General features: G+C 69.4%; 111 protein-coding genes and 1 tRNA gene (1 of these 112 only partly in view). 69 read left to right on the forward strand and 43 right to left on the reverse strand.

The annotated features are described in order from the left end of the window. Positions 1–272: 272 nt before the first annotated feature. From ACWDR3_RS04860 to ACWDR3_RS04890, 7 genes are all read left to right on the forward strand, one after another. Positions 273–809, forward strand: coding sequence for a DUF2617 family protein (locus tag ACWDR3_RS04860; RefSeq protein ID WP_450350832.1), 537 nt, complete (start codon positions 273–275; stop codon positions 807–809). A gap of 91 nt (positions 810–900) precedes the next feature. Then, positions 901–2,544 (forward strand): polyamine aminopropyltransferase, encoded by a 1,644-nt coding sequence (locus tag ACWDR3_RS04865; RefSeq protein WP_450350834.1) that lies wholly within the window; start codon positions 901–903, stop codon positions 2,542–2,544. Between the two features lie 215 nt (positions 2,545–2,759). Then, a complete protein-coding gene (locus ACWDR3_RS04870; RefSeq protein ID WP_450350836.1) occupies positions 2,760–3,572 on the forward strand; it encodes an SRPBCC family protein in 813 nt (270 codons plus the stop codon). Positions 3,573–3,669: 97 nt separating this feature from the next. After that, a complete protein-coding gene (locus ACWDR3_RS04875; RefSeq protein WP_450350837.1) occupies positions 3,670–4,458 on the forward strand; it encodes an aldose epimerase family protein in 789 nt (262 codons plus the stop codon). 10 nt (positions 4,459–4,468) lie between these two features. Continuing rightward, positions 4,469–5,017: an orotate phosphoribosyltransferase gene (gene pyrE, locus ACWDR3_RS04880; protein WP_402357258.1), complete on the forward strand. Its 549-nt coding sequence runs from the start codon at positions 4,469–4,471 to the stop codon at positions 5,015–5,017. Between the two features lie 119 nt (positions 5,018–5,136). Further along, on the forward strand, positions 5,137–6,168 hold the full coding sequence (fbaA, locus tag ACWDR3_RS04885) for a class II fructose-bisphosphate aldolase (RefSeq protein ID WP_123998749.1): 1,032 nt from the start codon (positions 5,137–5,139) through the stop codon (positions 6,166–6,168). 124 nt (positions 6,169–6,292) lie between these two features. Beyond that, complete coding sequence (locus ACWDR3_RS04890; protein WP_450350839.1) at positions 6,293–7,759, forward strand: MFS transporter; 1,467 nt, start codon at positions 6,293–6,295, stop codon at positions 7,757–7,759. Positions 7,760–7,778: 19 nt separating this feature from the next. Here the strand turns inward: ACWDR3_RS04890 and ACWDR3_RS04895 are convergent, their stop codons facing one another. After that, positions 7,779–8,198 (reverse strand): DUF3151 domain-containing protein, encoded by a 420-nt coding sequence (locus tag ACWDR3_RS04895; RefSeq protein WP_450350840.1) that lies wholly within the window; start codon positions 8,196–8,198, stop codon positions 7,779–7,781. A gap of 136 nt (positions 8,199–8,334) precedes the next feature. Between ACWDR3_RS04895 and ACWDR3_RS04900 the strand changes: the two genes are divergently transcribed. The 6 genes from ACWDR3_RS04900 to ACWDR3_RS04925 all read left to right on the forward strand — a co-directional run bounded on the left by ACWDR3_RS04900 (position 8,335) and on the right by ACWDR3_RS04925 (position 14,471). Continuing rightward, positions 8,335–9,174 carry a tryptophan 2,3-dioxygenase family protein gene (locus ACWDR3_RS04900; RefSeq protein WP_450350842.1) on the forward strand — a complete coding sequence of 280 codons (840 nt, stop codon included), beginning with the start codon at positions 8,335–8,337 and terminating at the stop codon, positions 9,172–9,174. Next, positions 9,167–10,369 carry a kynureninase gene (gene kynU / locus ACWDR3_RS04905; RefSeq protein ID WP_450350843.1) on the forward strand — a complete coding sequence of 401 codons (1,203 nt, stop codon included), beginning with the start codon at positions 9,167–9,169 and terminating at the stop codon, positions 10,367–10,369. The genes ACWDR3_RS04900 and kynU overlap by 8 nt, the downstream gene beginning before the upstream one ends. 201 nt (positions 10,370–10,570) lie before the next feature. Continuing rightward, positions 10,571–11,455, forward strand: a complete 885-nt coding sequence (locus tag ACWDR3_RS04910) for an alpha/beta hydrolase family protein (RefSeq protein WP_450350845.1) — start codon at positions 10,571–10,573, stop codon at positions 11,453–11,455. A gap of 145 nt (positions 11,456–11,600) precedes the next feature. Then, complete coding sequence (locus ACWDR3_RS04915) at positions 11,601–12,953, forward strand: sensor histidine kinase (protein WP_450350847.1); 1,353 nt, start codon at positions 11,601–11,603, stop codon at positions 12,951–12,953. After that, positions 12,950–13,615: a response regulator gene (locus ACWDR3_RS04920; protein WP_450350848.1), complete on the forward strand. Its 666-nt coding sequence runs from the start codon at positions 12,950–12,952 to the stop codon at positions 13,613–13,615. The genes ACWDR3_RS04915 and ACWDR3_RS04920 overlap by 4 nt, the downstream gene beginning before the upstream one ends. Positions 13,616–13,796: 181 nt before the next feature. Then, entirely contained in the window at positions 13,797–14,471 is a 675-nt protein-coding gene (locus tag ACWDR3_RS04925; RefSeq protein ID WP_450350849.1) for a PH domain-containing protein, read from the forward strand. 15 nt (positions 14,472–14,486) lie between these two features. Here ACWDR3_RS04925 and ACWDR3_RS04930 read toward each other — a convergent pair whose 3' ends face one another. Further along, positions 14,487–15,329, reverse strand: a complete 843-nt coding sequence (locus tag ACWDR3_RS04930; protein WP_450350851.1) for a GntR family transcriptional regulator — start codon at positions 15,327–15,329, stop codon at positions 14,487–14,489. 427 nt (positions 15,330–15,756) lie between these two features. After that, positions 15,757–16,179, reverse strand: a complete 423-nt coding sequence (locus tag ACWDR3_RS04935; protein ID WP_450350852.1) for an ATP-binding protein — start codon at positions 16,177–16,179, stop codon at positions 15,757–15,759. A gap of 217 nt (positions 16,180–16,396) precedes the next feature. Here ACWDR3_RS04935 and ACWDR3_RS04940 point away from each other — a divergent pair, with 217 nt between their 5' ends. Further along, complete coding sequence (locus ACWDR3_RS04940; protein ID WP_450350854.1) at positions 16,397–17,248, forward strand: helix-turn-helix domain-containing protein; 852 nt, start codon at positions 16,397–16,399, stop codon at positions 17,246–17,248. Further along, positions 17,248–17,433 (forward strand): DUF397 domain-containing protein, encoded by a 186-nt coding sequence (locus ACWDR3_RS04945; RefSeq protein WP_450350856.1) that lies wholly within the window; start codon positions 17,248–17,250, stop codon positions 17,431–17,433. The genes ACWDR3_RS04940 and ACWDR3_RS04945 overlap by 1 nt, the downstream gene beginning before the upstream one ends. Here the strand turns inward: ACWDR3_RS04945 and ACWDR3_RS04950 are convergent. The 4 genes from ACWDR3_RS04950 to ACWDR3_RS04965 form a co-directional block, all read right to left on the reverse strand. Beyond that, positions 17,418–17,822 (reverse strand): nuclear transport factor 2 family protein, encoded by a 405-nt coding sequence (locus tag ACWDR3_RS04950; protein ID WP_450350858.1) that lies wholly within the window; start codon positions 17,820–17,822, stop codon positions 17,418–17,420. The genes ACWDR3_RS04945 and ACWDR3_RS04950 overlap by 16 nt on opposite strands. Positions 17,823–17,855: 33 nt before the next feature. After that, the gene (locus ACWDR3_RS04955) at positions 17,856–19,142 is read right to left on the reverse strand and encodes a hypothetical protein (RefSeq protein ID WP_450350860.1); all 1,287 of its coding nucleotides are present in this window, start codon (positions 19,140–19,142) and stop codon (positions 17,856–17,858) included. Positions 19,143–19,329: 187 nt separating this feature from the next. Beyond that, on the reverse strand, positions 19,330–19,986 hold the full coding sequence (locus ACWDR3_RS04960; protein ID WP_450350861.1) for a hypothetical protein: 657 nt from the start codon (positions 19,984–19,986) through the stop codon (positions 19,330–19,332). Positions 19,987–20,051: 65 nt separating this feature from the next. After that, complete coding sequence (locus ACWDR3_RS04965) at positions 20,052–20,459, reverse strand: hypothetical protein (RefSeq protein WP_450350863.1); 408 nt, start codon at positions 20,457–20,459, stop codon at positions 20,052–20,054. 395 nt (positions 20,460–20,854) lie between these two features. Between ACWDR3_RS04965 and ACWDR3_RS04970 the strand changes: the two genes are divergently transcribed. Together ACWDR3_RS04970 and ACWDR3_RS04975 are read left to right on the forward strand one after the other, a co-directional pair. Then, positions 20,855–22,060 (forward strand): cytochrome P450, encoded by a 1,206-nt coding sequence (locus ACWDR3_RS04970; protein WP_450350864.1) that lies wholly within the window; start codon positions 20,855–20,857, stop codon positions 22,058–22,060. Positions 22,061–22,147: 87 nt separating this feature from the next. Further along, positions 22,148–22,729 carry a Uma2 family endonuclease gene (locus tag ACWDR3_RS04975; protein WP_450350865.1) on the forward strand — a complete coding sequence of 194 codons (582 nt, stop codon included), beginning with the start codon at positions 22,148–22,150 and terminating at the stop codon, positions 22,727–22,729. Between the two features lie 12 nt (positions 22,730–22,741). Here the strand turns inward: ACWDR3_RS04975 and ACWDR3_RS04980 are convergent, their stop codons facing one another. Both ACWDR3_RS04980 and ACWDR3_RS04985 read right to left on the reverse strand, forming a co-directional pair. After that, positions 22,742–24,310, reverse strand: a complete 1,569-nt coding sequence (locus tag ACWDR3_RS04980) for an ABC transporter permease (protein ID WP_450350866.1) — start codon at positions 24,308–24,310, stop codon at positions 22,742–22,744. Beyond that, positions 24,307–25,251: an ABC transporter ATP-binding protein gene (locus ACWDR3_RS04985; RefSeq protein WP_450350868.1), complete on the reverse strand. Its 945-nt coding sequence runs from the start codon at positions 25,249–25,251 to the stop codon at positions 24,307–24,309. Before ACWDR3_RS04985 ends, ACWDR3_RS04980 begins: the two co-directional genes overlap by 4 nt. Before the next feature lie 74 nt (positions 25,252–25,325). Between ACWDR3_RS04985 and ACWDR3_RS04990 the strand changes: the two genes are divergently transcribed. Next, positions 25,326–25,868 (forward strand): GbsR/MarR family transcriptional regulator, encoded by a 543-nt coding sequence (locus ACWDR3_RS04990; protein ID WP_450350869.1) that lies wholly within the window; start codon positions 25,326–25,328, stop codon positions 25,866–25,868. A 47-nt stretch (positions 25,869–25,915) separates the two neighbouring features. Here the strand turns inward: ACWDR3_RS04990 and ACWDR3_RS04995 are convergent, their stop codons facing one another. Together ACWDR3_RS04995 and ACWDR3_RS05000 are read right to left on the reverse strand one after the other, a co-directional pair. Next, on the reverse strand, positions 25,916–27,481 hold the full coding sequence (locus ACWDR3_RS04995; protein ID WP_450350870.1) for an LPXTG cell wall anchor domain-containing protein: 1,566 nt from the start codon (positions 27,479–27,481) through the stop codon (positions 25,916–25,918). 132 nt (positions 27,482–27,613) lie between these two features. Beyond that, a complete protein-coding gene (locus ACWDR3_RS05000; RefSeq protein WP_450350871.1) occupies positions 27,614–29,122 on the reverse strand; it encodes an APC family permease in 1,509 nt (502 codons plus the stop codon). 150 nt (positions 29,123–29,272) lie between these two features. Between ACWDR3_RS05000 and ACWDR3_RS05005 the strand changes: the two genes are divergently transcribed. Both ACWDR3_RS05005 and eutC read left to right on the forward strand, forming a co-directional pair. Further along, positions 29,273–30,664 (forward strand): ethanolamine ammonia-lyase subunit EutB, encoded by a 1,392-nt coding sequence (locus ACWDR3_RS05005; protein WP_450350872.1) that lies wholly within the window; start codon positions 29,273–29,275, stop codon positions 30,662–30,664. A gap of 8 nt (positions 30,665–30,672) precedes the next feature. Continuing rightward, positions 30,673–31,530 (forward strand): ethanolamine ammonia-lyase subunit EutC, encoded by an 858-nt coding sequence (gene eutC / locus ACWDR3_RS05010; RefSeq protein ID WP_450351028.1) that lies wholly within the window; start codon positions 30,673–30,675, stop codon positions 31,528–31,530. Between the two features lie 33 nt (positions 31,531–31,563). Here eutC and ACWDR3_RS05015 read toward each other — a convergent pair whose 3' ends face one another. Further along, positions 31,564–32,445: a diacylglycerol kinase family protein gene (locus tag ACWDR3_RS05015; RefSeq protein WP_450350874.1), complete on the reverse strand. Its 882-nt coding sequence runs from the start codon at positions 32,443–32,445 to the stop codon at positions 31,564–31,566. Between the two features lie 196 nt (positions 32,446–32,641). Between ACWDR3_RS05015 and ACWDR3_RS05020 the strand changes: the two genes are divergently transcribed. Further along, the gene (locus ACWDR3_RS05020) at positions 32,642–33,925 is read left to right on the forward strand and encodes an adenylosuccinate synthase (protein ID WP_450350875.1); all 1,284 of its coding nucleotides are present in this window, start codon (positions 32,642–32,644) and stop codon (positions 33,923–33,925) included. 64 nt (positions 33,926–33,989) lie between these two features. On the opposite strand, the gene ACWDR3_RS05025 is transcribed toward ACWDR3_RS05020, so the two are convergent. Next, a complete protein-coding gene (locus ACWDR3_RS05025; protein ID WP_450350876.1) occupies positions 33,990–34,448 on the reverse strand; it encodes a MarR family winged helix-turn-helix transcriptional regulator in 459 nt (152 codons plus the stop codon). Beyond that, on the reverse strand, positions 34,445–35,056 hold the full coding sequence (locus ACWDR3_RS05030) for a type 1 glutamine amidotransferase family protein (protein WP_450350877.1): 612 nt from the start codon (positions 35,054–35,056) through the stop codon (positions 34,445–34,447). The genes ACWDR3_RS05025 and ACWDR3_RS05030 overlap by 4 nt, the downstream gene beginning before the upstream one ends. Before the next feature lie 179 nt (positions 35,057–35,235). On the opposite strand from ACWDR3_RS05030, the gene ACWDR3_RS05035 reads away from it, so the two are divergent. The 3 genes from ACWDR3_RS05035 to ACWDR3_RS05045 all read left to right on the forward strand — a co-directional run bounded on the left by ACWDR3_RS05035 (position 35,236) and on the right by ACWDR3_RS05045 (position 38,197). Continuing rightward, entirely contained in the window at positions 35,236–36,591 is a 1,356-nt protein-coding gene (locus tag ACWDR3_RS05035) for an aminotransferase class III-fold pyridoxal phosphate-dependent enzyme (RefSeq protein WP_450350878.1), read from the forward strand. A gap of 139 nt (positions 36,592–36,730) precedes the next feature. Continuing rightward, positions 36,731–37,426 carry a GntR family transcriptional regulator gene (locus ACWDR3_RS05040; protein WP_450350879.1) on the forward strand — a complete coding sequence of 232 codons (696 nt, stop codon included), beginning with the start codon at positions 36,731–36,733 and terminating at the stop codon, positions 37,424–37,426. A 120-nt stretch (positions 37,427–37,546) separates the two neighbouring features. Then, a complete protein-coding gene (locus tag ACWDR3_RS05045; RefSeq protein WP_450350880.1) occupies positions 37,547–38,197 on the forward strand; it encodes a hypothetical protein in 651 nt (216 codons plus the stop codon). 3 nt (positions 38,198–38,200) lie between these two features. Here ACWDR3_RS05045 and ACWDR3_RS05050 read toward each other — a convergent pair whose 3' ends face one another. Next, positions 38,201–38,491, reverse strand: a complete 291-nt coding sequence (locus tag ACWDR3_RS05050; RefSeq protein WP_401719233.1) for a hypothetical protein — start codon at positions 38,489–38,491, stop codon at positions 38,201–38,203. A 188-nt stretch (positions 38,492–38,679) separates the two neighbouring features. On the opposite strand from ACWDR3_RS05050, the gene ACWDR3_RS05055 reads away from it, so the two are divergent. Next, complete coding sequence (locus ACWDR3_RS05055) at positions 38,680–39,543, forward strand: NmrA family NAD(P)-binding protein (protein WP_450350882.1); 864 nt, start codon at positions 38,680–38,682, stop codon at positions 39,541–39,543. Positions 39,544–39,565: 22 nt separating this feature from the next. Here ACWDR3_RS05055 and ACWDR3_RS05060 read toward each other — a convergent pair whose 3' ends face one another. From ACWDR3_RS05060 to ACWDR3_RS05080, 5 genes are all read right to left on the reverse strand, one after another. Next, positions 39,566–40,018, reverse strand: a complete 453-nt coding sequence (locus ACWDR3_RS05060; RefSeq protein WP_450350884.1) for a pyridoxamine 5'-phosphate oxidase family protein — start codon at positions 40,016–40,018, stop codon at positions 39,566–39,568. Between the two features lie 112 nt (positions 40,019–40,130). Next, positions 40,131–41,129 (reverse strand): peptidoglycan-binding protein, encoded by a 999-nt coding sequence (locus ACWDR3_RS05065; protein WP_450350886.1) that lies wholly within the window; start codon positions 41,127–41,129, stop codon positions 40,131–40,133. A gap of 1 nt (position 41,130) precedes the next feature. Further along, the gene (locus ACWDR3_RS05070) at positions 41,131–41,304 is read right to left on the reverse strand and encodes a hypothetical protein (protein WP_450350887.1); all 174 of its coding nucleotides are present in this window, start codon (positions 41,302–41,304) and stop codon (positions 41,131–41,133) included. A 29-nt stretch (positions 41,305–41,333) separates the two neighbouring features. After that, positions 41,334–42,230: a helix-turn-helix domain-containing protein gene (locus ACWDR3_RS05075; protein WP_450350889.1), complete on the reverse strand. Its 897-nt coding sequence runs from the start codon at positions 42,228–42,230 to the stop codon at positions 41,334–41,336. Between the two features lie 114 nt (positions 42,231–42,344). Further along, complete coding sequence (locus ACWDR3_RS05080) at positions 42,345–44,171, reverse strand: bifunctional metallophosphatase/5'-nucleotidase (protein WP_450350891.1); 1,827 nt, start codon at positions 44,169–44,171, stop codon at positions 42,345–42,347. 340 nt (positions 44,172–44,511) lie between these two features. Between ACWDR3_RS05080 and ACWDR3_RS05085 the strand changes: the two genes are divergently transcribed. The 4 genes from ACWDR3_RS05085 (at position 44,512) to ACWDR3_RS05100 (ending at position 50,730) form a co-directional block, all read left to right on the forward strand. Continuing rightward, positions 44,512–45,141, forward strand: coding sequence for an LUD domain-containing protein (locus ACWDR3_RS05085; protein WP_450350892.1), 630 nt, complete (start codon positions 44,512–44,514; stop codon positions 45,139–45,141). A 220-nt stretch (positions 45,142–45,361) separates the two neighbouring features. After that, the gene (locus ACWDR3_RS05090) at positions 45,362–47,518 is read left to right on the forward strand and encodes a protein kinase domain-containing protein (protein ID WP_450350893.1); all 2,157 of its coding nucleotides are present in this window, start codon (positions 45,362–45,364) and stop codon (positions 47,516–47,518) included. A gap of 171 nt (positions 47,519–47,689) precedes the next feature. Next, a complete protein-coding gene (locus ACWDR3_RS05095; RefSeq protein ID WP_450350895.1) occupies positions 47,690–49,234 on the forward strand; it encodes a PstS family phosphate ABC transporter substrate-binding protein in 1,545 nt (514 codons plus the stop codon). A gap of 80 nt (positions 49,235–49,314) precedes the next feature. Continuing rightward, on the forward strand, positions 49,315–50,730 hold the full coding sequence (locus tag ACWDR3_RS05100; RefSeq protein ID WP_450350896.1) for a M20/M25/M40 family metallo-hydrolase: 1,416 nt from the start codon (positions 49,315–49,317) through the stop codon (positions 50,728–50,730). Between the two features lie 24 nt (positions 50,731–50,754). Here the strand turns inward: ACWDR3_RS05100 and ACWDR3_RS05105 are convergent, their stop codons facing one another. Both ACWDR3_RS05105 and ACWDR3_RS05110 read right to left on the reverse strand, forming a co-directional pair. After that, positions 50,755–51,360 carry a response regulator transcription factor gene (locus ACWDR3_RS05105; RefSeq protein ID WP_450350897.1) on the reverse strand — a complete coding sequence of 202 codons (606 nt, stop codon included), beginning with the start codon at positions 51,358–51,360 and terminating at the stop codon, positions 50,755–50,757. Further along, positions 51,357–52,586, reverse strand: coding sequence for a sensor histidine kinase (locus tag ACWDR3_RS05110; RefSeq protein ID WP_450350898.1), 1,230 nt, complete (start codon positions 52,584–52,586; stop codon positions 51,357–51,359). Before ACWDR3_RS05110 ends, ACWDR3_RS05105 begins: the two co-directional genes overlap by 4 nt. Before the next feature lie 200 nt (positions 52,587–52,786). Here ACWDR3_RS05110 and ACWDR3_RS05115 point away from each other — a divergent pair, with 200 nt between their 5' ends. After that, positions 52,787–53,344 carry a hypothetical protein gene (locus ACWDR3_RS05115; protein WP_450350899.1) on the forward strand — a complete coding sequence of 186 codons (558 nt, stop codon included), beginning with the start codon at positions 52,787–52,789 and terminating at the stop codon, positions 53,342–53,344. Between the two features lie 59 nt (positions 53,345–53,403). Here the strand turns inward: ACWDR3_RS05115 and ACWDR3_RS05120 are convergent, their stop codons facing one another. Then, positions 53,404–54,153 (reverse strand): SLATT domain-containing protein, encoded by a 750-nt coding sequence (locus ACWDR3_RS05120; RefSeq protein WP_450350900.1) that lies wholly within the window; start codon positions 54,151–54,153, stop codon positions 53,404–53,406. A gap of 251 nt (positions 54,154–54,404) precedes the next feature. On the opposite strand from ACWDR3_RS05120, the gene ACWDR3_RS05125 reads away from it, so the two are divergent. From ACWDR3_RS05125 to ACWDR3_RS05140, 4 genes are all read left to right on the forward strand, one after another. Next, the gene (locus ACWDR3_RS05125) at positions 54,405–54,752 is read left to right on the forward strand and encodes a YbaB/EbfC family nucleoid-associated protein (RefSeq protein ID WP_402357362.1); all 348 of its coding nucleotides are present in this window, start codon (positions 54,405–54,407) and stop codon (positions 54,750–54,752) included. 125 nt (positions 54,753–54,877) lie between these two features. After that, complete coding sequence (gene recR / locus ACWDR3_RS05130) at positions 54,878–55,477, forward strand: recombination mediator RecR (RefSeq protein ID WP_401719193.1); 600 nt, start codon at positions 54,878–54,880, stop codon at positions 55,475–55,477. Beyond that, a complete protein-coding gene (locus ACWDR3_RS05135) occupies positions 55,470–56,129 on the forward strand; it encodes a DUF5063 domain-containing protein (protein WP_401719191.1) in 660 nt (219 codons plus the stop codon). The genes recR and ACWDR3_RS05135 overlap by 8 nt, the downstream gene beginning before the upstream one ends. A gap of 176 nt (positions 56,130–56,305) precedes the next feature. After that, positions 56,306–56,803, forward strand: coding sequence for an SgcJ/EcaC family oxidoreductase (locus tag ACWDR3_RS05140; RefSeq protein ID WP_450350902.1), 498 nt, complete (start codon positions 56,306–56,308; stop codon positions 56,801–56,803). On the opposite strand, the gene ACWDR3_RS05145 is transcribed toward ACWDR3_RS05140, so the two are convergent. Together ACWDR3_RS05145 and ACWDR3_RS05150 are read right to left on the reverse strand one after the other, a co-directional pair. Next, complete coding sequence (locus ACWDR3_RS05145) at positions 56,769–58,055, reverse strand: ATP-binding protein (RefSeq protein ID WP_450350904.1); 1,287 nt, start codon at positions 58,053–58,055, stop codon at positions 56,769–56,771. The two genes, ACWDR3_RS05140 and ACWDR3_RS05145, sit on opposite strands and share 35 nt — an antisense overlap. Beyond that, a complete protein-coding gene (locus ACWDR3_RS05150; protein WP_450350906.1) occupies positions 58,052–58,735 on the reverse strand; it encodes a response regulator transcription factor in 684 nt (227 codons plus the stop codon). Before ACWDR3_RS05150 ends, ACWDR3_RS05145 begins: the two co-directional genes overlap by 4 nt. A 189-nt stretch (positions 58,736–58,924) precedes the next feature. Between ACWDR3_RS05150 and ACWDR3_RS05155 the strand changes: the two genes are divergently transcribed. From ACWDR3_RS05155 to ACWDR3_RS05170, 4 genes are all read left to right on the forward strand, one after another. Further along, a complete protein-coding gene (locus ACWDR3_RS05155) occupies positions 58,925–60,208 on the forward strand; it encodes an aspartate kinase (protein WP_401719181.1) in 1,284 nt (427 codons plus the stop codon). Then, positions 60,208–61,266 (forward strand): aspartate-semialdehyde dehydrogenase, encoded by a 1,059-nt coding sequence (locus ACWDR3_RS05160; protein WP_450350907.1) that lies wholly within the window; start codon positions 60,208–60,210, stop codon positions 61,264–61,266. Before ACWDR3_RS05155 ends, ACWDR3_RS05160 begins: the two co-directional genes overlap by 1 nt. Positions 61,267–61,667: 401 nt before the next feature. Continuing rightward, entirely contained in the window at positions 61,668–62,345 is a 678-nt protein-coding gene (locus ACWDR3_RS05165) for a SigE family RNA polymerase sigma factor (protein ID WP_450350909.1), read from the forward strand. Next, entirely contained in the window at positions 62,342–63,523 is a 1,182-nt protein-coding gene (locus tag ACWDR3_RS05170; RefSeq protein ID WP_450350910.1) for a hypothetical protein, read from the forward strand. The genes ACWDR3_RS05165 and ACWDR3_RS05170 overlap by 4 nt, the downstream gene beginning before the upstream one ends. Positions 63,524–63,563: 40 nt before the next feature. Here ACWDR3_RS05170 and ACWDR3_RS05175 read toward each other — a convergent pair whose 3' ends face one another. Next, positions 63,564–64,343 (reverse strand): SURF1 family protein, encoded by a 780-nt coding sequence (locus ACWDR3_RS05175; RefSeq protein ID WP_450350911.1) that lies wholly within the window; start codon positions 64,341–64,343, stop codon positions 63,564–63,566. A gap of 44 nt (positions 64,344–64,387) precedes the next feature. Then, positions 64,388–64,774 carry a nuclear transport factor 2 family protein gene (locus ACWDR3_RS05180; RefSeq protein ID WP_450350912.1) on the reverse strand — a complete coding sequence of 129 codons (387 nt, stop codon included), beginning with the start codon at positions 64,772–64,774 and terminating at the stop codon, positions 64,388–64,390. A gap of 162 nt (positions 64,775–64,936) precedes the next feature. Between ACWDR3_RS05180 and ACWDR3_RS05185 the strand changes: the two genes are divergently transcribed. Then, positions 64,937–66,763: a prolyl oligopeptidase family serine peptidase gene (locus ACWDR3_RS05185; RefSeq protein ID WP_450350914.1), complete on the forward strand. Its 1,827-nt coding sequence runs from the start codon at positions 64,937–64,939 to the stop codon at positions 66,761–66,763. Between the two features lie 104 nt (positions 66,764–66,867). Here the strand turns inward: ACWDR3_RS05185 and ACWDR3_RS05190 are convergent, their stop codons facing one another. Further along, the gene (locus ACWDR3_RS05190) at positions 66,868–68,784 is read right to left on the reverse strand and encodes an NAD-binding protein (protein ID WP_450351030.1); all 1,917 of its coding nucleotides are present in this window, start codon (positions 68,782–68,784) and stop codon (positions 66,868–66,870) included. Between the two features lie 170 nt (positions 68,785–68,954). Between ACWDR3_RS05190 and ACWDR3_RS05195 the strand changes: the two genes are divergently transcribed. The 3 genes from ACWDR3_RS05195 to ACWDR3_RS05205 all read left to right on the forward strand — a co-directional run bounded on the left by ACWDR3_RS05195 (position 68,955) and on the right by ACWDR3_RS05205 (position 71,617). Further along, the gene (locus ACWDR3_RS05195; RefSeq protein WP_450350915.1) at positions 68,955–70,040 is read left to right on the forward strand and encodes a permease; all 1,086 of its coding nucleotides are present in this window, start codon (positions 68,955–68,957) and stop codon (positions 70,038–70,040) included. After that, positions 70,037–70,861, forward strand: a complete 825-nt coding sequence (locus ACWDR3_RS05200) for a TIGR03943 family putative permease subunit (RefSeq protein ID WP_450350916.1) — start codon at positions 70,037–70,039, stop codon at positions 70,859–70,861. Before ACWDR3_RS05195 ends, ACWDR3_RS05200 begins: the two co-directional genes overlap by 4 nt. Positions 70,862–71,152: 291 nt before the next feature. After that, positions 71,153–71,617, forward strand: coding sequence for a hypothetical protein (locus ACWDR3_RS05205; RefSeq protein ID WP_450350917.1), 465 nt, complete (start codon positions 71,153–71,155; stop codon positions 71,615–71,617). Positions 71,618–71,635: 18 nt separating this feature from the next. On the opposite strand, the gene ACWDR3_RS05210 is transcribed toward ACWDR3_RS05205, so the two are convergent. From ACWDR3_RS05210 to ACWDR3_RS05240, 7 genes are all read right to left on the reverse strand, one after another. Then, complete coding sequence (locus tag ACWDR3_RS05210; RefSeq protein ID WP_450350918.1) at positions 71,636–72,385, reverse strand: ANTAR domain-containing protein; 750 nt, start codon at positions 72,383–72,385, stop codon at positions 71,636–71,638. Further along, a complete protein-coding gene (locus tag ACWDR3_RS05215) occupies positions 72,382–73,128 on the reverse strand; it encodes an ANTAR domain-containing protein (RefSeq protein WP_450350919.1) in 747 nt (248 codons plus the stop codon). Before ACWDR3_RS05215 ends, ACWDR3_RS05210 begins: the two co-directional genes overlap by 4 nt. 39 nt (positions 73,129–73,167) lie before the next feature. After that, entirely contained in the window at positions 73,168–73,455 is a 288-nt protein-coding gene (locus tag ACWDR3_RS05220; RefSeq protein WP_450350921.1) for an SCO5918 family protein, read from the reverse strand. Positions 73,456–73,605: 150 nt separating this feature from the next. Further along, positions 73,606–75,126 carry a DEAD/DEAH box helicase gene (locus ACWDR3_RS05225; protein ID WP_450350923.1) on the reverse strand — a complete coding sequence of 507 codons (1,521 nt, stop codon included), beginning with the start codon at positions 75,124–75,126 and terminating at the stop codon, positions 73,606–73,608. A gap of 331 nt (positions 75,127–75,457) precedes the next feature. Then, positions 75,458–75,661 (reverse strand): cold-shock protein, encoded by a 204-nt coding sequence (locus ACWDR3_RS05230; protein WP_055489522.1) that lies wholly within the window; start codon positions 75,659–75,661, stop codon positions 75,458–75,460. Positions 75,662–75,905: 244 nt separating this feature from the next. Then, complete coding sequence (locus ACWDR3_RS05235) at positions 75,906–76,244, reverse strand: helix-turn-helix domain-containing protein (protein WP_450350924.1); 339 nt, start codon at positions 76,242–76,244, stop codon at positions 75,906–75,908. A gap of 441 nt (positions 76,245–76,685) precedes the next feature. Then, positions 76,686–77,276: a CGNR zinc finger domain-containing protein gene (locus ACWDR3_RS05240; RefSeq protein ID WP_450350926.1), complete on the reverse strand. Its 591-nt coding sequence runs from the start codon at positions 77,274–77,276 to the stop codon at positions 76,686–76,688. A gap of 216 nt (positions 77,277–77,492) precedes the next feature. Here ACWDR3_RS05240 and ACWDR3_RS05245 point away from each other — a divergent pair, with 216 nt between their 5' ends. The 3 genes from ACWDR3_RS05245 (at position 77,493) to ACWDR3_RS05255 (ending at position 80,360) form a co-directional block, all read left to right on the forward strand. Next, positions 77,493–78,749 (forward strand): MFS transporter, encoded by a 1,257-nt coding sequence (locus tag ACWDR3_RS05245; protein ID WP_450350927.1) that lies wholly within the window; start codon positions 77,493–77,495, stop codon positions 78,747–78,749. A gap of 558 nt (positions 78,750–79,307) precedes the next feature. After that, the gene (locus ACWDR3_RS05250) at positions 79,308–79,574 is read left to right on the forward strand and encodes a DUF6959 family protein (protein ID WP_450350928.1); all 267 of its coding nucleotides are present in this window, start codon (positions 79,308–79,310) and stop codon (positions 79,572–79,574) included. Positions 79,575–79,646: 72 nt separating this feature from the next. After that, the gene (locus ACWDR3_RS05255) at positions 79,647–80,360 is read left to right on the forward strand and encodes a hypothetical protein (RefSeq protein ID WP_450350929.1); all 714 of its coding nucleotides are present in this window, start codon (positions 79,647–79,649) and stop codon (positions 80,358–80,360) included. Between the two features lie 364 nt (positions 80,361–80,724). Here the strand turns inward: ACWDR3_RS05255 and ACWDR3_RS05260 are convergent, their stop codons facing one another. Next, positions 80,725–80,898, reverse strand: a complete 174-nt coding sequence (locus ACWDR3_RS05260) for a hypothetical protein (protein WP_450350930.1) — start codon at positions 80,896–80,898, stop codon at positions 80,725–80,727. A 644-nt stretch (positions 80,899–81,542) separates the two neighbouring features. Between ACWDR3_RS05260 and ACWDR3_RS05265 the strand changes: the two genes are divergently transcribed. The 3 genes from ACWDR3_RS05265 to ACWDR3_RS05275 all read left to right on the forward strand — a co-directional run bounded on the left by ACWDR3_RS05265 (position 81,543) and on the right by ACWDR3_RS05275 (position 83,979). Beyond that, a complete protein-coding gene (locus tag ACWDR3_RS05265; protein WP_450350931.1) occupies positions 81,543–82,499 on the forward strand; it encodes a DNA-processing protein DprA in 957 nt (318 codons plus the stop codon). Positions 82,500–82,606: 107 nt separating this feature from the next. Next, complete coding sequence (locus ACWDR3_RS05270; RefSeq protein WP_450350933.1) at positions 82,607–83,245, forward strand: ComF family protein; 639 nt, start codon at positions 82,607–82,609, stop codon at positions 83,243–83,245. Between the two features lie 338 nt (positions 83,246–83,583). Beyond that, positions 83,584–83,979: a hypothetical protein gene (locus ACWDR3_RS05275; RefSeq protein WP_450350935.1), complete on the forward strand. Its 396-nt coding sequence runs from the start codon at positions 83,584–83,586 to the stop codon at positions 83,977–83,979. Positions 83,980–84,129: 150 nt separating this feature from the next. On the opposite strand, the gene ACWDR3_RS05280 is transcribed toward ACWDR3_RS05275, so the two are convergent. Continuing rightward, positions 84,130–84,654 carry a DUF6233 domain-containing protein gene (locus ACWDR3_RS05280; RefSeq protein WP_450350936.1) on the reverse strand — a complete coding sequence of 175 codons (525 nt, stop codon included), beginning with the start codon at positions 84,652–84,654 and terminating at the stop codon, positions 84,130–84,132. An 85-nt stretch (positions 84,655–84,739) separates the two neighbouring features. Here ACWDR3_RS05280 and ACWDR3_RS05285 point away from each other — a divergent pair, with 85 nt between their 5' ends. Beyond that, positions 84,740–85,747: a DNA polymerase Y family protein gene (locus tag ACWDR3_RS05285; protein WP_450350938.1), complete on the forward strand. Its 1,008-nt coding sequence runs from the start codon at positions 84,740–84,742 to the stop codon at positions 85,745–85,747. An 838-nt stretch (positions 85,748–86,585) separates the two neighbouring features. Here the strand turns inward: ACWDR3_RS05285 and ACWDR3_RS05290 are convergent. After that, complete coding sequence (locus ACWDR3_RS05290; protein WP_450350939.1) at positions 86,586–89,459, reverse strand: NACHT domain-containing protein; 2,874 nt, start codon at positions 89,457–89,459, stop codon at positions 86,586–86,588. Positions 89,460–89,991: 532 nt separating this feature from the next. Between ACWDR3_RS05290 and ACWDR3_RS05295 the strand changes: the two genes are divergently transcribed. Together ACWDR3_RS05295 and ACWDR3_RS05300 are read left to right on the forward strand one after the other, a co-directional pair. Beyond that, positions 89,992–91,227 carry a helix-turn-helix domain-containing protein gene (locus ACWDR3_RS05295; protein WP_450350941.1) on the forward strand — a complete coding sequence of 412 codons (1,236 nt, stop codon included), beginning with the start codon at positions 89,992–89,994 and terminating at the stop codon, positions 91,225–91,227. A 50-nt stretch (positions 91,228–91,277) separates the two neighbouring features. Next, entirely contained in the window at positions 91,278–91,787 is a 510-nt protein-coding gene (locus ACWDR3_RS05300; protein WP_450351031.1) for a flavoprotein, read from the forward strand. A gap of 216 nt (positions 91,788–92,003) precedes the next feature. Here the strand turns inward: ACWDR3_RS05300 and ACWDR3_RS05305 are convergent, their stop codons facing one another. Continuing rightward, positions 92,004–92,396 (reverse strand): GntR family transcriptional regulator, encoded by a 393-nt coding sequence (locus ACWDR3_RS05305; RefSeq protein WP_450350942.1) that lies wholly within the window; start codon positions 92,394–92,396, stop codon positions 92,004–92,006. Between the two features lie 481 nt (positions 92,397–92,877). Here ACWDR3_RS05305 and ACWDR3_RS05310 point away from each other — a divergent pair, with 481 nt between their 5' ends. The 11 genes from ACWDR3_RS05310 to ssb all read left to right on the forward strand — a co-directional run bounded on the left by ACWDR3_RS05310 (position 92,878) and on the right by ssb (position 100,770). Next, on the forward strand, positions 92,878–93,168 hold the full coding sequence (locus tag ACWDR3_RS05310; protein ID WP_450350944.1) for a hypothetical protein: 291 nt from the start codon (positions 92,878–92,880) through the stop codon (positions 93,166–93,168). Next, entirely contained in the window at positions 93,165–93,494 is a 330-nt protein-coding gene (locus ACWDR3_RS05315) for a hypothetical protein (RefSeq protein ID WP_450350945.1), read from the forward strand. The genes ACWDR3_RS05310 and ACWDR3_RS05315 overlap by 4 nt, the downstream gene beginning before the upstream one ends. Further along, positions 93,494–93,871 carry an RRQRL motif-containing zinc-binding protein gene (locus tag ACWDR3_RS05320; protein ID WP_450350947.1) on the forward strand — a complete coding sequence of 126 codons (378 nt, stop codon included), beginning with the start codon at positions 93,494–93,496 and terminating at the stop codon, positions 93,869–93,871. The genes ACWDR3_RS05315 and ACWDR3_RS05320 overlap by 1 nt, the downstream gene beginning before the upstream one ends. A 4-nt stretch (positions 93,872–93,875) precedes the next feature. Beyond that, positions 93,876–94,895 carry a hypothetical protein gene (locus ACWDR3_RS05325; RefSeq protein WP_450350948.1) on the forward strand — a complete coding sequence of 340 codons (1,020 nt, stop codon included), beginning with the start codon at positions 93,876–93,878 and terminating at the stop codon, positions 94,893–94,895. A 205-nt stretch (positions 94,896–95,100) separates the two neighbouring features. Beyond that, positions 95,101–95,433 (forward strand): hypothetical protein, encoded by a 333-nt coding sequence (locus ACWDR3_RS05330; protein ID WP_450350949.1) that lies wholly within the window; start codon positions 95,101–95,103, stop codon positions 95,431–95,433. After that, on the forward strand, positions 95,430–95,669 hold the full coding sequence (locus ACWDR3_RS05335; RefSeq protein ID WP_450350951.1) for a hypothetical protein: 240 nt from the start codon (positions 95,430–95,432) through the stop codon (positions 95,667–95,669). Before ACWDR3_RS05330 ends, ACWDR3_RS05335 begins: the two co-directional genes overlap by 4 nt. Before the next feature lie 91 nt (positions 95,670–95,760). Beyond that, entirely contained in the window at positions 95,761–97,320 is a 1,560-nt protein-coding gene (locus ACWDR3_RS05340) for a hypothetical protein (protein ID WP_450350953.1), read from the forward strand. 2 nt (positions 97,321–97,322) lie between these two features. Further along, positions 97,323–99,467 carry a hypothetical protein gene (locus ACWDR3_RS05345; protein ID WP_450350954.1) on the forward strand — a complete coding sequence of 715 codons (2,145 nt, stop codon included), beginning with the start codon at positions 97,323–97,325 and terminating at the stop codon, positions 99,465–99,467. Between the two features lie 220 nt (positions 99,468–99,687). Then, complete coding sequence (locus tag ACWDR3_RS05350) at positions 99,688–99,993, forward strand: hypothetical protein (protein WP_450350956.1); 306 nt, start codon at positions 99,688–99,690, stop codon at positions 99,991–99,993. Positions 99,994–100,012: 19 nt separating this feature from the next. Then, positions 100,013–100,297, forward strand: coding sequence for a hypothetical protein (locus ACWDR3_RS05355; RefSeq protein ID WP_450350958.1), 285 nt, complete (start codon positions 100,013–100,015; stop codon positions 100,295–100,297). Between the two features lie 23 nt (positions 100,298–100,320). Beyond that, positions 100,321–100,770, forward strand: coding sequence for a single-stranded DNA-binding protein (gene ssb, locus ACWDR3_RS05360; protein WP_450350960.1), 450 nt, complete (start codon positions 100,321–100,323; stop codon positions 100,768–100,770). Positions 100,771–100,913: 143 nt separating this feature from the next. On the opposite strand, the gene ACWDR3_RS05365 is transcribed toward ssb, so the two are convergent. Beyond that, complete coding sequence (locus ACWDR3_RS05365) at positions 100,914–101,861, reverse strand: HNH endonuclease (protein WP_450350962.1); 948 nt, start codon at positions 101,859–101,861, stop codon at positions 100,914–100,916. A gap of 271 nt (positions 101,862–102,132) precedes the next feature. On the opposite strand from ACWDR3_RS05365, the gene ACWDR3_RS05370 reads away from it, so the two are divergent. The 6 genes from ACWDR3_RS05370 (at position 102,133) to ACWDR3_RS05395 (ending at position 109,136) form a co-directional block, all read left to right on the forward strand. Beyond that, on the forward strand, positions 102,133–102,834 hold the full coding sequence (locus ACWDR3_RS05370; RefSeq protein ID WP_450350964.1) for an SAM-dependent methyltransferase: 702 nt from the start codon (positions 102,133–102,135) through the stop codon (positions 102,832–102,834). Beyond that, a complete protein-coding gene (locus ACWDR3_RS05375; protein WP_450350966.1) occupies positions 102,831–103,757 on the forward strand; it encodes a bifunctional DNA primase/polymerase in 927 nt (308 codons plus the stop codon). The genes ACWDR3_RS05370 and ACWDR3_RS05375 overlap by 4 nt, the downstream gene beginning before the upstream one ends. A gap of 196 nt (positions 103,758–103,953) precedes the next feature. Continuing rightward, positions 103,954–105,201: a DUF3631 domain-containing protein gene (locus ACWDR3_RS05380; protein WP_450350968.1), complete on the forward strand. Its 1,248-nt coding sequence runs from the start codon at positions 103,954–103,956 to the stop codon at positions 105,199–105,201. 95 nt (positions 105,202–105,296) lie between these two features. Further along, entirely contained in the window at positions 105,297–105,662 is a 366-nt protein-coding gene (locus ACWDR3_RS05385; protein WP_450350970.1) for a helix-turn-helix domain-containing protein, read from the forward strand. A gap of 71 nt (positions 105,663–105,733) precedes the next feature. Continuing rightward, entirely contained in the window at positions 105,734–107,248 is a 1,515-nt protein-coding gene (locus ACWDR3_RS05390; protein ID WP_450350972.1) for a LacI family DNA-binding transcriptional regulator, read from the forward strand. A gap of 400 nt (positions 107,249–107,648) precedes the next feature. Next, positions 107,649–109,136: a hypothetical protein gene (locus ACWDR3_RS05395; RefSeq protein WP_450350974.1), complete on the forward strand. Its 1,488-nt coding sequence runs from the start codon at positions 107,649–107,651 to the stop codon at positions 109,134–109,136. 591 nt (positions 109,137–109,727) lie between these two features. Here ACWDR3_RS05395 and ACWDR3_RS05400 read toward each other — a convergent pair. The 3 genes from ACWDR3_RS05400 to ACWDR3_RS05410 form a co-directional block, all read right to left on the reverse strand. Further along, positions 109,728–109,801 (reverse strand) — tRNA-Pro (locus ACWDR3_RS05400). A 41-nt stretch (positions 109,802–109,842) separates the two neighbouring features. Next, positions 109,843–110,622: a Pr6Pr family membrane protein gene (locus ACWDR3_RS05405; protein ID WP_450350976.1), complete on the reverse strand. Its 780-nt coding sequence runs from the start codon at positions 110,620–110,622 to the stop codon at positions 109,843–109,845. 268 nt (positions 110,623–110,890) lie between these two features. After that, positions 110,891–111,844, reverse strand: a complete 954-nt coding sequence (locus ACWDR3_RS05410) for a metallophosphoesterase (RefSeq protein WP_450350978.1) — start codon at positions 111,842–111,844, stop codon at positions 110,891–110,893. A gap of 203 nt (positions 111,845–112,047) precedes the next feature. Here ACWDR3_RS05410 and ACWDR3_RS05415 point away from each other — a divergent pair, with 203 nt between their 5' ends. Further along, on the forward strand, positions 112,048–112,092 hold the start of the coding sequence (locus ACWDR3_RS05415) for a GatB/YqeY domain-containing protein (RefSeq protein ID WP_450350980.1). 423 nt of this gene lie beyond the right edge of the window; the window shows 45 of its 468 coding nt (coding positions 1–45); the start codon lies at positions 112,048–112,050; its stop codon lies off the right edge, out of view.

A 112,092-nucleotide genomic window follows, 5' to 3' on the forward strand; every position in this document is an offset into this window, starting at 1 on the left:
GCCACGGCCGCCGTGGCGCACGCCGTGGTTGAACAGTTGAGCTGTGGAGCCCTCTGAGGGATGGAAACCCCACGAAGTTGGGTAAAAACGCTGTGGCGGCGCCACCGTTCATGATTCCCTCTAAAACACCAACGCAGCCCCTCGGACGTCCTGCACACACACCTTCCGATGATCCGACTGGGTTGACCGGGCCGATCTCCCGGTACCGACCGGGGTGCGCCGGACCACACCTCCTCACCTCCCTTTTCTTTGCGTGCTAGCGGAGCCGATCCATGCTCACGACCCTGAACACCTCGTACACAGACACGCGCGCGGCCGACCTCGCCTGGGCCCTGGGGCGGGAGCCGCTCCCCGCCCTCGCCACGCTCGACCTCGAACTGGCCGGGGCGAAGCTGCAGTTGAGACTCCTCGGAGCGTCCCACCAGGTGCTCCTGGAAGAGGAGCGGGGCAGTTGTTCGGAGACGGTGGCGTGCATCCCCGGCAGCAGCACCCCGCTGCCGCTGGGCGTCGCCAAGCGGGTGGGCGACTGGGAGTACGAGTTCGCGGCCCGTGTCGAGCTGCTCTCGCCGGGCTCCTTCGCGGGCCGCGCACAGGAGTTGCTCGCCCTGGTCGCCGACCATCCCAACGGCCTTGCGGGCGTCTTCCCCGGCAGCCCGCACGCGTTCACCGCCCTGCTGGCCCAGCGCCAGGGCGGCCAGGTGCACTGGCGGACCTGGCACGCGTACCCGCAGGACGGGCAGTTGGTGGCGACCCGGACCAGGGTCGGCGTACGGATCCAGGTGCCGCAGCTCAGTCCGTCCGGCGTTTGACGCATTTCCGCCTCGTGTCGGGCGTTTGGGGCGCCAGATCCACACGTGTGGGTGACGAAGCGTGACTCCGCTGTGACGTAACGTCGCAGTCGTGATCGAACCGCACGCACCGGCCCCGCCCGGCTCCCCGCCTCCCTGGCCCGGCCCCGCGCCGCTGCCGGTGCGGCCGGGCACCGGACGGTTCCTGGTCCTCGCGTGCGTCTTCGTCTGCGCGGCCTGCGGACTGGTCTACGAACTCGAACTGGTCGCGCTCGCCTCGTACTTGATCGGCGACTCGGTCACCCAGGCCTCCGTCGTGCTGTCCGTCATGGTGTTCGCCATGGGCATCGGCTCGCTCGCCGCGAAGAAGCTGCGCTGGCACGCCGCGGCCGGCTTCGGCGCGATCGAGGCGACACTCGCGCTGGTCGGCGGCTGCAGCGCGATGGCCCTGTACGCCGTGTTCGCGTGGACCGGCGGCTGGGGCGGGCTGTGGGCGAGCGGGCCGCGCTGGCTGCTGGTCGCCTTCTCGCTCGCCATAGGCCTGTTGATCGGCGCCGAGGTCCCGCTGCTGATGGAGCTGATCCAGCGCGTCCGGCGGCAGGACGCGGGCGGCGCGGTGGCCGACCTGTTCGCCGCGGACTACGTCGGCGCGCTCGTCGGCGGCCTGGCCTTTCCCTTCCTTCTCCTGCCCCTGCTCGGCCAGTTGACCGGCGTCCTGATCACCGGCACGGTCAACGCGATCGCCGGCTGCGCCCTCGTCCTCGGCCTGTTCCGGCGCGATCTCACGCGCCGCGCCCGGTGGTTGCTGGTGATCGCCAACGTCGCCGTGCTCGGCCTCCTCGCCTCCGCCGCCGTCCTGGTCGACGACTTCGAACGGGCCGCGCGCGAAGCGGTGTACGGCGACAACGTCCGCGTGGCGGTGCAGACCGGCACCCAGGAGGTCGTCCTCACCGGCGGCACCCACGGCCGCCCCCTCGACCTCTTCCTCGACGGCCGTCTCCGGGTCAGCGGACGCGACGAACGCCGGTACCACGAGGCTCTCGTCCACCCCGCGATGAACGGCCCCCACGCGCGCGTGCTCATCCTCGGCGGCGGCGACGGGCTCGCCGCCCGCGAGGTGCTCGACCATCCCGGCGTCCGACGCGTGGACATCGTCGAACTCGACGCCGGAGTCGTCCGGTTGGCCCGCACCGACCCGGCGCTCGCCCGTCTCAACGACCACGTCTACGACGACCCACGCGTCCACGAGACGACCCAGGACGCCTTCCGCTGGCTGCGGGTGGCTCCGCCGGGGACGTACGACGTGGTGATCTGTGATCTGCCCGATCCGGGGATCACCGCGAGCACGAAGCTGTATTCGCAGGAGTTCTACGGTCTGGCGCGGCGGGCGATGGCTCCCGGCGCACGGCTCGTCGTGCATGCCGGGCCGGTGGCCAGCCGCCCGCGCGTCTTCTGGACGGTCGACGCGACGGTGCGTTCCGCGGGGCTGCGGACGGTTCCTTATCGCGTCGGGGGCCGGGATTCGGGGTTCGCGGCGGGGCCCGACCGGGCGGCGAGCGGTGCGGTTCGGGCGCCGCGGGACTGGGGGTTCGTTCTGGCGGGGGTGGGGGTGCAGCGGCTCGGGCTGGATCCGGGGGCGCCGCGGCCGAGGACGTTGACGGTGGGTCGGTTGGCGGCGGACGCGGTGGCCGCGGGGCGGACGCGGGTCGGGGGGTTGCGGGCGTCGACGTTGGTGGATCCGAGGTACGCGGAGTGAGTTTTCCTCGCCCCCGCCGCCCCTACCCGTCCCATCCTTCTGGGGCTCCGCCCCAGGCCCCGCTCCTCAAACGCCGGAGGGGCTGGATCGGGCGGGGGCAGCCGGATTGTGGACGGACGCGGGCGGTGGCCGCCACAGCGACGGCGACACGAGCGCCGGGTACTTTTCAGGCAACGTGGGTCCAGTCTCCGTGCACCCCGGTACTCTCGGCCCACATGGAGCATGAGGTGTTCGTTCCGGTTCCCCCCGCCCACCTGCGGGACGCCCTCGCCGACCCCGCACGCGTGGCCCGCGCGGTTCCCGGACTTCAGCAGGACGCCGGTGCGGCCCCCGTGAGCGGCCGGCTCAAAGTGCGCGTCGGCAGCCACTCCGTCACCTACCGCGGCACCGTACGCGTAACCGCTCAGGACGACGGTACGTACACCGCCGAGGGCGACGCCTCCGAGGCGCGTGGCACGGGCTCGGTCAAACTCGCCCTCACCTTCCGGGTGTTGGAGGCCGACGGCGGCTCCACCCTCGCGGTCGAGGGCACCGCCACGGCCGACGGCCGCCTGATGGAACTGCCCGCGGACTCGGTCACCGCGGCGGCGACCCGGCTGCTGGACCGCTTCGCGGAGAACCTGGGTACGACGGTGACGGCACCGGAGGAGACCCCCGAACCGTCCGTCCTCGACACCGAGGTCCCGCCACCGGCGCTCGATCCCGTCGCCGAGATCGACGACCTCCTCCCGGCACCGGACCTGACCCCGGAACCGGACGAGACCCCTGATCTGACTCCGGCCCCGGACCCCGCGGAGATCTACGCCGAACCCACCGAACCCCCCGCCGAAGCCGCGCACGCGCGCCGCACGATGATCGGGCGCAGTGCGGAAGAGGTCGACCACGCCCCACCCCGTGGTCGCTACGCCCCCGTACCGGCCCCGCAGACCATCTCCCCCGGCTCCCCGCTCCGTTGGGCGGCCCCGGCGGCGGCGCTCGCGCTGGCGTCGGCGATCGTCGTGACGCGAGCTCTCCGCAAGCGTCGCTGAGCCACGAACCGCCCTGATCGCGCCGAACCTCCCCACAGTCCAAGTGGTCTGCACCACCGCCGCCGGTCGCCCCGGATCTCCCCAGTACTGTCATCCCGTGAGCAACGAAGACATCACGCTGACCGCGGGCGACGCGGAGGTGACCGTGCAGCCGGGCAACGGCGGCCGGGTGGGCGGGCTTCGCGTCGGGGGCGTCGAACTGCTGCGCCAGGGCGAGAGGTTCGGCTGTTTCCCGATGGTGCCCTGGTGCGGTCGGATCAGGGACGGCCGGTTCCGCAACGGCGGCACCGTCCACCAGATGCCCCTCAACTCCCCGCCGCACGCCATCCACGGCACCGTCCGCGACGGCGCCTGGCGCGTGGCCCGCAAGGAAGCCGACGCGGCCGTCATCACGTACGACCTGGTGGAGCCCTGGCCCTGGCCCGGGCGGGTCACCCATCAGCTGGACCTCACGCCGGACTCCCTCACGCTGACCATGGCGGTGGAGGCGCACGACTCCTCCTTCCCGGCGCAGATCGGCTGGCACCCGTGGTTCAACCGGAACCTGGGTGGTGAGGACGTGCGGGTCGACTTCGCGCCCGCCTGGCAGGAGGAGCGCGGGGACGACCATCTGCCCACCGGCAACCGCATCGAGCCGAAGCCCGGGCCCTGGGACGACTGTTTCGGGATGCCCGGTGGCGTCGACGTCACGCTGACCTGGCCGGGGGAGCTGGAGCTGAAGGTGGCCAGCCCGGAGGAATGGGTCGTCGTGTACGACGAGCAGGAGGCCGCCGTGTGCGTGGAGCCGCAGACCGGGCCGCCCGACGGGCTGAACAGCCTGCCCCGGCTGGTCACCCCGCTGGAGCCGCTCGAAGCCACGATGACCTGGGCCTGGCGCCGCCTCTAAGCTGGCCGGTATGACGGACGTACGTGGCGCGCTGCTGCAGCAGATCAAGGACAAGGCCGTGGTGCACGGCAAGGTGACCCTGTCGTCGGGGCTGGAGGCGGACTACTACGTCGACCTCCGCCGCGTCACCCTCGACGGCGAGGCCGCCCCGCTGGTCGGTCAGGTGCTGCTGGACCTGACCGCCGAGCTGGACTTCGACGCGGTGGGCGGGCTGACCATGGGCGCCGACCCGGTCGCGGGCGCGATCCTGCACGCGGCCGCCGCGCGGGGGAAGCGGGTCGACGCCTTCGTCGTACGCAAGGCGGCCAAGGCGCACGGGATGCAGCGGCGGGTCGAAGGCCCCGACATCGCGGGCCGGCGGGTGGTGGTCGTCGAGGACACCTCCACCACCGGCGAGTCCCCGCTGACCGCCGTCGAGGCGGTGCGTGAGGCGGGTGCGGAGGTCGTGGCGGTGGTGACGATCGTGGACCGCGCGACCGGCGCCGCGGAGAAGATCGAGAAGGGCGCGGGGGTGCCGTACTTGTACGCGTACTCCAAGGACGACCTGGGCCTGGACTGACCGGGCCGCCCGTCTGGAAAGATGGGCACGACGATGACGTCACTCCCGAGGTCTAGGTCAGGGCCGTAGGACGCAGCAGCACTTAGTACGCCAACCCGCACATACCAAGGAGCGGACAGATGCCCATCGCAACCCCCGAGGTCTACAACGAGATGCTCGACCGGGCGAAGGCAGGCAAGTTCGCCTACCCGGCCATCAATGTCACCTCGACCCAGACCCTGCACGCGGCGCTGCGCGGCTTCGCGGAGGCGGAGAGCGACGGCATCGTCCAGATCTCCACGGGTGGCGCCGAGTTCCTGGGCGGCCAGTACAGCAAGGAGATGGTGACGGGCTCGGTCGCGCTGGCCGAGTTCGCGCACATCGTCGCCGAGAAGTACCCGGTGACCGTCGCGCTGCACACCGACCACTGCCCCAAGGACAAGCTCGACGGGTACGTACGCCCGCTGCTCGCCGTCTCCGAGGAGCGCGTGAAGGCCGGCGGCAACCCGCTGTTCCAGTCGCACATGTGGGACGGCTCGGCCGAGACCCTCTCCGACAACCTCGCCATCGCGCAGGAGCTGCTGGCCCGCGCCGCCGCCGCGAAGATCATCCTCGAGGTCGAGATCACCCCGACCGGCGGCGAGGAGGACGGCGTCTCGCACGAGATCAACGACAACCTCTACACCACCGTCGAGGACGCGATCCGTACGGTCGAGGCGCTGGGCCTGGGCGAGAAGGGCCGCTACCTGCTGGCCGCCTCCTTCGGCAACGTGCACGGCGTGTACAAGCCGGGCAACGTCGTCCTGCGTCCCGAGCTGCTCAAGGAGCTGAACGAGGGCGTCGCCGCCAAGTACGGTCAGCCGGCCGGCAGCAAGCCGTTCAACTTCGTCTTCCACGGCGGCTCCGGCTCCACGGAGGAGGAGATCGCCACCGCGCTGGAGAACGGCGTGGTGAAGATGAACCTCGACACCGACACCCAGTACGCGTTCACGCGCCCGGTCGCGGACCACATGTTCCGCAACTACGACGGTGTCCTGAAGGTCGACGGCGAGGTCGGCTCCAAGAAGACCTACGACCCGCGCACCTGGGGCAAGCTCGCCGAGGCGAGCATGGCCAAGCGCGTGACCGAGGCCTGCGGCAACCTGCGGTCGACGGGTACGAAGATCAAGTAACCGGCGCTTTTCCGGATACGAGGATCAAGTAGCCCGCGCTTTCCGGATACGGAGATCGAGTAACCGGCACTTCACCACGAGCCCGGCGCTGTCTACGGCGCCGGGCTCGCTGTATACCTAGGGCATGTCCGATGTGCGGCTGGCCTCGCCCCAAGGCAAGTGGATCCTGCTCACCACCGTGCTCGGCTCCAGCATGGCCATGGTGGACTCGACCGTCGTCAATGTCGCCCTGCCCCGCATCGGCCGCGATCTGGACGCCGATCTGGCCGCGCTGCAGTGGACGGTCAACGCGTACATGCTCACGCTGGCCGGTCTGATCCTGCTCGGCGGTTCCCTCGGCGACCACTACGGGCGGCGCAAGATCTTCGTGATCGGTGTCGTCTGGTTCGCGACCGCCTCCCTGCTGTGCGGTCTGGCGCCGAACGTCGCCACCCTGGTCGCCGCACGCGCCCTCCAGGGCATCGGCGGCGCCCTCCTCACACCGGGCTCCCTCGCCCTCATCCAGGCGTCCTTCCACCCCGACGACCGGGCCAGGGCGGTCGGTCTGTGGTCCGGCTTCGGTGGCGTCGGCGCGGCCGTGGGTCCGTTCCTGGGCGGCTGGCTGGTGGACGGGCCCGGCTGGCGCTGGGTCTTCCTGATCAACGTGCCGCTGGCCCTGCTCTGCGCGCCGATCGCGGTCCGCCATGTGCCGGAGTCGATGGACGGCCGCAGCCACGGGCGCTTCGACGTGCTCGGCGCGGCCTTGGGCGCGCTGGCGCTGGCGCTGGTGACGTACGCGCTGATCGAGGCCCGCGAGGGGTCGGTCGTCGTGGTCCTCACGGCGGTCGCCGGTCTCGCGGCGGGCGTCGCCTTCGTGCTCGTGGAGCGGCGCAGCCCGGATCCGATGATGCCGCTGGACATCTTCGGCTCCCGCCAGTTCACGGCCGTCAACGTGGTGACCCTCTGCGTCTACGCGGGCTTCAGCGGCTTCTTCTTCCTGGCCGCCCTCGAACTCCAGGTCGCGGTCGGCTGGTCGGCCCTGGCCGCCGGTACGGCGCTGCTGCCCACGACCATCCTGATGCTGCTGCTCTCCGCCCGCTCGGGCGCCCTCGCCGACCGCATCGGGCCGCGCATCCCGCTCACGGTGGGCCCGCTGCTGTGCGGGGCGGGCATGCTGCTGATGCTGCGGGTGGGGCCGGGCGCCTCGTACTTCGCGGACGTCCTGCCGGCCCTGCTGGTCCTGGGCCTGGGCATGGTCACCCTGGTCGCCCCGCTGACCGCCACGGTGCTGGCGTCGGTCGACGTGGCGCGGGCGGGCCTGGCCAGCGGCATCAACAACGCGGCGGCCCGCGCGGCCGGCCTGATCGCGGTCGCCGCGCTGCCGCTGCTGGCCGGCATGGGCCCGGAGGCCTACCGCTCGGCGAACGCCTTCGACGACGCCTTCCACACCGCGATGCTGCTGTGCGCGGGAGTCCTGGCGGTCGGCGCGGTGATCGCCTTCGCGACCGTCCGCCGCCCACCGCCGGACTGCCGCCGCCCGGAATGCCGTACGCACGGCAATGTGATGGCACCGCCGCTGGAGGCGGACCGGAACGCGGGGAAGATTTCCTGACGGGGCTTTCGGGCTCCGGTCAGCCCAGCAGCTCCGCGAAGGCCTGCGGGTCGCTGTCGCGCAGGAACTGGCGGCAGCGGTCCGACTCCTCCTTCTCGTCGATCGCCTCGGCGGCGCGGGCGAGGGCGGCGAGGCAGCGCAGGAAGCCCTGGTTGGGGGCGTGGGTCCAGGGAATCGGGCCATGCCCCTTCCAGCCGTTGCGGCGCAGGGCGTCAAGACCGCGGTGGTAGCCGGTACGGGCGTACGCGTAGGACTCGATCACCCGGCCGCCCGCGAACGCGTCCTCGGCGAGCAGCGCCCAGGCGAGCGAGAAGGTCGGGTGCTGCGCGGCGACCTCGGCGGGCGCGAGGGACTCCTCGTCCAGCAGCCGGTAGGCCGCCTCGTCCGCGGGCAGGAGCGTGGGGTCGGGGCCGCCGAGCAGGTTCGTGTGGGTGGTCATGGGGGAAGTCTGCCACCGCCGCGGGGTGGGGTTGCCGGGGTGGGGGGCGATTGTGGAGGATGCGGGTGGGGACCGGGGCCCCCGTGTCGGCATCGGCAGGGGCGGACCGCTACCCGGAGCACAACAGGAGACAGCGATGTCCCACGAGGCTCAGGAAGCTCAGGAGCCCGAGGCCCCGCATCTCGACTTCCAGGGGACGACCCCGTACGAGGACTACGTCCAGGCGGATGTCCTCACCCACCTCCAGCAGACCCGGTCCGACGATCCCGGCGAGATGGTCTTCCTGGTCACCACCCAGGTGATGGAGCTGTGGTTCACCGTCATCGTGCACGAGTGGGAGACCGCCGCGCGGGCCCTGCGCGAGGACCGGGTGCCGGTCGCGGTCGACGCGCTGAAACGTTCCGTACGGGAACTGGAGGCGCTGAACGCCTCCTGGCGGCCGCTCGGCCAGCTCACGCCTGCCCAGTTCAACTCCTACCGGGCCGCCCTCGGCGAGGGCTCCGGCTTCCAGTCGGCGATGTACCGGCGCATGGAGTTCCTGCTCGGCGAGAAGTCCGGGTCCATGCTCGTCCCGCACCGGGGCGCACCCCGCGTCCACGCCGAACTGGAGAAGGCCCTGCACGAGCCGAGCCTGTACGACGAGGTGCTGCGGCTGCTCGACCGGCGCGGGCACGCGGTCCCGGAGGCGGTGCTGGAGCGGGACGTGTCGCTGCGCTACGAGCCCTCGCCCGAGGTCGAGGCCGTGTGGACCGATCTGTACGCGGGCGACCCCGGTGACGAACTCGCCCGGCTGGGCGAGGCGTTGACCGATGTCGCCGAACTGGTGTGGCGCTGGCGCAACGACCATCTCGTCGCCACCCGGCGCGCGATGGGCGCGAAGACCGGGACCGGCGGCTCCGCCGGAGTGGCCTGGCTGGAGAAGCGGGCGCAGAAGAACGTGTTCCCCGAGCTGTGGACGGCGAGGTCCCATGTCTGAGGTCACGGAGAACGACGAGAAGAGCGAGAAGGCCGCGAAGCTGGATTCCGGTGACGAACTCGCCGGTGTGCGGGCGCGGTTCGTCCTCGATGATGTGGTCTATCTCGACGGGAACTCCCTCGGTGCTCTGCCCGTCGCCGTCCCCGGGCGCGTCGAGGACGTCGTCCGGCGGCAGTGGGGTGAGCTGCGGATCCGGTCGTGGGACGAGAGCGGGTGGTGGACCGCGCCCGAGCGGATCGGTGACCGGATCGCCCCGCTGGTCGGGGCGGCGGCCGGGCAGATCGTGGTCGGCGACTCGACAAGTGTCAACGTTTTCAAGGCGGTTGTCGCGGCCGTGCGGATGGCGGGGGAGGGGCGGGACGAGATCGTCGTCGACGCGACGACCTTCCCCACGGACGGGTACATCGCCGAGTCGGCGGCCCGGATGACGGGTTGTACGGTGCGGCCGGTGACCCCGGCCGAGGTGCCGGCGGTGCTGGGCGACCGTACCGCCGCCGTGCTGCTCAACCACGTCGACTACCGCACCGGGCGGCTGCACGACCTGCCCGCGCTGACGGCCGCGGTGCACGCGGCGGGCGCGGTGTCGGTCTGGGACCTGTGCCACAGCGCGGGCGCGCTGCCGGTGGGGCTCGACGAGCACGGGGTCGATCTCGCGATCGGCTGCACCTACAAGTACCTGAACGGCGGCCCGGGTTCACCCGCGTACCTGTATGTGCGCGCCGACCTCCAGGACCGTTTCGACTCACCGCTTCCCGGCTGGAACTCGCACGTCGAGCCGTTCGGCATGCGTGGTGACTACGTGCCGGCCGAGGGCGCCCTGCGCGGTCGGGTCGGTACCCCGGACATCCTCTCCATGCTCGCCCTGGAGGCGGCGCTTGAGGTCTGGGACGGCGTCCCGATCGAGGCCGTGCGGGCCAAGTCCCTTGCCCTGACGGACTTCTTCCTGGAGTGCGTGGCCGCGTACGCGCCCCACGGGCGGGTGGAGTCGCTGACGCCGGTCGCGCACGCGGAGCGCGGGAGCCAGGTGGCGCTGCGCTGCCCGGACGCCGGTGACGTGATGAAGCGGCTGATCGAGCGGGGTGTGGTGGGCGACTTCCGGCATCCCGACGTACTCCGTTTCGGTTTCACGCCGTTGTACGTCGGTTTCGCCGATGTCGAGCGGGCGGCAAGGGTGTTGGGGGAGGTGCTCGGGTAACGCGCGCTCCACCTCTCGGCGACGCGGTGAGGGTCCGGTACAGAACCGTTTATCCCTCACCGTGCGTGACATCCGCGTGTCCACGCACGTCACGGGCCTGGTAGCGTCCCCGCCAACGGCCTGTTTCGTACGTGGTCCGCGAAATCCTCCCCCAGTGCCGAAAGCCTGGGAGGTATCCCATCGTCGCTGAGAGGTTGGAGCATGCCGGACGACGCCGCAGCATCCCGGGCCGCCGCGGAAGAGGAGTCGGCCTTCTCGCACCCGGCCGTCGACCCCGACTCCACCGGCACGTACGGCGACCACCCCGATCAGGTGATCGACTTCTACGCCCCGCGTGCCGAGCAGATCCCCGGCGTACCCGCCCCGTTGGTCGTCGCGCTGCACGGCGGCGCCTGGCGGGCCCCCTACGACCGCCGTCATCTCTCGCCCTTCGCGGACTTCCTGGCCCGCCGGGGCTTCGCGGTGGCCAGCGTCGAGTACCGGCGCGGGGGCGTGCTCCCGGCGCAGGGCGGCGCGGGGCCGGTCGCCGGGCGGTGGCCGGACACCTTCGACGACATCGCCGCCGCGCTGGACGCGCTGCCCGGGCTGGTCCGTACGGCGCTGCCGCAGGCCGACCCGCGCCGTACCGTCCTTGTCGGTCACTCGGCGGGCGGTCACCTCGCGCTGTGGGCCGCGTCCCGGCACGTGCTGCCGGCCGACGCCCCCTGGCGGACCGGCGGCCCCGCCGCGCTGCGCGGAGTCGTCGCCCTCGCGCCGATCGCCGACTTCGAGGTCGCCGAGAAGCTGGATGTCTGCGGCAACGCCTCGCTCCAACTCCTGGGCGGCGAGGAGCACTTCGCGGAACGGCGACCGTATGCCGACCCCGCCCTCCTGCTCCCCACCGGCATCGCGACCACGCTGGTCCAGGGCCGCAGCGACCTCGTCGTCCCGCAGGCGGTCTCCGAGGCGTACGCCGACGCGGCGGCGAAGGCCGGTGAGGTGGTGGGCCTCACGCTTCTTGAGGACGTGGGCCACTTCCCGCTGATCGACCCGGCGGCGGACGCGTGCGCGGTGGTGGCGGAGGAGATCGCGCAGCTGGCGTTCTGAGCCGGGCCGCACGTCGGGCCGGCACACGTCAGGGGCGGCGCCCGGTACCCACGTACAGGATGAGCCCGTAGTACCTGAGACGGAGGGCGCAGGACCCTCCTCACTGGTGACGACCGGGGCGCGGGGCCCGCCTACGTTTGTTCTCGTGACCGAGACGACCCAGACGCAGACGAAGATGCCGGGCGGGGCGGCGGCGCGCAGCCCCGAGTTCCGGCTGGCCGCGGACGCCTTGCGGGGGCTGCGGCAGGACCTGTTCCACGACGCCTTCGCCTTCCGCCCGCTGGCCCGCTCCGCCGCCGACGGCCCGCTGACCCGCCGCCTCAGGGGCCGGGCGCGGGAGTACGCGGCCTGGAGCCCGCACGCCCTGATCCTCGCGATCGGCCTGGTCGCGATGTTGATCGCGACGGGCGAAGGCATCCGCGGGCCGGTCACCAACCTGTTCCTCGGCCTGCTCACCCTGGTGCCGGTGCTGCTGACCATGGTGCGGCCGGTCGGCGCGTTCTGGCTGTCCATGGCCGCGACCCCGGTCGCCACCATGCTGGGCAACGAGTGGGACGACGACTGGCCGTGGCTGGCGGGCAGCTTCGTCTGCCACCTGGCCGTGCTCACGATCGTCGCGATACGTACCCGGCCGCGCACGGCCGCCTGGATGTGGGCGCTGACCGCGGTGTACGGCATCGGCGTCGGCACCTTCGTCGGCGGCCACGCCTTCGGCTCGGACACCCCGCCGATGCTGTTCCTGTCCGCCGTGATCCTGCTCGGCGTCGCCGTCTGGCAGATCCGCCGCGAGGCCCGGCAGGAGGTGACCGCGCAGCGGACGGTGACCGCGCACGAGCGCTCCCGGCGCACGCTGCTCGAAGAGCGCACGACGATCGCCCGCGAGCTGCACGACGTGGTCGCCCACCACATGTCAGTGGTCGCCATCCAGGCCGAGGCCGCGCCCTACCGGGTGGAGAACCCGCCGCCGGAACTGGAGCGCGCGTTCGTCACGATCAGGGAGAACGCGGTGGCGGCCCTGACCGAACTCCGCCGCGTCCTGGGCGTCGTACGGGCCGAGGACTACGAGGCGCCGGACGCCCCGCAGCCCACCCTCGCCGAACTCGACGGCCTGCTCGCCAACGTGCGCGACGCGGGACTGTCGGTCGAGAAGGTCGTCACCGGCGCGGTGCGCGAACTCCCGCAGGGCGTCGAGCTGTCGGCGTACCGGATCGTCCAGGAGGCGTTGAGCAACAGCCTGCGGCACGCGCCGGGCGCGAGCGCGCGGGTGGAGATCGGATACGTCCTCGGCGGGCTCGGCGTGCGGATCGTCAACGCTCCGCCGCCCGCGCCCTCCCTGGTCAAACCGTCGCCCGGGGCCGGTCACGGCATCACGGGTATGCGCGAGCGCGTCTCCATGCTGAACGGCGAGATGACGGCGGGCGCGACGGCCGACGGGGGCTACGAGGTGGCGGTGTACCTGCCGGTGCCGGCCGCCGATCCGGGTGAGGGGGCGGCATGACCATCCGCGTCGTGATCGCGGACGACCAGATGATGGTCCGCGAGGGCTTCTCGGTGCTGTTGAACGCCATGCCGGACATCGAGGTCGTCGGCGAGGCGGTGAACGGCCGCGAGGCGGTGCGGCGGGTGCGTGAACTCGCCCCGGACATCGTCCTGATGGACATCCGCATGCCCGAACTGAACGGCATCGAGGCGACGAAGGAGATCGTGGCGGCGGACGCGACGGCGAAGGTCCTGGTCCTGACGACCTTCGACCTCGACGAGTACGTCTACCAGGCGCTGCGCGCGGGTGCCTCCGGCTTCCTCCTCAAGGACGCCTCGGCCCACCAACTCGCCGAGGGCGTAAGGGTGGTGGCCTCCGGCGAGGCGCTCCTGGCCCCCTCGGTCACCCGCCGCCTGATCACCGAGTTCTCCAGACTCTCCGACACCCCTCGCCTGATGCCGTCCGCGCACGCGGCCTACGGCGACCTCACGGACCGCGAGACGGAGGTCCTGGTCCTGATCGCCCAGGGCCTGTCCAACTCCGAGATCGCCGGGCGGCTGGTGGTGGCCGAGTCGACGATCAAGACCCATGTCAGCCGGATCCTGGTGAAGTTGGGACTGCGGGACCGGACTCAGGCGGCGGTGTTCGCGTATGAGGCGCGGTTGGTCATGCCGGGGTAGGGGCGGCCTGGCGGGCAGCCGGCCGGGCCGATCCCTGACCGGTCCTCCCGGCACGTCCCAACGCACCCTCGACACAAGGGAGTTGGGACGCCACCATGGTGCCCCGGCGATCGCCGGTACGGGAGTGCCGCCGAGCAGGGGGTGGGTTGTGGGGTACGACTTACTGCCGCGCGAGTATCGGATGAGACGCGGCCGGATGCTCGCGTTCCTCGGCGTGATCCTCGTCGGCATGCTGACGGTCCCGCTGCCGATGCTGGCCGACGACGGCCTGTCCGCCTCGGTCGCCGTCCCCGTGGCCATCGCCTGGGTGGCGTTGATGGGGTGGCTGTTCTACGCGGCCCTGCGCTGTTCGACCACCGCGGACATCAAGGCGATCCATGCGCGCGGCATGCTCCGGCGCCGACGGCTGGCTTGGGAGGACGTCCAGGACATCAGGGCGGAGCCGACGTACGGGGACAGCGGTTCGGCGAGCGTGGTCGTGTACGTCTACGGGCGGGACGGCCGCAGGGTGCTGCTGCCGTTCGTCGACGATCAACACGTCCACGTCGAACGGGAACTGACGGTCCTGACGGAGGCCTGGCACGAACTGCGCGGCGCGGACTGGTCACCGGACTTGGAGGCGGCGGTCCTCATCGGCCGGCGCGATGTACGCCGGCAAGCCCTGTGGCTCGGCTTCGGCTGCGCGATGCTGGCGGTCATCCCGCTGACGGTGCTGATGCTGCTGCCGCTCTTCGTGGACGTGCCGGGGTGGCTGGAGTCGACTCTGGACCCGCTCGTGGTCATGGGGTTAGGGGTACCGCTCGTCTTCGCACTGACCGCGATCGCGGCGTATCGCAGCCGGTTGAGCGACAGTTGACGGGTGCGGTGGTGGTCAGGGGCTGTAGCGGACGTTCACAGACACGGTTTCCCATATGGAGTTGAACCACAGGTGGGACTGTTCGACGAATATCGTGTCGGCTGATCCGTCTCCATCCGAAGCGAAGCGTCTCTGTAGGGAAAGTTCCGTCATCAGGTCGAAGACCTGGAGCGACTGGTCGTCGATCACGTTCTCGCGGCGCGACGCCATGCAGTAGGAGAAGAGCGCTTCGGATCCATTGATCAAATAGAGCTCCATCATCGGCGTGAAGGGGACGGCACGAAATGTCACGTCCACGGCTATGCCGTGCGATGAGCGGAGCGAGAGCAGTGCCGTTCTGAGCGACTGCGCATGGGCGTTGCGCTGCATCAGCCAATGCTGATACACCAGGTCGCCGCCGGTGTCGTCCCCTTCCGCCGAGACCGGGAAGGCGAGATCTATGTCCTGGCTCGGCAGCAGAACACGAACGGAAACCCGCGCCGGATGAATTCTTCCCGCGTGTATGTCCTGAAGCGGTCTGCCTGCGGCCAGGGCCAGCGACTGGCCTGTCAGGCACAGGGCGTCGACCTCGACGTGTGGTGCGGAGAAGCCGATCGAGAGCCGGTCGGCGAGACCGACCATGGAAGTGGTCCACAGAGAACTGTCCGTGGAGTCGGTGGTATTCGTGGAATTGCTCGAAGTGGCGCTGCTTCTCAGCTCGACGAGCTTGATCCACTCACGGATGTTCGGGGCAGGCAGTTCGGCCCATTGGCACAGGAGGCGCACGACTTCGAGGAAGCGGTCGGCGTCACGCGGCGCGTGATGGCCGGTGCGCCAGTCGCTCAAGGTGGCCACCGGTACGCCGGTCTCCTTCTGCACGCGGAGCAGGGTCACGTTGTTTCCCGTGACGGCCCGACGAGCACGCGCGGCATCCCATAAGTCGGAGAACGCTCTCATCGTCGGTGACGCCATACGTTGCCCCCGCCTCAACCCCACTGCCTTCGAGTCGGAGTTACGACTCGGAACCGAGTGTAGAAGTCCGGAATCCGGACCGTCACGACATCTGTGGTGCCAACTCGCCGGCACCCCTCCAATGGGCAACAAGCAGCGTGACGTCGCTGCTCCGCGCTCCGCTCGGCATCCCAGGGGGTTTACGTGAGCGACAGGACTCGAAATGGGCGTACTGCCCGGCGACTTGGGCGGACCGCTCTGTTCGGGGTCGTACGGGGTGTCAGTACGGCGTTGGGCAGTGCGGCGGTCGCCGGCTTCGTCTGGTGGGCGCAGAGCCGGTGAGGCAACGGGAGTCTCAGGCCGTCGCCAGTTCGCACCACACGTACTTGCCGCGGTTGCCGAACCTGGACAGGGGCTGCCAGCCCCAGAGGTCGGCGCAGGTGCGGACGAGGAGGAGACCCCGGCCGTCCTCCGCCTCGGCGAGGCCCGAGTGCTCCGCCAACTGGCGTGGGGGTGGGGGTGGTTCGGGATCCGCGTCCCATGCGCCGACCTGTAGAGCGCCGGGCGCCCACCGCACCCGTAGCGCCGCGGGGCCCTTCGTATGACGTACGGCATTGGAGACCAACTCCGCGGCGAGCAGCTCCGCGGTGTCGGCCAGGGCGATCAGGCCGTGCAGGGTGAGGACGAGGCGGACGGTACGGCGACAGACGGTGACGGCGCGGGGGTCGTTGGGGATGTGGAGGGAGTACTCCCAGGGGGCGGTTTCGGTTTCGGGCATGGCTGACTCCTGTGGGGGAGGAGGGAATTGAGGGGGAGTGACCAGTGGCAGTGCCGCGCTCGTCATGGCATGACGGGGCGGTGCGCTTCCGGTACCCGGGTGGCGCAGGGTGCTCGACGCATCACTGACGGTAGAGGAGTAATTACTCCCGTCGCAACCTGTTGGCGTAGTCTGACGCCCGAAAGAGGCATCAGAGCAGGGTTGTTGAGGAGCGTGCATGGCGCCGAGGAGTCACGCGACCGCGAGGCAGGTGCGGCTGGGCACGGAACTGCGCCGGCTGCGGGAGGCCGCAGGACTGAAGGCGCGCGAAGTGGCCGAGCTGTTGAATTCGACCTCGGCCCAGATAAGCCAGGTGGAGCTGGGACTCTCCGGGGCGAGCGAGGAGCGGGTGCGGCGGCTCGCGGCTCATTACGCCTGTACGGACGAGGCGTTGGTCGACGCCCTCGTGGCGATGGCGACCGACCGGACGCGCGGTTGGTGGGAGGAGTACCGGGGGGTGCTGCCGCCGGTTTTCCAGGACACGGCGGAGATCGAGCACCATGCCAGGTTCCTGCGCGAGGTTGTCATCACGCACGTTCCAGGCCTGTTGCAGACCGCCGATTACGCCCGCGCGGTGTACCGGTACATGATGCCCGAGCTGCCGGAGAGCGAGCTGAACCCACGGGTGGAACATCGGATGAGGCGGCATGGCGTCGTTGAGGGTGACGCTCCCGTTCCGTACGAGACGATCATCCATGAGTTCGCGCTGCGCGTTCGCGTAGCCGACCGTCAGACTTCGCTCGACCAACTCCGGGCGATCTTGGAACAGATCGAGCAGGGGCACGTCACCGTACGTGTTGTCCCCACTGATCAGGACGGTTTCGCTGGTGCTGAAGCCTCGATGATGTACGTGGGTGGCCCGATCGGGCGGTTGGACACCGCGCTCCGCGACTCCCCTACCGGGACTGCTTTCATCGATGCGGAGCCTCAGTTGAAGCAACTTCGAACGCTTCTTCATAAGGTGGAGGAGGCGTCACTCGACCCAGCGGCGTCGCGGGACCTTATCCACCGGCTGACGAAGGAACTCTGATGAACTGGCGGAAGTCCACCTACTCCGGCGGTGGCGACGGCAATACCTGCGTCGAGATAGCCACCCTCCCCACCCGCACAGCCGTCCGCGACAGTAAGTTCCCCTCTCGCGCCACCCTCTCCTTCCCCACCGCCTCCTTCTCCGCACTCGTCGATCACCTCAAGGGCGATCACTCGTCGAAGTAGGCCCTGGCGACCGCGTACGTGTCCTCGTACAGGTGGTAGCGGGTGATCCGGCCGTCCTGGACCGTGACGTGCAGGGCGAACGCCGTGTCGATGTCGCGGCCCGTTTTTCTGACCTCGGAGACCATGCGGCCCAGGAGGACCACGTCGTCGCCGTCGGAGATGACCTGGCGGAGGTCGAACTCCTTGCCCTGGACATGCGTGCCCAGCAGTTCGAAGAACGTCCGCATGCCGTCCGCCGAGTCGACGTCCGGTACCCACGGGATGCCCGGCGGGTGCGGGATCGAGAAGGACACGGAGTCGGCGAACAGGGCCGCCGCCTCCGTGCTCTTTCCCTCGGCGAGCAGGGGGAACAGTCGTTGTACGGTCTGGGCCGGTGATTCCGTCGTCATGGTGCCGACGCTACCGCCGGCCCGGCCGTTCGGTCAGAAACCGTTCAACGGGACCGAGAACAGCACCCGTTCCGGAATCGGGTCCCCGATCCAGTGCGAGTTGGCGTCCGCCGCCCACTCGGTCTGGGACCACATCTGCTGGGTGCTCCACCACAGGGACGCGCCCTCGGCATGCTGAGCCCAGCAGGCCTTTTCCGAGTCGGTGCCGCTGCAACCCCGCCACGTCGTCGTGCTGTTCCTCAGTTGCCACAGGATGCCGTGCTGGCCCCGGCCGCCGCGCGCGTCGTTGGCGTAGAAGACGTTGTCGTGCGCGAGCACCGACTGCAACCCGACCGCCTTGGTCTTGAAGGCCGCCGATGTGGTCGCCTTGCCTCCGGAGGTGACGAGCGGCATCTCACCGCCGGGCGCGGCGAGCTTGTAGCGGAAGATCCGGGCGGGCGTGCTGCCGCCGGACGAGAACCACTCGTTGGCCACGATGGTGAACGGGCTGGTGGTGCGATCCAGTGTGATCGAGGCGAAGCACGGCAGGTTGTCGGAGGTGTCCGGGTCGCAGTAGTCCGTGCCCAGGCTGTAGGAGCCGATCGCGGGCATTATGTACTGGTAGCCGTGCGCCGAGTAGCCGCCGCTGACCTTGCCGATCTCGTGGGCGTTCACCGAGGCCTGGAAGATGTGCGCCATCGAGAAGACGTACAGCGCGTTGTGGCTGTGGTCCTTGTCCCACGCCGTGACGAGGAGCTTGTCGCCGAACCAGACGATGCCGCCCACGTGGGAGCCGAACTTGGCGAAGTTGTCCCCGCCCTCGGTCGGGATCACCGGCAGCACCCAGCGGTACTTGAACGCGCTGGAGTTGTTCGCGTCGATGAACGCGAACCGCGCCAGGTGCTCGTCCTCTTCCGGCCAGACGTAGTCGTGGCTGTCGTTGTGTGCCCACGCCGAGACGATCACCTTGTTGGTGCCCCACATGCCGTCGTCGTCGGCATCGCCGGACGAGGTCAGGCCCTGCGGCAGGAACACCCTGGTGGTGTCGTCGCCGGTGTCCCAGCAGTAGGCGTTCGACGCGGCAGGCTGGACGGGCAGCGCGCCGGTCTCCGTGGCGCGGCACGACGACCTGTTCCGCATCGGGTGGTTGGCACTCTTGAGGACCTCGTCCACACCAACGCTGTCAAGGTGAGTGCCGAGCTTGCTGATCGTCGTGTCCAGCACCTGGTGCTGGGTCAACGTCAGCTTCGCCAGGTCGCTCGCCGAGGTGATGGTGGTGATCGGCCCGGGATCGTCCCCCGGCGCGGCCTGAGCCGGAGTCCCCGCCGCCATCAGCGCCATGAGGGCAACTGCCGCCGTACCGACACCTGTTCGCCACTTTCTCAATGCTTCCCCCACAGATTCCTCTGATCGAGCAAAGGCGTCATGCTGCCATGTCCATGGCGTAATCCGGGTAGTCCGCGCATAAAGGTTGAGGCAAGGGCGGGTCAGGGTGGCGTCACCATCCCGCACACCTCGACCTCCCTGTTCAGGACAGGGTGGGGAAGGAGAAGCCGACCCCGTGGCGCTTCTCCAGTTGCTCCACGGTCGGGCCCAACTTCGCTCGGAGGGCGGCGATTTCGTGGCCGTTCTCCGCGACGAACCACTCGCGCAGGGGTTCGCGGACCGCCTCCACCGGGCGCATGCAGTCGGCGTAGGCACTGGCCGGCTCGCGGTCCTCAGCCGCGAAGGCGTCGGCGTCGTCGGCCTGGCGCGCGAGTCGGCTGTCGACCAGGGCGAAGAAGTCGTCCTCGCTGCTCACCCGCAGGTCGTGCCGTCGCTCCAGGCATTCCGGCAGCTCGGCCAGCACGTGCCGCACCTGTGGCCGGGCCGCCAGTGCGTCGAGTCGGTTCCACCACTTGCTCTGCAGGGGCGAGACGAGTGCGTCGAGGCCGCGTACGGCGTCGGCCCCGGCCGCGGTGCAGCGGCGGACGACTCCGTCGTCGGAGGCGGCGCCGGGCACCGCGGAAGCGGAGTCCACGGTGGTCCGCAGGACGCTCGGCAGATCGGGGGCGGGGCCGCCGTTGAAGCCGTCGCGTTCCAGGAGGTCCAGGTCCGGCAGCGTACCGAGCCGGGGCCGGGCAGGAGGAAGTTCCGGCCGGTGTACGGATGTGCGGGATGCCGTCGACGCGCGGCGGGCCCGCATCCGGCGGCCCGGAGGCCGTCCGGTCGCTCGGACGCGGGCCGTCGGTGACGTCCGCCGTCAGGCGATCAGTCGTACGGGTTGATCGACGCGCTGGACGAGCTGCAGTTGTCGAGGGTGGTGTCGCGGCAGACCGTCACCCACAGGCTGTGGATGCCGCCCTCCAGGCTGCCCGGCAGGGCGCTCCAGGTGGCGGTGGAGCCGCAGCCGCTGGTGTTCCAGTGGTTGGGGTACTGGAAGCCCGGCACGGTGACGTAGAAGAACACCGGGTGCGCGTCGCAGGAGGTGTCGCTGAGCTTCACGTTGCGCAGGGTGAAGGACTCCGAACCGGTCCAGTCGACGGTGAGCGAGACGGACGCGCCCGTGGTGCTGGCGCTGCGCACGTCGTTGTCGGCGGCGCTGGCCGTGCCCGGCATGAATCCCAGGACCGTGGCCGCGAGGCCGGCGACGACGGCGGTGATACAGCGTTTCCTCATGGTTCCTCCGGTGGGTTCGGGCGAGTGGCGACAGGCTGTCGGCACGGCCGGGCACGGGACCAGGGGCTCCGGACGGGTTGGGACGGTGGGACGGCACCGGCGCCGTGGCCTGCGGCGTCGCGAAGCCGCTGGGAGGCCACTGGGACGATCACCGGCGGGCCGGTCACCGGGCCCGGGTGCTAGGCCGGGCCTCAGCCGGGCACCAGGCCAGGCACCGGCCAGCCACCGCGCCAAGCACCACCAGGCCGGCTACCAGGCCAAGCGCGAGGCCAGGCACCCGGCCAGGAATCCGGCAGACACCCGGCCAGGAATCCGGCAGACACTCGCCCCCCCCAGGACACCCGCCCATAAGACAGTCCTGGTCAGGACAGGGATCGGCGGTCTACCGTCCGTGCATGGCAGCCTTCGATCCCTGGGACCCGGCGTTCCTCGCCGACCCCTACCCCGCCTACGCCGAACTGCGTTCCCGGGGCCGCGTGCACTACTACGAGCCCACCGACCAGTGGCTGGTGCCCCGGCACGCGGACGTCTCGGCACTGCTGCGTGACCGGCGCCTGGGGCGGACGTATCAACACCGCTTCACCCACGAGGACTTCGGCCGTACGGCCCCGCCGCCGGAGCAGGAGCCCTTCCACACCCTCAACGACCACGGGATGCTCGACCTGGAGCCCCCGGACCACACCCGCATCCGGCGCCTGGTGTCGAAGGCGTTCACCCCGCGCACGGTCGAACAACTCAAGCCGTACGTCAGTCAGTTGGCGGGCGACTTGGTGGACCGGCTGGTCGCGTCCGGTGGCGGTGACCTGCTCACCGACGTCGCCGAGCCCCTCCCCGTCGCCGTGATCGCCGAGATGCTCGGCATCCCGGAGTCGGACCGCGCCCCGCTGCGCCCCTGGTCGGCCGACATCTGCGGGATGTACGAGCTGAGCCCGTCCGAGGAGACCGCGGCGAAGGCGGTGCGCGCGTCGGTCGAGTTCTCGGAGTACCTGCTGGAACTGATCGCCGCTCGTCGCAAGGAACCGGGCGACGACCTCATCTCCGGCCTCATCGCGGCCCACGACGAGGGCGACCGGCTCACCGAGCAGGAGATGATCTCCACCTGCGTGCTGCTGCTCAACGCGGGGCACGAGGCAACGGTGAACGCCACGGTGAACGGCTGGTCGGCGCTGTTCCGCAACCCGGAGCAGCTGACCGCCCTGCGCGCCGACCACTCCCTGATCCCGTCCGCCGTCGAGGAGTTGATGCGCTACGACACCCCGCTCCAGCTCTTCGAACGCTGGGTCCTGGACGAGATCGAGATCGACGGCACGACCATCCCCCGCGGCGCGGAGATCGCCATGCTCTTCGGCTCGGCCAACCACGACCCGGAGGTTTTCCAGGCCCCGGAGGAACTCGACCTGACCCGCAAGGACAACCCCCATATCTCCTTCTCCGCCGGCATCCACTACTGCATCGGCGCACCCCTGGCCCGCATCGAACTGGCGGCTTCCATGGGGGCGTTGCTGGAGAGAGCCCCGACGCTGACCCTGGCGGCGGAGCCGGTGCGCAAGCCGAACTTCGTGATCCGGGGGTTGGAGGGGCTGAGTGTGGAGGTGGGGTGATCACCCGTCCGGATGATCACGTACGGAACCCGGTCGGTGGTCGCGGATGGCTCGGCAGGGTGGTGTCCGTCTGCGAAGGGGGACAACATGCCGGGCACGCCGGATCAGTTGCTGGTGGAGGAGTTCGAGCAGATCGCCGCGTTCGCCGAACGGGAGATCGAGACCGTCCGGTTCGAGTTCGTCGGCGGGCGGATGGGGCTCAGGAAAGCGACTGATGGCAATCACGGCTCGATCGTCATGTGGTTGATCCACACTTGGTTGCCGTCCCGGCCCGAACTCGGCCTCTATCCCTCCCGGGGTCTGAGGGTGGAGGCCCATCGTCGGGGGCGTGTCCTGCCCGACGGTGTGCTCGCACCGGTGGGGCACTTCGCGGGGCACGGAGACTGGTCCGACCCTGACGGTGTACTGATGACGGTGGAGATCACGTCCTACGACTCGGACACGCACCACCGTGACCGTGAGGAGAAGCCCCGGGCGTACGCCGAGGCCGGGATCCCGGTTCATCTGCTGATCGACCGGGACAAGCGCTCGGTCGTCGTGCACAGCGACCCGGACCCCGACGAGGGCTACCGAGACATCCACACGGTCAGGTTCGGTGGCGAAGTCACGCTCCCGAACCCCGTCGGGATCGTGATCGACACCGAGGTACTCAAGCAGTACATCGGCTGAGGGACGTCACCGTCACGTCGTCATGTCCCGTCGGCGCAATCCCGCGAGCCCGACGGTGACCAGGGCGGCGGCGATCGCGGTGAGGGTCAGCACCGGGCCCCACTCCATCCCCCCGCCGGGCAGCTTCGGGAGGTGGCCGAAGGGGGAGATGTCCAGGATCGCCTGCGGCACGTCCAGTGCCGGGCCGACCCAGCCGATCAGGAGGACCGCTCCGGCGACTCCCCAGGCTGCCGGGGCGAGGCGGGGGGCGAGGCCGTAGAGGAGGACCGTCAGGCCGCCGATCACCCACACGCCCGCCACCTGGACGACGCACGCGCCCAGGATCGGGCCGACCTCCTTGCCGTAGCCCGCCGCGAAGCCGAGGCCGGCCAGGAGCATGATCAGGACCGAGCCGCCGAAGGCCACGGCCAGGTGGCCGGAGGCCCAGCGCAGGCGGCTGACCGCGTTCGCCAGGAGGGGTTCGGCGCGGCCCGAGGTCTCCTCGCCGTGCAGGCGGAGGACGGAGGCGACGATGTAGAGGGCGGCGACCAGGCCCAGCATGCCCGTCATCGACGCGAGGAACGCGTCCGTGATGCCGCTCTGGCCGCCCATCCGCTCGAAGATCTCGCGGGCCTGCTTGTTGTCGCCGACCAGGTCGGCCACGCCGTCGGTGAGACCGCCGTAGACCACCCCGGCCAGGAAGAAACCGATCGACCAGCCGAGAACCGCGCCGCGTTGGAGGCGCCAGGCGAGGGCGGCCGCGGAGGACAGGCGGCCGGTCGGCGGGCCCGGGCGGGTCGGCAGGAAGCTCATGCCCACGTCCCTGCGGCCCGCCAACACATAGGCCACCGTGCCCTGCAGCGCGATCGCCGCCGCGAACAGGCCCAGCACCCACCAGCGTTCGGCCGCGAAGGGGCGCAGGTTCTCCAGCCAGCCGAGAGGGGAGATCCAGGTCAGGACCGACGAGCCGTCCGTCGAGGCCGCGTCGCCCGCCGCTCGCAGGACGAAGGCCGTGCCCAGCAGGCCCGCCGTCAGGCCCCGGGCCAGGCGCGCGCTCTCCGTCAGCTGGGCCACGATCGCCGCCATCGTGGCGAAGACCATGCCCACCCCCGCAAGCCCGAGGCCGAACGCCACCGCCCCGGCCGCACCCTGACCGGCCAGACCCGCCGCAACCAGCAGTCCCAGCACGGCACTTGCGACCGCCGCGGCAAGCAGTGCCGCTGTCAGCGAGGCCCTGCGCCCCACCGCGCCGGACGCGATCAGCTCCTGCCGCCCGCTCTCCTCCTCGTCACGCGTGTGGCGTACGACGACCAGGAGCGCCGTGACGGCCGCGAGCGCGCCCGCGTACACGCCGACACGCCAGGCCGTGAGGGCGCCGAGGGAGTCGTCGAAGACCGGGCCGATCAGCGCGCGGAAGGAGGAGTTGGTGGCGACCTGGTGGAGCAGGTCGGTGCGGTCGGCGGCGGTGGCGTACGTGCTCTTCAGGGTGCCGGGGATGGACAGCACCATCAGCGTGTTCACCGCCACCCACACCGGGATCATCACCCGGTCCCGGCGCAGGGAGAAGCGCAGCAGCACCCCCGTGCCCGTGAACGTCGTCATCGGGCCGCCACCTCATCGGCATCGGCACCAGGACCGGCACCGGCATCGCTGTCGGTGTCGGCGTCCTGGTAGTGGCGTAGGAACAGCTCCTCCAGCGTCGGCGGTGTCGAGGTCAGCGAGCGGATCCCGGACGTGGTCAACGACCGCAGTACGGCGTCGAGTTCGTCGTTGTCGACCTGGAGCCGGACCCGCTTGCCCTGCACGTCGAGGTCGTGCACGCCGGGCAGACCGGCCAACCCGCCCGGCTCGCCCGCCAGTTCGGCGCTCACGCTGGTGCGCGTGAGATGGCGCAGGTCGGCGAGCGAACCGCTCTCCACCGTGCGGCCGCTGCGGATGATGCTCACGCGGTCGCACAACTCCTCGACCTCGCTGAGGATGTGGGACGAGAGGAGGATCGTGCGGCCCCGGTCCCGCTCCTCCTCCACGCAGCGCTGGAAGACCTCCTCCATCAACGGGTCCAGGCCCGAGGTCGGTTCGTCCAGGATCAACAGGTCGACGTCCGAGGCGAACGCGGCCACGAGGGCCACCTTCTGCCGGTTGCCCTTGGAGTAGGTGCGGCCCTTTTTGGTGGGGTCCAGCTCGAAGCGGTCGATCAGCTCGGCGCGCCGCCCGGTGTCGAGGCCGCCGCGCAACCGGCCGTAGAGGTCGATGACTTCACCCCCGGAGAGGTTGCGCCACAGGGTCACGTCACCGGGGACGTACGCGATCCGGCGGTGGATCTCCACGGCGTCCGCCCAGGGGTCGCGGCCCAGGACCTGCGCGGCGCCGGAGTCGGCGCGCAGCAGGCCGAGCAGGACGCGGATGGTGGTGGACTTGCCGGCGCCGTTGGGACCGAGGAAGCCGTGCACCTCGCCGGTTTCGACGTCCAGGTCGAGGCCGTCCAAGGCGTGGGTGCGGCCGAAGGACTTGTGGAGCCCGACGGCCGTGATTGCCTTCGTCATGGTTCAGAACGTACGCTTCTTTCAGAAATTTGTGAAGTTAAGGAAGCGTATGAAGCCCGGTTAGGGTGGTGGGTATGACGGATCAGGCGGGCAGGAACGGGGAGGCCAGGGGCCAGGAGGGCCGGGACCGGGAGGCGCTCTCGAAGTTCGTGGAGGGGTTCGCGGCGCAGCTCGTCGAGGCGGGGATGCAGCGGATGCCGGCCCGGGTCTTCGCCGCGCTCCTGGCCTCCGACGACGGCGTGCTGACCTCGGCCGAACTGGGCGAGCAGCTGCGGATCAGTCCGGCGGCGGTCTCCGGGGCGGTGCGCTATCTGTCCCAGACGCACATGGTCTCGCGCGAGCGTGAACCCGGTTCACGGCGCGAGCGCTACCGCGTGCACAGCGACCAGTGGTACGAGGCACTGACCAACCGGGAGGCGATCCTCAAGCGCTGGGCGTTCGCGCTGCGCGAGGGCGTCGAGAACCTCGGCGCGGATACCCCTGCGGGGCGCCGACTGGCCGAGACCCAGGCCTTCTTCGAGTTCATCGACGGGGAGATCTCGCTGATGATGGACCGCTGGCGCGTCCATCGTGACCAGGTCTTCGGCGAGAGAGGACGTCCCGCCGAAGGCCCCTGATCTTCTTACGACTTGTTGCTCAGGACTACCTGCTCACGACTTTCCGCTTACGACTTCCTGCGCCTCGCGAGGACGACGAGCCCGCCGCCCAGCAGCAGCGCGCCCGCGCCCCAGGCGGCGGCCACGCGCACAGTGTTGCTGCTGCCGGTGGACGCGAGGGAGCCGGTGCCGTCGGAGGAGGAGACCGTCTGCGTGCCGGGGTCGTTGCCGCCGGTCCCGGACGTGGCGGACGCGGAGGGGCTGGGCGTCGCGGAGCTGTCGGTGCCCTCGACCTCGACCGTGACGGCCGAGGTGTCGTTGGCGGGCGTGTGGTCGAACGTCATGGTGCTGCCGTAGACCGTGGTCGCCTTGGCCTCACCGCTGGTGGTCACCGCGTCCTCGTGGATCCGCAGACCGAACTCGAAGGTGCGGGAGTCCCCGACGGTGAACTGGTTCGGACTCGACTGGCAGATGTACTTCGGTGCGCCGGGCGTCTGTTCGCCGGAGGGGCCGTCGATGTTCCACACGCTGCAGTGCTCGGGGATCTCCACCGCCCTGGTGCCGGTGGGGACGGTGAACATGAGCGCCGGCTGGTCGTCGCTGGCGTTGTAACCGACCCAGCCCGGGCCCTCGTTGGTGAGGGACACGGTCACGTGGACCAGGTCGCCGCGCTCGCCCTCGACGCTGTCGCCGTCCGCGACCATGTCGGCGGTGTTGTCGGCGTCGATGTGCTGCCGGTCGATGTCGACGCCGTCGGTCGCGGCGGCTCCGGCGGGGACGAGGGAGAGCACGGGACCGCTGCCCGACCGTGCGGCGCCGGTGCCGGGGCCCGACAGGGGCAGGGCCTCATGGCTGAAGTAGTCGAACAGCGCCTGCTCGGTCACGTCCAGGCCGACCGGTTGGTCGAGCCGGTAGCTCTTGCCGGGCTCGACGACCGTGTCGAACGTGCACAGCGCCTGCTCGGTCAGGCCGTAGGGGTCCGGACTCTCCTTGGAGTACACGCAGTTGGAGAAGTGCTCCGCGTATCCGAGCCCGATGGTCGTGCGCATCCGCAGCTGGACGCCGTCCGAGGGCAGGGTGCCGACGTTGCTGATCGTGATCGGCTCGTCGATCGTGGACCCGGGCTTGTCGCCCTTGCGGGTCTTGAGCCGGTTGACCGTCAGGTCGTTGGTGCCCACGGTCACCTTCACGGTGACCGGGACCACGGTGCCGTTGGCGGACGTACCGCTCAGGGTCACCGTGCCGGTGGTGCCGAGCGGGGTGCCGGGCTTGGCGCTCAGGCCGATGAGCGAGCCGGCCGCCTGGCCCTCGGGGACGTCACGGGTGGGCCAGGTGTAGATGTGGTCGGCGGGCACGGTCGCGTCCGGGGTGACCCAGTCGATGACGTCACTCAGGTCAGCCTTGATCGTGACGTCCTTCGCCGTGCCCGGACCGTCGTTGTCCAGGCCCCAGTTCACCTGCGGCGGGTCGTCCGTAGGTGGCAGCGGCAGTCCCAGATTGTCGTCCTGGACATGAATGCGTACGACTGGGCTGTCGGCGTCGGCCGCCTGCGCGGACGAGACGGGCAGCCAGGCGGCGACCGAGGCCGCGAGGACTGCCAGCACGGCCCCCGGTCGGTACCGGCGGTTGGACATGGTGGCTCCCCTCGGCGAAGCGACCGTCGCTTCTGCCACGCCACATGAGACACCCGAGGAACACCAATGGTTGTCCGGGAGTTCACCGATCCGCCGGTCCGCACCGGTCACCGACCTACGGGGCGGCGCCCCTTACCGCTCCTTCGTCTCCTCCAGCACCGTCCGCCCCAGCAGCGCGTACCGCTCGGGTGCCCGGCGCTTCAGGTACTGCGCGTAGCCGATGCCCGTCGCCGCGACCAGGGCGACCAGCCACGGTGTCGCCTTCAGGACCAGCGAGCCGGACTCCGCGCCCGCCGCGACGCCCATGTTGGAGACCAGCAGGACGACCACCGCGAGCATCGCGATGCCGCCGACGAGCGGGGCGGTGAAGGTCTTGAACCAGTGCCGGCTCTCGGGGTGGTTCTTGCGGAAGTAGGCCAGGACGGCGAACGAGCAGACCGCCTGGACGATCAGGATCGCCATCGTGCCGAGGATGGCCAGCAGCACGTAGAGCGCGTTGTACGGGTCCTTGCCCGCCACCCAGAACGCCCCGATCAGTACGGCGGAGACCACCGTCTGGACCAGGCCCGCGATGTGCGGGGAGCCGTGCCGGGCGTGGGTGCGGCCGATGGTGTTCTTCAGGGAGGGCAGGACGCCCTCGCGGCCCAGCGCGTACATGTAGCGGCTGGCGCAGTTGTGGAAGGCCATGCCGCAGGCGAGCGAGCCGGTGATCATCAGCCACTGCATGACGTCGACGGCCCAGTGACCGACGTAGCGCTCGGTGGGGTTGAAGAAGAGGGCGAGGGGGTTGTCGGTGGCGACCTTCACAGCGTTGGCCTCGCCGGTGCCGGAGATGGCCATCCAGGAGACGAAGACGTAGAAGACGCCGACGCCCAGGACGGAGATCATCGTCGCCCGGGGGATGATCTTCTTCGGGTTGCGGGACTCCTCGCCGTACATCGCCGTCGACTCGAAGCCGACCCACGACCAGAAGGCGAAGAAGAGACCGAGGCCCGCGCTGGTGCCCTTGAAGGCGTTGACCGGATTGACCGGGTCGAGGCTGAAGCCGTTCGGGCCGCCGCCGTGCAGGGCGACCGAGATCGCCATCGCCGCGAGGACGGTCACCTCGGTCGCGAGGAGGACGACGAGCAGCTTCTCGGCGACCGAGACGCCGAACCACGTGCCCGTCGCGTTGATGGCCAGCATCAGGATCGCGAACGCCCACCACGGGATGTCAAGTCCCGTCTGGTCCTTGAGGGTTCCGGTGGCGAAGGTCGAGAAGATGCCGATCAGCGCCGGCTCGAACACGACGTACGCGAAGGTGGCGAGGAGGCCCGACGCGAGGCCCACCGTGCGGCCGAGACCGTACGAGATGAAGCCGTAGAAGGCGCCCGTCGACGTGATGTGCTTCGCCATCGACGTGAAGCCGACCGAAAAGATTGCCAGGACGACCATTGCGACGAGGTAGCTCGCCGGGGCGCCGATGCCGTTGCCCGACGACACCATGAAGGGCACGTTGCCGGTCATCGCGGTGATCGGCGCGGCGGTCGCGACGGCCATGAAGACCACGCCCAGCAGGCCGATCGCGTTCGGCTTGAGCCGGTGAACGGCCCCGTCCTCGCCCGTCTTCGCCGCCGGGGCGACTCCCTCGTCCACTGCCATCGGGGTGGCCCCTCTCCTGGTCGTCCGCTGGTGTACTGGACCGGAACTCTGTCGCCCGAATGAGTCGACCAAGGGTGTCGGGACGTTAAATACTTGTCAACCAGACCTTTAGAAATCTGGCCGCAACACGCGGCTCGTACGGTCACCGGCATGAGCGCCTACACCTCCACCCTCGGCGGCGAGCGCCACCGTTTCGACTCGCTCGCCCGTCTCCTCGCCGCCGCGAGCCCCGAGCGCTCCGGCGACCATCTCGCCGGGCTCGCCGCCGGCAGCGCCCGCGAACGGGTCGCGGCCCGCTGGGCGTTGGCCGAGGTGCCGCTCGCGACCTTCCTGACCGAGCCGCTGATCCCGTACGAGACCGACGACGTCACCCGGCTCATCCTCGACACGCATGACACGGCCGCCTTCGCGCCGGTGGCCGGGCTGACGGTCGGGGAGCTGCGGGAGTGGCTGCTGTCGGAGGCGGCGGACGCGGAAGCGCTGGCCGCCGTATCACCCGGTCTGACACCGGAGATGGTCGCGGCGGTGTCGAAGCTGATGGGCAACGCGGACCTGGTCGCGGTCGCCCGCAAGGTGCGCGTGGTGACGGCCTTCCGCTCCACGATCGGCCTCCCGGGCCGCCTGGCCACCCGCCTCCAGCCCAACCACCCCACCGACGACCCGGCGGGCGTGGCCGCGGCCCTGCTCGACGGCCTGCTCCTCGGCTCGGGCGACGCGGTGATCGGCATCAACCCGGCGACGGACAGCCCGAAGGCGGTACGGGACCTGTTGGAGCTGCTGGACGGAGTCATCCGGCGCTACTCGATCCCCACCCAGTCCTGCGTGCTGTGCCACGTCACGACGAGCGTGGACCTGATGGAACGCGGCGCCCCCGTCGACCTCGTCTTCCAGTCCATCGCCGGTACGCAGGCGGCGAACGCGTCCTTCGGCGTCACCCTCGGCCTGCTCGACGAGGCGTACGAGGCGGCGCGGGCGCTTGGCCGGGGCACGGTCGGCGACAACGTCATGTACTTCGAGACCGGCCAGGGCAGTGCGTTGTCGGCGGACGCGCACCACGGGGTGGACCAACAGACGGTCGAGGCAAGGGCGTACGCGGTGGCCCGCCGCTACGACCCGCTGCTGGTGAACACGGTGGTGGGCTTCATCGGCCCGGAGTACCTGTACGACGGCCGCCAGATCCTCCGCGCCGCCCTGGAGGACCACTTCTGCGGCAAGCTGCTGGGCCTCCCCATGGGCCTGGACATCTGCTACACGAACCACGCGGACGCCGATGACGACGACATCGCCACGATGCTCACCATGCTGGGCGTGGCCGGCGCCTCCTTCGTGATCTGCACGCCGGGCGGCGACGACATCATGCTCAACTACCAATCGGCCTCGTACCACGACGCGTTGTACCTGCGTGAGGTGCTGGGACTGCGCCCGGCACCGGAGTTCGAGGCGTGGCTGGGGTCGATCGGCCTGCTGGACGAGCGGGGCGCGATCGCCGCGGCGCCGGGGGCGCATCCGTTGACGGCGATCGGACGGGAGCTGGCCGCATGACCGACCAGATGACGGACCAAGTGACCGACAGAACGACCGACCAACTGCCCCTGCAAACAGGCGACTTGTGGGCATCCCTGCGCCTGCGCACCCAGGCCCGCATCGGCCTGGGCAGGGCCGGCACCGCCCTCCCCACCCGACACCGCCTGGAGCTGCAGACCGCGCACGCCGCCGCCCGGGACGCGGTGCACTCGCCGTTCGACCCGGACCAGGTCGCCGCGGGACTGGCGGGGATGCCGACGGTACGGGTGCGCAGCGCGGCCGCCGACCGGCTGACCTACCTCCAACGCCCCGACCTGGGCCGCCGGTTGCACCCCACCGACCGCGCCCACCTCCCCGCCGGCGACTGGGACGCGGTCTTCGTGATCGCGGACGGCCTCTCCAGCCGAGCGGTCCACGACCACGCGGCGGCGATGGTCAGGGAGACGGTGGCGCGGCTGGGGTCATGGCGAATCGCCCCGGTGGTACTGGCCGAACAGTCCCGAGTGGCCCTGGGCGACGACATCGCCTCGGCAATGGGCGCGAAAACGGTGATCGTCCTGATCGGCGAACGCCCCGGCATGTCAGCGGCGGATTCACTAGGCGCGTACCTGACGTACCACCCGACCCCGGGAGTGACAACGGACGCGGACAGAAACTGCCTGTCCAACATCAGACCTCCGCTGGGCCTGACGTACGAGGTAGCGGCCGGGAAGCTGGCGGGATTGATGGACAGGGCAAGGGAGTTGGGATCGACGGGGGTGGCACTGAAGGACGACTCGGAAAATCCAGCCCCGCACAATCCAGCCCCTCCGGCGTTTGAGGAGCGGGGGCCCGGGGGCTGGCCCCCGGAAACGGGGGTCGAAGGGGGCAGCGCCCCTTGGTGACGGGACGGGTAGGGGCGGCGGGGGCGAAAAACCTCAAGCCGGCAACGTAAGCCCCCAAGCCCCCTCCCGAACCACCCACGTCCGAGTCCGCACCGGCCCCGCCACCACCGCATCCGCCCGATACCGAAAATCCGCCCCCGACACCGTCACCCGCCGCCCCCGAGCCACCACCGCGGACGCCTCCGCCCCCACCGACACCGGCCGCACCTCCACCTCGGCCAGACCGGACGCACACGGAGTCACCGAGATCCCCTCCACCGGCTGATCGAGATCCACCAGCATCACCCCGTCGACCTCGATCCGCAGCCGCGCAGGCCGAGGCCGGGGCAGCACGTCGAGCGGATCGCGGGAGTCACGGGCCGGCCGGGCCGGCACCAGCGTCCGTACAAGGGACTGGCACGTCCGCAACCACGACGCATGCCCGGCCCCACCTCCCGGCGCCGACGGCACCGGCTCCTCCAGCGAAGCCTCCCGCAGAGACACCGGCGGGATCCGCAGCGCACCGAGCACCACCCCGTCACTGTCGTCCACCAGCAGATCCATCCGCCGCGCGACCCCGTCGAGCACGGCCCGCGCCGCAGCCACCGCCCCCGTGGGCACCCCCAGCGCCCCCGCCAGGGACAGCGTGCTGCCCACCGGCACCACCGACAGCACACATCCGGCCAGCTCCCGCTGCCGGTGCAGCAGGGCCACCGCGCGGATCAGGGCCCGGTCGTCGCCGATCACCACCGGCCGCCGCGCGCCCCGCCGGGCCAGTGCCCGGGCGAATTCCTCCGGTCCCTCGGGCAGGCACACCTTCGTGGTGGCACCCGCGCTGAGCACGTCCTTCGCGATGCGTACCGACTCCCCGTCCGTCCGCCGGGCGACCGGATCGATCACCACAAGCAGCTGTTCGGAAGTCGCGGAAGTCGCCACCTCGGTCCTGCCTCGCTTCCTCGGGTAGCATCTTTGTGCAAGAGCCCCTTGCGCTATTGCGCCAGGGGCTTGGTCTATTCCGGGGCACCCGGGTCCGGCAACGCGCGGCCGAAGACGGTCGCGGCGCACACGGCGGTGAACCGTACGCGTGCGCCCCTGACCTTGGACATGCCCCGCCCGGAAGGGGTGTACGCGCGTGCCCGCACTTGTGCTGCTCGGTGCTCAGTGGGGTGACGAAGGCAAGGGGAAGGCGACGGACCTGCTCGGCGGATCCGTCGACTACGTGGTGCGCTACCAAGGCGGCAACAACGCCGGCCACACGGTAGTCGTGGGCGATCAGAAGTACGCCCTGCACCTGCTCCCTTCCGGAATTCTGTCGCCCGGATGTACTCCTGTCATCGGCAACGGAGTCGTCGTCGACCCGTCGGTCCTGTTCTCCGAGCTGAACGGACTGAACGACCGCGGCGTCGACACCTCCAAGCTCCTCATCAGCGGAAACGCGCACATCATCACGCCGTACAACGTGACGGTGGACAAGGTGACGGAACGCTTCCTCGGGAAGCGGAAGATCGGCACCACCGGCCGCGGCATCGGCCCGACCTACGCGGACAAGATCAACCGCGTCGGCATCCGGGTCCAGGACCTCTACGACGAGTCGATCCTCACCCAGAAGGTCGAGGCGGCCCTCGACGGCAAGAACCAGCTCCTCACCAAGGTCTTCAACCGCCGCGCCATCGAGGTCGGCCAGGTCGTCGAGGAGCTGCTGGGCTACGCGGACCGCCTGAAGCCGTACGTCGCCGACACGGTCCTGGTGCTCAACCAGGCCCTGGAGCAGGACAAGGTCGTCCTCTTCGAGGGCGGTCAGGGCACGCTCCTGGACATCGACCACGGCACGTACCCCTTCGTCACCTCCTCGAACCCGACCGCGGGCGGCGCCTGCACGGGCGCCGGCGTGGGCCCGACGAAGATCAGCCGGGTCATCGGCATCCTCAAGGCGTACACCACCCGCGTCGGCTCGGGCCCGTTCCCGACCGAGCTGTTCGACGAGGACGGCGAGGCGCTGCGCCGCATCGGCGGCGAGCGGGGCGTGACGACGGGCCGTGACCGGCGCTGCGGCTGGTTCGACGCGGTCATCGCCCGCTACGCGACTCGCGTGAACGGCCTGACCGACTTCTTCCTCACCAAGCTCGACGTCCTCACCGGCTGGGAGGAGATCCCGGTCTGCGTGGCGTACGAGATCGACGGCAAGCGCGTCGAGGAACTCCCGTACTCCCAGACCGACTTCCACCACGCGAAGCCGATCTACGAGAACCTGCCGGGCTGGAGCGAGGACATCACGAAGGCCAAGACCTTCGCCGACCTCCCCAAGAACGCGCAGGCGTACGTGAAGGCGCTGGAGGAGATGTCCGGCGCGCCGATCTCGGCGATCGGTGTGGGCCCGGGCCGCACCGAGACGATCGAGGTCAACTCGTTCCTGTAGAGCGGCACGGCAGGCGAGCGGGCGTTCCGGTGGTGACTTCGCCGCCGGGGCGCCCTTCGCTCCGCTACGGCACCCGCGTCGGCGGTCCGACCTCGTCCAGCACCTTCGTCAGCCGTTCCAGCACCTCGACGGCGACGGCGAGTTCGGCCTCTCCGAAGGCCCGCGCGAGCCGGTCGGCGAAGGCGGCGTGGCCCGGGTCGATCCGCGTGATCGCGGCGCGCCCCTCGTCCGTCGGCGCGAGGAGCTTGGCGCGGCGGTGGGCGGGGTTGGGCCGGTACTCGGCGAGGCCGCGCTCGACCAGCAGGTCGGCGATGCGCTGGACGCTCTGCCGGGTGATGCCCATCGCGCGGGCGATCCCGGCGACCGGCAACGGCTCGCCCAGCACCGCGCCGAGCACCTGCCACCAGGCCGCGGTGAGCCCGGCGGGCTTGGCCAACTCCTCGGCCACGGCGAGGAACTGGCCGTTCAGCCGGAAGACCCCGAGGGCGCTGCGGCTGAGCAGCTCCTGACGCTCCCGGCTCACCGTGCCGCGGCCTTCTCCAGTACGGCGTACGCCTCGGCGTCGGAGTCGTGGAACAGCCGGTACCAGGCGTCGAGCACCTCACCCTCGTACACCCCGAGCAGCCGCAGGATCTCGCGCGCGAAGGCGACGGGCTCGGTGGGGCCGGCGGTGATCAGCGGTCCGTCGGTGACGGCGTCGGTGTCGACGTACCGTCCGCCGCCCGCGTATCCGGTGGCGGCGAGGTAGAAGGAGACCGCGCCGGTGTGGTCGCGGTCGTCGAGCAGCCCCTCGCGGGCGAGCCCGGCGGTGGCGCCGCAGATCGCGGCGACGGGCACGCCGGCCGCCAGGAACTCGCGGGCCGTGCGGGCGAAGGGGGCGAGGTCGTCCGTCGTGTCCCACCGGTCGGCGCCCGGCAGGATCAGCAGCGAGCTGTCCTCGGGCCGTACGTCGGCCAGGGCCAGGTCGGGCTGGATCCGCAGGCCGCCGATGCTCACCACCGGCGCGCGGGACGGCCCGACCGTCCTGATCGCGTATCCGGCGCGGGCGAGATGGGCGGTCGCGTGGCCCGTCTCCCAGTCGGCGAGGGTGTCGTACACGGCGAGGTGCACGGGCTTGCGGGTGCTGCTCATGGCTCCTCCAGCGGCTATGACAGGATGCTGCTTTTTTGACAGCATACTGTCGTTCAGGTTTCCGGACAACCGCTGGACGACCGGCGGGCGGCCCGGTGGACAACCTGTCGTGGAAACCCCGCGACCGCAGACAGGACGCCGATGTCGCTTCCGTATCGCGGACATTTACGCTCACCCGCATGACCCCTCAGACAGATCCCGAGGTCGGCGCCGCCGTGAAGGCCGCGGACCGTGCGCATGTGTTCCACTCCTGGTCCGCGCAGGAGCTCATCGACCCGCTCGCCGTGGCCGGCGCGGAGGGGTCGTACTTCTGGGACTACGACGGCCACCGGTATCTGGACTTCACCAGCGGGCTCGTCTACACGAACATCGGCTACCAGCACCCGAAGGTCGTTGCCGCGATCCAGGAACAGGCCGCGACCCTGTCCACCTTCGCGCCCGCCTTCGCGATCGAGGCCCGCTCCGAGGCGGCCCGGCTGATCGCCGAGCGGACGCCGGGGGACCTGGACAAGATCTTCTTCACCAACGGTGGCGCCGACGCCATCGAGCACGCGACGCGCATGGCCCGGCTGCACACCGGGCGGCCGAAGGTGCTCTCCGCGTACCGCTCGTACCACGGTGGTACGCAGCAGGCGATCAACCTCACCGGTGATCCCCGGCGCTGGGCCTCCGACGGGGCCGCCGCCGGTGTCGTGCACTTCTGGGCGCCCTTCCTCTACCGCTCCCGCTTCTACGCGGAGAGCGAGGAGCAGGAGTGCGCGCGGGCGCTTGAGCACCTGGAGACGACGATCGCCTTCGAGGGGCCCGCCACCGTCGCCGCGATCGTCCTGGAGACCATTCCGGGCACGGCCGGGATCATGGTGCCCCCGCCGGGCTATCTCGCGGGCGTTCGCGAGATCTGCGACCGCCACGGGATCGTCTTTGTACTCGACGAGGTGATGGCCGGGTTCGGGCGTACCGGCGAGTGGTTCGCGGCCGACCTGTTCGACGTCACGCCCGACCTGCTGACCTTCGCCAAGGGCGTGAACAGCGGTTATGTGCCGCTGGGCGGGGTCGCCATCTCCGGCGCGATCGCCGAGACCTTCGCCAAGCGGCCCTACCCGGGCGGTCTGACGTACTCCGGGCATCCGCTGGCCTGCGCCGCCGCCGTCGCGACGATCAATGTCATGGCGGAGGAGGGCGTCGTCGAGAACGCCAAGACCCTGGGTACGACGGTCGTCGAGCCGGCCCTGCGCGGGCTGGCCGAGCGGCACCCCAGCGTCGGCGAGGTGCGCGGCACCGGCATGTTCTGGGCGCTGGAGCTGGTCAAGGACCGCGAGACGCGCGAGCCGCTGGTGCCGTACAACGCGGCCGGTGAGGCGAACGCGCCGATGGCCGCCTTCGGGGCCGCCGCCAAGAAGCACGGCATCTGGCCGTTCATCAACATGAACCGCACCCATGTCGTGCCGCCGTGCAACGTGACCGAGGCCGAGCTGAAGGAGGGCTTCGCGGCGCTGGACGCGGCGCTCGGCGTGGCGGACGAGTACACAAAGTAGTCACGGCGCACGCATCGGCCGCGACTCCGATCGTGCGCTGTTACGCGGGTCAACACGGAGAATCCGAACGCGTAGGGTGGCTTGCTCGTAGAGATGTGTACGAGCACGCCATCCGACGCGACGAGGAGACGTCCGACACATGCCCGGCAGCAGCGGCGCCGTCACCCGCAGCACACTGCGACAGCAGATCGCCGACGCGCTTCGCGACGAGGTGCTGGCGGGACGGCTGCAGCCGGGTCAGGAGTTCACGGTCAAGGAGATCGCCGAGCAGTACGGCGTCTCCGCGACGCCGGTGCGCGAGGCGCTGGTCGACCTGTCCGCGCAGGGGCTCCTGGACGCGGACCAGCACCGCGGCTTCCACGTCCACGAGTACTCCTTCGCCGACTACCGGGGCATCGTCGAGGCCCGCAGCCTGGTCACCGACGGTATGTTCCACGCCCTGCACGCCGGCCACGAGCTCATGCGCCCGGGTGACAATCCGCACCGGGCGCTCGCCCTCGCCGGGGTGCGCCGCCGCGGCGAGGAGGCGCAGCGGTCCGCGCTCGCCGGTGACGTCACCGTGCTGATCGGCTACGACCTGCGGTTCTGGCGCGAGCTGGGCATCCTCTTCGGCAATCCGTATCTGACCGACTTCCTGCACCGGCTGCGGGTCCAGTCCTGGGTGTGCGTGGTGCAGCACCTGCGCCGGCTGACCGAGCTGCGCGGCCGGCTGTGGTCCGAGCACACCGATCTGGTCGACGCCCTGGCGCTGCTGGACATCAGCACGGCCCACAAGATCGTCGCCGCGTACAACACCCACTCGCTCGCCCTCATCGAGCGCCTGGCCGACGACTGACTCGACACCTCCTGGGAGGGGATCCGGCCAGTGGAGAGGGAAGAACAGTCAGGAGGGGGCTGGCTGAGCCCCGCACCGATTACCCTTCCCTGACTGACCGATCCGCACTAGGAGCGACCTTTGGCCTGTGACCTGTGGCTGGTCCCACTCGTCGACGTGTTGTGCCACACCCCCGACAATCCGTTCGCCGAGGAACTCGCGCAGTTCAACAAGGCGCTGGCCGACGCCGGGCTCCCGCCGGTCCCGGTGTACCAGTACATGCCGGGCCTGTCCGGTGACGTCGCCCCGGTGGCCGGCTTCGACTACGACGCGCTGCACTTCCTGCGCCGCGTGTACCTGTTGCAGCTGTGCCAGCTGCCGGTGACGCCGGTCGACGAACTCGGCGGCGACTACGAGCAGTTGCTGGAGATGTTCGAGACGACGGCCCAGCAGTCGCACCTGGTCTGGCACTACGACCACGCGGGCGCGTACGTCCCCGTGGACTTCCCCCATCCCCTCTCCAACGACGAACTCCTCGCCGGCGGCGGCCCGCTGGGCTCCTCGCAGGCGCTGCTGCGCGAACTGGAATTCGTCGCCCCGTCGATCGGCATCGACCCCGCCAACCCGCCGACGCCCCCCGAACCGCCGCGTGCGCCCACCGGGTTGGAGGAGCCGGCCGTACCGCCTCCGTACGACCCGAGCCCCTTCGCCCGGGAACGCCATGTCTGGCTCGGCCTGCACGCGGCGGCGACCCGGAGTCTGGCGCAGGGGTCGATGATCGTCTTCAGCTGACGGCTAACGGAGTTGGGACAGGCCCTTCTGCAGGTCCTCGCCGTTCATCACGGGCGTCAACTCGATCTTGGCGTCCATGTCCAGGAAGAAGGGCTCACCGAGCGCGGGCATCTGCGAACTGTCCTGCATGTCGAAGAACAGGAAGGCCGTACGGACACCGCCGTCGACGGTGAAGTAGGCCGCCTCGGGCTTGATGTTGTCCAGGGCTTCCTGCATCAACTGGGGCATCTTGCCGCTTCGGATGATCTCGTTGGCTTTCTCGGTGTTGAGCGAGGCTTTCAACAACACGCGCATAGCACTCACCTTCTTCTGCCGGCGCTCGCACGCGTACGGTTCCAGCCTATGCCTGAAATGTAAGTATTGGCCGATCTTGTCCGTTCCCGTACTGCGCCGGGAGACCCCGGGATGCCTCCCGCTGGCCGATGACCTCACCTGCCGGCCCGAGCACGCTGAAGAAAAGCGCGAGCGAAGAGGAGACGGCGATGATCCTGGTGACCGGAGCGACGGGCCATGTGGGCAGCGAGCTGGTACGGCGGCTGACGGCCGCGGGCGAGCCGGTACGGGCGATGACGCGCCGCCCGGCCGAGGCGCGGCTGCCGGCGGGCGCGACGGCGGTGTACGGCGACGCGGACGACCCGGCGAGCCTGGAGCCGGCGTTCGCCGGCGTGACCGGGGCCTTCCTGATGTCGGCGCAGGGCGTCGGCGCGGCCGACGGTCCCACCCACGACCGCGCGCTCGCCGAGGCGGCGGCCCGGGCGGGCGTACGCCGGGTGGTGAAGCTGTCGGTGCTGGACGGCGGCGCCGGGTCCGACGTGATCGCCCGCTGGCACGCGGCGGCGGAGGCGGCGGTCACCGACCCGTCGTACGGCTTCGCGTGGACCCTTCTGCGTCCCGGCCGCTTCATGTCCAACGCCCTCCAGTGGGCGGCCCAACTCCGCGCCGGCGACGAGGTGTCCACTCCCCTCGCCGACCGCCCCGCGGCGAGCGTCGATCCGGCCGACCTGGCGGAGATCGCGGCCCTCGCCCTGACGACCGACGAACACGCGGGCGCGACCCACGAGTTGAGCGGCCCGCAGACCCTGACCCCCGCCGAGGAACTCCACATCCTCGGCGAGACCCTGGGCCGCACCCTGCGCCTGCACCCCCTCCCGGACGACGTGGCCCGCACCGGCATGTCTCGCTACGGCTTCCCGCCCGAGGTGGTCGACGCGATCATGCACCGCACCCTGAACAGCGACCGGGGAGCGGAGGTCCTCCCGACGGTGGAGAAGCTCCTGGGCCGCCCGGCACGGACGTTCGCGCAGTGGGCATCGGCTCACACGGACGCCTTCACTCCCCGGAGTTGAGGACAACGGGCGGCACCTCACCTCACCGCGGCGGCCAGAACTCCCGCGTCACCGCGTAGGGGTCCTCGACCCCCGGCCTCGTGCACATCACCGTCTCGACCTCCAACTCGAAGAGCACGAAACGGTCGAGCACCGGATAGTCGGCGGCTAACCCCACCGCCGCACGGGTCTCGCTGTCCTCGACTGCCTTGCCCCGCCCGGCGAAATAGACCTGCGCGACGGTGGGTATCGGCGCGTCGACCGGCGCGTGCAGCGCGAACCGGCCGTCTCTGCGCAGGTCGTGGCCCTTGGGGGAGTCGGGCTCCATGAACAGGTAGAGACCGTCGTCCGTGAGGATCGGCGTCACCGGGTGCACCCTCGGCGCACCGGCGCGCGAGGTGGTCGCCAGATAGGCGATGAGCAGGGCCTGCAGCCGCTCACGCGCGACTGCTTCGAGTGCGGGGGCTTCTTTCGCGAAGGTGGACCAGGACGGCACGACGCCTCCAACGGTTCGGGGCAGCCTCTTGGACTGCCGGGTCCAAGAGGCTGCCCCGATGTGCCGCAGCCGGAACTGATCCGTTCGGAAACCGCCGTTCAGGGACCGTCGTTCAGAACGTGCCCGCGTTCAGCACCGTCTGAAGATGCCGGGTCGTGTCCGCGCCCCACTGGCCGTCCACGCCCGAACCGACCTTCTTCTGGAGGGCCTTGACCGTGTTGGGGCCGATCGAGCCGTCCGCGGTCACCTTCAGATAGGTCTGGAGGGCCTTCTTCGTGAGCGGTCCGAAGGAGCCGTCGACGGAGAGTTTGGTGCCGTGCCTGTTCAGGGCGCGCTGCATCGACGCGCAGGTGGCGGGGCCGAACTCGCCGTCGACGGTGAGCTTTCCGGCGGTCGGCGGGCGTGGGGCGGGCTGCGTCGGCCTGGTGCCGCCCTTGAGGGCGGACTTCATCACCGCGGCCGACGCCGGTCCGTACTGGCCGTCGACCGACAGGCCGTACTTCTTCTGGAAGGCGCGCACGGCCGTGTCGGTGGCCGGTCCGAAGTCGCCGTCGACGACCAGCCCGGACTTCATGACCGTGTTGAGGTTCTTCTGGAGCGTCTTGACCGCGGCTCCCTTGGAGCCCTTGCGCAGGATGCCGTCGGTGGAGGGCAGCGGGCTCGCGTCGCCGTAGCCGGGGCGGCCGTAGCCCACCACGCAGGCGGAGTTGCGGCTGCGGCGCTGGCAGCGGTCGCTGGTGTTGCCCTCGATCGTGGTGATGGTGCCGTTGGAGTGCACGGCCTCGACGACGCCGACATGGTCGATGCGGCCGATGGTGCGGCTGCCGTCCCAGTCGAAGAAGACGATGTCTCCGGGGCGGATCCCGCCGAGCCCGTAATGCCAACGGCCCCTCGCCTTGAAGGCGTTGGCGTGCGCGACCGTGTACGCGAACTTGCCGCAGACCGCGCTGAGGTTGTCCGAGTGGGCGGCGGCGTAGCTGACGGTCATGTCGCACCACGCGTCGTCGAAGCCGTACCAGTCGGTGATCTTGTTGTTGTTCGAGCCCGGCGGGTACTCACCGGTGCCCAGCAGGGCGCGCATCTGCGCCAGCATCCCCGAGACGGATCCCATGTCAGACCTCCGCGTTCTCGGGGAAGACGGAGATGTCCCCCTTGACGACCTTCTTCGGGTCCTGGCTCACGCCGGCCTGGTCCGGGTCGACGTCGAACAGCCCGGCGCCGCCGCGCGGTTCCACCGGCTTCTGCTCACTCGCCGCGACCGCGGCGGCCGCTTCCTTCTCAGCCATGACGGCTCCCCCAAGGATGTAGTGGATGACTACCCCTGAGGATGCTGAGCCGTGAGCCGACTGTCGTTGGCGCTCCGCGCACTGTCTGTTGGCAGCGAGCGCACCCGGAACGCCGTCGGCGCGATGCCGTAGGCGGTGCGGAACGCCCGGCTGAAATCGGCGGCCTGGGGAAATCCCCAGCGGGCCGCGATGACGTGGACGGGCAGTCGGCCGAGCGACGGGTCGGCCAGGTCGCGCCAGCACCTCTCCAGGCGTTGCGCCTTGATCCAGGCGGCCACGGTGAGGCCCTGGCGCTGGAAGAGGCGGTGCAGATAGCGGGTGGAGATGTGGTGCGCGGCGGCCACGTCGTCGGGCGTGAGGCGGCTGTCGCCGAGGTGCCGCATGACGTACGCCTGGATGTCCGGGAAGAGCGACAGGGCCGCCCGCTCGGCGCACTCCGGGCCCGTCCACCGCTCCAGCAGGACGCCGGCGAGCTCCGTCACCGCCGTGCCCAGCCGCGCTTCCTCGGCCGGCCGGTACGGCGTGGTGTCCCGGGCGAGACCGGTGAGGAACCCGGCGACCAGCGCGCCCGGCCCCTCCCGTCCGGTCAGCGCCCGTGCCACACAGCGCGCCGGGTCGCCCGGTACGGCGGACAGATGGGCGGTGACGACGGAGTTCCGGGATGCGGTGAGCGTCAGCCGGAAGGGGCGGCCGCCGTCGAGCAGCACCAGGTCCCCGCGGTCGACCCGGGCGTGCCGGCCTTCCTGGTCGAGCACGAGCCCGCCGGCGAGCAGCAGGGCGAGGTGGTACCGGGCGCCGCGTCCGTCGCCGGGCCCGGCGCCCCGTAACTCCACCGCCGGGCAGCGCACGGCGGACAGCCGCACTCCGCCCAGCTCCCGCAGGCTCCCCGGTCTGCCCAACTCCCGTGTCCAGCCGTCCGCGTTCATCGGTCCCCCCGAGGTGGATGCGTACTCCTGGGACCAGGGATACCGAGAACCCGTAAACGTCCGATAGACAGCGGACGGGACCGGCCGGATGGGCGGGGCGAGGTCGGGAACGGTCTAGAAGACGGAGGTTCCCGCCTGCGTCAGCCTCCAGTTGGTCGCCGCGAAGTCCGCCGGGTTCAGCTCGCCCTTGCCGACGACGTAGTCGATCATCAGCTGGCGGATCTCGTTGGTGGAGCTGTACGCGATGTCGGCGGCGGCGATGTGCGGGTAGCCCGAACCGCCGTTGGCGCGGTAGTTGTTGACGGCGACGACGAAGACCTGGTCGTCGGTGACGGCCGTGCCGTTGTAGGCCAGGTTCTTGATGCGGGAGCCCTCCGCCTGGGCGATGTCGATGTCGTAGGAGACACCGGCCGCCGTGTCGTACATGTAGTCCCAGAAGCTGTTGGCGTTCGTGAGGGTCGCCGTGTCCACCTTCGTGCCGGCCGGCACCTGGTGGTAGTACTTGGCCGCGTACTCCAGGTAGTCCTTGAGCTGGGCGCCCGTGAGCTTCTTGCCGTACAGGGTGTTGTCGTAGATGTAGAGCCCGGCGATGTCCTTGATGGTGACGTTGCCGGCCGGGATGTCGGCCGTGCGGGAGAAGGGCGCGGCGACCGAGATCAGCGGGAGGGCCGCGTCCGCCGTGGACAGGCCCGCCTTCACCGTCTGCGTCTGGACCTCGTGGATGAAGTCCATGATCGGGACGTCCTTCCAGCAGGACTCCGCCGCCGAGAGGTCCTCGGTACAGGTGCCGACGGCCGTGTTGACGTACTTCACGACCAACTCGTGGTCGGCTTCGAGGAGTTCGCGGATCTCCGGGTCCTCGTCCACGGTGTTGGGGTTGAGGGTCTGCGCGGTCTTGCTCGTGACCTTCCAACGACCGTGCTGCAGCTCGACCTCGAAGTCGAAGACGCTCAGCCGGTAGCCCCAGCAGTACGGCTCGGAGAGGAGCACGTCCTCGCCGGTCTTCTCGTTCTTGACGGTGTACGACGACACCTCGACGTGGGTGTGGCCGACGAGGATCGCGTCGATGCCGGGAACCTGCTCGGCGACGAGGTTCGACGCGTTCTCGATGTACGGGAGTTGGTCGCCGTAGGACGAGGAACCGTCGAGGCCGGAGTGGTCGGTGAGGAAGACGACGTCACAGCCGAGGGCGCGCAGCCGGGGCACGTACTTCTTCGCCTGCTCCACGAGCCCCGGGAAGACCATCTTCCCGCTGACGTTGTCCTTGTCCCAGATCGCGATGCCCGGGTTGGTGAGGCCGAGGATGCCGACCTTGATGTCCGGGGCGCCGGGCACACGGATCTTCTTCACCGTGTACGGCGCGAACGCGGGCCGCAGGGTCTTGGCGTCCAGCGCGTTGGCGCCGAGCAGCGGGAAACGGCACTGGCTCTCGAACTTGCGGAGCACGTCGATGCCGTAGTTGAACTCGTGGTTGCCGAGGGCGGCGGCGTCGTAGCGCATGTGGTTCATGGCCGTGGCCATCGGGTGCTTCGGGCCCCGCTTGCCGTCCGTCCCGGTGATCGGGTCGACGCGGGCGAAGTAGTAGGCCAGCGAGGTGCCTTGGATGATGTCACCGGCGTCGACGAGCAGCACATGGCCCTCGCCCTTCGCCTCGCGCTGCTGCTTGACGAGGGTCGCGACCCGGGCGACGCCGACGGAGTTGCCCTTGGTGTCCGAGTAGGCCTTGTCCAGGTAGTAGTCCCAGTCGAAGACATGGCTGTGCAGGTCGGTGGTGCCCAGGATCGAGAACGACCAGGTCTTCGGCGCCTTGTGGGGCTTGTGCGGCGTGCGGTCTGCCGCCTCGGCGGGCGCCGCGGCCACGGCCCCGGTGGCGGCGACGGCCGCCCCGGTGACGGCCGACTTCTTCACGAACTCCCGGCGGTTCATGGGACTGACGGGCATGGAAGGGCTCCTGGTGATGAGGGACGGAGTCAACGGGGGCGAAGCGTCTGCGGGATGTGCGTCTGCGGGAACTGCCGTGCGGCGGCACTACACGCGTAGATGCTTCTGGCTGGGCCCCGCACCAGGAACCAGGAACAGGCCATGTCCGGGTCAATTTCCGGACGGGGGGAGGGAAAGGAGTGGTCAATGGGGCGGGCGTCCTCGTGGAGCCGCTGGGCTGTCACCTCACATTCCGGGGCGCTGCGGAGTCGGACCTGTGAGACGGACACGCGTCGTCCAGATCTCCGGATCCTCAGATCCCGAGATCTGCAGATCCAGCGAACAGGGAGCCCCGTACGCCATGACCACCCAGACATCCGCGACATCGTTCACCGACCCCGCGCCCGACCGGCGACTGGAGCGGGCGGCCGCCGCGCTCATCGCGCACGGATTCGCCGTGGAGGTTCTCGACGACGTCGCCGCCGCGCGGAGCCGGGTCAAGGAGCTGATACCGGAGGGCGCCCGCGTGTTCACCGGTGCCAGCGAGAGCCTTCGGCTGTCCGGGATCGACGAGGACATCAACGCCGGTGGGCGGTACGAGGCCATCAGGCCACGCGTGTTGGCCATGGACCGGGCCACCGAGGCCGACGACATCCGGCGGCTGATCGCCAGTCCGGATGTGATCGTCGGCAGTGTCGCCGCGGTCACCGAGACCGGCTCCCTCGTGGTCGCCTCGGGCAGCGGGAGCCAACTGCCCGGTTACGCCGGCGGGGCCGCCCGGGCGATCTGGATCGTCGGGGCGCAGAAGGTCGTACCCGATCTGGAGACCGCGCTGCGGCGCGTCGAGGAGCACTGCCTTCCGCTGGAGAGCGCGCGTACGGAGGCGGCGTACGGGTGGCCCAGTGCCGTCAACCGGCTGCTCGTCCTCAACGCGGAGCACCAACCCGGACGCGGGACCGTCTTGTTGCTCCGCGAGGCCATCGGATTCTGAACCGCCCCGCTGAGCCGCTCCGCCGAACCGCTCCGCTGAGCCGCTCCGCTCCACCGCCCCGCCGAACCGCTCCACTGAACCGCCCCGCTCCACCGCCCCCTGTACCGCCCGCTGTTACGGAACCGTAGACACCGCTCCCGCCATCTCCCCCCGCGCCCGCACTATTCTCGATCTGTCGCACAGGGGCGTAATGGGGTATTTCGGGGGAGGCGGCGCGCGGATGGACGAACTGGGTGCCGGGGATCCACAGCGGATCGGGGCGTATCGACTGCTCGCCCGGCTGGGGGCCGGCGGGATGGGGCACGTGTATCTCGCGCGCTCGGAGCGCGGCCGTACCGTCGCGGTGAAGCTGGTGCGGGGCGAGTTGGCCGAACAGGAGGAGTTCCGGGCGCGGTTCCGGCAGGAGGTGCAGGCCGCGCGGCAGGTCGGCGGGTACTGGACGGCGCCCGTGCTGGACGCCGACACCGAGGCCGCCGTGCCGTGGGTGGCCACCGGATATGTCGCCGGGCCCAGCCTTGAGCAGGTCGTCGGGCACGATCACGGGGCGCTGCCCGAGCGGTCGGTGCGGATCCTGGCCGCCGGGCTCGCGCACGCGCTCCAGGACATCCACGCCGCCGGGATCGTGCACCGGGACCTGAAGCCTTCCAACGTGCTGGTGACCATCGACGGGCCGCGCGTCATCGACTTCGGGATCGCCCGGGCGCTGGAGACCGTGGCCGAGGCCGGGCTCACCCGCACCGGCGCGCTCGTCGGGTCGCCCGGCTTCATGGCGCCCGAGCAGGTGCGCGGCGACCGGATCACGCCCGCGTGCGACGTCTTCTGCCTCGGCTCGGTGCTGGCGTACGCGGCCACCGGGCACCTGCCGTTCGGCAGCACGAGCAGCGGTGTGCACGCGCTGATGTTCCGGATCGCCCAGGAGGAACCCGACCTCACGGGTGTGCCCGAGGGCATCGCCGACCTCGTACGGGACTGTCTGAAGAAGGACCCCGCCGCCCGGCCTTCGCTGGAGCGGATCCTGGAGCGCACCGGCGCCGAGGACACCGTCTCCGACGGCCGCTCCCGCGACCCGTGGCTGCCGAGCGCACTGGTGGCCCAACTCGGGCGGCACGCCGTCCGGTTGCTGGACGCGGAGAACCCGACGGGGCCCGCGGGGGCCGATCTGGAGAAGGCGGCGCCGGAGAGTCCGCCGAAGCCGCCCGCGTATCCGCCGGGGGCGCCGGAGCGTCCGTCCGGGCCGCCCGGGTACCCGCCCGCGGGGCCGGAGCACGCCCCCGGCGCATCCGAGGCCTCGCCCGAACACGCCTCCGCCGCCGACTCGGTGGGCGACTCCGCCGCCAACTCCGGTTCGCAGTCGGGTAGTTCGCCCGACGGTCCGCCACCGCCGGGACAGCCGGGGAACGGGCCGTCGCTCAACCACCTGCCCACCATGGCCGTGGGGCAGGGCGACGGCAGGCCCCCGACCCCCGCGCCGGGCGCGGGCCCGTCCGCCGGTGCCTTCGGCGCTGCCCAGTCCGCCCCCGCCGGCTCCGGATACGGGCACCCCCAGCCGCACCCGCACACCCCGGCCCAGGGCCACCCCCAACAGCCCGCCGCCTACGGCGATCCCCAGCACCCCGGGGCCTACGGCTACCCGCAACAGCCGGGGGCGTACGGCTATCCCCAGCAGCCTCCGGGCTACGGCTACCCCCAGCAGGGCGCTCTCGGCGGCACCCCGCCCTACGGCCCCACCCCGCCGTACGGACCCGGCGGGCCCACCCCGCCCTTCGGGCCGACGCCGTTCCTGCCGGCCGAGCCGGCGCCGCGCCGCAACGGGCGGTCCACGGCGGCGCTCGTCGCGGTCGCGCTGGTCGTCGCGCTGGGCGCCGGCGCCTCGGTCTACGCCCTCATGAACGGCGGCGGAGACAAGGCCGACGGCAAGCCGTCCGCCGCCCCGAGCACCAGCGCGTCCGAGGCACCCGGGCCGACTAGTCCGGACCCGTCCCGGGCGAGCACGTCCCCGACCGCCTCCGCCTCCACGCCCGCCGACGGCGCTGTCCCCACCGGGTACTTGGGTACCTGGACGACGACGATCACCAACGCCGACGGCGAGAACACCCGCACGCTCACCATCCGGCAGGGCGAGGTCGGCGACCCCGTCCTGTCCCTGATCGCCGACGGCCCCACCAGCAACGGCAGCTACCACTGCGTCTTCTCGGCGACCCTGACCCAACAACCCTCCGCCGACGGCCCGTTGGACATCGGCCCGTCCACGGTGACCTCCGGCGATTCCGGCAACTGCGCGCCGGGCGACCCCACCGAGATCACCCTGCTCGCGGACGGCAGCCTGGAACGCGTCAACACCAGCAACGGGGAGAAGCTCACGTACAGCAGGCAGTGAGGGGTGCGGCCGGGCGTGAGGTGTGCGGCCGGGAGTGCGGTCTGCGGCCGGGCGTGAGGTGTGCGGCTGGGCGTGCTGTGAAGTGGCGTTTCCTGTGAGGTAGTTGAACGTACGGCGAACTTCGGTTCCCGCACACGCACCGTGCGCCTTCACAGCCGTACGGTGACGCCGGTGGACTGGCTGAGCGCAGAGAACGTCGTGGCCGTCGGCACCGCGGTGCTCGGCATATTCGCGTCCGGGATCATGGTCTGGTACGAACGCCGGGTCCCGCGCCGCAAACGCATCGGCTACCGCGTCCAGATGGACAACCCGATAGGCGACGACGTCCGCCTGGGCCGGGCCAACGTCCGGCTCGGCCTCTTCGACGAGGCGCCCGGCATGACCGACGCCACCCTCGTGCTGATCCGCGTCGAGAACGACGGCTCGCAGGGCATCGACCGCGACGACTACACCAGTCCCGAAGTCCACGGCCTGACCGCGGTGTTCACCGACCGCACCATCCGCGGGGTCTCGGTCACCCAGCCCTCCGACACCGACCACCTGATGGACCACTTCACCCCGGCCCGCGGCTTCGGCTACGACGGCAACACCCTGCGCATCCCGCGCGTCCCGCTCAACCACGGCGACCACTTCAAACTGCTCGTGCTGCTCTCCGGCGGCGATGTGGGCAGCGAGATCCGGCTCTTCGGCGGCATCCGCGAGGGCGAGGTGCACCCCAACCGCAGTGCCACGCCGGACGAGGTGCCCCCGCTGTTCAGCCGGGCCGCACGGCTGATCTCCATCATGCTCACCGTCAGTGTGCTCACCCTGGCCACGATCGTCGTCGTCCGCGACGACAACCCGCCCCCGATCGGCTGTGAGACCGGCACCCTGCGGATCACCGGCTCGACGGCCTTCGAGCCGGTGGTGCGGGAACTGGCCAATTCCTACGAGAAGAAGTGCCCGGACTCCGACATCTCCCTGGACTCGCGCGGCAGTTCGGCCGGTGTCAACGGGCTCGCCGAACTGAGCGCCACGTCGAAGAAGGCCGCGCGCTCGGTGATCGCCTTCTCCGACGGTCCCGCGGCCGGTGTGTCCGACCGGCTGGTCAGCCGCGAAGTCGCCCTGTCCGCCTTCACGTTGGTCGTCAACGACGGCATCGGGCTGACCAAGGGCCTCACCCTGGAGGACGTGCGGCGCATCTACCGCGGCGAGGTGACACGCTGGCGGCAGCTCGACCCCGCCCTGCCGGACCGCCCCATCGTCCTGGTCAGCCGCAACGCCGACTCCGGGACCCGGCAGATCTTCCAGAGCCGGGTGCTCGATTCCTGGGAGCGGGTGCCGAGCACCTCCCTGGACTGCCTCCACAAGGACGACGCGTCCGCGCCCATCATGCGCTGCGAACTCGACTCCACGGAGGACGTGCTGGCCAAGGTCGCCGCCATCCCTGGCGCGATCGGCTACAGCGAGGTCACCCTCGCGACCGGCCGCAAGGGCGTACGGACGGTCTCCCTCGACGGCGCCGCGCCCTCCATCACGGACATCGAGTTCGGCCGCAGCGACTACCCCTACCGGGGCGTGGAGTACGCCTACACCTACGACCGCCCGAGCGACGGCTCCCTGGCCGCCGCCTTCCTCTCCTACATCACCGGAGCCACCGGCGAGAACGCCATCCGCGGCCACGGCCACCTGCCGTGCTCGGCGGCGGCGGTGGTGCGACTGTGCGCGGAGGGCTAGGACAGGTCCGTAGGCGCCCTTGTCCCATGCTGGCGTGTCCATGACGATGGCCGGAGGCATTCGCGGCCACAGGAGGACACATGCGTCCCAGCCCCACCAGGAGAACGGTTCTGACGGCCACGGCGGCGAGCGCCGCGGCGACCGCGGCGGCGACGCTGGGCACGGCCTCCGCGGCCGAGGCGGCCCCCGCGCACACCCGCCCGCCGGCCACCGCACAGCTCCCGACCCGTGAACTCCGCGCCCTGCTGCGGGAGATCGACCCGGCCCGCATCGAGGCGACGGTCCGCAAGCTCGTCTCCTTCGGCACCCGCCACACCCTCTCCGTCCAGGACGACCCGGCCCGCGGGATCGGCGCGGCCCGCGACTGGCTGCTCGCCGAACTCCGCTCCTACGCGGCCGCGTCCGGTGGCCGGATGACGGCCGAACTCCAGTCGTACGTCCAGGAACCCGCCTCCCGCATCCCCACCGCCACGAAGATCACGAACGTGCTCGCGACCCTGCGCGGCTCGGTGACTCCCGAACGCGTCTACGTCGTCTCCGGGCACTACGACTCCCGCGTCACCGACGTCATGGACGCCACCTCCGACGCGCCGGGCGCGGACGACGACGCCTCCGGGGTGGCCGTGGTCCTGGAGCTGGCCCGGGTGATGGCCCGGCGCCGGCCGGCGGCGACGATCGTGTTCGCGGCGGTGGCGGGGGAGGAGCAGGGGCTGTACGGATCGGCGTACATGGCCCAGCAGTTGAAGGCGGCCGGCACCGATGTGCAGGGCATGTTCACGAACGACATCGTGGGCAGCCCGACCGCCGACGACGGCACGAAGGACCCGTACGCGATTCGGCTGTTCACCGAGGGTGTGCCCTCCTCGGAGACGGCCGCGCAGGCCGCGCTGCGCCGCTCGGTGGGCGGCGAGAACGACTCCGCGACCCGTCAACTCGCCCGGTTCGTCAGGGATGTGGCCGACAACGACGCCACCGGTATGCACGTCCGTGTCGTCTACCGCCGGGACCGCTATCTCCGCGGCGGCGACCAGATCCCCTTCCTGGAGCGTGGCTACCCGGCCGCCCGCTTCACCGAACCGGCCGAGGACTACGCCCACCAGCACCAGGACGTGCGCATCGACGAGACCGGCAAGCAGTACGGCGACCTGCCCGAGTTCTGCGACTTCGGCTACGTCGGCCGGGTGGCCCGGGTCAACGGCGCGGCCCTGTGGACCCTGGCGCAGGCGCCGGGCACCCCGCGCGGCGCGAAGATCGTCACCAGCGCGCTCACCAACTCCACGACTCTGGTGTGGAGTCGGGGCACCGAACCCGACCTCGCCGGCTACGAGGTCGTCTGGCGCGAGACGACGGCACCGGAGTGGACGCATGTGCTGCCCGCCGGTGACGTGACGACGTACGAGGTGGATCTGTCGAAGGACAACGTGTTCTTCGGGGTGCGGGCGGTGAACCGGCAGGGGTTGCGCAGCCCGGTGGCGTTCCCCGACCCGCAGTCGTGAGGCGGGCGTTGCGAGGCGGCGGAGTCAGATCCAGCCCTGCTGCCAGGCGTGGTGGGCGGCGGCGTGCCGGGTGGGGGCGTTGAGCTTGGCCATGGCGGCGGAGAGGTAGTTGCGGACCGTGCCCGGCGCGAGGTGCACCACGGTGGCGATCTCGGCGACCGACGCTCCGGTGCGGGCCGCGGTCAGCACCTCCAACTCCCGTTCGCTGAGCGGGCAGTCGTCCTCGGTGAGGGCGGACGCGGCGATCTCGGGATCGACGTAGCGGCGGCCCGCGGCGATGTCCCGGACGATCTCCGCGAGCCGCGCCGCGGACGTCGTCTTGGGCACGAACCCGCTGACCCCGGCGGCCAGCGCCCGGCGCAGCACGGCGGGTCTGGCATGCCGGGTGACCAGGACGATCCGGGTGGGCAGACCGGCGGCCCGCAGCTCCCCGGCCGCGAACAGGCCGTCGGCGGGCGGCATTTCGAGATCGAGCACGGCGATGTCGGGGCGGGTCTCCAGGGCCAGCCGCACCGCGTCGGTGGTGGTGGCCGCCTCCGCGACCACGACGAGGTCGTCCTCCAGGGCCAGCAAGGCGACCAGCGCGCTGCGCAGCAGATCCTCGTCATCGGCGATGAGCACGCGGATCACCGCCGCTCCTTTCCCGTTCGGTCCCGCCCCGGCCCGTCCTTCCGCAGCCCGTCCCCTTGCACGGGCAGCGTGGCCGTCACCGTGAAGCGGTCCCCGTTCCGGTCCCACGTCAACTCGCCGTCCGCCGCCCGCAGTCGTTCGGCGAGGGTGGTGAGGCCGGTGCCGTCGGAGCTCGCGCCGGCCTCCTCGGCTCCGTCGTTGCCGATCCGGAGCCGGGCGCTGCCGTCGGTGACGCGATAGTCGACGTCGGCGTGCCGGGCGGTGCTGTGCCGCAGCACGTTCGTGGTGGCCTCGCGCATCACCAGGCCGAGCAAGTGGCGGGCGGTGGCGGGCAGTTCCTCGGCGCCGGGTGCCTGGTCCGTGCGGGCGTCGATGCCGGCCGCGGTCAGCACGCGGGTGGCGTTGGCGATCTCGTCGTCCAGCGTCGTACGCCGGTACCCCTGCACCACGGCCCGCGTGTCCCGCAGCGCGTCCGCGCACAGCTGCCGTACCTCCTGCATCTCGGCGGACGCGCGCGCCGGGTCCGTGCCGGTGAGCCGGGACGCCAACTCCGCCTTGAGGGCGATCACTTGGAGGTGGTGTCCCTGGATGTCGTGCAGGTCCCCGGCGAACCGCAGCCGCTCGTCCTTGACCGCCAGCTCCGCCTCCAGCCGCCGCGCCCGGTCCAGCCGCCCGGCCACGTCCCACGCCCACAGCGGCCCGAGCATCATCCACACGGTGAACACGACCAGCCCCGCCGGGAACAGCGCCGCATGCACCGACTCCCCGTCCCCCGCGGCCAGACTCACCGCCGCGCCGGGCACGAGCGCGCCGGACGTGGCGCCGGCCACGAGCAACCGCCGTGCGGGGACGGGCAGATACGTCGCGGCGATGGCGACCGTGACCGCGGGGGCGATCGCCCACAGGCCGTAGTTGTGCCGGGCCAGCGGGAGGACGGCCAGGACGAGGGCGGCGCAGCCCGCGGCGAGCAGCCATGCCCGGCGGGGCCGCGCGGGCAGCTCGGGACCCACGGTCAGCAGATCGCCGAGCAGGACGACCGTCGCCACGACCTCGACGACGAGCGCGGGGGCGGCCGGCGCACGGGCCCAGAGAGGCACGTCGCCGTCCAGGATCCAGGCGCCGTAGGTGAGCACCAGCAGTACGACGGTGGTGCCCGGCACGGCCCACCAGGTGTAGCGACGGAAGCTCGTCAGCCCCGCCGCGCGGTCCCTCGGCCCGTCCTCCACGCGGTCATTGTGACAGCGGACGGACTGTCCGGTCAGTGCCGAACACCCTTGTCCCGCATGACAGATGTCATTCGGGGACGTGTGGGTCCGGCACTACTGAGGGTGCGGCGAGAGGGCCAGGCTGAGGAATCCAGATACCCCTCCCCGGTATATCGACCCTCAGGTGGGCGACCGGGAATCCGCGCAGGAACGGAGATGTCATGAAGTCCGACCTCGTCCGCCGCTGGCCCACGGCCCTGGCCCTTCTCCTCGCCGCCGCCGTGATCGCCGCCGGCTCCGGTGACGACCTCGGTGACGCCGTGAGCGGCTACGCCGACGCCCTCCCCCTGCTCCCCCTCCTCTACGTGGTCATCAGCCAGCTCGGCCGACCCCGCCTGACCTGGCCCGTGCTCGGCGCCGGCGTGGTGCTCCTGTTCGGCCTCGGGGCGCAGGACGCGGTCCCGGCCGGCGGCGCCATGATCGTCGTAGCGCTGGGGGTGCTGCTGTGGGGCATGCTGCGCGGGTCTCCGCACGGTGGGGCCGTGCTGGGCGTGCAGGTGGCCGGTGCGGTCGTCTTCGGGGCGTTGGCCGTGGCGGGACTGGTGGTCGACGCGGACCTGGGGCGGTACCTGGTGGCGGCGGGCTGGTTCGGCCACGGTGTGTGGGACCTGGCCCATCTGCGCCTGGCCAGGCTCAAGGGCGTGGTGGCGCCGACGTTCGCGGAGTGGTGCGCGGTCGTGGACATCGCAGTCGCGGTGGAGCTGCTGTTCCTGCGGTGAGCGTGCCGCTGGCTGTCAGTGCGGTGACCGTGCCGGTGTCCACGCGGCGACCGTGTGGGTCACCTCGGCTCCGGCGGTCGCTGTCTCGGCATGTTCGGGCGGGCGTTCGGGCCCGGGGGCATGGGGAAGCGGCCCTGGGGGGCGCCGGCGTCCGGGCGGGCCGTGGCCGCGACCGCCGACTGGATGCCCATGGGGGCCGTGCCGGTGCGGAACTCGACCATCCAGTCCGCGGTCTCCGTACGCACCAGCTCGGTCACGTCCTCCGAGAACCGCCGCAGCACCCCCAGGCACCGCTCCGCCGCCTCGCTCGCGGTGCCGTCCGCCGGGCCCAGCATCTCCCGCACGTTCTCCGTGGCCCACTCGAACTGAAGTGCCTGAAGTCGGCGCTGCACCGCCTGCGCGGTCGCCACGTCCCTTATCCAGCCGGACGTCAGCCCGAAGAACCGGTCCGCGGCCACGCAGGCCACCGCGAGCAGCAGCGCGAGATAGCCCCAGGGGGCGGCTCCGGGGAGCGCGCCGGTCAGGTCGAGCAGCGGCAGCGCGGCGGCCGTGACCGCGCCCGTCGCCGCCCCGGCCCGCAGCGCCCGCGCGCCCCGCCGCTTCCACACCCGGTCCGCGAGATACCAGGACGCCGTCTCCAGCGCCCCGCGCTCCACCCACCGGTACAGCTCGTGCAGCCGCTCGGCGGGCTCGCCCCAGTCCCCGAGCGGAAAGGCCCGCCCGGTCAGATCGCCCGGCCGCAGCCCGGCCGCGCCCTCGCCCCGCCCGTCCTGAGGCGGACCCTCGGGCTGCATCTCCGGCTGACCCACCCGGCGCTCCCTAACTGATCGGTCACCCTGCGTGACGCCTGATGCTGATGTGCCGGGACCCTTCCTACCGCCCAATGGGTGGCGAAGGGGGAGCTTTGACGGCTTTTCCGCCCGGAAGAGGCCCTTGATCAGGTATAGGCCTCGCGATCAAACCACTCGAAAGAGTGCCGGGGCGATGCCTGCGCGGAGCACGTAGGCTCGTGCCGAGCGGGAAGACCGCCCGACGACCGTACGGACCAAGGAGCTGAATCGTGATCCCCGGTGGTGGCCAGCCGAACATGCAGCAGCTGCTGCAGCAGGCGCAGAAGATGCAGCAGGACCTGGCACGCGCGCAGGAGGAACTCGCACAGACCGAGGTGGACGGTCAGGCGGGCGGTGGCCTGGTGAAGGCGACCGTGACCGGCGCCGGTGAGCTGCGGGCCCTGAAGATCGACCCCAAGGCGGTGGACCCGGACGACACCGAGACCCTCGCGGACCTGATCATCGCGGCGGTCCAGGCGGCGAACGAGAACGCGCAGAACCTCCAGCAGCAGAAGCTGGGCCCGCTGGCCCAGGGCCTCGGTGGCGGCGGCAGCGGCATCCCGGGCCTCCCGTTCTGAGACCGGCCCCGCCTCTCGGAGACCGGGCCCGTCCGTTCCGCGGCCGGGTCCGCCTATCTAAGAGGGGCCGCGGCCAACTACCGTACGTACCGTAAGGAACCACCCCCAGGAAGGACGGCAGTCCGTTGTACGAAGGCGTGGTGCAGGACCTCATCGACGAACTGGGGCGGTTGCCCGGCGTCGGTCCCAAGAGCGCCCAGCGCATCGCCTTCCACATCCTGCAGGCGGAGCCGACCGACGTACGTCGTCTCGCGCAGTGCCTGATGGAGGTCAAGGCGAAGGTCCGCTTCTGCGCGACCTGCGGCAATGTCGCGCAGGAGGAGCTGTGCAACATCTGCCGGGACAGCCGCCGCGACCTCACCGTCATCTGCGTGGTCGAGGAGCCCAAGGACGTGGTCGCGATCGAGCGGACCCGTGAGTTCCGCGGCCGCTACCACGTGCTCGGCGGCGCGATCAGCCCCATCGAGGGGGTCGGCCCCGACGACCTGCGTATACGAGAACTTCTCGCGCGGTTGGCCGACGGGACGGTTACGGAACTGATCCTTGCGACGGACCCGAATCTGGAAGGCGAGGCCACGGCCACGTACCTCGCCCGCATGATCAAGCCCATGGGCCTCAAGGTCACCCGCCTGGCCAGCGGCCTCCCGGTGGGTGGCGACCTGGAATACGCGGACGAGGTGACCCTCGGCCGCGCCTTCGAGGGGAGACGACTCCTAGATGTCTGACGCCAAGCTGCACGCCACAGCGCAGGACCCGGACGACTTCGCGGTCCAGATCGCGGACCAGGTCGAGAGCTTCCTGGTGGCCACCGCGGAGGTGGCGAAGGGCGACGAGCCGGGCTCGGCCGTGCCCTTCCTCCTCCTGGAGGTCTCCCAGCTGCTCCTGGCCGGCGGCCGCCTGGGCGCGCACGAGGACATCGTCCCCGACGAGCGCTACGAGCCCGACCTGGGCCCGGAGGCGGACGTGGACGAGCTCCGCGAGAACCTCGCGCGCCTGCTGGAGCCGATCGACGTCTACTCCGAGGTCTTCGACCCCTACGAGCCCAGCAAGTCCCGGGTCCCGGCGCGGATCTCCGACGACCTCGCCGACGTCATCGCCGACCTCCGCCACGGCATGGCCCACTACCGGGCCGGCCGGGTCACGGAGGCCCTGTGGTGGTGGCAGTTCTCCTACTTCTCCAACTGGGGCTCCACCGCCTCCGCGACCCTGCGCGCCCTGCACTCCGTCCTCGCCCACATCCGCCTCGACCAGCCCCTGGAAGAACTGGACGGCCTCGACACGGACCAGGGCATGGGCGACGAGACCCTCGAATTCGAGGCGGGCAAGGTGATGGTGGAGGAGATCGCGGAACCGCTGGGCCTGCGCTCGGCGAAGTAGCCCCCGGCCCGAGAAGGGCCGGGCGGGATCCGGTGCGCGCCTTGTGTCATCAGGCGCGCACCGTGCGTGAATTGGCAACGCCCTGGACGTCTCCTGTACGTCGGCTGCACGGGCGCTAACCGGCACGAAGCGAGTCTTGAGTCATCCCAACAGACACCAGATCAACTGGAGTTGTGATGACTCGCCCCATCAGCAGGCGCGCGGCCGTCGTCGCCGTCACCACCGTCGTGGCCCTCGGCACCACCGGCACCCTCGTCGCGACCGCCGGGCCCCAGCGCGATGCCAAGCCCACCAAGAAGCAGATAGCCGCTCTCTTCGACGGCTGGAACGCCGCGCTGCAGACCGGTGACCCGAAGAAGGTCGCGGACCGGTACGCGCCGGACGCCGTGCTGCTGCCCACCGTGTCCAACGAGATCCGCACCGATCGCGCCGAGATCGTCGACTACTTCGAGCACTTCCTGCCGAACAAGCCGGTCGCGAAGAAGGTCGAGACGTACATCAACGTCCTCGACAGCAACTCGGCCATCGACGCCGGTGCTTACGACATCACGCTCACCGACCCGAAGACCGGTGACAAGCGGGTCGTCGAGGCCCGTTACACGTACGAGTACGAGAAGCGCGGCGGCACGTGGCTGATCGTCAACCACCACTCCTCGGTGATGCCCGAAGGGTGATGACCACCGACAGTCCGGTCCCGGGAGCGTCCCGCAGGGTCACCGTGCCGCCGTCGTCCGTCACCAACTGGCGTACGACGGCGAGGCCCAGGCCCGAACCGGTGCGCCCGGTGAGGCCCTGACCGCGCCAGAAGCGGTCGAAGGCGCGGGACTTGTCCGCGTCGGACATGCCGGGGCCCTCGTCCGTCACCGACAACTCCACCTCGTCGCCCCGGGATTGGGCACTCACGGTGATCGTCGCGCCGTCCGGTGACACCTCCAGGGCGTTGGAGAGCACGTTGTCCAGCACCTGTTCGAGATGGCCGGGGCTGGCCAGCGCGGACGGGCGGCCGTCCGCGAACCCCTTGAGCGCGATGGTGACTCCGCGCTCGTCGGCGGCCGGCCGCCACACCGAGAGCCGCTCGCGCACGATGTCCGTGAGCGGCAGCGGCTCGGCCGCGGTCACCTTCGCCTCGGCCCGCGCCAGCACCAGCAGTCCGTTGACCAGCCGGCTCATCCGGACGACCTCGGCCGTCGCCTGCTCCACGTCCTCCCGTACGAACTCGTCGTCCGTGCCGTCCGCGATGTTGTCCAGCGAGAGCCGCAACGCCGTGAGCGGGGTGCGGAGTTGGTGGGAGGCGTCGGCCACGAAGATGCGCTGCGAGGCGATGAGGGTGTCGAGGCGTTCGGCGCCCTGGTTCAGGGTGCGGGCGAGTGTCTGTGTCTCGTGCGGGCCCGTCACGGGGGAGCGGGCCGTCAGGTCGCCGTCGCTGAACTTGCTCGCCATGTCGTTGAGTTGGCGCAGGGGGCGGGTGAGACGACGGGCGACGAGCGCGCCCAGTCCGGCTGCCACGGCCAGGACCCCTACCGCGAGGAACGCCCGGAAGCCCCAGATCTGCCAGAGCCGCCGGGTCAGGTCGGAGGTCGGGTAGGTGATGCGGACGGCGCCGACCGTCCGGCCGTCGCGCCGCGCCGGTGCCGTCACCTCCAGCTTTCCGTCGCCCCAGTGCGTCGCGGTCTTGGCGCGTGACGCGGGCAGTACCTCGGCCGTGCCGGGGGTCTCCTGCGCGTACGCCACCACCATGCGGTCCAGGGCCGCGCGCGAGGCGGCGTCGCCGCTCAGCAGCAGCGCCATCGTCCTCGCCTCGCGCCGCACCGACTGCTCGGTGTCGCCCCGGAGTTGGGCGGTCAGCGTGAAGGCGACGGGCACGGTGAAGGCCGTCAGCGCCACGGCCACCAACAAGACGTAGCTGACGATCAGTTGGCGGATCATGAGGCCGGAGGCCCGTCGATGATCTCCAGGCGGAAGCCCACTCCCCGTACCGCCTCGATGGTGATCGCGCCCGCCAACTTCCGCCGCAGCGCGGCCACATGGACGTCGAGCGTCTTGGTCGGCCCGAACCAGTTCGCGTCCCAGACCGCCTCCATGATCTGCTCGCGCGACATCAGCGCGCCGGGCTCCTCGGTGAGGAAGGCCAGCAGGTCGTACTCCTTGGGGGCGAGCGCCACCTCCGTGCCGTCCAGGCGGACCCGGGCGGCCTTGCGGTCGAGGGTGAGGCGCGGGCCGTAGCGGTCGGGACCGGCGGAGGCGTCGGCGGGCGGCTGCACGCGGCGCAGCACCGCCCTTATCCGCGCGATGACCTCCCGCACCCCGAACGGCTTGGAGACGTAGTCGTCCGCGCCGATCTCCAGGCCCACCACTCGGTCCGTCTCGTCGCTGCGCGCGCTGATCACGATGATCGGCACGCTCCCGCGCAGCCGCAGCGCCTTGCAGACGTCGAGCCCGTCGGTGTCGGGCAGCCCGAGGTCGAGGAGGACGACGTCGTAGGGGGCGGAGTGGGCCAGGGCGGCGGCGCCCGTGGTGACCCAGTCGACCTCGAAGCCGTACCGGACCAGTCCGCGCCGCAGCGACTCGGCGACCGGCTCATCGTCTTCCACCAGGAGTACGCGCACAGTCGCACACCCTATTGCTTGAAACTTAATTCACAGCGTTCACTTGTGACGCTCGGCACTTTTCCCGGCCCGTTCAAGTGGGCATGCGCTGACCTGGGCGTCCGAATCTCACGATGCGATACCGCGGAAGCGAAATTCGGGTGCTCGATAGACTGAGCCGACATATACGGGACTGAGCGAGGAGCGCACGTGGGCCTTGTCGTGCAGAAGTACGGAGGCTCCTCCGTAGCCGATGCCGAGGGCATCAAGCGCGTCGCCAAGCGAATCGTGGAAGCCAAGAAGAACGGCAACCAGGTGGTTGTCGTGGTTTCCGCGATGGGCGACACGACGGACGAGCTGATCGATCTCGCCGAACAGGTATCCCCGATGCCTGCCGGGCGTGAGTTCGACATGCTGCTGACCGCCGGAGAGCGTATCTCCATGGCACTGCTGGCCATGGCGATCAAAAACCTGGGCCACGAGGCCCAGTCGTTCACCGGCAGCCAGGCAGGCGTCATCACCGACTCGGTCCACAACAAAGCCCGGATCATCGACGTCACGCCCGGTCGGATCCGCACCGCGCTGGACGAGGGCAACATCGCCATCGTCGCCGGCTTCCAGGGCGTCAGCCAGGACAAGAAGGACATCACCACGCTGGGGCGCGGTGGATCCGACACGACCGCCGTCGCCCTCGCCGCCGCGCTCGACGCGGAGGTCTGCGAGATCTACACCGACGTCGACGGCGTGTTCACCGCCGACCCGCGCGTGGTGAAGAAGGCCCAGAAGATCGACTGGATCGCCTTCGAGGACATGCTGGAGCTCGCGGCGTCCGGCTCGAAGGTGCTGCTCCACCGCTGTGTGGAGTACGCCCGCCGCTACGACATCCCGATCCACGTCCGGTCCAGCTTCAGCGGACTGCAGGGCACCTGGGTCAGCAGCGCACCACTCAAGACACAGCAAGGGGACCAGAAGGTGGAGCAGGCCATCATCTCCGGTGTCGCGCACGACACTTCCGAGGCCAAGGTCACGGTCGTCGGCGTACCGGACAAGCCGGGTGAGGCCGCGGCGATCTTCCGCACGATCGCGGACGCCCAGATCAACATCGACATGGTCGTGCAGAACGTGTCGGCCGCGTCCACCGGACTGACCGACATCTCCTTCACGCTGCCCAAGACCGAGGGCCGCAAGGCCATCGACGCCCTGGAGCGCAACAAGCACGGCATCGGCTTCGACTCGCTGCGCTACGACGACCAGATCGGCAAGATCTCCCTGGTCGGCGCCGGCATGAAGACCAACCCGGGCGTCACCGCGTCCTTCTTCGAGGCGCTCAGCGACGCCGGGGTGAACATCGAGCTGATCTCGACCTCCGAGATCCGTATCTCGGTCGTCACCCGCGCCGACGACGTCCCCGAGGCCGTCCGCGCCGTGCACACCGCCTTCGGGCTCGACTCCGACACCGTCGAAGCCGTCGTCTACGGAGGCACCGGACGCTGATGTCCGGTACTGGACGACCGACGCTCGCCGTCGTGGGCGCGACCGGAGCCGTCGGCACGGTCATGCTCCAGATCCTGTCCCAGCACGCGGACATCTGGGGCGAGATCCGCCTGATCGCCTCACCGCGCTCGGCCGGCCGCAAGCTGGCCGTGCGCGGTGAGCAGGTCGAGGTGGTGGCGCTCACCGAGGAGGCCTTCGACGGGGTCGACGTCGCGATGTTCGACGTACCCGACGAACTGGCCGCGCGGTGGGCGCCCGTCGCCGCCGCCAAGGGCGCGGTGGTGGTGGACAACTCGGGCGCGTTCCGGATGGACCCGGACGTGCCCCTGGTCGTCCCCGAGGTCAATCCGCACGCGGCCCGGCTGCGGCCGCGCGGGATCATCGCCAACCCCAACTGCACGACCCTGTCCATGATCGTCGCCCTGGGCGCGCTGCACGCCGAGTTCGGGCTGCGCGAGCTGGTCGTCTCCTCGTACCAGGCCGTGAGCGGTGCGGGCCGGGAGGGCATCGACACCCTGCGACGGCAGCTGAAGCTGGTGGCCGGCACGGAGCTGGGGACCCACCCAGGGGACGTGCGGCGGGCCGTCGGCGACGACACCGGGCCCTTCCCGGAGCCGGTCGCGCTGAACGTCGTACCGTGGGCCGGGTCGCTGCGCGAGGACGGCTGGTCCTCGGAGGAGATGAAGGTGCGGGACGAGACCCGCAAGATCCTCGGCCTGGCCAAGCTGCCCGTCGCCGTGACCTGCGTCCGCGTCCCGGTCGTCACCACGCACTCCCTGACCGTGCACGCCCGCTTCCAGGGCGAGGTCACCGTCGACGGGGCCCGCGAGATCCTCGCCACAGCGCCCGGGGTCGTCCTCTTCGACAACCCGGCCGCGGGGGAGTTCCCGACCCCCGCCGACGTGGTGGGCACCGACCCCACCTGGGTGGGCCGGGTGCGGCGGGCGCTCGACGACCCGACGGCGCTCGAACTCTTCGTTTGCGGCGACAACCTGCGCAAGGGAGCGGCCCTCAACACCGCACAGATCGCGGAGCTGATCGCGACCGAGTTCGCCTGACGCGCGGGCGGCGACCGGTCGCCGCCCGCGGTACCGCGTAGCAAAACCCCCTGGCCAGCACAGGAATCATTTGTAGGATTCATGTGAAGTGTGAGCCGATCGATGGTTCATACCACTTGAACCGGGCCTCTTCGGCGTCCGAAGATTCTCTCCCCGCTCTTCGCAACCGCGCGAAGGGCGGGGAGCGTCTTTGCGAACGCCCTTCGGGGGCGCGGGGATGCGGTACGGGGCGTGGGGACGCCCTGACTCATTCAGGACACAGGGGAAGAGCGGGTAGGCATGAGGGCGCTTGACGCACGGTCGGTTGTGCTGCCTGACACCAGACGACCGATGGCATCACGCGAAGCAAACGTGACGCCCGGCACGTACAACCCTCCAGGGGGGAAGCGTGTCCAACTGGCGTGGCAGAGGTTCTCGATTTCTTCAGCGCGGCACCCGCGGGTACGGCTCTCCGGCCACCCCGCCGGCCCGTCAGGCCCCGCGTGCCCGGTGCACCCGGCGGCATGCCGGTGATCGCGCCCATGCCCGCAGCGCGGCCCGCCCGCATTCCGAACCAGCGCGACGACGCCGACGAAGCGGTGGCGGCCGGCACGACCGTCGACCACCTCACCGAGACCTACCGTGCCCACTACCGCTCGCTGCTCGGGCTCGCCGCCCTGCTCCTCGACGACACCGCCTCCTGCGAGGACGTCGTCCAGGAGGCCTTCATCCGGGTGCACTCGGCCCGCAAGCGCGTGCGCGACCCCGAGAAGACGCTCGCCTATCTGCGTCAGACGGTCGTCAATCTCTCCCGCTCCGCCCTGCGCCGCCGCATCCTCGGACTCAAGCTCCTGTCCAAGCCGATGCCGGACATGGCGAGCGCCGAGGAGGGCGCCTACGACCAGCTGGAGCGCGACTCCCTCATCAAGGCGATGAAGGGGCTGCAGCGCCGCCAGCGCGAGGTCCTGGTGCTGCGCTACTTCGCGGACATGACCGAGGCCCAGGTCGCCGACTCGCTCGGCATATCGCTGGGCTCGGTCAAGGCGTACGGCTCGCGCGGCATCGCGGCCCTCCGCATCGCGATGGAGGCGCCGGCATGAGCAAGGACACCGGCGCCGACAGGGACGCCGAAGGACCGGACTCCCATGAACGACACGAGCCCTACGCCTGGCACGAGCCGACGGCACCGCACGACCAGAACCACACGCAATCGCACGCTGGGAACGGAACTGTGAACCACGACGGCCCCGAGGACCCGAGCCCGGAAGGGCTGGACTCGGAAGAGCTGACGCTGCGCACGCTGCTGCACCAGGCGGTGCAGACCGTCGAGCCGCGCGACGGCACGCTCGACCATCTGCGCAAGGCCGTGCCCGCCCGGCGGGCCCGCAAGCGACAGGCCGTCGTCGGCATGGCGGCCGCCGCCCTCTTCATCGGCACCGCCGTCCCCGCCCTGCTGCACGTCTCCAACGCCACCGGCTCCGGCGTCAACCCGTCCGCCGTCGGCCAGGCCTCGCAGGCCCAGGGCGGGTCGGGCTCGGGAAAAGGCGCCGACGGAAATGAGAGCACCGCCGGGGGCTCCTCGGGCAAGACCGAGGACAAGGACCCGGGCGGCGCCAAGGGCAGCGACGGCGGCAAGGGCACGGGCGCGGGCACGGGTGGCACCTCGGGCGCCAACCCCTCGGCGACCACCACCACCGACGCCCCTGTCTGCACGGCCGTCCAGCTCGGCAGCCCCACCGGGACGTCCGGCGCCGCCGACGCCACGGGTGCGGTCTACGGCACCTTCAGTGTCGTCAACGTCTCCACCGCCGCGTGTACGGTCTCCGGCCCCGGCACCGTCAGCACCCTCGCCCAGGGCGCCGCGGACGGCACCAAGGTCGGCGCCGTCCGGCATGTGGCCGGCGACCCGGCGGCCGGACTGCCCGACCCGTCCACCGAGTCCACCTCGCTGGTGCTGCAGCCCGGCGCCGCCTACGAGGTGAAGTTCGCCTGGGTGCCCTCGGAGACCTGTCCCAGCACCGGGACGAGCGACGGCGGCAACACCGGCGAACCCTCGCCCGACCCGAGCACCAGCGCCTCCTCGGGCGGCACCTCCGGCACGACGTCCGGCACCACCGACGGCACGACGACCCAGCTCCTCACCGACGGCGGCACGGCCGACGGCAGCGTAGAGGTCTCGCACACGGCGCAGTCCGGCTCCCCGACCGTCTCGACGGTCGTCTCCAACGCATGCGCGGGCACGGTGTACTACACGGGAGTCCTGGCGTCCGGAGCGTGACAAAGGCCTGACGGCGGTACGGAGAGACGGCTGACCGGCGCTATACGGCGACCGGCTGCTCCTCCTCCGCCACCAGCCCCATCTCCGCGTCCCGCAGGAACTCCACCTCGCGGCGCAGCAGCCGGAACCACATGAAGACCACGAACCCGGCGAAGACGAACCACTCCCCGGTGTAGCCCAGGTTCTGGAACGCCTTCAGGTCCAGGCCGGTGTTCTGCGGCGCGGTCGCCGGCACGGCCGTCATCCCGGCGTCGGCCTTGTCCAGCGTGACCCAGGCGTCGTACACCTTGTACGGCACGATGTTGATCAGGGACGCCGAGCTGATCGCCCCGGTCTGCCCGGCCGGCAGCCCGCCCTGCGCGCTCACCCCGTTGTCCCCCGGCGTCTCGGACGCCTGCAGCGCACCGGTGACGGTGACTTCACCGGTGGGCGCGGCGGGCGCCTTGGCCGCGTCGGCCTTCCCCGGCAGCCAGCCCCGCACGACGGGCAGCGCCTGGCCGCCGTCGGTGCGCAGCAGCGTCAGGACGTAGTAGCCGTCCTTGCCGTCCAGTTGGCGGTCCGGGACCAGCAGCTGCTTGCCGTAGTGCCCGGTCGCGGTGGCCTGCTCGCCGGAGGTCGCCTGGTCCACGGGCAGCAACTCCCGCAGCGGGCGGGCCGTTTCGTGGGTGTCCGCGAGCTGCTCGTCCGCGGTGTGGTGGCTCTGCACCCGGTCCTCGAAACGGCTCAGCTGCCAGGACCCCATGAAGATGCAGAAGGGGATGGCGAGCAGCACGAAGACGTTGATTCCCCACCAGCGGCGCGTCAGCAGAAACCGGTACACGCCTTCCACGGTACGGGGCCCCCGCGGGGGGCTCGGCCGCGGGGTCAGTACCGCTCGCTGAGGTGGTCGCGGCCGGCCGGGGGTTCGTAGGGCTCGGGCCAGAACTCCGTTATGGACGTGATCCTGCCCTCGCCGGACGCTCCCTCCTCGCCGGTGAAGAACGTGATCGCGTACATCTCCTCCAGTCCGACCGTGAAGTGCGCCCAGGTGACCACCTGTCCGGGCTCGGCGACGATGCGCTCGGTCCGTAGGTGCCAGTCGCCCGGGTACTCCCGGTTGAACTGCACGTACCTCTCCCGCCCCGTGATGCGCTCGCGGGTCTGCGGCAGGGTGTAGACGACGTCCTCGGCGAGGGTCTCGGCGAACGCGGTCCAGTCCCGGGACTCGGCGGCGGCCCAGAACCTCTCGACTGTCTTGCGCAGATCGGTCATGTCCACGAGTCTGCACCCCGCCACTGACAATCGGTCCCGACCTGCACAAACGCCCTTTCCCGGGCGGGCCGGGAGGCCGGAAGGGTAAGTGGCGGGTAGAAGTTATCCACAGCCTGCGCACCTGGCCAGTGAATTGTCTGTGAGGGCGGGCAGTATGGGGCCATGACTGAGAGCAACGGGTCCGCCTCGCCGGATCAGCAGGCACAGCGCGAGGTAATGCCGGACTGGGAGAAGCGCTTCCGGGCGCCGCGGGTGTCACTGCCCGACTGGGCGGAGGACGCCCCGGACCACTCCCTGTTCGTGTCGAACGCGACGGGGACGTACGAGCTGTACGCCTGGGACCGCGCCAGTGACGAGCAGCGCCAGGTCACCGACCGGCCCAACGGCACGACGGACGGCGTCCTGTCCCCGGACGGCGCCTGGATCTGGTGGTTCGACGACAAGGACGGCGACGAGTTCGGCGTCTGGCGCAGGCAGCCCTTCGGCGGCGGCAAGGACGAGGCCGCCGCCCCGGGCCTGGACCCGTCGTACCCGGCGGGCCTGGCCCTCGGCCGGGACGGCCGCACGGCGGTGGTGGGCCGCTCCACGGACGAGGACGGTACGACGATCCATCTCGCGCGCGAGGGCGAGGCCCCGGTGCAGATCTACCGCCACCGCGAGTCGGCGGGCGTCGGCGACCTCTCCCGCGACGGCACGCTGATCGCGATCGAGCACACCGAGCACGGCGACGCGATGCACTCCGCGCTGCGCGTGCTGCGCCCCGACGGCACGGCGGTCGCCGACCTCGACGACACCGAGGGCGGCACCAAGGAACTGGGCCTGGAGGTCCTCGGCTTCGCGCCGGTGGACGGCGACACGCGGCTGCTCATCGGCCATCAGCGCCGGGGCCGTTGGGAGCCGCTGGTGTGGGACGTGGCGACGGGGGAGCAGACCGACCTCGCCCTGGACCTGCCCGGTGACGTCAGCGCCGAGTGGTACCCGGACGGCACGGGCCTGCTCGTCGCGCACAGCTTCGAGGCCCGCAGCGAGCTGTTCCGCTACGACCTGGCGAGCCGTGAGCCGGAGCGGATCCCGACCCCGCCCGGCACGGTCTCCGGCGCGACGGCCCGCCCCGACGGCACGGTCGAGTACCTGTGGTCGTCGTCGGCCGAGCCCTCGGCGGTCCGCTCCACGAAGGGCGGGGTGGTCCTGGACCCGCCGGGCCTGAAGTCCCCCGGCTCGGTCCCGGTGCAGGACGTGTGGGTGGAGGGCCCGGGCGGCCGCATCCACGCCCTGGTCCAGAAGCCGGCCGGCGCGACCGGCCCGCTGCCGACGGTCTTCGACATCCACGGCGGCCCCACCTGGCACGACAGCGACTCCTTCGCCGCCGGCCCCGCGGCCTGGGTCGACCACGGCTACGCGGTGGTCCGGGTCAACTACCGCGGCTCCACGGGCTACGGCCGCGCCTGGACCGACGCCCTCAAGCACCGGGTCGGCCTGATCGAGCTGGAGGACATCGAGGCGGTCCGCGAGTGGGCGGTCACCTCCGGCCTCGCGGACCCCGCCCGTCTGATCCTCACGGGCGGTTCCTGGGGCGGATACCTCACCCTCCTGGGCATCGGCACCCAGCCGGACGCCTGGACCCTGGGCATCGCGGCGGTCCCGGTCGCCGACTACGTCACGGCGTACCACGACGAGATGGAAGCCCTGAAGGCGATGGACCGCACGCTCCTGGGCGGCACCCCGGAGGAGGTCCCCGACCGCTTCGAGGCGTCCTCCCCCCTGACCTACGTCGACAAGGTCAAGGCCCCGGTCTACATCTCGGCGGGCGTCAACGACCCCCGCTGCCCGATCCGCCAGATCGAGAACTACGTGAAGAGGCTGGAAGCGAGGGACGCGCCCCACGAGGTGTACCGCTACGACGCGGGCCACGGTTCCTTGGTGGTCGACGAACGCATCAAGCAGGTGAGGCTGGAGCTGGAGTTCGCGGAGAAGCACCTCCCCGCCTAACTGCGGGCAGTCGTGCCGCTGGGGCGGCACGGGTGGGCGCAGCGGCACCCCGCGAACGCGGGCCAAGTGAACCCACCCAACCCCCGCCCCAGCACCGGCGCAGATCAAGAACCAGAGCCCGAGCCAGAACCGGCCCGCCCCCGCCGCCGACGCCCCAACAACTCAGCCATGCCCCTCCGCGTAGCGGCCAGCACCACCCGATCCGAGTCCCGCAGAACGTACGTATCAGGCAGATCCCACACCAACCCCGACCGCCGAGCATCCTCATGCGCCCCACGACCGGTGTCCAAGGCCAACACCCGCCACGCCCCGGCACGGAACGCCTCCGCCACAGTCCGCCCCGCCAACTGAGGAAGCGCCCCCACCTCGACCGCGGCGAACAACAACACCCGCCGCTCCACAGGAATCGCCCCCAGAATCTGCCGCCCCATCATCGCCCCCGCAAACGCGGGCGCGGCCAGATGAGAAACACTCCGACTCCGAGTGGTCGCAAGAGGATGCGCGGCCCGCAAGGTCCGATACACGGCGGTCGCGAAGTCGTCGTCGTACAGCCGCAGCACCACCCGCAGTTCGGGCCGCACGGACCGGGCATACAGCGCGGCTTCGAGATTCGTCGTGTCCGCGCTGGTCACCGCGAGCAGCGCGGTCGCACGGTGGATCTTGGCCGCCTCCAGGACCCCTTCCTGGGTGACGTCACCGAGCACCACCGGCACCCGCAGCCGCCGCGCGACGGCGAGCCCGCGCGCCTCGGGGTCGGACTCGACGCACACCACCGGGATGTGCAGTTCGCGCAGCCGGATCAGCACGCGCGTGCCGATCTTGCCGAGCCCGAGCAGCACCACGTGCCCACCGAGCCCGCGCGGCGGCTTGCGCAGCCCGGACGCGCTACGGAAGGTGCCGAGCGCTTCGAGGACCGCGGCCAGCAGCACCGGCAGCAGCAGCAACCCGACGAGACCGGAGAGGAGTTGAAGGATCTGCCGTCCCAGGGACTGACCGATCGCCGGATCGTCGATCGCGAAGAGATCGAGGAGCGTCAGATAGAACGCGTTCAGTGGATGCATCTGCGTCACCACCGACAGCGCGACCCCGAGCCCGACCACACACCCCACGAGCCCCGCCAGCGACCACCGCAGCCGCCGCGAGAACAGCGAGGCGAACGGCGGCACGACACTCCCGCGCGCGGGCGGCAACGAAGGCCCGGAGTAAGCCACTTGCTCCAGCACGACGGTCCCGCGCCCGGTCGCGGCCCGTACCGTCGCCGCGTCCGGCAGCAGCCGCGGCCCCGAGTCGCCGTCGCGTTCGGAGCCGTCGGCGGGATCGCTGCCGGCCGTGGACAGCAGCGCCAGCGTGGCGAGGCCCGGATCGGCCTCCTCTCCGGGCTCCGGCGCGGGCCGTTCGACCGCGCGCAGCATCAGCCCGTCGGTCTGGACGACCTTGCTGGTGCCGGTCACGGCGGTTGCGGCCAGCGCCGGCGCTGCCGTGTCGGCGTCGGACAGCACGGTCGTAGAGGCGTCGAAGCCGGAGCCGCCGCCGTCGGTCGTGCCGTCGCCGGCCGCCAACGCGGCCGCCTGGTCGAGGAGTTCCTCGATGTGCTGGCCCAGCCGGCGGTTGTAGAGGCGCAGGACGAGACGGAGGCGGGGGTTGAGGCGGCGGGCGGTGAGGGCGGCGCGGATGTTGGTCTCGTCGTCGTCGTACACGAGTGCCAGTGCGGCGGCCCGCTCCACGCCCGCCTCCGCGAGCGCGGCCTCGGTCGCCTCGGCGGCCGCGACGACCCGTTCACCGCCGTTGACGGCGGTCGTGGTGGTCGTCGCGGTCGGATCGGCGCCGCCCGCCGCCCGGTTGACGGCCGCGTTCACCACCCGGTCCAGCAGCGCCGCGGTGGTCGCCCGCGCCCTGCCGACCACCGGGGTCCGGACACCGCGCTCGGACGGTGGCACGATGAGCGTGACCTGCTCGCCGTACACACCCCGGAGTTCGGCGGCCAGCCGGTGCGCCAGCCCGTCGTCGCCGCACACGACCATGTGCCCGGACAGGTCGCCTGTCACACCCTGCTGAGGAACGCTCGCCACGAGGGCAAAGACTGCCTTATGAGGCGGGGCGGTTCCAGAGTCGACTGAACGGCTGTTCCCTCTCCATCGTATGGATAGGGACGGAAACCAGCGCTTTCCGCACCACCGGAGGTACCTCGCCCGTGGCCATCACCAAACCAGCCCCCACCGGGGCGGACAGCCATGAGCCGGTACGGGGTGCGCCGGAGCCGGAGGCTCAGTCTTCGCAGGGGCGCCCGCAAGAGGCCAAGGCGCAGACCCAGTCCCCGTCTCAGACTCAGGCCCAGTCCCGGTCCTCTCTGATCCTCATCCTCCTGCTGCTCGTCCTGGTGCTGATGCAGGATCCCATCCGCGGTGCGCTGTCCGCGCCCGTGATGCAGAGCTGGATGACGGTGTTCGTCGCCGTGCTCGTCCAGGCGCTGCCCTTCCTGGTGCTCGGTGTGCTGCTCTCGGCGGCGATCGCGGTGTTCGTACCGCCGACGTTCTTCGCCCGCGCCCTGCCGAGCCGGCCCGCGCTCGCGGTACCGGTGGCCGGGATGGCGGGCGCGGTGCTGCCGGGGTGCGAGTGCGCGTCCGTGCCGGTGGCGGGCGCGCTGGTGCGCCGGGGCGTCACTCCGGCCGCGGCGATCGCGTTCCTGCTGTCCGCGCCGGCGATCAACCCGATCGTGCTGACCGCGACCGCCGTGGCCTTCCCGCGCAACCCCGAGATGGTCCTCGCCCGTTTCGTCGGCAGCCTGCTGGTGGCCTGCTCGATGGGCTGGCTCTGGCAGCGCCTGGGCCGCACGGACTGGCTGCGCATGCCGCACCGTTCGCACTACGAGGGCCAGAGCAAGGGCGCCGCGTTCTGGGGGTCGGTCCGGCACGACGTGATGCACGCGGGCGGCTTCCTGGTCGTCGGCGCGATGGCCGCGGCGACGCTGAAGGCGGTGGCCCCGGCGAGCTGGCTGCGCACGGCGGCGGACAACCCGGTGGTCGCGATCCTCGCCCTGTCCCTGCTCGCCGTACTGCTGTCGATCTGCTCGGAGGCGGACGCGTTCGTGGCAGCCTCGCTGACCCAGTTCTCGCTCACGGCCAAGCTGGCGTTCCTGATCGTGGGCCCGATGATCGACCTGAAGCTGTTCGCGATGCAGGCGGGCACGTTCGGCCGGGGCTTCGCCCTGCGCTTCGGACCCGCCACCTTTGCCGTCGCCATCGTGGGCGCGGTCCTGACCGGGGCGGTGCTGCTGTGAACCGGCAGGCCCAGGCGGCTGTCCTCTTCCTCACCGGCGCGGCACTGCTGCACGCCGGGTTCACGGATCTGTATCTGCGGTACGTCAAGGCGGGCCTGCAGCCGCTGTTGCTGCTGGCGGGCGTGGTCCTGATCGCGGCGGCGCTGGCGACGGTCTGGTACGAGTGGCGGGGGCGGAAGCAGGGGGAGCCGCAAGGGGAGCCGCAGGGGGCGCAGAAGGCGGACTCGGCCGAGCGCGCGGAGGACGGGCACGAGGAGCACCGGCCCGCCGACCTCGATGGCTCCGCCGCCGATGCCGACCACGAGCACACCCACCGCGAACCCCGTATCTCCTGGCTCCTCGTCCTCCCCCTCCTCGCCCTCATCCTGGTCGCCCCGCCCGCGCTCGGCTCGTACAGCGCGATGCGCACGGGGACGGCACTCCAACAGCCGTACGGCTACGACAAGTTGCCCGCCGCCGGACCGCTCCACCTCTCCGTGGTCGACTACGCGAGCCGCGCCGTCTACCAGCACGGCCGCACCCTCGACGGCCGCCAGATCAAGGTCACCGGCTTCGTCGCACTGGACAAGGCCGGTACGCCGTATCTGGTCCGGATGGCCCTCAACTGCTGTGCGGCGGACGCCCAGCCGGTGAAGATAGGCCTGACCGGCAAGGTCCCCCCGGTCCTGCAGCCCGACAAGTGGCTTGAGGTGACGGGCACTTACACGACCCGCGAGGTCAAGGACCCGGTGAACAACGGCCCCATCCCGTTCCTCCAGGTCAGCTCGGCGACCCCGGTGCCGACGCCCGCGGATCCGTACGACGAGACCTGGAACAACTGAGGCGCGGTCCCACCGGAGATGAGGCGCGGTCGCTCCCGAGGGCGGTCGGCAGGGCCCGGAGTATCGTGAAAGGACCGAGGGTTCCTCGTGTGCCGGCCTTTACGCCCGTGCCGTTCTCGGCGATCGACGAGACCAGGTCGGCTGCGACGGCGCCCGGAACAGGTCCGCCTCATGACACAGAACGCGCTCCGGCCGCCCCGGGAACATCCCGGAGCCCGGGCCAGGCCCCGTCAGCAGTGCCCCTCGCCCTGGGAGGCGGAGCGGCTGCGCCCGTTGTCCCGGTGCCAGGTCATGGACCGGCTGCCGGAACTGGGCGAGATGTACGCGGCCAACTCCGGTGCCGAGCCCTGGCAGTGGGACCGCCTGCGCCACGCGTTCCTGAGCCGCCTGACCGACGACATGCGCCGCCCCGGCTTCACGTTGCTGGTCGCGGAGAACTCGACGACGGCGACGGCCTGCGCCTACGGATTCCCGCTGCGCGCAGGGCTGTTCGCGATCCGCGAGATCGTCGTACGTCCTCAGGTGCGCCGGCAGTCCACGGACCGTGACTGGAATCTGGCCCGGCGGCTGCAGCGGCGCCTGCTCGGTGAGCACGCGGACGCCACCGGCGTCACCCTGGTCGCCCGTTTCGACGTACCGACCCTGGCCGCCCTGCGGGCCTGGGGCTGGCGGGACCTCCCGGCCGGCGAGCACTGGACCCCGTCGGCCGATCCGCGCCGGGTCCTGCTCCTCGACCCGGGGCCCTCACACTCGTAGCCCGCGCGGCTGTGACCGTCAGTCGACCCTGTCGGGGGCCGGGATCGTGGACGTGTCGAACGTGCCGTCGACGATGTGCCGGGCGAAGTCGGTCAGCCGCAGGTGATGGGCGCGGGCGTAGGAGCGGAACGCGGCGAAGGCCTCGTCGACCGAGGTGCCCCAGCGCTCGGCCAGCACGCCCTTGACCTGTTCCACCAGGATCCGGCTGGTCAGCGCGGTGCTCAACTGGGTGTTCTCCACATAGGTCTTCTCCAGCGTGCGCTGCTGCAGGATCGTGATGGTGGCCACGTCCGCGAGCGCCTGGGCGAGCGCGATCTCGGAGTCGTCGAGCCGGTGCACGGAGAGCTGGAAGAGGTTCAGAGCGCCCACCACCCGGTCCCGCAGCCGCAGCGGGATGGCGTGCGTGGCGACGAACCCGAGCTCGCGCGCCCGCGGGGTGAAGCGGGGCCAGGCGGCGGCCGCCTCGGGGCGCCGGAGGTCGATGTTCGTACGGGCCGCGCCGGTGTGGAAGCACTCCACGCAGGGCCCCTGGTCGTGCTGCAGGGCGAGCAGCTCAAGGAGCCGGGTGTGCTCGTCCGAGGCGGCGATGACCTGCAGTTCACCGTGCGGATCGGCGAGCAGGATGCCGGCCGCGGAGACCTCCAGGAGCTCCACGCAGCGCGTGGACAGCCGTTGCAGCAGGTCGAGGACATCGAAGTCGTCGATGAGTGAGTCCGCGATCTCGACGAACACCTCCGCGAGGCGCTGTTCCCGCGTCATGCCGATCATCCCTCTCCACCGACGGGCGCGTGGGTCCCGCTTCCATCGTCGTCGAATCGCAGTCGTCTGGCCACGACGTCCTCCGCCACGTCGCCGACCAGGCGGTCACTGCCGTAGGCGAAGGCGCGCAGCCGCACCAGGGCCTCGGCCAGCGGGATGCCGAGCTGGACGCTGATCATGCCGGTCGCCTGGTGCACCACGGCCCGGTGCAGCCCGTCGGCCGGCCACGGCAGGCCCTGGTCGGCGCCGCGGCCGGCCGGCCGCCGCCCGTCCAGCAGGGCCGCGGTCAGCGCGGCGGCCAGCGTGTTCGCGTCCGCGAGCTGCCGCTCGTCCAGCCCGCCCCGCCCGTCGCACAACAGGGTGAACATGCCCAGGCGTACGGCACCCAGGCCCAGCGGGAAGCAGCAGACCCCGTCGACGCCGAGCTGCCGGGCGGCCGGCAGCAGCGCGGGCCAGCGCTCCGGGCGTACCCGGTCGAGATCCGGTTCCAGTACGGGGATGCCCGCGTGGGCGGCGTCGGGGCCGGGGCCCTCGCCGAGCGTGAACTGCAGTTCCTCGAACCGCAGGCCGAGCTCGGGGAACCACCACAGGGGTTCCGGCGCACGGGTGCCGTCCGGGTCCGCGACCGACAGCGGGAAGACGGAGATCACGACGCCCGCGACGCCCAGCGCCCGGGCGGCGGCCCGCGCGGGATCGGCGCCGCTGCCGGCGCGCAGCGACCGCAGCGCCTGGGCCATCCCGTCGCGGGTCACCGGTCTCCGTTCCGCCGGGGGCTCAGCGGCCCCGCTCCGTCACCAGCCGAGCGATTCCTGGTCGGGGGCCACGGTACGGGTCGGGGCGGGCTGGGGGGCGTCGTGGCACACGAAACCGAGCCGGGTGAGCGCGCGGCGCATCTCGCCGGTGGTGAAGTCGCGGCGGTTCTGCCGGGTGATCACTTCGCCGACCTGGAGGACGGGGTAGACCTTCGAGCCGATGGTGACGGAGACACCGGTGACGGTTTCGGGCGTGATGCCGTCCATCGACTGCTCGACCTCGTTCTTGCGCAGGTCGAAGGGGAATCGGGCGATGACACAGCGCATGAATGCCTCCAACAGAAAGGGGAGTTGAACCGAGGGGAAGGCAGGGGAAGAGAGCGGGGTGGAGCGGAGGCCGGCGGCGGAGGGTGACGCCGAGGAGCGGTCAGGACACGCGGGTGGGCGTCCTGACCGCCTTGACCTGTGAGGGTGGGACTAGCGAGGGTTGCGGGTCGGCGTACGGCGCCCGCGGGAGCCGCCGGCCCGTCCGCCCCGGCCACGACCGGGGGCACCGGAACGCTCCCGCCGGTCCGCGGCCGGCGCGGGCGCCGTCACGACGACGGGTACGCCGGAGGGGGTGCGGGCGCCGGTGATGCGCTGCAGCTCGGGCTCGCCGGGGCTGACCCGGGTGCTGCTGGCCGGGGTGATCCCGGCGTCCTGCATCAGCCGGTCCATCGAGCGCCGCTGGTGCGGCAGCACCAGGGTGACGACGGTGCCGGACTCGCCGGCCCGGGCGGTACGGCCGCCGCGGTGCAGGTAGTCCTTGTGGTCGCCCGGCGGGTCGACGTTCACGACCAGGTCGAGGTTGTCGACGTGGATACCGCGCGCGGCCACGTTGGTGGCGACCAGCGCGGTGAGGTGGCCGTCCTTGAACTGGGCGAGCGTCCGGTTGCGCTGCGACTGGGACTTGCCGCCGTGCAGCGCCGAGGCGCGGACGCCGACGGACAGCAGGTGCTTGGTCAGCTTGTCCACCGCGTGCTTGGTGTCCAGGAAGAGGATCACGCGCCCGTCGCGGGCGGCGATCTCGGTCGCCGTGGAGTGCTTCTCGGTGTCCCGTACGTGCAGCAGGTGGTGCTCCATGGTGGCGACACCGCCCGCGGTCGGGTCGACCGAGTGCACCACCGGGTCGCTCAGGTAGCGGCGGACCAGGAGGTCGATGTTGCGGTCCAGGGTGGCCGAGAACAGCAATCGCTGGCCGCCGGTACGGACCTGGTCGAGCAGCGCGGTGACCTGCGGCATGAAGCCCATGTCGGCCATCTGGTCGGCCTCGTCCAGGACGGTGATGCCGACCTGGTCGAGCCGGCAGTCGCCGCGCTCGATGAGGTCCTTGAGACGGCCGGGGGTGGCTACGACGACTTCGGCGCCGCCGCGCAGGCTGCTGGCCTGGCGGCCGATCGACATGCCGCCCACCACGGTGGTGGTCCGCAGCCGAAGGGCGCGGGCGTAGGGGGCGAGCGCGTCGGTGACCTGCTGGGCCAGCTCACGGGTGGGGACCAGGACGAGGGCGAGCGGCTGCCGGGGCTGGGCCCGCTTGCCGTTGAGCCGGGCCAGCAGGGCCAGGCCGAAGGCGAGCGTCTTGCCGGAACCGGTGCGCCCGCGGCCCAGGACGTCCCGGCCGGCCAGTGCGTTCGGCAGCGTGGCGGCCTGGATCGGGAAGGGCACGGTGACGCCCTCGGCGCCGAGCGCGGCCAACAGGCCCTCGGGCATGTCGAGTTGATCGAACGACTCGACGGCCGGGAGCGGTGCGGTGACGGTGGTGGGGAGCGCGAACTCCTGCTGCGGGCCGGCCGAGCGTGAGCCCTGGCCGTTCTTTCCGGCGCCGGCCGGACGCGAGGTCCGGCGGGGCTCGTGGGTACGGAAACGGCTGCCGTGGGCGGAGCCGGATCCTCCCGTGGACTTCCTGTCCGTGCGGACGCGGCCCGAACTGGCGCTGCTGCTGCGACGGTCGCGGTTCATGGTGGGAACCCTCCTCGATACGGCACGTATCGAGGAATTCCGTCCAGCGGCGAATGGCCGCATGAGGATTCACAAGAATGAGCCGTGAAAATAGCGAAAAGCCGCGCCTCGCGGTTTGTTAACCGGCGTCGACCGGAGGTCGACCGACGGATGAAACCGAGGCGGTCCCTCATGCGGGAATCAGCGTGAACTGGCTGGAACGTGAACTGGCTTGGAGCAGCAGGTAACGGCCGGAGTCAGCTGAGAGCGGCTGGGAACATGCGAAAAGTGAACGAGCTGGGGCCCGCACCCCATAGAGTGCGGGCCCCAGCTACTGTCATGCGTCAAGCAATCAGGCGGGAACGATGTTCTCGGCCTGGGGGCCCTTCTGGCCCTGCGTGACGTCGAAAGTAACCTTCTGGCCTTCCTGAAGCTCGCGGAAGCCGGAGGCGGCGATGTTCGAGTAGTGGGCGAAGACGTCAGCGCCGCCGCCGTCCTGCTCGATGAAGCCGAAGCCCTTTTCCGCGTTGAACCACTTCACGGTGCCAGATGCCATATTGAATCTCCCTTGGGGGGCAGTGCCGGGACCTGCACTTTGCCGATCCCGAGTCGCCGCGATGATCACCCCTCCGGAAAGATCCGGAAAGCTCTGCAAAGAAACTGGCTGTGAAACAAGTCTCTGGTAACCAAAACTGCAACTGGTATCACGCTAACACAGGTCGGCCGGAAACCCCATGCTGATCTGGAGTTCGATCAAGAATTCTCGCCCGGCCGAACTCATCATTTCTGCACCCGCCGCACTAGATTTCCGCGCCGCGCTCCGCCAGTAGCTTGCGCATTTCCTCGTTCAGCCGGAGGGCGTCCTCCAGCTGGTCCTCCAGCGAGACGATGCGGCAGGCTGCCTCGATGGGAGTGCCCTGGTCGACGAGCTCACGAGCCCGGGCGGCGACCCTCAACTGCCGCCGTGAGTACCGCCGGTGACCGCCCTCCGAACGCAGCGGAGTGATCAGCTCGGCCTCGCCGACGGCCCGCAGGAAGGCCGGGGTGATCCCGAGAACGTCGGCGGCCCGGCCCATGGTGTAGGCCGGGTAGTCGTCATCGTCGAGATTGCCGGTGACGGGATCGTTCTCAGCGGGCATGGCACCTTCGTTTCGGGGCGAGGCGAACGGCCCGGCCGGGCCAGTGCCCCGAGCTCCGAGAGATCCGACACCGAATCCACCTCTTACGCCAACCCTAACGCCGCGAGCGACAGGGATGTGGCCCGGCCGTGACAGATTTCCCTCGACGGCGGGGGCAGCGTCAAGATGCGCCTTGGAAGGGGCGCAGGTCGGGGGGCTCGGCGATCTTCGGGGGGCGGAGGGGTGCGTCATGGGGTTGTGTCGGGGGGCTGCGTCAGGTTGGTGAGGTCCGGGGGCGGAGGTCTGGGGGTCCGGGATCAGAGGCCTGGGGTCCGGGGTCAGAGGTCCGGGGCCCGAGCTCCGGGATCAGGGGTCCGGGGTGCGGGGTCCGAGGTCCGGGGTCCGAGGCCGGCGTACGGTCGGGTCTACGTCTGTCGGCCGTGTCCACCTTCACGGGCCCTGCTACCCCCGCAGGCCGGTCTGGCCTTCCGGGCTTGCGACGGAGCTAGACCCCTGCTGCGCTCGGCGCCGCCGATAGGCAGCGGCGTTGGCCCGCCCACCGCAGGTGAGCTTGTCGCACCAGCGCCGGCTCCCGGACCGGGAGTGATCGACGAACAGTCGGCTGCACCGTGAGTCCGCGCACGCCCGAATACGTAGGTGATCGGGACCGCCGAGCAGGACGCACGCCTGATGGGCAACGGTGGCCAGGACCTGGTCGACGTCACCGCGCCACACCGCACGCCCCAGCCCCTCCAGCACCGGCGTGACCTGTCGCCCGGCGGCCACCTCGCTGATGAGCCGCAGATCCTCCGAGCGGGGCCGCTGCTCCAGCAGCTCGGCGGACGCCGTCCGATAGACGGCCTCGCGCAACTCACGCATCCGCTCGACATCGACGTCACGGACGCGCCCGGCATCATCCGCCAGACCCGCCTGCTCGATCCACGCGGCCAGGTCGCGCGGACCGGCCAGCAACTCGACCGGATAACTGCTGCGCCACGTCAGCGTCGCGGCCAGGTCCAAGGCCGGATGACCGCTGACGAAAGTGAACTCCACCCATGCAGTGTCGCGCGGACGGGCATACACCGACAAGATCGTGGAATCAGACCCTTAACAGATGACGCCGACGGATTTCCGAGACGGACTCCGCACCGGATGCCTGACTTCGGCTCCGACCCACCGCGCCAAGTCCCCCTGAGAACAGGCAGGACTCCAATGGGAACCCCCACCTCATCCACCCCCACTCGGGCCCCAACTTCCGTCGCCGCGCCCATGGCCTGCTACCTCGGGGTCGCCGTACCGGCACGCCTGGCCGACGAGGGAGCGCGCGTCGCACTGGTACTGCTGGCCCTGGCACGAGAACACAGCACGAGCCTCGGCGGCCTCCTGGTCGCCGCGCTGATGGTGCCCCACGTGATAGCGGCTCCGGTGGCCGGCGCCCTGGCCGACGGGGTCCGCCACCGTAGGCTCTTCCACGGCCTGGCCCTGGCCGTCTACGCCACCGGCCTGATCACGACCGCATGGGCGTTGGGCCGATTCCCGCCCCCTCTGGTCGTACTCATACTCCTCGCGGCGGGCTGCTGCGCGCCCCTGGTCACCGGTGGACTCACCAGCCTGCTCCCCGAGTTGGTCCCCGAACGCACCCTCACCCGAGCCTTCAGCATCGACTCCACCACCTACAACCTGGCGGGCATCGTGGGCCCTGCACTGGCAGCGCTGCTGGCGGCGACGATCGGCCCGGGCAAGGCACTCTTCACGCTCGGCGCGGCAGCACTGACGGGTGCCGCCGCGGTACCCCTGCTGCGCCTACCTGCCCGTCCTCCGACAAAACACCGCCCAACCACCGCACTACGGCCGGCCGCGCTCTTGTCAGGCACCCGGGAAATCCTGACCAACCCACCCCTGCGGTCGGTGACTTGGGCGAGTGGCATCGGCCAGATAGGCATCGGAGCCCTGCCCGTCATCACGGCCCTGCTGGCTACGGAACGCCACGCCGGCTGGGCAGCGGGCGGCCTGATGACGGCCTTCGCCGCCGGCGCGATGACGGGCTCCCTGACCTACGCCGTCAAACCCTGGTCCCGAACCTGTCCCGAACGAGTAGTACTGCTGTGCCTCCCCCTGACGGCACTCCCCCTGGCCCTGGCCGCATGCGTCGCGGGGACGGCCCTGCCCACAGCACTGTTCGCCACGGCAGGCTGGACAACAGGCCCCCTCTTCAGCGCCCTGCTCACCGCCCGCGAACGCTACGCACCACACCCACTCCGCACCCAGATCTTCACCCTCGGCGCCGGCCTGAAGAGCACTGCGGCAGCGACGGGAGCGGCGGGGTTCGGCGCCTTGGGCGGACTGGGAGCGGCACCCCTTCTGGTCCTTGCAGCGACCACGCAGTTGGTGGCGGCCGGCGTTGGCGCCACCATGCTGACGCACTCGCCGAACACCACCCGGCGAACGGCCGAAGAACCTGACGGTGCCGTAGACCACGACGTCCCGTCAGAAGAACGCTCCTCCCCAAGAGCACAAGAGAATTGACGGTCGGCTACCTGGCCGGGAGAGAGGGAGGTACCGAACCTGCTCAGTTGACCTCGGTGAGCTCCAGCGCCTCATGAAGGGGTAGCCCCAGCCGCACCGCGGCGATCCGCCTGACACACACTTCCGCAGGTGTACGCGGCCGGAACCCCGGACCATCGCAGCCGCACGAATGAAAGGTCAGTCCGGACTCCAGCACGGCACCGAGGGCCCTCCAGCCGGCGATGTCCCGCCGACGCGGAACAGCGAGATCTTGCCCGGCATCAATCATGACGGCACCACAACGAGGACAAGGCTGCACCCGTTCGCCCTGCCAGTCACGCTTGAACGACGACCGGCACGCGAGACACACGAAGTGCCGCTTGTAATAGACCATTCCGTAGCGACACATGTGGGCAGCGTAGGAGGCAACTTCTTGCTGGTACCACCCCTTTTGGGAGTTCGATCGAGCAGCCTCCAGAGCGGCCTTCTGAGGGTACGGCTGCGCTGTGCGGGGCCGCCCAAGGTCGTCTGTGAACGCCGTCGTTGATTTCAGCTGGTGACGCCAGGTTGGATGGCCTGATGGAGCGTGTTGAGGCAGAGCTGTTCACTGACGGTGGGAACGATGCCGTGGTCCGTCTGCCGGGCCGCCGTTTCCCCGGTGTGCTGATCCAGGGAGACTCCCTTCGCATCCTTCGGACCGACGCTGCCGAGTTGGCGGAAGCCTGTGAACGCGGCGACCTGGCCGAGGCGAGGGAGTCCGCCGGCCTGCTCCTGGAGAGTCTCGATGCACTGCTGACCCGCTACTCCACGGCATTGGAAGAGCACCAGATCCAGCGCCCGTACTGACACCGTCCCGCCCTGGGCCCAGCAAGGTTCGAAGCACCGCACAGCGATAACTCGCCTACGTATCCTGCCGTGGTGAAGGCTGAACATTGGTCCCTCGTGGTGTCTGTGTTGGCGTTCCTCGCCGCTGCCTGGGCGATGAAATACGCACGGTCACAAGCACGCTCGGCCGAGGGACAGCTTGAAGTTGCCCGACGAGTGCATCGTGAGCAGAACGAGCCCTACGTCATCGTGGACATCCAGCTTCACGAAGCTGGATCCCTGCTGTTGGTGCTCATCATCCAGAACGTGGGTCCCACTCTTGCTCGCAACGTCAGAATCGCTGTGACTCCGAATCTGACGTCGGCCCAAGGGGACGACGTGGGTGAGGTGCTGATGCAGGTGATCGCACGCCCGATCGCGATGATGCCTCCTGGACGGAGGCTGGTGTACTTCTTCGATTCTGCCGTCCGGAGGTTCCAGTCGGACCTTCCGATGTTGTTCGAGTTCACTGTCCTCAGTGACGGCCCCATGGGACCGGTGGAGGAGCTTAGGTACACCGTTGATCTTGAGGTGTTGAGCGAAACCTTGGTTGGGCAGCGGGCCACCAAGCCGCTCGAAGATCGTCTCGACAAGGTGAGCAAAGGGCTGCGAGAGCTTACCGGCTACTACCAACAAGCCAACCAGCAGGCCATCGCCGCGACACGATCCCGTCGGATGGAGGAAGTCAGGCAGCGCAGGGAGGCCGACCGGCAGAACCCTGGTGCTGGATCGGCTGATGGTTCCTCCGAACCCGCTGGCGACGCATAGCCATGCAGATGGATACGGAGCAACGCCAGAGGGGTCCTCACCGATTCGGTGAGGACCCCTCTGAACTGCTCTTCGGCTGTCGGGGTGGCGGGATTTGAACCCACGACCTCTTCGTCCCGAATAATGTGCGGAAAGATCGCTGACCAGGGTCGTTAAGCATATGGGCAGGTCAGAGCCTTGGTGTGCGTTGGTTGGCGTGGGTGCGGCGAATCATCATTTTCTTGATCCACTCCCCGTTCACTCCCCAGGGCGGGCTCCTGGGAAACTGTCGGCACCCGGGTCGAGAGGCGGGCACGCCGCCGGGAGGACCGTGGGTGACAAGGGCCCGGCGGCCGTCCGCTACCGGTTCATGACCGCCGCCGCTTTACTGGTGCGCCTCGGTGTGCTCGCGAATCGCGGCGGCGACGTCGAGCAGAGCGTAGGCGACAGCTGCCAAACCCTCTCCGATGGCGTCGGTCTGGCCCTCCTCACCCGTGTGTTCGGAAGCCCGGTCGGCCCTGCTCTCCGCGTAGTCGCCCCACACGCTCTTGGTCGGCACGCTCACCCCTCCAATGCCGCCAGTCCGTCCGGCCGCCCTTGCACCCTCCCCGCCCGAAGATCTAGCGAACCGCCGAATCCTGGCCAGACGCCAGACCGTTCGCCACGGACACACGGCCCCAGCGTGGCCCTGTTGCCCCGTCCCTGGCAGATTTACAGCGGGCCCATTTCTGGGACCTGCCCCCGCCCCTCCGAGAGTTGGAGAGATTCACTGGGACGGGCCTGCCAGTGCACTTGCCGCTTGGTCGGCCAAGAAGACGGCCAGTCGGGCGCGCAGCGCCTAGTCCAGCATCCCAAGAGCCCCGAAGTCGCATGCGCAGGAGCGCATGGAGTCGAGCGCACGGGCGGCGCCGGAGGCTAGCACCGTACGGGCGGAGTGCACGTGGAGGCATGGACAAGCGCAGCGGAGCCATCCCTCCTCGGCCCGGTCACCACTAACCGAATAATGAGTCGAAGGACGGACCGATGATCTCGGGAACGCAGATGTGCACCCAGCGTTACAGGGCATGCGTCCCTCGGATTCACTGAGCTCTTGCTTACACCCTCGTGCGGACCTGATCAGACATACGCCATGATGGGAAACGGCCCACAGAAATCGAGCACCACCCTTCGAACACACCGGGGCCGCGAGTAGAAGGACACAACATGATCGCAACACCTCAGCAGCAGGAGCTGCTGACCATCTGCGCCCTGCGCGTGAGCAACAAATCCGTCGACTGGAACCTAATCGCTCGGACCTGCCAGTCACCCGAAGCGCTCCAGGTCGTTCTCGGGGGCGACATTCCGGAGGACTCGGCGGTCGCGCGGAAGAACCTCTCCGTCCTACGCGAGGCGCTGCCGCTGATCGACGACGCCCGCGCACGGGTGGCCACGGAGCTGGAGGCTGCCGAGGAGGCCGGCGCCCGCCTCGTGACTGTGCTCGATCCGGACTACCCGGCGAACCTGCGCCTCGTGCCGAATCTGCCACCCTTCCTATTCCACCTCGGCGACCTCGAAGAGAAGGACGCCCGCTCGGCCGCGATCGTCGGCACCCGCAACGCGAGCGAGGACGGGATGCGCCGCGCCGCCCGCATGGCGCGGCTCCTAGTCGACGAGGAGGTGGTGATTTTCAGCGGCCTCGCGAAGGGAATCGACACCGCCGCCCACACGGCGACGCTCGATGCCGGTGGTCGGACCGTCGCCGTGATGGGGACTGGTATCGCTGCGAAGGTCTACCCCGCCCAGAACAAGGGCCTGGCCGCTCGGATCGTCGCCGAGGGCGGAGCGCTCATCTCGCAGTTCTGGCCCGCCTCCGCGCCGGCGACGTGGACCTTCCCTAGGCGCAACGTCGTCACCTCGGGCGCGACCATGGGGTCGATCGTGATCGAGGCGTCCTCGACGTCCGGCGCTAAAATGCAGGCCCGCATCGCCCACGAACACGGTAAGCAGGTCTTCCTGATCAAGTCCCTCGCAACGAGCGAGCCTTGGGCGGCGAAGATGGTTTCGGAGGGCAAGGCAGTCGAAGTCAGCGAGCTCAACGACGTGCTCTCACGCCTGGGCAATGCCAAGCGAGTCCAGCAGGCCGCGCAGCAGCGCCTCCAGCTCGCCCTGGCGGGCATGTGACCCACGAATCAGACCTCCCTAGGCGCCTCGTCTTTCCGCAGTGCCGCCGCTGCGCCTACCGACTCAATGGAACCACTCAGGGGTGTGCGGAGTGCGCCGCTTCGGCGGTGCGTCCGCTTGCCGAGCATCACTGCGAAGTGTGTAGCCAGACCCTGGCGGTGCCCGGTGCGAAGTGCTGGAACAAGATCTGTGGCTGGAGCGTGGACACGCGCTTCTTCACCCGCGTGGACGCCCTCGCTCTGTACGCCACCCCCCTTGAACAGACGATCAAGGAGTACAAGTACGGCCTCAAAAACGGTTCGCAGGGCTGGGGTGTTATTTTCGGCCGACTAATCGTCGGATGGCTCGAAGCCAATGAGGATCTAGTCGCAGACATCGACCTCATCATCGGAAATCCCACCGCAGCCACCCGTGCGCCACTCCAGCACATCGAGCTGATGATGAAGGCGGCGTACGCAGAGGATGGACTGGATCGCTGGCCGATCGCCGAGCCCGACAGCCCTGTCCTGATCAAGACGCGGGAGACCGCGAAGTCGGCCGGCAAGGGGTGGTACGAAAAGATGGAAGCCGCCCGCGAGCACGCCGCGGCGCTCAAACTCCGGCAGAGTGTCGAAGCCAAGCGAGTCCTGCTGGTCGATGACGTCTTCACCACCGGTTCTCAGTTCCACACCGTCGGCAAACTCCTGATCGAGACAGGTAGGGCGAGTGAAGTGCGCGGACTCGTACTGGCTCGCGTTCCTGGCTGACGGCCACTTGTCAGGCCAGGTTCTTCAGAGCTGATCACTTCGGCCGCGATGATGTGCGGAGTGATGACCGGCCAGAATCTTTGAATGTATGCGCAGGTCAGGGCTTCGGTATGCGTTGGTCAACGTTAGTACCGTGCGCAAAGCTATTTCTTGATCCACTCCCTGTTCACTCCCCGGCGCTTGGCCCTGAGGCGCGGTCCGCTAGTAGCTGTTCTCCATCCTGTCCGCGGCTCGTGCGGCAGCCTCTGAGGCGCGTCAACCAGTAGGGGGCGGTGTCCTGGTCATGGTGAAGTCAACTGGCTTGGATGCCTCCGGTTGCCGGGGGCAGAACTCTCGGCATGAGCGAAGGGGACAACGACGAAGCTGACCGACGCGCTCAAGAAGAGCGCATGTTCCAGCACGGCATCCACGTCGACACCATGCTGTTTCAGCGGGGGAACCTGTTCTTGGTGGCCCAATCGTTGATGGCTGTGGCTTACGCAACCGTGCGAGCCGAGGACGCCCGGCACATCATGGCGGGTTTCGGCATCGTTCTCACCCTTTGCTGGGTCTATGTGAGCCACCGTCACTACCGCTACACCATCCTTGTTCTGCGACGACTCGAAGAGCAGCTCCCCGACTACCGTGCGACGCGAGCTGCAACCCGCCTGCCTGGCTTCAATTCAACCCCCGTGATCGTTTACGCAATCCCCGTGCTGTCCGGCGTGATGTGGCTGGCGCTGCTGGCCCTCTAGCCGAGCCACGTCAGCCGCGGGTGCTGACGAAGCACGCGTGGGGTCCCCAGTTCGCGAGGATCGGGGTTCGCGCACCACCGGCACAGCGGGAGGCCGCCGCTGCCGTACTTGTGGGTCGGCCGTCTGCAGTCGGCACAGCCGCCGACCTTGTCACCGGGGCAGGTCAGCGCGGACGGATCGGGTTCCGAGATCGAGGGTGGTGGAGGGGTGGGCATGGGAGATCCTGTTCCGGGCAAAGGGTGCGAGTTGCCCGGGTGGCAGGATAGTCAGCCGCCGGGCACGGGTGTTCGAGCCGCGCCGCCGCGCGTGCCCATGGGGCGGGTCGGCTAAGTCGACGATGCCCAGTGCGCTGTCCGGTCGGCAGATCGGGCAGGCGGGCACCCCGTCGACGGTGAGGAGGCGGCGTGCTTCGTCCTGGCCGACCGGTCGCGGTTGGCGGCCGGTCATGCCGCAGTCGCCGACGTGCACGGCTTGCGGATTGCCGTTGGCGCGGCTGAGTTCGAGGATCCAGTCCGGTGCGGGCGGGCGGGTGTGCTGCCGGCGTTCCTCTTCTGCCTGTCGCTGCCGCAGGTAGGCGGCCTTGCGGTCGATGCGGTCCAGCCACATGGAGTGCCAGATCCGCAGCGTCTGCGGCCGTTCCAGGTCGTCCGGGAGATCCCGTGAGTGATCGAACATGTGTGATCCCAGGTTCCGAGTGCGCCTCCCGCACTCGCGTATTCGATTATATGTTCGATAACGTGGCGGGGGAGGTGAGCGGCGGATGAGTCTGGAGTGGACGGGGCGCGGGCCGGGTTTGGTGATGCATGTGCGCTGCCCGGAGCGGCTGCCGGAAGAGTCCTACCGGCAGGTGTTGGAGCAGACGGGGGAGCTGTCGCCGGTGGTGCAGGCCTTGCCGCCCACCGTGGCGTTGGTCGACCTGCGGGGCGCGCTGCGCTATCACAGTGCGACCGCCGCTCATCTCGGGGAGGTGCTGCGGCTGCGGACGGTTTCCCGGTACGGCATCGACGTGCGTGTCGGGATCGGCCCGACCATCACGGTCGCCGCCACGGCGTCCGCACAGATCCCGCACCCGGGCGGCGTTCTGACGATCGAGGCGGCCGAGGCTGCCGACTGGCTCGCCTTGCTCCCGGTGGAGGACCTGCATGGCATCGGCCCCCGCCACGCTGCCACCCTGAAGCGCTACGGTGTCGACCGCGTCGGCATGCTCGCCGCGCTGCCGCCGGCGACGGTCCAGCGGATACTCGGGGGGAAGGCTGGCCGTACGGTCGTCGACCGGGCCCGCGGCATCGACCCCCGCACCGTCACCCCCCGCTTGCAGCCCGCATCCGCGACCGTCCGGCACCGCTTCCCCCACGACGTCTTGGACGGCGCCCTCGTACGGGCGGCTCTGCTCGGTCTGGTCGTGCAGCTCGGCACCGAGCTGCGCCGCCGCGAGCAGGCCGCCCGCGCCCTCACTTTGACGTTGACGTTCGCCGACGGCGCGAAGTGGGAGAAGACCCGCCGCTTGGTGGAGCCGTCCGGGCACGAGGACGATCTGCGCCTGCTCGCCTACCAGTTGATGGACGCCGCGGGCCTCCAACGCGGCCGGCTGACCGGTCTCGCACTGCGTGGCGAGGACCTGGTCGACGCCGACCAGGTCACCGAACAACTCAGCTTCGACGCCGCCCGGCAGGCACGCCTGGTGGCGGAGTCGACCTCCGACCGGATCCGGGCCAAGTTCGGGCCCGGCGCGATCGGCCCGGCCGCCACGTATCGGCCCGCCTCATGACCCCACGCAGGCGGGCCGCGCGCCCGCTGGTCAGATCCGCTTCAGATCGTGCATCTGGGCGCGGCGGGGGCTGCGCTCTTGAAGATCTACGCCTTGGGCGGCATGTCGTGGCAGGCGTGGATGAGGCCGACCGAGCCGAATGATCTGACGCACCATCAGCCAACATGGATGACACGCCCTCCCGTTATGCGCTGACGGACTCACACATGGCCTGGTCGGATCGCCAACATTTTCGGCTAGCGCGACAGGAGCATGCACGGACCAGAAACGGGGGAGGAAGTTGGCATGGCGGAAAGCACTGAACAGCCTTTCGCTCCGCTCCCGGCTGAGCACCCGGCTCTCGCTGGAGTGCGGAAGTGGCCGACCGTCCGCGTATGGGCTCGTCGACGGCAAGGGGGTCTTGACGTATCGCTGGCCCCGCTAAGAGACGGTCGCGTCGAGCACGCCCTCCTGCCATGCGATGGAGAGACCTTGTTAACGCTGTGCCACATCGGGACCGGCGCCAGTCGCGCAGGTCTGTATGCCGCTCCTTTGCAGTCCTCTCGCAGCACCAAGCTCCTCGTGCTTTGCTCGCGACGGGATCCAGGCGCCGTGCGGGTTCGAGGGTCGGTGACAAATCTCGGAGAGATATTGTTCAGCAAGGCGCGTACAGCAATTCTCAAGATCGCGACTACATACAGGGAGGCCGGCGACACAGATGCTGCGGCTGCCTGGGTAGCGCTGGCTGATAGGGCACTAGAAGTCAAACGAGCCACGCGGCAGGCGAGCAAGGGGCGGAGTGTGCGCGCGGTGTCGGGTGGCCTTCCCTCTCTCGGGAAACGCGCATAATTGCTGCCACCTATGAGGATTCACCGCTTACTCGAAGACCAGTCACCGCTTCGAGATTAGCCGTTTCACGTTCGCGCATAGCCCGGAAGTGCTGCCGAATTAGATGCTTGACCTGCCATAGCTCAAGCGGAAGGTTCTCCGCCACAGAAATGAGCTCCTCGGCTACGCCAGGCTTAGCCAAGTGAAGACTAATGTCCTTCCTCATCCTTCCAGGCTGGTGCTGGAGAGCGACCTGCTGACCGGAGGGGAGGGTCAGGAATCCGATGCGGTCATCTGCAAATATTTCCTCGCACGCCTCACAGAAGCCTTCCAAAGCAGAATTATCTAGGTAAGGCTTGAGGACCTCCAACAGTGAGCGTATACGGAGTTTGATCGATCCATCGTTAATTCCACTCACAAGGTAGGACGGCCACAGTAGTTTACAGCCAAGCAGAGACGCCAGGTTGCTCTGGTTCTGACGGGCCATCTCCAGATGCTTACGCACGCGATGAGGAAGGGGACCTACTTCGTCGCCCCAAAATACGCCCAGCGTCGCCAATGTATTAGTAGCCCTGTAACCGCCAGCCTCCACATTCTTGTCAATCGTCCGTTCGATAAGGCGATGTGATGCAATGTCGGAAGCAGCAACATCTCGCAGAGCTTCACAAAACTCGATGCATTCAAATTCTTCTAGCGGGTCTTCGAGGAGCTCCAGCGCCTGTTTCGTCAGAGCGCGAAGGAAACGCGGAGCTTTTGCTGCCACGTCATCCTGCAATAGGTCAACAGCTAGACTTGAGCCCGGCTTAATGAAGAGGCTGACTTCGCTTTCTGCTTGGATTTCGTCAAGCAGTATGACCAGTCTATCCCTCAGGCCAGGCCGCTCATGAAAGATTTGCCCAGCCGCCAGCAACCACGTGTTTCGCCAATGAGCGGAAGCGGCGATAACGGAAAGCGACTTGCCGATTTCTTCGGAATCCTCCGATATTATCGCTCGCGCCGCCATGAATTCTTGCAAGCTTCGCACATCGAATCCGACACTGTTCTGTTTACGAGGAACGAGCAGGATAAGGCGGCGCATAGCTGCATCAACCATTCGCGTCGCTAGTGTTCTGCCATCGATGTCTTCGAACCCTTCTACCCTTAGGTAATCTTCGATAATTTTTGATAGCTCAATACGCGATAGGGCCGCATCAGATTCACCGTCGCGCTCAGACCGCATCTGCAGAAGCAGCCCGGCACGCTCATGGAGATAGTTGACTGCGTTCCTGTGGTCATCGATGAGCCTGGCGGTTGGGCCGGGCTTGCTAGCCTCCCGGTTGTAGATTGCTTGATAGTAGTCATAAAAAAGGCGATACCGTTGCTGAGGTACACGCTCACGACGTTCAAGCAGGATAGCCATGATCGTCACCTGAAGAGGTGTCGTCATAAGGCGGGCCGTGAGGTCTTCTTCCGCGGCTTCTTCTAGCCGCCGCAATACACGGTCCGCCGTTTCCGGGTCGCCGTTATGACGCAACCGTGCAAGCTGGGATGCGTACGAGACGGCATCTTCGGCAGCCAAGGGCTCAAGCCGCATGTGGACATAGCGTTTGGGCGAGAACTCTTCCCTGTATCCCTGAGGGCGAGAAGTCGCCAAGACCAGTAAATCTGCATCTACTGAAGCCGCCTCCGAGAAGAAGTCGTGTACTCGGTCCATAACGGCATCACGAGCGTGAGTGGAAGCGACCTCGTCTAGGCCATCAAGCACGAGAAGCCATGGCCACGCCTTCAACCACTCACGCAGTTGACTGGGCGTAATATCTGGCGTTCTGCGACTGATCTCTGATGAGAGGTACCGAAGGATGCTGACGACTTCACCACCCGCTATAGCGTCAGCATATTCGCTGAGATTAATGCGAATAGGCCATCGTCTCGCAGCCGGAATGGTCAGGCCAATTCTCTGCATCTGATCAGTAAAGGCAGTAAGAACCTCCACGGTCTCATCATCCATACGATGGATTGCATCTTTTAGGAGTGCGACCCGATAAGCCTGGCACAGGATTTGGCCGACCGTCGATTTTCCTTGCCCTGGACCGCCAATTAGCGCGACATGCTGGGGCCCCTTCCTTGAGCTCGGGCGCAAGACTGTGTCGCCGTGCGAAATGATGTGGCTTACTGTAGCGACACTTGCATGGGTGCCATCGTGTGCCGCGTAGGAAGCTGTTGGATCGATGGCCAGCTCGGCCAAGGGGAGTCGCTGATTGTCGGGCTCACCTGCTTGCCCTAGTTTCACCCATTGATCAGTGGCCAGCTCCTTACTGCTGTGATTCGCCAGGAGTTCGCCGAGATCTCCCGCCGTCCCTTCAAGTAGTTCTCGCAACCGAAAAAGTACGTCACCGGGCGTGGTGAGGGCACTGTAGGTTTGCCGAATGGTCGGAGAGTCGTCCAGATATCGGCATATCTGGTCGAAACTCCACACTCGAATGTCACGAATGGGCAGTTGAAGTTCGGTAACCAATTCTTTCGCGATGCGTTTAAATGAGTCGATCCCACCGATCTCAGGATCTGCCGATAGGGCAACATTCGTTGAAAATAGGAGGTAATCCGGCAAGGCTCCCTCGCGGGTCCTCTTTGATTTGGGATTTGCCCACTGCCGTAGTTCGCTGCGCACTTGGTTAAAGAACCATGACGTGTCCTGTGTCGTGCTGCGCGGCCGCTGTAGGAACTTCGCCTGCAAGACGCCATGTCCGTTCCATGGACCTTCAGCGTTCGGTAGCGGGTAAGCGACCTCGCCGTGAAACTCTGCCTCGCGTCCACCGTCGGGTCCATCGCCGAAAGTCTGGACCGCTGGGCCCAGGATCCGCATCGCAAGGGCTTGCGTAAGGTGTTCGAACTCTCGGCTGCCGAGGCGCGTCAGGTCATGGTCCACGTCAACATCCTGCCGCTCATGCCCGTTCTGTGGAGGTGGTTTGCCCCCACTCGACTGGCTGCTTAGCAGCGCCTAAAGCCGCAGACCACTCTGCCCAAAGGTCACGTCTGACGCCCCGTAGGTCGGTCGTCTGAGGGCTCTGTGTGCCTCACGAGCCGCTGGTGCCGGACAGAAGTCATCGAGCCGGAGCACCGTAGGCCTGACCTGCGCCTCAGCATCTTGGCGTGTCAGGGGTGCAACGCTTCCAAGGCCGCGATCACGACCGCAGGGTCGCCCTCATTAGTGATGTTCGTGCCACCGAGCCTGACCTGCAGCGAAGCTATCGCTGTCGGTCGTTGTTAGTCCTACTCCGACGGCCCGGCGCTCCCTTGGTGAGCTACGAAAAGAGACCCGGACATTCCGTCCGGGTTGCGCTCACTTGGGCCCGGCAAGCTCGTACTGACGTTGGCGCGGCGCCGAGGGCGTCTACTCGCCGCCTAACCGGCTCTGTACCGTGAAACACGCCCCTAACAGCATCAGGAGGCAGCACCCCATGCGTGGTCTTGGAGATCACCTCAGCATCGGCGAACGCATCGCGTTCTACCGGAAGCGTCGCGGCTACACGCAAGAGGTGCTGGCCGGTCTGGTCGGGCGTAGCACTGACTGGCTCGCGAAGGCGGAGAGCGGCCGTCGGAAGCCGCCGCGAATTGACATGCTCGCGGAGCTTGCGCGCATCCTGCGTGTGCCGCTTGGCGACCTACTCGGTCAGACCCTTTTGGTTGAGGACGAGAAGCATCAGGACGACGTGCCGGCAGTACGGGATGCGCTCATGAGCCCCCGGCGGCTCTCGCGCTTGCTCTTCGGTCCAGAGGCAGACGTTCAGCTCCCCACTCCTGCCCCTGTGGCAGTTCGTGTGGAACACGCTTGGAACGACTACCAGGCGGGCCGGCTCGGCAGCGTGATTGCGGCCCTTCCGGCGCTTCTCCAGACGGCACAGGAGCTAGAGGATCGTGCGGGGCGCCGGGGAGAGGACCGTCACGACTGCTGGGCGGTCTCTGCCCGCACGCATCACCTCGCGGCCACGACGCTCGCGAAGGTCGGAGAGTCCGACGTCTCATGGTTGGCCGCCGAGCGGGCGATGCGCGCGGCGGACGAATCCGACGACCCCCTGGTTCTCGCCTCAGCCGCCCGGTCAGGCACGCATGCGCTGCTCGCCAACGGGCGGTACGAGGATGCGATGGAGCTGGGCAACACCACCGCGACGTGGTTGGCCTCTCAGGTAACGGAGCGCGATCCGTCCGCGCTGAGCTTGCTCGGGATGATCCACCTACGTGCAGCCGTTGCGGCGGCTCGACACCAGGACCGCCCGACTGCCACCCGTCTGCTTGACCGTGCCGAGGAACTCGCCGACGATCTCGGTTCGGACGAGAACTACTGGCAGACCGGCTTCGGTCCAACGAACGTGATTCTCCACCGCCTGTCTATCGAGCTTGACCTGGACAACGTGTCGTACGTGGTGGAGAACGGTCAGATCGACGTCGACCACATGCCGCAGGAGCGCAGCGTCTCGCACCGCATTGACTACAGCCGTGCTCTCTCGCTTGCCGGACACGGTGACGAGGCCTTCTCCGAGTTGCGCACCGCCGAACGCACAGCCCCGCAGCTCGTGCGCAACAATCCCAGGGTGCGCGAGACGCTGCGGGACCTGATCAAACAATCGCCCGTGAGCGGCGGCTCTCGTTCGTCCGAGGTGTTCGTGATGGCTCAGCGGTGCAGGGCGGTGCAGTGAGTTCGAGCAAGCGCGGGGTGCTGGGAGTCGTAGGTTCGGCGGCCGGCGGAGTGGAATCACTCCGCACTGGGCTGGTCGAGCCTGCGATGGAACGCGGGTGGCAGGCGGCCGTGACCCTGACGCCGACTGCGGGAGTTTGGCTTCGGATGAGCGGGGAGATCGAGCGACTGGAGAAGTTGACCGGGCTCCCTGTCCGTGACGAACCTCGCCTGCCTGGTGAGGCTCGGCCGCACCCGGCCGTTGACTGCTACGTCGTGGCACCGGCATCAGCCAACATGGTCGCGAAGCTCGCGAGCGGCCTCATGGACAACCAGGCCTTGACGCAGGTGGGCGAGGCTATTGGGACTCTCGGTTTGCCGGTGGTCGTGTTCCCCCGTGTCAATGCAGCCCATGTTCGACACCCGGCGTGGCAGCACCACATCGACGCCTTGCGTCAGGCAGGGGTTCGACTGGTCTGCGGGCCGGACGTGTGGCCGCTGTACGAGCCCCGAGCCGCACCGTCGGGGCGAGAGCTCCCGTGGGCTGCGGTCCTGGATGCCGTGGATGAAGCGACTCGGTGACGACTCGTCAACACCCCTGACCTGCAAGGAAAGAGGACCCGGACAGTCTGTCCGGGTCCTCTGCCGTTCGCGGGCCCATGCTCATTTGCATGCCAGGGATCACTGAGCAAGAGAACGGGCTGGCGGACCTCACCGCTGCTGAACTCGCGCTGATCAAAGCGAGTTTGGGCGAGGCTCGCGCCACGGCCGAAGGTCTGCTGAGGCGCGTTGACGTACTCACCGCGAAGGTGGCGTCTCGCCACTCACGATCTCCTCAAGCCGGTCCATACGCTCAGCAAGAAGTCGGAGAGCGTCATGGATCGAGCTGAGCTCTCCGGCCAGGGCGGCGAAGGCGGGGCTACTGCCGGGCTCGGTACCGAGCGGCGCCGCTGGGTCGCGTACGAACGTCCCGCGCCCCTGCTGGGTGAGAACCAAGCCCTCATCACGGAGTTGTCCGTAGGCGCTCTGCACAGTCATGAGCTGCACACCGAGCTTCTTGGCAAGCTGCCGAGCGGCCGGCAGCTGCTTCCCGGGCGAGTAGTCCTCGTTGTTCGGGTCCGCAATCTTCGCGCGGTACTCAGCAGCGATCTCCTTGGCCGTTTGCTTCGGCGCTTCGGGACTCAGATCCATGCCCCCGAGGGTAACTGGACCTAGGTCAATCTCAGATTGTTCGGCGAACTTCCTTGACAGTAAGATTGACCTAGGTCAATCTGAATTCAGGTCGGAACGCGAACCCTGGAAGGGCTTCGCCGACGGCCTAGCAAGTGCTTGACCTGCACTAACCGGTTCGGGATTGCCCGGCAGGAAGGCGGCTTCGGTCGCACGCCGCGGGCCTCGGACTGATCGCCTCTTGAGAACTGAATAGGTGGGCCCCGTCTCCCCGAGTCGAAAAGACGGCCGCGCGGCTATGACCGCGCATCCGACCTTTCCGCAGCTCAACGGCTGCGGCCGGTTGCCTCCCTCGCCCGTCCGGTTCCGCGTACTGCGCGGCACCGTACGGGCGGGGTTGAGGGGAGCCGGAATCAGCTGGTTCTACAACGGCGCGCGGCCCCGGTGTTCGAGCACCGGGGCCGCTGTCTTGGGCCGTTCCTGTCTAAGAGGAGTCCGCCCCATGAAGTACATCGTTGCCGGTCATCAGGCCGTCACTGATTCGGAGTTCGCGGAACTGACGCTGGGCACCCCCGTTGAGCTGTGGTTCGGGGTCGACGGCGAGAGTACCGAGGAGCGCGCGGCCCGCCTGGACGCGGCCCGCGACATCCTCGCCGACCCTGAGTTCCGCAGCCTGCCCGACGACCTGGTCCGCCTGGCCGCGCAGGTTGTCGAGACCCACCCGGACCTGTTCAACGTGGTCCCGCTCGCCCGCCCCGCCCGCCGTTCGGCGCGCAAGGGAGTTGCGGCATGAGCGACGCGCTGACGCTGGACGGCTTGTCCGTAGCTCTGCGGGCGTTACGCCTGCTCGCTGTCGACTTCGGGCATCTGTCGGCGCCGGTGGTGCATGTGACCACCATCTGGCCCGACCGGCTGGCGCTGGAGTTCCACGACGACCTGTCCGGCTTCGAGTCCTGGCGCGAGGCACTGGGCATCGCCCCGGACTCGGTCACCTACGACACCCAGAGCGCCGGCCGCACCCGCGTCCTGCGCACAATGACCGAATACGCTGGCGCCACGCTGGAGTTGGTCGGCTACGGCCACCTCCCCGCCCCCGAGCCCGCCGGAGCTCCCGCCTGATGGCCGCGTGGGGCAAGTGCATCGACCCACACGGCGCCCGGCACGGCATCCCCACCTTCCCCTGGCGCTGCGCCCCTGACGGGCTGGCCACCAGACGGCAGTTACGGGCCCGTGGCCTGCGCCCCGGCGGTCAGCCGGTCGCCGGGCAGGTGCTTAGGCCGCGCTATCGGCGCGGTCCGCTGGTCGCCTACCTCTACCGGCTCGACCAGGCCAAGCCCGTGCGGCCGATGACGCCCGCGAAGCGCCGCGCACTGGAGTGCGCGATGCGCGCCCGCCGGACCTGCCCGCAGTGCCGCACCGACGCCGGCTACGTCATCCCCACCTCGCTCGGGATGTGCATCCCCTGCGCCTACCCCGACGACAACAACCAGGAGTGATCACATGGACTGGAAGGAAGCAAAAGACCTGCTGCGCAGGGCGGTGCCCTGGAGTCTGCCGGCCGGTCTGACCGGCTTGTCTCTGGGTTGGACTGTCTACGCGGTGGGAGAGATCCTCTCCCGTCAGGCCCCCGGCCCACTCGCATACACCGTCGCCGGGATCTATGACGCGGTGTGGCTGTACGCGCTGGCCATGGAGACCGCCCACCGCCGCCAGGGCTCCAAGGCGACACTGCCCACCGCGCTGGGCTGGCTGTTCCTGGTCACCTCGGTCGGTGTGCTGTTCACCCATGGTCTGCTGTTCGCGTCGGCGATCGTCGCGGTCATCGGCGCCGCGGTGCCCGCAGCCGCGAAGGCGACACTGATCATGGCAGTGGAGCGGGAGGCCACCCGGATCTCCCCCGCAGCGCAGGCGCAGATCGACGCGGTGCGCAGCGCGACGCGGGATCAGGTGGCGATCGGCCGCGCGGTCACCCGCGCCAAGGCCGACCGGCAGATGACCGCGGCCGTGTTGGAGCGCGAGGAGCAAAGGGCCCGTGGTCAGGCACAGAAGACGCGCCACAAGGCAGCCGAGAAGCTGAGCAAGGTCACCGAGAACAGCCCGGTGGCCGACGCCGTGCAGGAGATTCCGGCGCTGTTCTTGGACGAGGATCTCGCCCGGGTGTTGGGGCAGTGGTCCGACGGGGGCGTGTCCCTGGCCGTGTCCCCTGTGTCCCCTCAGGTCAGCCCCGTGTCCCCGCCGCCCGCACTGCCCGCGTCACAGGGCGGGGGACACACCCCGCTCGACTGGGCAGCGCTGGTGCAGGTGGCTGCCGTGGCCGGCGTCGACACCCCCGAGCCGGGCCAGCCGCTGACCGGGGACCAACTCACGGTCGTGCTGCGCTGGTTGCGCCACTCGGAGAACCCTCCGCTGTCGTATCGCAAGGCGCTGGCCGCATACCGCGCGGCGGGCTTCTCTGCGAAGGAAGAGCGGGTGCGCAAGGCGTACGCCGCGCTGATCGACGCTGAGGACGCACAGCCGTAAATCCGTCCGACACGACGCAATGAAGGCCAGCCCAGGGCTAGTGGGCTGGCCTTCGTCGCGACTGCCGGAAGCAGTCGACCACACCAGTGAAGCAGACCCGGTGAGCCCCGGCGAGCGGCACCTTCGCAGACCCGGCGCGCAGACCCGGCGAGCCGATCCCAGCACACCATCCCCAACCCCTGCTGACCGGAAGGGAACTTCCCTGGTGAACACCTCCACCCTCACCCGCCGACGCTTCGTGCTGTCGGCGGTCTTCGTCGCGAGTGCGGCCGTATCCGCCGTGATTGGGGTGCGCTTGTCCGGCTACGGCGTGCCCTTCGCGCTGTTGCTGGCCTGCTGCCTGTCCTGCATGGCCACCTTCTCCAGCCTGTTCTTCCGCGTGGCGGATGCCCGGTCGACGACTACCCACCACTGCGCCGCGGCCGGCTGCGACTTCCAGGTACGTCTGACGCACACCGACGCCGCGGAAAGCCGGCATTGGCAGGAGATCGCCGCTGCTCACCCCGACCACATGGCCGACTCGGGGGGTGCGCGGTGAGCACTGGCAACCCGACGGGTGCCGGCGAGCAGCGCGGGCAGGACACGCACTTTTGGGTGCTGTCCGTGGACAAGCCCGGCATGGCCTCTGCCACGCGCACTGGCACCTACACCCCGCCGTCCGGCAGCACTCGGGCGAGCGCCTACCGCGAGATCTACGAGTACGTCACCGAAGGCGACCCGTATCTGCGCGGCGCCACGATCGTGTTCTTCTCGCTGGAACTCAACCAGCTCTGACCAGCCCGTTTCCCCATGCGCAGGGCCCGGACGCCTTGCCGTGCAAAGCGCGCGTCCGGGCCCTGCCTCCCCATAAAGGAGTGCCCCCAGCATGACCGACACCACCACCGAGCCGGTAGCCCCGCCGGCTGCCACCTCGCCCCCGCCGGGACCGTTGCCGCCCGGCGAGCAGGCCACCACCGCGGCCGTGCCCGCGGACCTTACGCACACGCCCGGCGGGATCCCCGTGTTGCCGCTGGCTCTGTCCGGCACGAACAGTGCGGTCGGTGCGGTCGGTGCCGTTGCCCTGGTGGGTGGCGGGCCGATCGCGCTGGCCGTGGCCGCGGGCGGCGCCGCCGTTCTGGGCACCGCCACCGCCATCCGTGCCCGCCGCCGCAACTCCGCCACTGGCAGGGACAGTCGACGTTCCACCGGCTCCAACCGGCAGAGCCGTGCGAGCCGCACCACCCGCTCGCCGTCCTCCCGCACGGGTGGCTCTTCCGGCCTGTTCACCGGCGGGCGCGGACGCGGAATGGGCGCCAAGTCCCGTTCCGGCAAAGGTGCGTTGGTATCGGGCCTGGGCTCCGGCCGTGGCATGTCGGGCCGCCACGGCGGACGTCACGCCTTCCGTCCCAGCACCGCATCGACCGGCACGGGCCGGCACGGTGGCGGTGCTGCGCGTCTTCGGCAGGTGCGCGCGCTGCGTCGCAACAACCGGGCGCAAGCGCCGTCCCGTTCGGCGGCGCGACAGCAGACCACCGCTGCACGTCGGGCTGTTGCCGACGCCCGCCGTGATGCCCGCACCGTAACCCGTGCTGCCAAGTCGGCTGCCTCGTGCGGCCGGTTGGGTCGGGCGGGTGGCTGGGCTGCGAACAAGACGGCATCCGGCACCCGGGCCCTGGTCAACAAGGCCCGCGATCTGCGCGATCGAAACACCGCCGGTCAGGTGGGTACCAAGCGCGATCAGGTCCGTAAGGCGCCCGCTCGCCGTAAGGCGCGCTGGGGGCTGTTGAAGTCCGCGGCCCGTTTCCAGGGCCGGCGCCTGCTCGCCGCGCTCGCGGCCGGCGCGGCCGGCGTGCTGGGCTGCGTGACCACCCCGCTCGGTCGCCGGCTTGGAGCGCGGTGGCTGATGCACCCCGGCAGGCGCCTGTACCAGCGTCTGGTGCAGTCCGCGCGTGAGAAGCGTGCGGCTCGCGACGAGCAGATCCGTGCCACCCGCGCCGCTGACGAAGCCGCCGCGGATGCGGCCGGCACGGGCGAGATTGGCGACCGCGTGCAGCGCCCGACCCACCTTATTCCCGTCATTCCTGGTCAGGAGGCCATTCACGTGTCTGGTTTCAAGTTCGAAGAGGCCGCGGCCGAGATGGAGAACGCGGCCCGCACCTACGAGCCCGACGGCAACATGGAAATCCTCACGATGATCGACAACCTGCCCACCGCGCTGCTGTCGGTCGCCAACACCTTCCGCATCCTGGCCGAACGCTCCGACCAGGAGTTCGCGTTCGAGAAGGGCGTCGCCGACGCCTTCGACGACATCCACCGCACCCTGCTCAACGCGGTCGACTCCGGCGAGACCCTCGTGCCGCTCTTCCGCGACGTCCACGCCGCGGACATCGCCCGCCATGAGGACCCCCGCAACGGCACCGACGCTGAGAAGGGCTGGAACGTCTAGCCATGACTGCCACCGAGGCCACCATGACCAGCAACAACAGGAAGAGCAGTAGGTCGAAGTCGAAGAAGGCTCCGGCTTCCCCCGGTGGTCCGGTGTGGGACTGGGCTGCCGGTCACGGACCCGTGACCGGCGCTCTGTCCGCCACCACCGGCATGTTCGCCGTGGCCACCGCCGGCACCGCCACCGGCATGCCGCCCGGCTGGGCACTCGCGGTAGGTGCGGCGGGCGCGCTCGGGCATGCCGCCGCGGGCATCCGGCTGCGCAACGCCGGCCGCACGATCGCCGCACGGGCCGCGTCGTGGCTGGTCGGGGCGGGCTGGACGACGTGGGCCATGACGCATGGGCCGCTGACCTGGCAGGCGCTCGGTTTCCTCGCTGTGATCGGGGTGGGCATGGGCACCGCCACCCGGTCGACGAACCTGTACGAGGAGGCTCGCGAGGAAGAGGCCGTGGCTGCTGAACAGCGGGCGGTGGCTGCGGAGTTGTCTGCGGAACGCCGCGCCGTCGCAGAGGAGTGGGTGGCGCGGATCGAGCGGATCTGTGGCATTCGGCTGCACGTCTTCGCCGTCGAGAAGTGGGCCGCGGGAACCGGGTTCACCATCGACGCGGAACTGCCCGGCGGCGCCACCTTCGACCTGATCAGCAAGCGGTCCGCAGCGCTGTCCGCGGACGCGCAGTTGCCGCACGGCTGCACCGTCGCCGCCGGACCCGGCATCCACCAGGGCCGCGCCCTGATCGACGTGGCCACGGTCAATGTGCTGATGGATGAGCGGACTTACCCCGCCGACTACACACCGTTGTCGGTGCACTCCGGCATTCCGTGGGGCTACCGCTCCAACGCGGACGAGATCCTCGCCTACCTGCGCGAGCAGTGCGCACTCGTGGTCGGGCCCACCGGATCGGGCAAGACCAACATGGTCCACATCATCCTGGCCGGCTTCGCCCGCGCCACCGACGTGCTGCCCTGGGTGATCGACCTCAACGCCGGTTCGGCAGGCCTGCCCTGGGTCCTGCCCGCCCTCACCCACCAACCCGCCCCCGGCGAGCGCCCGATGCGACCCGGGGTCGACTGGCTGGCCTCCACCTACGAGGAAGCCCTGCTCATGCTGGACACCGCGCTCGCGGTGGCCCGGCATCGCAAGACCGCCTACCAAGATCTGATGCACCGCAACAACACCGACTTGCTGCCCATCAGTCCCGCGATCCCGCAGATCGAGCTCCTGATCGACGAGGGTGCGGAGATCCTGGTCAGCAACGACCGGCGCATGCGCAAACTCGCGGAGAAGATCTTGGAAGTCATCCGCATCGCCCGCTCCATGGGCATCCGCACCGTCCTCACCGCGCTCGGAGCCACCGGATCGGTGCTGGGCAACCTGATGATCCGTCGTGAGGCCAAGGTGCGCGTCGCGCTCACCGGGGGCGAGACGGAAGGCATGGATCTGTCGAAGATGTTCCCCGGCTCCCGCGGTCTGCGAGTGGAGCAAGCCCCCTACAAGGGGGCGGGGTTCATGGGCACTCCGGAGTCGCCGGCCGCGTTGTTCAAGACGTGGCGGATCCTCCCGCACCAGATCCGCGAGATCGTCGCCGCGACGAGCGAGCGGCATCCGGTACTCGACTCCGTATCCGCCGTGGCCGCTGGCGACGCGTACGCGCGCCGCTGGGACACCGGCCGCATCGCCTGGATGGGCCACCCGCACACCCCCGCGCTCGACAACGAGGGTGTGGAGGGTCGACAGGGTCTCAACCTATCCGCGCTGCGCGGCAGTTCGGATTCCGCGCCTGTTGCGGACTCGGGGTTGGAGGTGGATCGGCTCGCGGATGCGTTCAGGCGCGAGATCGACGAGCACTTTGCCACCGCCCCCGAACCGGAGCGTCCACGCCGTGAGCGTCCGGGGCTGAACCTGTCCGCACTGCGAGCTGAGCAGGACAGCCCCGCGCAACAGGCCGCGCTCGCCGCACTGCTCGCCGCCGGGCCGGAGGGCACGGGTGCGTCCGCGATCGCCCGCGCGCTCACGGACACGTATGGGACGACCCGTCAGACGGTGGTCGGCTGGCTGAAAACGTGGGTGGAGGACGGCACTGCCGTCCGCGTCGGGGAGGGCACCAAAGCCCGCTACGTCCACCGGTCCCACGCGTCCGGCACCTGATCACTTGTCGCTTGTCACCCCCGGCCCCCACAGGCCGTCCGCCGTGGCCCAGGCGCCCGAAGACGGCTTGTGACCTGGGAGGCGACAAGCGACAAGACAAGACAAGCGACAAGCCGCACGACAAGGAAGACGACAAGCAACGCGACAAGCACACCACCCCACCGCACGGGCCCGCGCCACCACATGGCGCGGGCCCGCGGCCTACCCCGAGGGAGCAGAAATGAGCCAGCACCTCCCGCCCGGCCAGATAGCCCCGCACATCCCCGCCGACCTCTACCAGCACGCCCAGGCCACCGGACAGCCGGTCGTCATCGTCGTCACCGCCACTACCCCGGCGGGCTTCCCCTGGCAGAAGTTACTGATCCCGTTCGCGATCGCCGGGGCCGCCGCGCTCGGCACGTGGGGGGCGGTCGCCGCGCTGTGCTGGCTGATGGACGTCGCCGCACACACCGCCACCGTCATCGCCGGAGTCGCCGGACCCGTCGGCGCCGGCGGCATCACTCTCAAGCTCTTCGCGAAGAAGTAGCCCAGGAAGGCCAACACCCGTGATGCGACTGCGCATTCAGGTCTCCCACCGGCTTGGCTGGTGGCTGGTCCTGACCGACATCCCCCGCCCTGACTGCCGCGACTGCGAGGGAGACGGCGGTATCGAGTACCCCTACAGCGACGACGACGGTGAGTACGCCGGCAGCGACTGGGAGCCCTGCGGGTGCTGGAACGAGAACCGCCGCTGGCGCCTGCTGCCCCTGCCACGACTTCTCCGCCTGCTACGCCGCCGCAGCCGTGACCCGTGGGCCCCTCACGGCTACAGCAACCAACCGCCCTTCTAACCCTGCGAGATCAGGAGACAAGCATGTCGTTCGGAGAGACCCCCATCACGCTGGTCGGCAACCTGACCGACGACCCCGAGTTGAAGTTCACCGAAGGTGGCGCGGCGCTCGCGAAGTTCACGATCGCCGTCACCCCGCGCTCCTTTGACCGCACCGCGAACACGTGGAAGGACGGCACCACCGCGTTCTACCGCTGCGCGGCCTGGCGGACCCTGGCCGAACACGTCGCCGACAGTCTCAAGAAGGGCTCGCGCGTCGTCGCCTCGGGACGGATGCGCCAGCACGACTGGACCAACGATGAGGGCGAGAAGCGCTCCATGCTCGCCGTCGAAGTCGACGACATAGGCGCGTCTGTCCGGTTCACCACCGTGAGCATCAACGCCAAGCCCGCCGCACAGAGCGGTGCGGGCGGCGATGACCCGTGGGCCAAGACCAGTACCGGAGCCGCCGCAGACGCCGAGCCCCCGTTCTAGCTGTGCCAAGGGCGACCCCCCTCATCTCGCCAAAGATCACGGGGTCGCCCTTGTCAGCCAGTCACCCATCAAGGAACTGGAGAGCACCCAGCATGGCTCAACCCGTTACTGTCCGGCGAGTAGAACTCCCTCAGCGGGGTGATCTACGCCGGGAGGCTGGCCGCCGGCAGGTTCGGGCGGTGCATGTCCCAGTGCTTGGCCAGCCATTTCACGTGGTCGGCCGTCACGGGCACGGCGAGCGGGGCGCCGTCGAGTTTGGCGTAGTCCGGGTAGGCCTTGAGCGCGTCGTCCAGGTGCAGTGTCCGGGCCTGGGGGTGGACGGCGATCAGTCCGAGGTCGAAGAGGCGGTGCAGGTCGCGGCGCAGCAGCAGGCCGCCGCCCTTGTGGTGCTTGCCGTTGGCCGCGTAGCTGTACAAGTGGGCGGCCTCCAACGCCTGTACGGGGGCTGGTCCGGTGAAGGCGCACACCTCACCGAACACCTCCAGCAGGTGGTTGCGGAAGGCCGGTTGCCCCTTGCGGACCCGGATGGTGGCCGTGCCGTGCCCTTCGGCGATCATCCGCTGGGTGGTGTCGATGACCCGCAGCGGCAGCGGTACGCCACCGTGGGTCAAGGCGTGGTGGAAGTCGTCGAAGCGCAGCTCGCGCAGTGAGTTCTGCGAGGCCGGCTTAACGCACAGGGCGCGCAACTGCGGTGCGCTCAGGGTGCCGCGCGCGTCGATCCAGCCGGCCTCGTGCCGGCTGCGGTAGGTGGTGACCTGCTTGGTCTTCCAGCCGGCCTTGTCGTTCTCGTGCTTGCACTCCTGGTTCCAGCACACGAACCGGGGCAGCTTCTGCTTGCGTTCGGCCACATCCGCCTTGCCGCACTTGAGGCAGTACGGGGTCTCCTTCTCGTCCTGGCCGACCTCGATGTCCTCGATCACCGACAGGCCCAGCAGCTCGGTGGCGTCCCACAGCGCGATCACGTCACCGACGTTCAACGTCGCGTGGTTGGGGACCGTGCTGTCCCAGCTGTAGTGGGTGGCCGGGTTGTCGTCGTAGCCCTCGCTGATCCGCTTGCTGCCGTCCTTGGCCAGCACCAACCACGCCGTCATGACGCCCTCCCGTAGAACACACCGAACCACACTCCAGCGCGCGGGCACGTTCCCGCGCGAGCGCCTGTGATCCAACGTAGCGGGACCCACTGACAACGCCCCACGCGATTTTCCCGGCCCCGCCCTCCATACAGCGGGGCCGCCTCACGCTCCCCGCCCGCGCGCTCCGCGTAGGGCCGGGGGTTTTCGCGGGCGGTCGCCCCTCACCACAAGACGGCGACCGCCCTTTTCTCCACCCGCCAACGGGACTGACCTGATGGAGGTCTCCAGCATGACCCACCCCATCCCCCTACGCCCAGCCGGACCCGCTCGCCGGCCTCGGTTGCTGGACCTGTACTGCCACCGCGGCGGCATGGCCATGGGCTTCCACCAAGCCGGCTTCGACGTCGTCGGCGTCGACCAGGACGCCACCTGTGCCGAGGAATACCCGTTCACGTTCGTCCACGGCGACGCCATCGACTACCTGCTCGCCCACGGCCACGAGTACGACCTGATCCACGCCTCCCCGCCCTGTCAGGCCGACTCCCCGCTCAACGCCTACAACAAGAAGACCTATCCCCGCCTGATCGGCCCCACCCGCATCGCCCTCCACGCCGTCGGCACGCCGTACGTGATGGAGAACGTGCCCGCCGCCGGCTGGCAGATGCGCCAGCCCGTCACCCTGTGCGGGCCCATGTTCGACCTGCCCCTGTACCGCCACCGCCTCTTCGAGACCTCGTTCCCGCTCACCGCGCCCGCCCATCCCGCGCACGTGGCACGGTGCGCCCGCAATGGCTACCTGCCCACCCCCGAACGACCGTTCATGACCATCACCGGCGGCCGGCACTCCAAGGCTTGGCAGCGCGCCGCTGCCGACGCCATGGGCACCCCGTGGATCACCACCATCAGGGGCGTGTGCGAAGCCATCCCACCCGCCTACGCCCACTGGATCGGCAGTCAGTTCCGCACCCTCGAAGTAAGGAGGGCGGCATGAGCGAGCCCTCGCCCGTCTCGCTGGAGACTCTGCATCTGCTGGCCGCCGCCCTGCTATCGGCGGAACGCGGTTGGCCCGTCATCCCTCTGGTCCCGAACACGAAGCGTCCTGCCGGACACCCCGAACGGGACTGCCCGCGCACCGGCCGCTGCACCGACGGGCACCGCACCCCGGAGCAACGCGCCACCACCGAACCCGAGTTGATCCGTGCCGCGTGGGCGAACCGGCCCTACAACGTGGGGATCGCGACCGGACCGGCCGGCCTGCTCGTCATCGATCTGGACGTACCCAAACCGGAAGAGCCAGAAGGAGCGCCTGACGGCGCCACTTCCTTCAAGGCGCTCTGCGAGCGCGCCGGACAGCCCTGTCCGTACACCTACCAGGTGCGGACCCCCAGCGGAGGACGCCACCTGTACTTCAAAGTGCCGTCCAACGTGACGTTGAAGTGCAGCGTCAAACGGCTCGCCCCGCACATCGACACCCGGGCCTGGGGTGGCTACGTCGTCGCCGCCAACAGCACCACCGACCAGGGCACCTACGAGGTAGCCGAGGCTGCCCCGGTCACGACGCTGCCCGCGTGGCTCGCCACCCTGCTCACCGAGCCTGCCAAGCCGGCGGTTGTGCCCGCGCTCGCTCCAGTGCGAGACGGCACCAAAGCCGCCCGCACCGCCCTGGAGCAAGAGTGCGCCGTCATCCGGGCCACCTCCGAGGGCGGGCCGAACGGCCGCAACGCCACGCTGTACCGCAGCGCGTGCAAGGTGGCCCGGTTCGTGGCTTGGGGACACATCCCCCGCCACACGGTCGAAGAGGCAATCCAGGCGGCGGGGGAGTCCACGGGACTGCCGGCTGCCGAGTGCCGCACGACGATCCGCAGCGCCATGGAGTGGATCCTCGCCAACGTCACACTGCGGGAGGCCGCATGACCCCCGCGACCACCCGCTCCCCCCGCCTGGATTGCCTCATCCCCGCCCCGGACCGGCCGCGGCACGCCCCGCCCGCCCGCGATGGGCGGGGTGTGGGCGCCCGAAAGAAGTCCGCCCGCCAGGGCGTCCTTTCAGCCCTTCCCCCGGCCTGCCGCACCTCGCGCTCGACACGTAACTCCGAAGGGAGGAACGCCGCATGAACCCCACCATCGACGGGGCCGCGCTGCTGGATGAGGTGGAAGCCTTCCACCGCCGCTTCAACGTCTTCCCCACGGAACACGCCTACGTGGCCGTTGCGTTGTGGGACGCGCACGCGCACCTGATGGACGCGCTGGACGGCACCGCCCGCATCGCCTTCCTCAGCCCCGAACCCGGATCCGGGAAGTCACGGGCGCTGGAGATCATCGAGACCCTCACGCCGCGCGCGGCCACCACCGTCAACGCTTCCGCGAACGCACTGTTCCGGCTCGTCTCCGCGGATGAGGGCACGCCCACACTCCTCTTCGACGAGATCGACACCGTGTTCGGGCCCAAAGCGGGCGGGAACGAAGAGGTCCGCGGGTTCCTCAACTCCGGCTACCGGCGTGGCGCAACGTCCCTGCGCTGCGTTGGTGAAGGTTCTGACCAGAAGGCAGCGTTCCTCCCGTCGTTCTGCGCGGTCGCCATGGCCGGCCTTGGTTCACTGCCCACCACGATCCTGACCAGGTCGGTCATCATCCGCATGCGCAAGAAGGCGCCCAACGAGAAGTGCGAGCCCTACCGGCGGCGCATCCACGAGAAGCAGGGCCACGTCCTGCGGGACCGGCTCGCGGACTGGACTGCCCCCCTGCACGACCAGATCGCCGCGGCATGGCCGGACATGCCGGAAGGCGTCACGGACCGGCCGGCGGACGTGTGGGAACCCCTGCTCGCGGTCGCCGACGCGGCCGGCGGGAACTGGCCCGAACGCGCTCGCGCCGCCTGCATCGCGCTCATCAAGGCAGCGTCCGAAGGGGATCAGGCATCCCTGGGGGTGCGCCTGCTGACCGACCTGCGTGACAAGGTGTTCTGCGGAGTGGACCGCATGCCCACCGCGGCCATCCTGGAAGTCCTCCTCAACCTGGATGACGCCCCCTGGTCCGACATGAGCGAGGACGGACAGAACATCAAGCCGCTCACCGCACGCGCCCTCTCGAAACTCCTGAACCAGTACGTGCGCCCCGACAACAGCCCCATCAAGCCCCGCGGCATCCGGGTCGGTGCGTCGACCCCGAAGGGCTACTACGCGGAAGACCTCAGCGACGCCTGGAACCGGTACTGCCCCCCGGACCCCCAGAAGTCCGCAACGTCCGCCACATCCGCAACACCGCAGGTCAACGGGGGTGAATCTGTGGCGGAAGGCCTTTTCGAGAGCCGCCACATGTTCGCGGAAACCGACACACGCACCCTCCGCAGCGTCGGCTGACGCTGCCCGTCCTCGGTCCCGTCGCGTGCTTCGCGTGGCGGGACCTATCCGCAACACAAACGGCATCCGCCACAGATTCAAGCCGCTGACCAGCAATGTTGCGGCGTGGCGGATGTTGCGGATTCCCCAGAAGGCAGAGAGGAGCCACGAAGGTGGCGAAGGAGAGAAGCCTTCCCCTGAGCTATTCGGCTGCGGACGTAGCGGCATCGCTGGGGTGCTCGGAGTGGTGGGTTAAGGAGCAAGTCCGCAGGCGCCGCATCCCGTTCATGAGGAGCGGTGGAGGCTACCGCTTCACCGGAGATCACGTTCGGGAGATCTTCCACATCCTTGAGGAGCGGCCCAGCGCGGCGACTCCCGCCGATCGCGATACCAAACCCCAGAAGCGGGCCACGACGCAGCCGATCGGTCCAGTAGTGAGCCTTCGTGCACGCAGTCCACGTCGCGCACGGAACGCCGCTTGATAGATGAACCAACCACGAGGGGCGGTCGCCAGCCATGGCGCCCGCCCCTCGCTTTGCCGCGAAAGGGAACCATGGGCTACGGAGAGAAACGCTCCGACTACTACCGAGGCCGGTACTGGATCGCACCCGGTGTGCTCCGCACCGTGGTGGACGCCAACGGTGCCACGATCCGATTTGCCACCAAGCGCGATGCTGCAAAGGCAGCGAACGACGCGGAGGCCAAGGTCAGAGAGGTCGGCTACCGCGACCCGAACGCCGGCAAAGAAACCTTCGGGGAGTATGTGAACCGCTGGTACGCGGCCCAGGATTTGGCCGCATCCACCATGCAGAACTACAAACGGCACATCGAGGAGCACCTCCTCCCCGCCTTTGCGGACAAGGCCATCGCAGACATTCAACCCACGGACGTTGCCACTTGGGAGAAACGCGAACGCGCTGTTCCCTACGCTGCGTCCAGTGTGAAGACCTGGCACGGCACGCTGCACCTCATCCTGGCCGATGCCGTGGATGAGGGACTTCGCGATTCCAATCCGGCGACCAAGCGGCGCGGCCGGGGCAAGCGTGCCGGCCGCTCTCGGAACCGCGGCCCTGAGAAGGTGGTGACCGACGCTCTCGGAATCCTGCTGACAGCCGAGCGTGCTGCGCTGTTGTCTGGTCGTGATGACGAATTCGTGGCCGTGGTTTTGAAGGGCTACACCGGCATGCGCTGGGGTGAAATCGTTGGCCTAGAGCGCCAGTTCGTCCGCTCCGCCTCGGTTCGGGTGGAGTGGCAGCTCTACGAACTCGACTCGGGGGAGTTCGAGCGCTGCCCGCCTAAGGACGACTCCTACCGGACCATCGACACGCCACAGTGGCTCTCCGGCTTGGTCGCAAGCCATATCGCCAGGACCGAGTCGGTAGCGTGCGCATGCCACGAGTACGACTACGTTTTCTGTGGTCACGGCCCCGCCAACGGCGCTGCCCGGCAAGTCGGCGCAAAGCTGATCGACGTTGCCCGCCGTGCGGAGGTCTCCGCGGCGACAGTCTCGAACGTGCTCAACAGGCCGGACACGGTCGCGGAGCAGACGCGGATCAGAGTGGAAACAGCCATTGCGGAACTCGGCTACGTCCGTACAGGCCAGTCGGGAGAGACAGCAGCGCACTGGCGCCGAACCGGTTTCGCGACCTGGCTGTTCCATCCGGCCACAACGGGGTGGTACCCGAAGAAAGCCCCGCAGGAAGCGCGCCCCGTACCCGTGATGGCGCACCCTTGGCCGGGGGTGCCGGCGCGAGGTCGGAATGCGTCAGGGCGCGCCGATGCTTGCTGGCTGCCGATCGCACGGGGTCTCACTCCGCACGGGCTCAGGCACTCCCACAAGACCGTCATGGAGGAACTCGGGACCCCGCCCAAACTCATGGACCAACGGATGGGACATGAGGATGGCTCGGTGCAAGCCCGCTACTCACACATCACGGCACGGATGAGGAACCGACTCATGGACGAACTGACCGAGCAGTGGGAGAAGGCATTGGCGGCACGTTTTGCTATGCACCCGCAGTCACCGGTGCGCGCGCTCGATGCGTTGCTGAGGGCGAGTCGGGAGTGACATTGGGGAGTCGATTTCCTTGATCCTCTCCCCGGCTACTCCCCAGGGACCCTGAGGAACGAGTCAGGGGCGGTTCCCCTTTAAGGGAAACCGGCCCTGACCTGGTGCAGGCAGAACTCTCCCAGTGGCGCATATCAACTCCGGTAGCCCAGGCAAGGGCGGCATGGGCGTGGTCACCCACGAGTGCTGCCTGTCATCATCGGTCGGCCTCGTACGGCCCAGGACGCTCAGGCACCGGTCAGAGCCGACGGAGTGGATGCCGATGTCCTCGGCACGGCGCTGCCGTGGAGCACGGGCCTCGCGTGAGCGGTGCTTAGCACCCACAGGCCGTTGGGGTTTACGCAGAGTGAACGAGTGGGTACGGCATCAGCGTCAGTGCGACGTTGATCCAGGGGGCGGCATGCGGGTTTCGGAGTACTACAACCTCAATCGAGGACAAGGGACGCTTGATTTCGTCGATGTGGACACAGTTAAGGACGTCCCTGTCTACATCGACCCGAGCACAATTCGCCACCTATCTGATGACTGGGGGAAAGAGTGTATCCAGATGCTGACGACGTTTTTCGATAGCGTCCTCGATGCGGTGCGCCTCGGAGATAGAGCACGAGCTGACTACCTCCTCGGAAATCTTGGCGAGCCGAACGAAACCCACCTCGGCATCTCAAAAGGAAAGAGTGCCGGGAGGGGTTTTGGCAAGTGGATGCGGCAAGAGTTCGCTTCCAAGTTGGCCAAAAGTCAGGCCGCTAAGTCAGGATTGATTGAGGATTTGGAGGACACCGCCTTCTTTATCGATAAAGTTGACAAGGATATCGTTTCGGACATCACGACAAACATTATTCGCGGTCCGCTGATTGCATATACGCGGCAAATGGCAACCGTCTTTGGTATCCCGCTTGAGAAGGGTGTCGATAGCGGGCCGGTCTGGAATGCGCATGCCTTGAAATGGGAGAATGGGCTCACTGAGCTACCTATCGCAGACGGGGAAAAGCTGCTCCTCGTCCCGAAGGCAATCGTCCGTCGAGACCTCCATTTGTCGCGATCGGAGTACTACCGAAACCACCTGGTGCCAACACTACAGTCTGAAGAGGAGGCCGATCCTCGCAGCAAGTTGGTCAATGTCTTGAAGAGCGGGAAGAGAAAGGTTTACAAAAAGGATGTGGAGGAGAAGTACGGCTCCACTAAGCCGGATGTGACGCGAGAAACACTCCAGCGTCCAACGGTCTACCACAACTACAAGGAAATCAAGGCTCAGGTCGCTCCTGACGTAATTTCGCACTCTGAATTGAGTGAGGCGAACAGCACCCCTCCGCCCGACTATCAGGCTCTCCTCCAAGCCGTACTGAACACTCGTACCGGAAACGCAGAAGCAAACAACTATCACGCCCGCGTCGAGGCCTTGCTAACGGCCTTGTTCTACCCTTCACTCATCATGCCGGAAATGGAGCATGAAATCCATGAGGGCCGAAAAAGGATTGACATCACCTACACCAACAACGCGAAGGATGGATTCTTCGCATTCTTGATTCGTCACAAAATTCCGGCGCAGTATATTTTTGTGGAGTGCAAGAACTACGGTCGCGAAGTGGCAAACCCTGAGCTCGATCAGATTTCGTCTCGCTTCTCTCCCTTGCGAGGGAAATTCGGCATTCTCGCCTGTCGGTCCTTTAAGGGCAAGGATCGATTTCTCAGCCGGTGTCGCGATACAGCCCTCGACCATCGCGGGTTCGTCGTTGCTCTGGATGACGATGACATGGCGAAGTTGGTTGATGATGTGACGGCTGCCATCAACTGGGTGCCCCCATTTCCGCCGCCTGGCCAGCCGGCCGTCCCGCCGCGGGTAGATGACTATCCGCTTCTGCATGAGCGCTACAAGCGCCTCGTTAGCTGATTAGGCTGTCGGCCTGGCCTGAGGCGCTCCCCGGTCAACCTGCGAGCGGTCGGTGGAGTCGCAGGGGGCGACCACCACCCAAGCGATCTATAAGAACCGTCGTGGCAGCGATGTCACCACAGGTGCACACCCGACCGCCTCCACGCGATGAGCAGTGAGAAGGGCCTCTGACCTGGATGGTTGGTCAGGGGCCCGTTGTCGTGCGCTCGGCTCTGTGGCTGCCCGGTTTTCGTAATGTCGTACCATTCGATCAGGCGCGCGACCTGGTCGCCAGGGCCGCGTCTGCTCGGGCTTGCCTGGGGTGACGGCAGGCGGGATGGGAGCTCCCTGCGCACGCAACACTCGGCCGGCACCCGCGAACGGCACCCTGTCCATCTCGGAGCCTGAGCACTCCCGCCGGAAGCTGCCTTGACTGCTGCCGCGCACTTCGTTGATCGACTCATGGCCTATGGCCCTATCCACATGTGGGCGCGTCGGCGCAGCCCAGCCGAGGCTTGATCCACTCCCCAATTACTCCCCAGGGGCCCTGAGGAACGAGTCAGGGCCGGTTCCCGTGAAACGGAAACCGGCCCTGACCTGGTGTCACAACTGTCGGGGTGGCGGGATTTGAACCCACGACCTCTTCGTCCCGAACGAAGCGCGCTGCCAAGCTGCGCTACACCCCGATGTCGCTGCTGTACTGCTGGTCGCGGCGACGTCGTTTACTTTAGCCCACCGGTGGCCCGAGACGAAATCCGGTTTTCGCGCGGTGACGGATGAGGTTCGGGCGGGCGTGGTCCAGGGCGACCAGCAGGATCGCGAGGGCGTAGAAGGCGAGGCCGAGGAGGAGGGCGTTGCCCAGGACGCTCTTGTAGCCGTGGAGGTCGACGTCCAGGAACGGGTAGAGGTAGCGCCCCCGCGTGCCCGGGACGATCAGTTCACCGCGACCGAGTGAGAAGGCCAGGTACGCGAAGGGGTACAGCAGCCATGCCGCCGCTTGGCGGAGGTGGAGGCGGCCGGGGGCGGTCAGCAGCAGCCAGTCCAGGACCGCCGCTATCGGCGTCACCGTGTGCAGGACCTGGTTGGTGATCGTCTGCCAGCCGGTCAGGGAGCCGCTCGTCACCGAGAACGGGGTCGCCGCGTCCGCCAGGAGCAGGTGGTAGACGAGGCCGGTGATGGCTACGTAGAGGAGGGTCGCGCCGGTCAGGGCCGAGGGGAGGGGGCGGCGGGCCGACCAGGCTCGGCGGGCCGAGAGGACCAGGACCAGGGCGAGAAGGATGTTGCTCTGGATCGCGAAGTGGCTCAGTACGCGGACCGGACTGCCGAGCAGCAGGTCCACGGTCACCGCCCCGGCCGCGAGCAGGGCGACCAGGAGTCGGTAGACGGCGGTGAGTGGGCGGCGTACCGGAGTCACCACCGCGGTGGCGGGGACGGGGGAGGGGAGCAGCGCGGGTACACCCGGGATCGCGGGGAGGTTCGGGATGTCCCTGGGTATCGGGGCGGTCATGCCCTCACGCTAAGCAGGCGGGACGAAAGGGGCGATACGGGCGGGCTGTGTGGGTTACTCCGGTCGGCGCCGTGGTCGTAGCCGCCGTGGCAGGGGGCGCGCCCGTCATCGGCGTACACGCCCTGCCATCCCTGCGCCCGCCCCTGCGGACCCCTGTCGTAGCCCGCCCCTGCGGACCCCTGTCGTAGCCCGCCCCCGCGGACCCCGGTCGTACTACCTCCGCCTAGCCCCCTAGCCCCTAGCCCCCTCGAAGCCCCGCCTCCTTTACTTACCTTCGCCCCCGAACCCCCCGCCCCTCGTCCCGCCCCACCAACGTCAGCAACGTCACCTCCGGCGGGCACGCGAACCGGACCGGCGTATAGCGGTTCGTCCCGCAGCCCGCCGAGACATGCAGGTACGACGTACGCCCCTCCGCCCGATGCGTCGACAGGCCCTTCACCCGGTCCGCGTCCAAGTCGCAGTTGGTGACTAGGGCGCCGTAGAAGGGGATGCAGAGCTGGCCGCCGTGGGTGTGGCCGGCGAGGATCAGGGGGTAGTCGTCGGCGGTGAAGGAGTCCAGTACGCGGAGATACGGCGCGTGGACGACGCCCATCGAGAAGTCCGCCGTACCGGACGGGCCGCCGGCCACCTCGGCGTAGCGGTCGCGCTTGATGTGCGGGTCGTCCAGGCCGGTTAGCTCGACGGACACGCCCTCGACCTTCAACTGCCCACGCGTGTTGGTCAGGTTCTGCCAGCCCGCCGCGTCGAAGCCGTCCCGCAGGTCCTCCCACGGGTTGTGGATCGCTTGCACGGCCGGTGCGTTGCCGTTGAGACCGTGCCGGCCGTTGGCCTTCTCCAGCAAGTAGCGGGCGGGGTTGCGGAGTTTGGGGCCGTAGTAGTCGTTGGAGCCGAAGACGTACGCGCCCGGGAACTCCATCAGCGGGCCCAGCGCGTCCAGGACCTCGGGGATGCCCTCCGGGTCGGACAGGTTGTCGCCCGTGTTGATCACGAAGTCGGGGCGCAGGCCGGCCAGTGAGCGCAGCCAGCGCTGTTTCTTGCGCTGGCCGCCGACCATGTGGATGTCGGAGACCTGCAGCACGCGCAGCGGGCGCATCCCGGAGGGCAGGACGGGGACCGTCACCCGTCGCAGTCGGTAGGAACGGGCCTCGAAGCCCGCCGCGTAGGCCACTCCGGCGGCGCCGGCCGCCACGATTCCCAGGGGTACTCCGTAACGTGCGCGCATACCACCATCGTGTCAGACCGTACGGACATCGCGTGCCCGCGGTCCCCCGACTCCGTGCCCCGGTGACTCCACGATCCGGCGGCTCCTCGACTCCGGCGATTCCGCTCAAGTCCGTGGGCCCGCCTGCCTTTTGAGCCCGCGTACCCCACCGCCCCGCCAAATCGACAGGCGTTCAGCTCCCCGTACCTGCGACAATCGACCGCATGACCACGTCGCTCAAGTCGAAGCTGCAGGAAGACCTCACCGCC

This window comes from Streptomyces sp. NPDC001002 (genome assembly GCF_053599215.1).

Bases quoted from the DNA above. Each gene is read 5' to 3' on its own strand.
- ACWDR3_RS04860 (WP_450350832.1), top strand. From the start codon at position 273: ATGCTCACGACCCTGAACACCTCGTACACAGACACGCGCGCGGCCGAC.
- ACWDR3_RS04870 (WP_450350836.1), top strand. From the start codon at position 2,760: ATGGAGCATGAGGTGTTCGTTCCGGTTCCCCCCGCCCACCTGCGGGAC.
- pyrE (WP_402357258.1), top strand. From the start codon at position 4,469: ATGACGGACGTACGTGGCGCGCTGCTGCAGCAGATCAAGGACAAGGCC.
- fbaA (WP_123998749.1), top strand. From the start codon at position 5,137: ATGCCCATCGCAACCCCCGAGGTCTACAACGAGATGCTCGACCGGGCG.
- ACWDR3_RS04890 (WP_450350839.1), top strand. From the start codon at position 6,293: ATGTCCGATGTGCGGCTGGCCTCGCCCCAAGGCAAGTGGATCCTGCTC.
- ACWDR3_RS04895 (WP_450350840.1), bottom strand. From the start codon at position 8,198: ATGACCACCCACACGAACCTGCTCGGCGGCCCCGACCCCACGCTCCTG.
- ACWDR3_RS04900 (WP_450350842.1), top strand. From the start codon at position 8,335: ATGTCCCACGAGGCTCAGGAAGCTCAGGAGCCCGAGGCCCCGCATCTC.
- kynU (WP_450350843.1), top strand. From the start codon at position 9,167: ATGTCTGAGGTCACGGAGAACGACGAGAAGAGCGAGAAGGCCGCGAAG.
- ACWDR3_RS04910 (WP_450350845.1), top strand. From the start codon at position 10,571: ATGCCGGACGACGCCGCAGCATCCCGGGCCGCCGCGGAAGAGGAGTCG.
- ACWDR3_RS04920 (WP_450350848.1), top strand. From the start codon at position 12,950: ATGACCATCCGCGTCGTGATCGCGGACGACCAGATGATGGTCCGCGAG.
- ACWDR3_RS04925 (WP_450350849.1), top strand. From the start codon at position 13,797: ATGAGACGCGGCCGGATGCTCGCGTTCCTCGGCGTGATCCTCGTCGGC.
- ACWDR3_RS04935 (WP_450350852.1), bottom strand. From the start codon at position 16,179: ATGCCCGAAACCGAAACCGCCCCCTGGGAGTACTCCCTCCACATCCCC.
- ACWDR3_RS04940 (WP_450350854.1), top strand. From the start codon at position 16,397: ATGGCGCCGAGGAGTCACGCGACCGCGAGGCAGGTGCGGCTGGGCACG.
- ACWDR3_RS04945 (WP_450350856.1), top strand. From the start codon at position 17,248: ATGAACTGGCGGAAGTCCACCTACTCCGGCGGTGGCGACGGCAATACC.
- ACWDR3_RS04950 (WP_450350858.1), bottom strand. From the start codon at position 17,822: ATGACGACGGAATCACCGGCCCAGACCGTACAACGACTGTTCCCCCTG.
- ACWDR3_RS04955 (WP_450350860.1), bottom strand. From the start codon at position 19,142: ATGGCGCTGATGGCGGCGGGGACTCCGGCTCAGGCCGCGCCGGGGGAC.
- ACWDR3_RS04960 (WP_450350861.1), bottom strand. From the start codon at position 19,986: ATGCGGGCCCGCCGCGCGTCGACGGCATCCCGCACATCCGTACACCGG.
- ACWDR3_RS04965 (WP_450350863.1), bottom strand. From the start codon at position 20,459: ATGAGGAAACGCTGTATCACCGCCGTCGTCGCCGGCCTCGCGGCCACG.
- ACWDR3_RS04970 (WP_450350864.1), top strand. From the start codon at position 20,855: ATGGCAGCCTTCGATCCCTGGGACCCGGCGTTCCTCGCCGACCCCTAC.
- ACWDR3_RS04975 (WP_450350865.1), top strand. From the start codon at position 22,148: ATGCCGGGCACGCCGGATCAGTTGCTGGTGGAGGAGTTCGAGCAGATC.
- ACWDR3_RS04980 (WP_450350866.1), bottom strand. From the start codon at position 24,310: ATGACGACGTTCACGGGCACGGGGGTGCTGCTGCGCTTCTCCCTGCGC.
- ACWDR3_RS04985 (WP_450350868.1), bottom strand. From the start codon at position 25,251: ATGACGAAGGCAATCACGGCCGTCGGGCTCCACAAGTCCTTCGGCCGC.
- ACWDR3_RS04990 (WP_450350869.1), top strand. From the start codon at position 25,326: ATGACGGATCAGGCGGGCAGGAACGGGGAGGCCAGGGGCCAGGAGGGC.
- ACWDR3_RS04995 (WP_450350870.1), bottom strand. From the start codon at position 27,481: ATGTCCAACCGCCGGTACCGACCGGGGGCCGTGCTGGCAGTCCTCGCG.
- ACWDR3_RS05000 (WP_450350871.1), bottom strand. From the start codon at position 29,122: ATGGCAGTGGACGAGGGAGTCGCCCCGGCGGCGAAGACGGGCGAGGAC.
- ACWDR3_RS05005 (WP_450350872.1), top strand. From the start codon at position 29,273: ATGAGCGCCTACACCTCCACCCTCGGCGGCGAGCGCCACCGTTTCGAC.
- eutC (WP_450351028.1), top strand. From the start codon at position 30,673: ATGACGGACCAAGTGACCGACAGAACGACCGACCAACTGCCCCTGCAA.
- ACWDR3_RS05030 (WP_450350877.1), bottom strand. From the start codon at position 35,056: ATGAGCAGCACCCGCAAGCCCGTGCACCTCGCCGTGTACGACACCCTC.
- ACWDR3_RS05035 (WP_450350878.1), top strand. From the start codon at position 35,236: ATGACCCCTCAGACAGATCCCGAGGTCGGCGCCGCCGTGAAGGCCGCG.
- ACWDR3_RS05040 (WP_450350879.1), top strand. From the start codon at position 36,731: ATGCCCGGCAGCAGCGGCGCCGTCACCCGCAGCACACTGCGACAGCAG.
- ACWDR3_RS05050 (WP_401719233.1), bottom strand. From the start codon at position 38,491: ATGCGCGTGTTGTTGAAAGCCTCGCTCAACACCGAGAAAGCCAACGAG.
- ACWDR3_RS05055 (WP_450350882.1), top strand. From the start codon at position 38,680: ATGATCCTGGTGACCGGAGCGACGGGCCATGTGGGCAGCGAGCTGGTA.
- ACWDR3_RS05065 (WP_450350886.1), bottom strand. From the start codon at position 41,129: ATGGGATCCGTCTCGGGGATGCTGGCGCAGATGCGCGCCCTGCTGGGC.
- ACWDR3_RS05070 (WP_450350887.1), bottom strand. From the start codon at position 41,304: ATGGCTGAGAAGGAAGCGGCCGCCGCGGTCGCGGCGAGTGAGCAGAAG.
- ACWDR3_RS05075 (WP_450350889.1), bottom strand. From the start codon at position 42,230: ATGAACGCGGACGGCTGGACACGGGAGTTGGGCAGACCGGGGAGCCTG.
- ACWDR3_RS05080 (WP_450350891.1), bottom strand. From the start codon at position 44,171: ATGCCCGTCAGTCCCATGAACCGCCGGGAGTTCGTGAAGAAGTCGGCC.
- ACWDR3_RS05085 (WP_450350892.1), top strand. From the start codon at position 44,512: ATGACCACCCAGACATCCGCGACATCGTTCACCGACCCCGCGCCCGAC.
- ACWDR3_RS05090 (WP_450350893.1), top strand. From the start codon at position 45,362: ATGGACGAACTGGGTGCCGGGGATCCACAGCGGATCGGGGCGTATCGA.
- ACWDR3_RS05100 (WP_450350896.1), top strand. From the start codon at position 49,315: ATGCGTCCCAGCCCCACCAGGAGAACGGTTCTGACGGCCACGGCGGCG.
- ACWDR3_RS05115 (WP_450350899.1), top strand. From the start codon at position 52,787: ATGAAGTCCGACCTCGTCCGCCGCTGGCCCACGGCCCTGGCCCTTCTC.
- ACWDR3_RS05135 (WP_401719191.1), top strand. From the start codon at position 55,470: ATGTCTGACGCCAAGCTGCACGCCACAGCGCAGGACCCGGACGACTTC.
- ACWDR3_RS05140 (WP_450350902.1), top strand. From the start codon at position 56,306: ATGACTCGCCCCATCAGCAGGCGCGCGGCCGTCGTCGCCGTCACCACC.
- ACWDR3_RS05145 (WP_450350904.1), bottom strand. From the start codon at position 58,055: ATGATCCGCCAACTGATCGTCAGCTACGTCTTGTTGGTGGCCGTGGCG.
- ACWDR3_RS05160 (WP_450350907.1), top strand. From the start codon at position 60,208: ATGTCCGGTACTGGACGACCGACGCTCGCCGTCGTGGGCGCGACCGGA.
- ACWDR3_RS05170 (WP_450350910.1), top strand. From the start codon at position 62,342: ATGAGCAAGGACACCGGCGCCGACAGGGACGCCGAAGGACCGGACTCC.
- ACWDR3_RS05180 (WP_450350912.1), bottom strand. From the start codon at position 64,774: ATGACCGATCTGCGCAAGACAGTCGAGAGGTTCTGGGCCGCCGCCGAG.
- ACWDR3_RS05185 (WP_450350914.1), top strand. From the start codon at position 64,937: ATGACTGAGAGCAACGGGTCCGCCTCGCCGGATCAGCAGGCACAGCGC.
- ACWDR3_RS05190 (WP_450351030.1), bottom strand. From the start codon at position 68,784: ATGGTCGTGTGCGGCGACGACGGGCTGGCGCACCGGCTGGCCGCCGAA.
- ACWDR3_RS05205 (WP_450350917.1), top strand. From the start codon at position 71,153: ATGGACCGGCTGCCGGAACTGGGCGAGATGTACGCGGCCAACTCCGGT.
- ACWDR3_RS05210 (WP_450350918.1), bottom strand. From the start codon at position 72,385: ATGATCGGCATGACGCGGGAACAGCGCCTCGCGGAGGTGTTCGTCGAG.
- ACWDR3_RS05220 (WP_450350921.1), bottom strand. From the start codon at position 73,455: ATGCGCTGTGTCATCGCCCGATTCCCCTTCGACCTGCGCAAGAACGAG.
- ACWDR3_RS05225 (WP_450350923.1), bottom strand. From the start codon at position 75,126: ATGAACCGCGACCGTCGCAGCAGCAGCGCCAGTTCGGGCCGCGTCCGC.
- ACWDR3_RS05230 (WP_055489522.1), bottom strand. From the start codon at position 75,661: ATGGCATCTGGCACCGTGAAGTGGTTCAACGCGGAAAAGGGCTTCGGC.
- ACWDR3_RS05235 (WP_450350924.1), bottom strand. From the start codon at position 76,244: ATGCCCGCTGAGAACGATCCCGTCACCGGCAATCTCGACGATGACGAC.
- ACWDR3_RS05245 (WP_450350927.1), top strand. From the start codon at position 77,493: ATGGCCTGCTACCTCGGGGTCGCCGTACCGGCACGCCTGGCCGACGAG.
- ACWDR3_RS05250 (WP_450350928.1), top strand. From the start codon at position 79,308: ATGGAGCGTGTTGAGGCAGAGCTGTTCACTGACGGTGGGAACGATGCC.
- ACWDR3_RS05265 (WP_450350931.1), top strand. From the start codon at position 81,543: ATGATCGCAACACCTCAGCAGCAGGAGCTGCTGACCATCTGCGCCCTG.
- ACWDR3_RS05275 (WP_450350935.1), top strand. From the start codon at position 83,584: ATGAGCGAAGGGGACAACGACGAAGCTGACCGACGCGCTCAAGAAGAG.
- ACWDR3_RS05280 (WP_450350936.1), bottom strand. From the start codon at position 84,654: ATGTTCGATCACTCACGGGATCTCCCGGACGACCTGGAACGGCCGCAG.
- ACWDR3_RS05285 (WP_450350938.1), top strand. From the start codon at position 84,740: ATGAGTCTGGAGTGGACGGGGCGCGGGCCGGGTTTGGTGATGCATGTG.
- ACWDR3_RS05295 (WP_450350941.1), top strand. From the start codon at position 89,992: ATGCGTGGTCTTGGAGATCACCTCAGCATCGGCGAACGCATCGCGTTC.
- ACWDR3_RS05305 (WP_450350942.1), bottom strand. From the start codon at position 92,396: ATGGATCTGAGTCCCGAAGCGCCGAAGCAAACGGCCAAGGAGATCGCT.
- ACWDR3_RS05310 (WP_450350944.1), top strand. From the start codon at position 92,878: ATGAAGTACATCGTTGCCGGTCATCAGGCCGTCACTGATTCGGAGTTC.
- ACWDR3_RS05315 (WP_450350945.1), top strand. From the start codon at position 93,165: ATGAGCGACGCGCTGACGCTGGACGGCTTGTCCGTAGCTCTGCGGGCG.
- ACWDR3_RS05320 (WP_450350947.1), top strand. From the start codon at position 93,494: ATGGCCGCGTGGGGCAAGTGCATCGACCCACACGGCGCCCGGCACGGC.
- ACWDR3_RS05325 (WP_450350948.1), top strand. From the start codon at position 93,876: ATGGACTGGAAGGAAGCAAAAGACCTGCTGCGCAGGGCGGTGCCCTGG.
- ACWDR3_RS05340 (WP_450350953.1), top strand. From the start codon at position 95,761: ATGACCGACACCACCACCGAGCCGGTAGCCCCGCCGGCTGCCACCTCG.
- ACWDR3_RS05345 (WP_450350954.1), top strand. From the start codon at position 97,323: ATGACTGCCACCGAGGCCACCATGACCAGCAACAACAGGAAGAGCAGT.
- ACWDR3_RS05350 (WP_450350956.1), top strand. From the start codon at position 99,688: ATGAGCCAGCACCTCCCGCCCGGCCAGATAGCCCCGCACATCCCCGCC.
- ssb (WP_450350960.1), top strand. From the start codon at position 100,321: ATGTCGTTCGGAGAGACCCCCATCACGCTGGTCGGCAACCTGACCGAC.
- ACWDR3_RS05365 (WP_450350962.1), bottom strand. From the start codon at position 101,861: ATGACGGCGTGGTTGGTGCTGGCCAAGGACGGCAGCAAGCGGATCAGC.
- ACWDR3_RS05370 (WP_450350964.1), top strand. From the start codon at position 102,133: ATGACCCACCCCATCCCCCTACGCCCAGCCGGACCCGCTCGCCGGCCT.
- ACWDR3_RS05375 (WP_450350966.1), top strand. From the start codon at position 102,831: ATGAGCGAGCCCTCGCCCGTCTCGCTGGAGACTCTGCATCTGCTGGCC.
- ACWDR3_RS05380 (WP_450350968.1), top strand. From the start codon at position 103,954: ATGAACCCCACCATCGACGGGGCCGCGCTGCTGGATGAGGTGGAAGCC.
- ACWDR3_RS05385 (WP_450350970.1), top strand. From the start codon at position 105,297: ATGTTGCGGCGTGGCGGATGTTGCGGATTCCCCAGAAGGCAGAGAGGA.
- ACWDR3_RS05390 (WP_450350972.1), top strand. From the start codon at position 105,734: ATGGGCTACGGAGAGAAACGCTCCGACTACTACCGAGGCCGGTACTGG.
- ACWDR3_RS05395 (WP_450350974.1), top strand. From the start codon at position 107,649: ATGCGGGTTTCGGAGTACTACAACCTCAATCGAGGACAAGGGACGCTT.
- ACWDR3_RS05405 (WP_450350976.1), bottom strand. From the start codon at position 110,622: ATGACCGCCCCGATACCCAGGGACATCCCGAACCTCCCCGCGATCCCG.
- ACWDR3_RS05410 (WP_450350978.1), bottom strand. From the start codon at position 111,844: ATGCGCGCACGTTACGGAGTACCCCTGGGAATCGTGGCGGCCGGCGCC.